The organism is [Anoxybacillus] calidus, assembly GCF_013760845.1.
In the GTDB taxonomy this organism is placed as follows: Bacteria; Bacillota; Bacilli; order Bacillales; family Anoxybacillaceae; genus Paranoxybacillus; species Paranoxybacillus calidus.
On sequence record NZ_JACDUU010000002.1, the window covers coordinates 173,015 to 288,357 of the forward strand.

The following is a 115,343-nucleotide window of genomic DNA, read 5'->3' on the forward strand; positions in this document are numbered from 1 at the left end:
GCAATCCAATATGGTGGAAAAACAATTGCTGTTATTGCAGGTGGACTATCTCATATTTATCCGAAAACCAATCTTGCTTTAGCCAATGAAATAATGAAAAACCATCTTCTTATTTCGGAATATCCGCCACATATAAAGCCGCAAAAATGGCAATTTCCGTTGCGCAACCGTATTATTAGCGGTCTTTCGCTTGGGACGGTTATCATCCAAGCAAATGAACGAAGCGGTTCTCTTATTACTGCTCAGATGGCGTTAGAACAAGGACGAGAAGTATTTGCGGTTCCGGGCTCTATCTTTTTAGAGCAGGCAAAAGGGACGAACCGACTGATTCAGCAGGGGGCAAAACTAGTATTATGTTCCGAAGACATTACCGATGAGTTTAGACATTTTTTTCATTGAAATAAAGAAACATGAAAATTTTTCATAAACTTGTTTGACAAATACGATAAGAATCATTAATAATAATGAAGATTTTAATTTTACCTCTTAAGGGAGGAAGATGAATGTCCGATTATCTAGTAATTGTAGAGTCACCCGCTAAAGCAAAAACAATTGAAAGATATTTAGGAAAAAAATATAAGGTAAAAGCATCGATGGGACATGTTCGCGACTTGCCAAAAAGCCAAATGGGCGTTGATATAAATAATCATTATGAGCCGAAATATATAACGATTCGAGGCAAAGGACCAGTCATTAAAGACTTGAAAACAGCGGCGAAGAAAGCAAAGAAGGTATTTCTTGCTGCTGACCCTGACCGTGAAGGGGAAGCGATTGCTTGGCATTTAGCACATATGCTTGATTTAGATATTCATTCCGATTGTCGTGTCGTTTTTAATGAAATTACAAAAGATGCAATTAAAGAATCGTTTAAACATCCGCGGGCAATCAATATGCATTTAGTAGATGCACAACAAGCTCGTCGTGTACTTGACAGGCTAGTAGGCTATAATATTAGTCCGCTTCTTTGGAAAAAGGTCAAAAAAGGCTTAAGTGCTGGACGAGTGCAATCGGTAGCTTTAAGATTAATTATTGATCGGGAAAAAGAAATTAAGGAATTTAAACCAGAAGAATATTGGACGATTCAAGGAGAGTTTCTAAAAGGAAATGAAACATTTGAAGCTTCCTTTTATGGAGTTGACGGAAAAAAGCTCGAACTAAAAACAGAGGCGGACGTTCAAGAGATTTTAGCTCGAATGAAAGGGAACGTTTTTACCGTTCAAACAGTAACAAAGAAAGAGCGAAAAAGAAATCCGGTTCCACCGTTTACTACTTCTTCGTTACAACAAGAAGCGGCACGTAAACTTAATTTTCGGACAAAGAAAACGATGATGCTTGCACAACAGCTATATGAAGGCATTGATCTTGGAAGCGAAGGAACGGTCGGTTTAATTACGTATATGAGAACGGATTCAACTCGGATATCGGAAACGGCACAACAAGAAGCGATGGCATACATTGAATCTACATTTGGCAAAGAATACGTTTCACAAGAAAAAAGAAAAGAGAAGAAGAGCACAAATGCGCAAGATGCTCATGAGGCCATTCGTCCTACTTCAACGTTAAGAGAGCCAAATTCCATCAAAGAATATTTGACTAGAGACCAGTATCGTTTGTATAAACTAATTTGGGAACGTTTTGTAGCCAGCCAAATGGCTCCAGCGATTCTTGATACAATGAGTGTAGAACTGGTGAATGAAGGGGTGCTTTTCCGGGCAACGGGTTCAAAAATCAAATTTCCGGGCTTTATGAAAGTATATGTAGAAGGAACAGATGATCAAAATGATGAACAGGATCGCCTCTTGCCGGATTTAATAGAGGGAGAAAATGTTTTTAGCAAAGACATTATCCAGAAGCAACACTTTACACAGCCACCTCCTCGCTACACGGAAGCGCGTTTAGTAAAAACTTTAGAGGAGCTTGGAATCGGAAGACCGTCAACGTATGCTCCGACACTTGACACAATTCAAAAAAGAAATTATGTTGTATTGGAAAACAAGCGGTTTGTACCAACTGAGCTAGGGGAAATTGTTTTAGAACTGATGTTAGAGTTTTTCCCGGAAATATTGGATGTTGAGTTTACTGCCAAAATGGAGAAAAGCCTTGATGAAATTGAAGAAGGAAAAGTGGAATGGGTAAAAGTCATTGATGAATTTTATCGTGAATTTGAAAAGAGGCTCAAAATAGCGGAAAAAGAAATGAGAGAAGTAGAAATAAAAGATGAACCAGCAGGGATTGACTGCGAACAATGTGGCAGTCCGATGGTTTATAAAATGGGGAAATTCGGGAAGTTTGTTGCATGCTCCAACTTTCCACAATGCCGTCATACAAAGCCGATCGTAAAAGAAATCGGCGTAAAATGTCCACGCTGTCATGAAGGCAACATCATTGAACGGAGCAGCAAAAAAAGACGTGTCTTTTACGGATGTGATCGCTTTCCAGAATGCGATTTTGTTTCATGGGATAAACCGCTTGCCCGTTCATGTCCGAAATGTGAAGGCATGTTAGTTGAAAAGAAATTAAAAAAGGGTGTACAAGTACAGTGTATGGAATGTGATTATAAAGAGGAACCACAATCATAACGGTGAGCGGCCCACGGTCCTCACCGCTTTTATGTGCAGCTAGTCAAAATAGGAGGAATAAAGATGACTCAACCAATTGTCAACGTAATCGGCGCAGGACTCGCTGGTAGTGAAGCAGCATGGCAGCTGGCGAACCGAGGCGTACAAGTGCGTTTATATGAAATGCGTCCGGTTAAACAAACACCAGCCCATCATACTGATAAATTTGCAGAACTTGTTTGCAGTAATTCATTACGGGCTAATTCGCTAACAAATGCGGTTGGCGTTTTAAAAGAGGAAATGCGAAGATTAAACTCTGTTATTATTAAAGCTGCGGATGAATGTTCCGTTCCAGCAGGAGGAGCGCTTGCTGTAGACCGCCATGAATTTGCTGCAAAAGTGACACAGTTAGTTAAAAACCATCCGAATGTGACGGTCATTAACGAAGAAGTAACAGACATACCAGAAGGGCCGACAGTCATTGCGACAGGACCTTTAACGTCAAAAGCTTTGTCTGATAAATTAAAAGAGCTGACCGGGGAAGAATATTTGTACTTTTATGATGCCGCAGCTCCGATTGTGGAGAAAGACAGCATTGATATGGAAAAAGTATATTTTAAATCCCGTTATGATAAAGGAGAGGCAGCCTATATTAACTGTCCGATGACGGAAGAAGAGTTCGATCGCTTTTATGAAGCGTTGATTTCTGCGGAAACGGTTCCATTAAAGGAGTTTGAAAAAGAAATTTATTTTGAAGGTTGCATGCCGATTGAAGTGATGGCTCAGCGTGGTAAAAAAACGTTATTATTTGGCCCGATGAAACCAGTTGGCTTAGAGGATCCACGGACGGGGAAACGTCCTTTTGCGGTTGTACAACTTCGCCAAGATGACGCAGCAGGCACATTGTATAACATCGTTGGTTTCCAAACGCATTTAAAATGGGGGCCGCAAAAAGAAGTTATTCGTCTTATTCCTGGGCTTGAGAATGCTGAAATTGTTCGATACGGCGTGATGCATCGAAATACATTTATCAACTCTCCAAAGCTGCTCAGGCCAACATACCAATATAAAGAGCGTGAAGATTTATTTTTCGCCGGACAAATGACTGGCGTAGAAGGGTATGTTGAGTCAGCGGCTTCGGGGCTAGTTGCTGGAATAAATGCTGCTAATCTGGTTCTTGGCAAGGAATTAGTCGTCTTTCCACCAGAAACAGCAATCGGAAGTATGGCACACTATATTACATCGGCTAATCCAAACCATTTTCAACCGATGAACGCAAATTTTGGACTGTTTGCTCCGCTTGATGAAAAAATCAAGGACAAAAAGAAAAAAAATGAACGGTATGCTGAAAGAGCCTTAGAAACAATTCAGAATTTTATAAAAAAATAATGAAAATTCATTGCAAGGGTTACTAAATTGTGTTACTATTTAGTAGCCCTTGTGAGGTGTTGCGCATGGAAAATGTGAAAAATCCGTTAAATTTGTTTATTGAATATTTACAAATAGAAAAAAATTATTCAGAATATACAATTGTGTGTTACAAGCGTGACATAGAAGAATTTATTGAATTTATGAAGCGGGAAGCAATCGTTGACTTTAGTGAAGTGACGTATGGTGATGTGCGATTGTTTTTAACGGATTTGCATAAGAAACATCAAGCAAGTCGTTCAGTTGCCAGGAAGATTTCCAGTTTGCGAAGTTTTTATAAATTTTTGTTGCGTGAAAAAAAAGTATTGGAAAATCCGTTTTCGCTCGCTTCTTTGCCAAAAAAAGAGCAAAAAATTCCAAAATTTTTATATTCTGAGGAATTAGAAAGTTTATTTCATGTCAATGATTTAAATACAGCCATCGGTCAACGGAATCAAGCGCTGATTGAGCTTTTATATGCGACCGGAATACGTGTAAGTGAATGTTGCCAAATCCAACTTACGGATATCGATTTTTCGGTTTCAACCATTCTTATTCATGGAAAAGGAAAGAAACAGCGCTATGTACCGTTCGGCAGTTATGCAAAAGATGCTCTCAAACGGTATATTCATGATGGAAGAGAACAGCTATTGCAAAAAGCAAAAACGAGTCACAAATATTTATTTTTAAATTTTCGAGGGAATCCATTAACCCCTCGTGGTGTGCGCAACATTTTAAATGAAATGGTAGAAAAAGCCGCCATTACCCAGAAAATTAGCCCACATGTTCTTAGACACACGTTTGCAACTCATCTTCTTAACGAAGGTGCTGATATGCGTACGGTTCAAGAGCTATTAGGGCATGCACATCTTTCATCAACACAAGTTTATACTCATGTAACGAAAAATCGTTTGCGTAATATTTATTTACATACACATCCGCGGGCATAGAAAAAGCCGCCGATTGTAAGGAGGTTTATAAAAATGGGAAATTTTCACGCAACGACCATCTTTGCGATTCAACATAACGGGAAGTGCGCGATGGCTGGAGACGGTCAAGTAACATTTGGAAATGCTGTTGTGATGAAACATACAGCGAAAAAAGTTCGTAAATTATTTCATGGTAAAGTGCTTGCTGGATTTGCCGGCTCCGTTGCAGATGCATTTACACTGTTTGAAATGTTTGAAGGTAAGCTCGAAGAATTTAATGGTAACTTACAACGCGCGGCTGTCGAATTAGCCAAGGAATGGCGCAGTGATAAAGTATTACGCAGATTGGAAGCAATGCTTATCGTGATGAATGAAAATCACTTGCTTTTAATTTCTGGTACTGGGGAAGTCATCGAACCAGATGATGGAATTTTAGCGATTGGTTCAGGAGGTAACTATGCTTTAGCGGCTGGGCGGGCATTAAAGCAATATGCTGGAGAACATTTGACAGCAAAAGAAATCGCTAAAGCAGCCTTAGAAATTGCAGCGAATATATGTGTATATACAAATGACAGCATTATAATAGAAGAACTGTAATAGAGAGGAGGGAGAGTAATAATGAAAGAAAACTTAACACCGCGGCAAATTGTAGAAAAGCTTGATCAATTTATTGTCGGGCAGAAGGATGCGAAAAAGGCGGTGGCCATCGCATTAAGAAACCGTTACCGTCGCAGTTTGCTTGATGAAAAATTACGAGATGAAATCGTTCCTAAAAATATTTTAATGATTGGGCCGACAGGTGTTGGTAAAACAGAAATTGCAAGAAGGCTTGCAAAGCTTGTCGGCGCGCCGTTTGTAAAAGTAGAAGCGACAAAATTTACAGAAGTCGGTTATGTTGGCCGCGATGTCGAATCGATGGTGCGTGATCTGGTTGAAACATCTGTGCGTCTTGTTAAAGAAAGAAAAATGAATGAAGTAAGAGATCGCGCTGAGGAACAAGCGAATAAGCGACTTATCGAATTACTAGTTCCAGGCAAGCAAAAACAGACAATGAAGAATCCATTTGAATTATTATTTGGCGGAGGACAGTCAACTCAACAAGAAACAAGCAACTCTTTCGATGATCAATATATTGAAGAGAAAAGAAAACAAGTTGCTGTAAAGCTTGCAAATGGTGAATTGGAAAACGAATTGGTTACTATTGAAATAGAAGAACAGCAAGCGATGATGTTTGACTTTTTGCAAGGAACAGGCATTGAGCAAATGGGTATGAACATGCAAGATGCATTAAGCAGCTTGATGCCGAAAAAGCGGAAAAAGCGGAAGTTGAAAGTAAGTGAAGCTCGAAAAGTTTTAACGAATGAAGAAGCACAAAAGTTGATTGACATGGATGAAGTAGCGCAAGAAGCGGTTCAACTTGCCGAACAATCAGGAATCATTTTTATTGATGAGATTGACAAAATTGCTAGAAAAGGACAAAGTGCTTCTTCGGCCGATGTTTCGCGTGAAGGTGTGCAACGTGATATTTTGCCGATTGTCGAAGGTTCGACCGTGATGACCAAATACGGTCCTGTAAAAACAGATTATATTTTGTTTATTGCTGCTGGTGCCTTTCATATGGCAAAGCCTTCTGATTTAATCCCAGAATTGCAAGGACGTTTTCCGATTCGCGTAGAATTATCGAAACTCACGGTCGATGATTTCGTAAGAATATTAGTTGAGCCGAATAATGCGCTTATTAAACAATATACAGCTTTATTAGCAACAGAAGGTATACAACTTGAATTTTCAGACGATGCTATTCGTAAGATTGCAGAAGTTGCCTTTGAAGTCAATCAAAATACAGATAATATTGGTGCTAGACGCCTTCATACAATTATGGAAAAATTGCTGGAGGATTTATCGTTTGAAGCACCAGAAATTACGCTTCAAAAGGTAGTGATTACTCCGCAATATGTTGAGCAAAAACTAGGTAATATCGTAAAAAACAAAGATTTAAGTCAATTCATTTTATAGTAATGAGAATAGGAGGATGTAAAACATGAATTTATTACAAAAAACGAGAAGAATTAATGCTATGTTGCAAAAAGCGGCAGGAAAACCTGTAAACTTTAAAGAAATGGCTGAAACACTTTGTGAAGTAATCGAGGCGAACATCTTCGTTGTTAGTCGCCGCGGTAAATTGCTTGGATTTGCCATCAAGCAATCGATTGAAAACGAGCGAATGAAAAAAATGCTTGAAGATCGTCAATTCCCTGAAGAGTATACAAAAAATTTATTTAATATTACTGAAACATCACCAAACTTAGATATTAACAGTGAATATACAGCGTTCCCTGTCGAAAATCGTGACTTATTTAAAACAGGATTGACAACAATTGTACCAATTAATGGCGGCGGTGAACGTCTTGGTACATTAATTTTATCAAGATTAGATGCTGAATTTAACGATGATGATTTAATTCTTGCGGAGTACGGAGCAACTGTCGTTGGCATGGAAATTCTTCGTGAGAAAGCAGAAGAAATCGAGGAAGAGGCAAGAAGCAAAGCGGTTGTACAAATGGCTATCAGCTCTTTATCTTATAGCGAACTTGAAGCGATTGAGCACATTTTTGAAGAATTAAATGGAACAGAAGGTTTATTAGTTGCAAGTAAAATTGCTGATCGTGTCGGCATTACACGCTCTGTAATTGTGAACGCGCTTCGCAAACTTGAAAGTGCTGGTGTTATTGAATCGCGCTCTCTTGGTATGAAAGGAACATATATTAAAGTGTTAAACGATAAATTTTTAACTGAATTAGAAAAATTAAAAGCAAACTAAAATTAAAAACAAACTTAAATTAAAAGAGGCGGACTCACAAAGGTCGGACACCTCCGAAGTATCGATATACGACGTTTCTTGTCGGAGGGGATGACTATTTGTTTGAGTACGCCTCTTTTTTTAGTGGAATATCGTTGTTGAAAAATATGTTTCTTAGTTAACGCAAAAGGGAAACACACATAATGACCAGCTATAAAAAAAACATGGAAATATATGTATGAAAAAATAGTACTATCTTCCCGGTATACATAATTTGTATAATTTTTTAAAATAAGATTCGGGTGCATATTTTATCGTTTTTTGTAAAAAAAAGTCTTAATTTGTTGAAATATACTTTAAAGAGGGGATTTTCTTTGAAACTGTTTTCGCATACATTTAATGTTCTCGAGCAAGGTCTTGATTATTCTTCGCTGAAACAAAAAGTAATTTCACATAATATTGCTAATGTGGATACACCCAATTATAAAGCAAAGCAAGTTCACTTTAAGACGGAGTTAAACAATGCGCTGCAATCATTAAAAGCCTATCGCACTCATCCGAAACATTTTGAATTTAAAAAGAAAACTAGCAGCTATTTTTCGGTGATGACGAGAAATGATGTAGTATATAATCATAATGGAAACAGTGTCGATATTGATAAAGAAATGTCGGATTTAGCGGAAAACCAAATTTATTACAACGCTCTCGTTGAACGCTTAAATAGTAAATTTAACTCATTGAAAAACGTAATAAGAGGAGGAAAGTAATAAATGTCGATTTTTCAAAGTCTTAATACAACTGCCTCAGCACTTACAGCACAGCGGTTGCGAATGGATGTGATCTCCTCGAATATGGCGAATGTTGATACAACGCGGGCGAAAATGGTTGACGGAAAGTGGCAGCCTTATCGTCGTAAAATGATTGTAACGGAACCGAACGAGGGAGGATTTTCTGCTTTCTTAAATGCAGCGATAAATAAGGACACCGCTTCAATTGGAAATGGTGTAAAAGTAACGAAAATTGTCGAGGATCAAACACCTTTTAAACTTGTATACGATCCGACTCATCCAGATGCGAACAACGAAGGATATGTGCAATTGCCGAATGTTGACCCATTAAAAGAAATGGTTGATTTAATCGGTGCAACGAGATCATATGAGGCAAACGTAACTGTTTTTAATGCAACAAAAGGAATGTTAATGAAAGCATTGGAAATAGGAAAATAAAAGGAGTGTGGATAATGATTGACAGCGTTAAAGGAAATTTGTTTTCAACGGCTATTCAGCCATCTTCTAAATCGGTAAAGCCGGCAGAAGCAGGGAAGGCTTTTTCGCGATTTTTGAAAGAGGCAATCGATAAAGTAAATACAGAACAAGTCAAGTCTGATATCATGACAGAAAAGTTAGTGAAAGGTGAAAACATTGATTTACATCAAGTGATGATTGCTTCACAAAAGGCAAGTATTTCTCTTCAATTAGCTCTTGAAGTGCGCAATAAAGTGGTTGAAGCGTATCAAGAGGTTATGAGAATGCAAGTATAAAAAATAATAAAATGACCGAGACATGAAAAACGGTTATTAGTTATAGCTATTTGTCCATCTCACAATAACCGGGGGAATATTATGAATGAGAGAATGAGAGATTACATAAATAAAATATCGACTTTTTGGAACGGACGGACCAAATCGCAAAAAATGATGATGATTGGTTCGTTCCTGCTGTTTATTATCATCGTTTCAGTAGCGTCGTTTTTTGCAACGAGAACGAACTTTGTACCGCTCTATTCCAATCTTTCTCCGCAAGAAACGGGGCAAATCAAAGCTACATTAGATGAACGTGGTATAGAATCAGAGATTACCGACAATGGTACAACAATAAAAGTGCCTGAACAAGTAGTTGATACGTTAAAAGTTGAATTAGCAGCAGAAGGAATCCCGAATAGCGGCAATATCGATTATTCATTCTTTGGTGAAAATGCTGGTTTTGGCATGACAGACAACGAGTTTAATGTGTTAAAGCTAGAAGCGATGCAAACAGAGCTTGCAAACTTAATTAAAGAGATTGACGGAATCGAAGATGCAAAAGTGATGATTAACTTGCCGCAGCCAAGTGTGTTTGTTAGTGATCAAGAAGAGGAGGCTTCCGCTTCCATTGTTTTAAAAACAAAACCAGGATACAAATTTAATGAACAGCAAATTAAATCACTTTATCACCTTGTTTCAAAGAGTGTTCCTAATCTTCCTACTGAAAATATCGTCATTATGAATCAATTTTTTGAGTATTTTGATTTGAAAAATAAAGAAAATTTTTCGACAACTACAACATTTGCTACACAACATGAAATTAAAAAGCAGATTGAACGAGATATTCAACGTCAAGTACAACAAATGCTTGGAACGATGATGGGACAAGATAAGGTGGTTGTTTCCGTCACTGCGGATATCGATTTCACTCAAGAAAATCGTAAAGAAAATCTCGTTACTCCTGTTGATGAGGAAAATAAGGAAGGAATTGCTGTCAGTGTACAGCGTATTACAGAAACGTTTTCGGGTAAAGGTGCGCAGCCAGGAGGCGTAAATGGTACTGGAGAAAATGAAATACCAAATTACCAATCCATTAATGAAGAGGCAAATGGTGATTATGAACGAATTGAAGAAACAATCAATAATGAGGTTAATCGAATCAAGAAGGAAATTATCGAAAGTCCGTATAAAATTCGGGATTTAGGTATTCAAGTCATGGTTGAACCGCCAAATCCAAAAAATCCGAACTCATTGCCGCAGCAAACGGTAGAGGATATCACAAAAATATTAGGTACTATTGTTCGTACTTCGATTGATAAAAAAGTTGGTGAACAATTGACAGATGAGGATATTAACAATCGGGTAGTAGTCTCTGTGCAGCCGTTTAACGGTAAGATAAAATTTGACGAGCAGAAGCCAACGATTCCGATGTGGGTATATATCGGTGGCGGAGTGCTTCTTGCGATTATTATTGGTTTACTCATTCTTCTGTTGCGTCTCAGACGCCAGAAAGATGAAGAAGAATTCGCTGATTTCATTGAACAACCAGCTGCACCTAATATTCCTGATATTAATGAAGAAATAGAAACAGAAGCGTCACTGCGAAGAAAGCAGCTTGAAAAACTAGCAAAAGAGAAACCAGACGAGTTTGCGAAGCTTTTAAGAACATGGTTGGCTGAAGATTAGGGGGGACAATTATGGCAAAAAAAGATAGAAAAGGAGAACTATCCGGAAAACAAAAAGCTGCCATCCTCCTCATTTCTCTTGGACCAGATGTGTCAGCATCTGTTTATAAGCATTTATCCGAAGAAGAAATCGAAAAGTTGACACTTGAAATTTCGAATGTTCGCCAAGTAGAAGTTCAAGAAAAAGAGGCTGTTTTAGAGGAGTTTCACCAAATTGCCTTAGCGCAAGACTATATTTCACAAGGTGGGATTGCGTACGCAAAAGAAGTATTAGAGAAAGCTCTCGGCAGTGAAAAAGCGATGAATATTATTAACCGTTTAACTTCTGCTTTAATGGTGAGACCATTTGATTTTGCGAGGAAGGCTGATCCGGCACAAATTTTAAACTTTATTCAAAACGAACATCCACAAACGATTGCGCTTATTTTGTCATACTTGGATCCAGCGCAGGCTGGTCAAATTTTATCAGCTTTGCCTCAAGAAATGCAGGCGGATGTTGCTCGGCGAATTGCGCTGATGGATCGAACGTCACCGGAAATTATTAGCGAGATTGAACAAATTCTTGAGAGAAAGCTTTCAACGACAGTCGTGCAAGACTATACGCAAACGGGCGGTATTGAAGCGGTGGTCGAAGTATTAAACGGTGTTGACCGAAGCACCGAGCGCACGATTCTCGACGCGCTTGAAATTCAAGACCCAGAGCTTGCAGAAGAAATTAAGAAGCGGATGTTTGTCTTTGAAGACATTGTTACGCTTGATAATCGTGCGATTCAGCGTGTTATTCGTGATGTCGATAATACAGACTTAATGCTTGCTCTTAAAGTCTCGAGCGATGAAGTCAAAGAAGTGGTGTTTAAAAACATGTCTAAACGCATGGCAGAAACCTTTAAAGAAGAGATGGAATTTATGGGACCGGTTCGTCTTCGCGATGTCGAAGAGGCACAATCCCGCATTGTTGCAGTCATTCGTCGCCTTGAGGAGGCAGGTGAAATTGTCGTAGCTCGAGGTGGAGGTGATGATATCATTGTCTAAAATTATTAAAGCGCCTTTTACTAGAAACGTTGGTAATGATAAAAGGGTAATAGAAATTAGAAATTATTTTACTGCACCGAAGCAAGTGCCTGAGACAAATAACGATATACAGACACAGTTGCAAGCACAAACCATTTTGGAAAATGCAAAAGTAGAAGCAGAAACGCTAAAAAGAGAAGCCCAACTTTATTATGAGACTGTTCAGCAGCAAATAGCGCAAGAAAAAGAAAATTGGGAAGATGAAAAACAGCAATTTGTTGAAATGGCGAGAAAAGAAGGATATGAAATCGGTTTGCAGCAAGGCTACCAAGACGGATTAGCACAGTATCATCAGCTAATTGAGCAGGCAAAACAAATTGTAGAATCAGCCCATAACGAGTATTACCAGCAGATTGAAGCCGCCAATGAAACAATTTTTTTAATCGGTCTAAAAGTAGCTGAAAAAATATTAGATGTACATTTAAGTGAGAATGATGAACATTTTGTCTCCCTTGTAAAACGGGCGATAAGAGAAGTTCGTGAACATTCAGAAGTAAAAATTTATGTACATCCGACCTATTACGATGTAGTGATTAGTCAAAAAGACGAACTTAAAGAAATATTTAATCAAGAGGTTGATTTGTTTATTTATCCAGACGCGCAACTTTCTGAACATGGTTGCATCATTGAATCTCCGTTTGGCCGTATTGATGCAAGTATTGATATACAACTTAAGCAAATCAAAGAAAAATTGCGTGAGCGGCTTGAGCAATTAGAGGAGGCATAACCGTTTGAATTGGCAAACCATTTTCCATGAGATTGAAACGGTAGATTCATATAAACGATTTGGTAAAGTGACAAGGGTCATCGGACTCATGATTGAATCAAAAGGACCGGAAAGCTCAATTGGTGATGTATGTTACATTCATGTTGGCGGAAAACGAAAACAACAAATTGCCGCTGAAGTGGTCGGATTTCGCGACGAAAATGTGCTATTAATGCCTTTTTCGACCGTTCATGATATTTCGCCTGGATGTATGGTAGAAGCAACGGGCAAACCACTGCAAGTAAAAGTCGGTGTCGAGTTAATTGGCAAAGTACTGGACTCGCTAGGAAACCCACTCGATCAAAGTAAATTGCCAAAGGGACTGACAGCGATATCGATTGAGCAGTCTCCACCGAATCCACTGGCAAGACCACCGATTAATGAGCCGATTGAAGTAGGCGTACGCATGATTGACAGCCTCCTAACCGTAGGCAAAGGTCAACGTGTTGGGATATTTGCTGGTTCAGGTGTCGGTAAAAGTACGTTAATGGGCATGATCGCTCGCAATACAAATGCTGATTTAAACGTAATAGCCTTAATTGGCGAACGTGGCCGTGAAGTTCGAGAGTTTATTGAACGAGATCTTGGTTCGGAAGGTTTAAAACGCTCCATTGTTGTTGTCGCCACTTCCGATCAACCTGCTTTAATGCGCATAAAAGGTGCGTATACAGCGACGGCTATTGCTGAGTATTTCCGCGACAAAGGTATGAATGTCATGCTGATGATGGACTCAGTGACCCGTGTTGCCATGGCACAGCGGGAAGTTGGACTAGCCGTAGGCGAACCACCGACAACGAAAGGATATACTCCGTCAGTGTTTGCGATATTGCCGAAACTATTGGAGCGAACCGGCACAAATGAGCATGGAACGATTACGGCTTTTTATACCGTTTTAGTTGACGGTGACGATATGAACGAACCCATTGCTGATACGGTTCGTGGTATTTTGGATGGCCACTTTGTATTAGAACGTGCTTTAGCAAACAAGGGACAATATCCAGCTATTAACGTACTAAAAAGCGTCAGCCGCGTCATGAATAATATCGTCACAAAAGAGCATCGCGCTGCGGCAGAAAAACTGCGTGATCTCCTTTCCACTTATATTAATTCGGAGGACTTAATTAATATAGGGGCGTATAAAAGAGGTTCATCTCGAGAAATTGATGAAGCGATTCGCTATTATCCAAAAATTATATCGTTTTTAAAACAAGATATTCATGAGAAATTTTCCAAAGAAGAAAGTATTGAAACGCTTCTTGAACTAATGAACTCAGGGTGAATAAGAAGTGGGTTATCAATTTAAATTCGAAAAAATTTTATTTATCAAAGAGAATGAAAAAGATAAAGCATTAGGAGAATACAACGAGGCAGTAAAACGCTTTGAAGAAGTGGCGAAGAAATTGTACCATTTTTTGAAACAAAAAGAGGACTATGAAGAAATGCATCAACAAAAGCTGCAAGCCGGTTTACCGATACAGGAAATCCGCTACTTTCAACAATTTATTACGAACTTAGAGAGAACAATTAGCCACTATCAGCAGCTTGTTGTTCAAGCGAGACAGCAAATGCAGCTTAAACAAATGAAGTTGGCGGAATTAAATATTGAAGTGAAAAAATACGAAAAAATGAAAGAAAAATATTTTCAAACTTTTTTACAAAAGCTGCAAGCCGAAGAAAACAAGTTGATGGATGAAATTTCGATTCAACAATTTGTCAACCGAGGAAATTAGGTGAGACTATGAAAAATGTAGAGTTAGAGAAAGATGAAGCATCAGAAAAAAGCTACAGCAAATTGCTATGGTTCTTGTTTGTCGTTTTGATTCCATTGTTATTTGCGATTACGTTAACGCTTGTCATTATGACTGTTGCTGGCGTAAACGTATTGGATGCAGCCAAACAATACGGTGAAAAAATTCCTGGAATCTCGCAATTAATCCAAGATGAACAAAAAACTTCCGAACAAATTTTGAAAGACAGACTCATCGAACAAAGAGCAACACTCGAGGAGAAGACTCTGCAAGTTAAAAAACTTGAACAAGAATTAGAAAATAAACAGAAAGAAATTGACTCTTTAAAAAATGAAATTGAGCGCCTGAATGCAGAAATGGAAACAAAGCAAAAATCAACTGAGGCAGAACAAGAACAAAAGCAAACGATGAAAGACATTGTAAAAATGTATGAATCGATGTCAGCCAAAAATGCTGCGCAAATTATTACGGAATTGTCAGATAACGATGCAGTAACAATTCTTTCATCTCTAAATAGTGAAAAGGCAGCAGATATACTTGAAAAAATGGATCCTGCTAATGCGGCGAAGTATACGAGCTTATTAGCGAAAAAGGCGGAAGCGAATCAAGTTCAGTGAAGGGGGGTGAAAGAGTGAGAATCGGATATTATCAACAACTGCCGATTAAAAGTAACTCGATCAATCAAACAAAAACAAAAGCTGATCAAAAAACAGAAGTAAAAAATGTGTTTCAACAAATGCTTTCACAAGAACAAGCAATCAATAATAGTAATTCGGCAACGCATTTGTATAGAGAAGAAAAGCCAACAGAAAATCCAGGAATAACAGAAGAAAAAGTGTTAAGTAATTTTCAAGTAAGCGATGAACTTCTTTATGAAGAAACGTTGAATGATGGACTGATTGAGCTCTTGATAAATAACTTACCGAATAACTTGGTAGAAAGTATAAATGAAAAACTCAAAACGGATTTGCCGGTTCTTTCTACACTTATAGGTGACTTCAAAGGTTCCGATTCAGAAGACGCTGTTTTCATGTTAATGTCACTCTTTCAAACAGATTTTACGGAAATGAATCAAGACACTTTAACAAAATTAAAAAAGCAATTAGAAAAAATATTTAACGTGTCTTTGCAAATCGAAGAAACGAGTGTAGAGTCATTCATTCAAGCTTTTGTAAAAAAGCTAAATGAAAATAACCATATAAAAATTGCCGGATTGCCAATCGCCAAAGAGCATGATTTACCAAAGGATGTTCATGTGGCCCAATTAAACAAACCGTTAACATTTCATCAAGGATCCAGTGAATGGCTCAACCCTTTACTGCAAACGAATAAAAACGTATTCGTTCAACAATTAGCAAATCACTTACAGGAATTCACTGCTAATAAGTTAGAAACGAACATAGGGAAGATGAAAGAAAACGACTTAATATTAACGGGTAATAACATGACAATTCTTTCTCTTCCACAAGAGAGAACGCCGGTCATTTCTTTAAATGAAACGGCTCCAAAATCAATCGTCAATCAACAGTTTGTTCAACAACTATTCGAAATCATGAAAGGAAGCAAATTTACGCAATTAGGAAATGGACAATCTCAACTCATTGTCCGTCTGCACCCTGATCATTTAGGTTCATTGACTATTAAACTGGTTCAAGAAAATGGAGAACTGATGGCGAAAATTATTACTTCAACTACTTCGGCAAAAGAATTAATTGAAGCAAACATCCATCAAATTCGCCATGCTATCCCAGCGCAAAATATTACGGTTGAAAAGTTTGATGTATTGACACAACAGCAAACATACGAGTCATTCTATCGGGAACAACAGCGGGAGTCGCATGAGCAGCAACATACTCGCCAGGAGCAACATAATGGTTCGAATCAACATCAGGAAGATGAAATGAATTTTAAAGATGCTTTTACAGTAGAATTACTGAATTTACGAGCGTAGGAGAGTTCGAACATGGCAAATACAATTGATCCTAGTTTACTATTATCAAACTATAAACCACCTGAAAGAAAAACAGGTGAGCAAAACTTAGGTAAAGATGATTTCCTTAAAATTTTGCTTGTTCAACTACAAAATCAAGATCCGCTGAACCCGTTAGAAGATAAAGAATTTATTTCACAAATGGCAAATTTCTCTGCGCTTGAACAAATGACAAACATGGCAAAGATGATGGAAAAGTTCATTGAATCGCAAAACGAAAATGCCGTCTTAAGATACAGTGAAATGATAGGGAAGAAAGTTTATTGGGAACAAATTCAAGAAAATGAAGACAGTCAGCAAACTGTAACTGAAAGCGGCATTGTGAAATCAGTTGTACAGAAAAATAACGAAATTATTTTAGAGCTAGAAGATGGAAAAACAGTATTAGGCAAGTTTATTACAAAAGTTGAAATGCCAACTGTTGAAAAACAATAATCACAGGTTAAAAAAATCTACTAATTAGGGAGAGGAATGCAATGCTTCGCTCAATGTACTCTGGTATCGGTGGAATGAAAAACTTTCAAGTGAAATTAGATGTAATTGGTAATAACATTGCGAATGTAAACACATATGGATTTAAAAAAGGAAGAACAATTTTTAAAGATCTAGTGAGCCAGCAAATTGCGGGGGCAAGCGCTCCTACTGCCAACCGTGGTGGAGTAAACCCAAAACAAGTAGGTCTTGGCACCCAATTAGCTGCAATTGATACTGTTCATACACAAGGTAGTTTACAAACGACAGGACGTACGTTAGACTTGGCGATCTCTGGGGATGGATTCTTTGTATTGGGGAATGGCGTGACAGGAACTACTATCAACGGTCCTGTATATACAAGAGCAGGAAACTTTTATCTTGATCAAAATGGCGATATTGTTAATGCCGATGGTTTGTATTTAATAGGAGAACCATATAATCAACCTCCAGGTGCAAATACACCTACAGGAAATGTTGGTAAAATTAATATTCCTACAACCGCTAAAAGCTTTAGCATCGGTTCTGATGGAACTGTTAACTACGTGGATAGTACAGGAAATCTAGTTATCGCTGGAAAAATTTATCTTGCAAAATTTAAGAATAATGAAGGATTAGAGAAGGTGGGACAAAATCTATTCAGACAAACAGCAAACTCTGGTTCCATTGATGTTGATGGGGATGGGGTAGAGTTAGGGGAGTTGAATGCTCCTGGTAATGGTGGAACTGGTACCATCGTCGCTGGTGCGCTTGAAATGTCTAATGTCGATCTTTCTGAAGAGTTTACGGAAATGATTGTCGCACAGCGCGGGTTTCAAGCGAATACGCGTATCATTACAACATCTGACCAAATTCTTGAAGAGCTTGTGAATCTAAAACGTTAATCTTTCATGTAAAGGAGGGAACGGGGCTGTCTCAAAACCACAAGGTCAGACCTCTGTGAGACAGTCCTGTGTACATACTTGATTACACTAACGAGGCTGAATGGAAAAACATTTACACTTAATGCGATATACATAGAGCAAATAGAAGCTTTTCCTGATACGACGATTACGCTTACGAATGGGAAAAAATTCGTCGTGCGCGAATCGGTTGAAGATGTTGTCGTATTAGTGAAAAACTTCTACAAACATATTTCCATTATAGGACTTCCCCGTGATTTGGAGGGACTGGAAGATGAAAAATAACAAACTGTTAAGCGTCATGCTGATCATTATGGTAGCTATTACGTTCATCAGTGTGGTTGCATTAGTAGTTATTATGAAGTTTACTGGCAATGAAGAAACAAAAGAACCGACTGCTGACGAGATTGTTGAAAGCTCCGTTGATATACCGGAAATCACGACGAATTTAGCCGATGAGCGCTTTATTAAAGTTACGTTTAAGCTGCAAACAGACAGCGAAAAAGCAAAAGAGGAAGCAGAAAAGCGGAATTTCCAAATTCAAAACATTATTATTGAAGAATTATCGGAAATGAAAGCGGAAGATTTTAACGGAAAACAAGGAAAAGTAGCGCTTAGGAATCGTCTGAAAGAAGAAATGAATAAATTGATGCAGGAAGGAAAGATTGTTCAAGTATATATAACCTCCTTCATTATTCAGTAAACATGTGAGACATGCAGACGATTAGGAGGTGAAAATGATTGTCAGGTGAAGTTTTATCGCAAAGCGAAATTGATGCGCTGTTGGCGGCATTATCAACCGGAGAAATGGATGCGGAAGAGCTGAAGAAAGAAGAAGCGGGCAAAAAAGTAAAAGTATACGACTTTAAAAGAGCGCTTCGTTTCTCAAAGGATCAAATCCGAAGCCTTACCCGCATTCATGAAAACTTTGCAAGGCTGTTGACGACTTTTTTCTCGGCGCAATTGCGCACGTATGTACAAATATCGGTTGCTTCAGCGGACCAAATACCGTATGAAGAGTTTATTCGTTCCATCCCTAAGATGACGATTTTAAATGTATTTGAAGTGCCGCCATTAGATGGACGAATATTGATGGAAGTAAATCCGCATATTGCGTATGCGATGCTTGATCGTGTTATGGGTGGGCGCGGTTCAAGCGTTAATAAAGTAGACAATTTAACCGAAATTGAAACGAAAATTATGTCCAATTTGTTCGAAAAAGCGTTCAGCAATTTGCGTGATGCATGGGAGTCTGTTGCAGAAATTGATCCGATTTTGGCGGAGTTTGAAGTTAACCCGCAATTTTTACAAATGGTGTCGCCAAATGATACGGTTGTTGTTATTTCATTAAACACGCAGGTTGCGGAAAGTAGTGGCATGATTAACATTTGCATTCCACATATGGTGTTAGAACCGATTATGCCCCGCCTTTCTGCGCATTATTGGATGCAGACGCAACAAAAGGAAAGGCTTCCGCAAGAAATGGCGGCTCTCGAACAACGAATTAAGTTGACGCAGCTGCCTATCATTGCTGAGCTTGGTTCATCTACCATTACGATACAAGAGTTTTTGCAGTTGGATGTAGGGGACGTTATTCAACTAGATCAAACTATTCAACAGCCGCTTATTGTGAAAGTAGGCGATATTCCTAAATATATCGGACAACCGGGGAAAGTGAATAAACGATTAGCGGTGCAAATTATTGATACGATTAGAAGGGAGGAAGAAAACGATGATTAGTGGTGACATGTTATCCCAAGATGAGATTGATGCGTTATTGCGAGGTACTCTTGATGATGAGGAAATGAAAGTTCCCTATATTGATAATGTTTTATCTATGGTGGAACAAGATGCGTTAGGGGAAATCGGCAACATATCTTTCGGTAGCTCAGCAACAGCTCTTTCGATGTTGCTCAATCAGAAAGTAGAAATTACGACCCCAAACGTTTCAGTTGTTCATCGTAATACTCTTGTCGATGAATTTCCGTTGCCATATGTAGCGATTCAAGTTAGTTATACAGAGGGCTTTTTAGGCACAAATTTACTTGTGATTAAACAGTCAGATGCAGCCATTATTGCGGATTTAATGCTTGGTGGGGACGGAAAAAACCCGTCTGATATGTTAAACGAGATTCAATTCAGTGCTGTTGAAGAAGCGATGAATCAAATGATGGGTTCAGCTGCTACTTCCATGTCAACGATTTTTTCGAAAAAAGTCGATATTTCTCCGCCGACCCTTCATTTATTGGATGTAAGAGAAGGAACAGGAATCGATACTTTACCAAATGAGGACATATTGGTCAAAGTGTCATTCCGTTTAAAAATAGGTGATTTAATTGATTCAAACATTATGCAGTTATTGCCGGTCGATTTTGCGAAGGAGATGGTACAAAATTTATTGAATCCATCTAGTACAAACGAATCATCATCAGATACAATGAGAGGAGAATGGAGTAATCCTGCACAGCCGAAACAGGAGATTCCGTCATCGCCACCTGTTTCTCATTCAACAGAGGATTTACAATCTAATCAATATCCACAGGCATCCGAGCAACCAGCTTATCAAAATGCTGGGGTGTATCAGCAAAGTCCGCAATACTTTGGTACAAATGCGGGAACGAATTATCAAGCGAAAGTGCAACCGGTCGATTTTGCAAATTTTGAACCAACTTCATTGGCAGAAACAGAGTCAAAAAATTTAAATATATTATTAGATATTCCTCTGCAAGTGACGGTAGAACTAGGAAGGACAAGACGCTCTGTTCAAGATATTTTAAATCTCTCTTCCGGTTCCATTATTGAACTAGATAAGTTAGCAGGTGAGCCGGTTGATATACTTGTAAACAATAAGCTAATTGCTAAAGGAGAAGTTGTGGTTATTGATGAAAATTTTGGTGTGCGAGTGACGGATATTATTAGCCAAAGTGATCGTTTAAAAAAGCTAAAATAATAGTTTAGGAGGTTAATAGAAATGGCCAAAATATTAGTAGTAGATGATGCAGCATTTATGCGCATGATGATTAAAGATATTTTAACGAAAAATGGACATGAAGTCGTTGCGGAGGCAGCGGATGGGGCTCAAGCGGTAGAGAAATATAAAGAAGTACGTCCTGATTTAGTTACAATGGATATCACAATGCCGGAAATGGACGGAATTACAGCATTAAAAGAAATTAAAAAATTCGATAGCAACGCAAAAGTTATTATGTGCTCTGCTATGGGGCAACAAGCAATGGTCATCGATGCGATCCAAGCAGGTGCGAAAGATTTTATCGTCAAGCCGTTCCAAGCAGACCGTGTGATTGAAGCGATCAATAAGACGTTAGGATAAATGTAAGAGGTGGAAAAATTTGCTCCATTTTCGAATCATCACTGTTCTTATATATTTTATAGTTTTGCTTGCTTCGCAAACAGGGTTGCCTGTTTTTGCGGAGCAGCCTAAAACGGTAAAAGAATGTATCGAACATCCTGAACAATGTAAGGATCCATCCATCCAAACAGATGGAGAGAGAACAAATGATGAGATCGCAAAAGGGCAAGATCCTTTCTCTGTTTGGGATGTTTTTAAAATGATTTTGGCTACGATTTTTGTCGTCGTCTTAATTTACGTATTATTGCGATTGATTAATCAGCGCACACGTCTTTCTCCTACGAAACGAAGCTTTATTGAAAACCTAGGGGGAACGAGTGTTGGACCGAATCGTTCTGTACAATTAATTAAAGTAGGAAATCGTATATTAGTCATCGGTGTAGCTGACTCTATTCAATTGCTTACAGAAATTGATGAAGAGGAAGAAATGAAAGAAATTTTAACAGAGTATAATACGAGATTGAATCAAATGATGGAGCCTAGTCAATGGTTGAAGAATTTGATCTCGAAAGAAAAAGCAGCTAACGACGAATCTTTCCGCAATATATTAACAAAACAATTGCAGGAGATAGCTGTTCAACGAAAGAAAGTATTGCAAGACTTGGAAAAGAAGGGAACAATATCTGATGAATGAGTTTATGGAGTTTTTTAATAATAGCGCTCCTGAGACCGTCTCGACTTCTGTAAAGTTATTATTAGTGTTAACGATATTGTCCATCGCCCCAAGTATTTTAATTATGATGACGAGTTTTGCGCGAATTATCATTGTGCTTTCATTTGTTCGCACTTCGCTTGGAACGCAGCAAATGCCACCGAATCAAGTACTAATTGGCTTAGCGCTTTTTTTAACATTTTTCATTATGGCGCCGACGTTTAAAGAGGTGAATGATCAAGCGCTTCAGCCGCTTTTTGATGAGAAGATTAATTTAGAACAAGCCTATGAGCGTGCTTCAATACCGATGAAAGAATTTATGAGTAAGCATACTCGTCAAAAAGATTTATCCCTATTTTTAAAATATTCCGGGGAAGAAAGGCCAAAAAGTGTGAAAGATATTCCCTTGACCACATTGGTACCAGCATTTGTGATAAGCGAAATTAAGACTGCTTTTCAAATGGGATTTATGATTTTTATCCCTTTTTTAGTCATTGATATGGTTGTTGCTAGTGTACTCATGTCAATGGGGATGATGATGCTTCCGCCTGTCATGATTTCTTTACCTTTTAAAATATTGTTGTTCGTTCTTGTGGACGGTTGGTATTTAGTCGTTAAGTCATTGCTTGAAAGCTTTTAAAGTGGGTGAATACTCATGAGTCCAGATTTCGTCATTCATGTTGCCGAACGTGGTGTATATACCATATTAATGATTTCCGGTCCATTAATGCTGCTGGCGCTTGTTGTAGGCTTAATTATTAGTATCTTTCAAGCAACTACACAAATCCAGGAGCAAACACTCGCATTTGTGCCGAAAATTATCGCTGTGCTCATAGGGCTTGTTTTTTTTGGACCGTGGATGCTTTCGCGAATGCTTACTTACGCATACGAGATTTTCAATAATTTAACGAAGTTTGTAGGCTGATGATATGGAGCAGTTATTTACTTATTTTCCAGCATTTTTGTTAGTTTTGGCAAGGGTTGCTTCCTTTTTTGTGACCCTTCCGCTCTTTTCTTACCGGACGATTCCGAATAACCATAAGATTGGTCTCGCATTTTTTATTAGTTGGATTATGTTTTTCTCTATTAAAAAAGAACCAATCGATATTGATGGATTTTACATCATGCTAGTTATAAAAGAGGTATTAATTGGACTTTTAATAGGTTTTTTGGCCTTTATGATTATATCAGCGATTCAAATTGCCGGCGGATTCATTGATTTTCAAATGGGTTTTTCGATTGCAAACGTTATTGATCCTCAAACCGGAGCACAAAGTCCATTAATGGGTCAATATTTATATACATTTGCCTTATTGTTTTTGTTAGCAGTTAACGGGCACCATCTTTTGTTAGATGGGATATTTTACAGCTATCAGCTCATTCCACTCAAACAACTTTGGCTTCCGTTTGGTAACGAGAATGTTGCCCAATACATTGTAAAAGTTTTTAGCAAAATGTTTATTATTGCTTTTCAAATGTCGATTCCGATTGTGGGAAGTTTATTTTTAGTTGACGTAGCGTTAGGAATTGTTGCAAGAACGGTACCGCAATTCAATATTTTTGTTGTCGGTTTGCCTGTAAAAATCATTGTCAGCTTTATTTTGTTAATCATTGTTATGACGACTTTTTTTATCACTTCGCAACATTTGTTTGAGTTCATACTTGTCTCGATGCGGGGATTGATGGAGCTGTTAGAAGGCAGGTAAATAGAATTATGAAATTACTGAAGCTCGATTTGCAATTTTTTTCCGGAGAAAAAACGGAAAAGGCAACACCGAGAAAGCGTCAAGAAGTTCGTGAGAAAGGACAGGTTGCGAAAAGCGCAGATGTCAATTCTGCTGTTGTTATGTTAATTGTCTTTTTTGTTTTACTATTTTCCGGGCAATTGTATCAAGAAAAGGTACTAAGTATTTTTCGTCAATCGTTTCAAGAATATATGTTGTTAAATCTTTCAGTTGATACAGTGCATGCCGTTTTTTTAGATATTTTAAAACAAGTTGTTTTTATTGTCGGACCTATTTTTTTGGCAGCGATTGTAGCTGGATTAGCTGCTAACTTTATGCAAGTAGGTTTCATATTCACAACTGAACCGCTAAAAATGAAACTAAGCAAGCTGGATCCTATTCAAGGATTTAAGCGGATATTTTCTTTGCGGACAATAGTTGAGCTGCTTAAGTCAATATTAAAAATTGTCATTGTTGGTTTAGTTACATTTTCAGTTCTTTGGTTCCAAATGGATGAAATCTTACTGTTAACCTACAAGTCGCTTGGTGATTCTTTAAACTCCATTGGGGGCTTAACGGTAAAGATGGGGCTGTATGCTTCAGCAGCCTTGCTATTTTTGGCATTCCTGGACTATTTATATCAGCGTTTTGATTTTGAAAAAAGTATTCGAATGTCAAAACAAGATATTAAAGACGAATACAAAAAGACGGAGGGAGACCCGCTTATTAAGTCAAAAATTAAACAGAAGCAGCGGGAAATGGCAATGAGGCGGATGATGCAGGAAGTCCCGAAAGCCGATGTAGTCATTACAAACCCGACGCATTATGCGGTTGCGTTAAAATATGATGATCAAAAAATGGATGCACCAGTTGTGATTGCTAAAGGTGTTGACTATGTCGCTTTAAAAATGAAAGAAATCGCTAAAGAACATGATATTGTTACGGTGGAAAACCGTCCGCTTGCCCGTGCGTTATACGCTCAAGTAGAAATAGGGGATGCCATTCCTGAAGAATTTTTTAAAGCAGTAGCTGAAATTTTAGCGTACGTATATCGCTTGAAAAACAAAATTTAACGAAATTTTTAAAAGTAGAAAGTTTTAAGGAGAGAAATTTTATGTCAGCAAGAGATTTATCTGTATTAGTTGGCGTTGTATTAATCGTTGCCATGCTTGTCATCCCGCTGCCATCATGGCTGTTAAGTGTCCTCATCATCATAAATATTTCTCTTGCGCTTTTAGTTCTCCTCACGTCCATGAATATACGAGAACCGTTGCAGTTTTCGATCTTTCCATCTTTATTGTTGTTGTTAACGTTGTTTCGTTTGGGCTTAAACGTTTCGACAACACGCTCCATTTTAAGTAAAGGTGAAGCAGGCGGAGTTGTCGAAACATTTGGTACGTTCGTAGTCGGCGGAGATGTCGTTGTCGGATTTGTTATATTTCTTATTTTAATTATTATTCAGTTTGTGGTAATCACTAAGGGAGCTGAGCGTGTTTCTGAAGTGGCAGCTCGTTTCACGCTTGATGCGATGCCGGGAAAACAAATGAGCATTGATGCTGATTTGAACGCAGGAATGATTTCAGAGCAGCAAGCGCGTGAACGTCGTGAGAAAGTGGCGCAGGAAGCGGATTTTTACGGTGCAATGGACGGTGCCAGTAAATTTGTCAAGGGAGATGCCATTGCCGGGATTATTATTGTTATCATTAATATGCTGTTTGGAATGGTCATCGGTGTAGTCGAGCAAGGACTTGATGTAGCAGAAGCGGCCAAACGTTATACGCTGCTGACGGTCGGAGATGGCATTGTCAGCCAAATCCCTGCTCTCCTTATTTCTACTGCTACCGGTATTGTCGTCACACGAGCGGCATCGGAAGAAAATCTTGGAGCGGATATTACGCGGCAATTATTTTCTTATCCGAAAATGCTTTATGTGACAGCTGGAACGATTTTTTTATTAGGACTTTTCACGCCGATTAACGATATTTTAACGATTCCAATTGCTGCATTATTAGCATGGGGCGGCTATAATTTCTCAAAACCACAGAAAGAAGAAATGGCATCTGTGGAACAAGAGGAAGAAGTTGAAATCGATCAAATGAAAAGTCCGGAAAGCGTCGTAAATTTGTTGAATGTTGACCCGATTGAATTTGAGTTTGGCTATGGTTTAATTCCGCTGGCAGATGTCAACCAAGGAGGAGATCTGCTGGACCGAGTCGTCATGATTCGTCGGCAATTGGCACTGGAATTAGGTCTTGTTATACCAGTTGTACGAATTCGTGACAATATTCAGCTGCAACCAAACGAATATCGTTTAAAAATCAAAGGAAATGAGGTTGCAAGAGGGGAATTATTGCTTGATCATTATTTGGCGATGAGTCCAGGAATAGAGGATGAATCCATTGAGGGGATTGATACAATAGAACCCGCTTTCGGATTGCCGGCAAAATGGATTTCTGAAGATATGAAAGAACAAGCTGAAATGTTCGGATATACAGTCGTTGACCCACCTTCTGTTGTATCGACGCATATTACCGAAGTGTTGAAGGCGCATGCACATGAATTATTAGGGCGGCAAGAAACAAAACAATTAGTCGATCATTTGAAAGAATCTTATCCAATATTAGTAGAGGAAGTAACACCAAATCCACTTTCTATTGGTGATATTCAAAAAGTGTTAGCTAAACTATTAAAAGAAAAAGTGTCGATTCGCAATTTACCGGTTATTTTTGAAACATTAGCTGATTTTGGCAGGGTGACAAGCGATACGGATTTACTGACAGAATATGTGAGACAGGCACTGGCGAGACAAATTACTAATCAATATATTGTCGCAGGAGAAACATTAAAAGTAATTACGTTATCTGGAAAAGTAGAAAAAGCGGTTGCTGATGGGGTGCAGCAAACGGAGCATGGTACATATTTATCACTAGACCCTTCTGTTTCACAGTCCATTATTGAAGCAATTGCCTTTCAGTTAGAGCAGCAGTCATTTCATAATCAAACGCCCATATTGCTTTGTTCACCGGCTGTCCGCATGTATGTGCGCCAGCTTACAGAACGCTATTTTCCACATGTGCCGGTATTATCATACAATGAGCTTGAAGCGAATGTTGAAGTCCAAAGCGTTGGGGTGGTGAATATTGAATGAAGGTAAAGAAATTTGTTGCACCTTCAATGCCCGAAGCAATGAAAATGATTCGCGCAGAATTAGGGAATGATGCGGTCATTTTAAATTCAAAAGTGGTTCATAAAGGTGGGTTTTTAGGACTATTTTCCAAGAAAAACATTGAAGTTATTGCAGCTGTTGACCGGCCGCCATCACCTATAACTGAAAAAAGAAAAAAGCAGCCGAATACAGCATTTTTGAGTGAGTTGCCGAACAGAGTGGAACAAAAAGTATCAGCTGATAAAGATTTGCTTCATGAAATTAACGAACTAAAGTCGATGCTAAAGCAACTTTCAACAAATGTAACGGTTAATTTTGAGCAATATCCCGGTCCATTGCATGAAATAAACTTGCTCTTAACAGAACAAGAAGTTTCTAATGAATTACGCCAAAAAGTGATGGCCGAGTTGTTGGAAAAATGGTATTTGCATGGTGCTAGTGCGACAAGGGAGCATACATTCAATTGGGCGAGGGAGATATTGTTAAAACAATTAGAAGGAATACCGTTTGGAGGTATTTCCTTTCAGAAAAAATTTATTAACGTTGTCGGACCAACCGGGGTTGGCAAAACAACGACCTTAGCAAAAATGGCTGCTGAATGTGTCATTAAACATCGCAAAAAAGTCGCTTTTATTACAACAGATACGTATCGAATTGCGGCTATTGATCAATTAAAAACATACGCGAAAATTTTAGATGTTCCGTTGGAAGTGTGTTACAACATCAACGATTTTCGCTTAGCTAAAGCAAAATTTGCAACGTATGATGTTGTTTTCGTTGATACAGCGGGACGGAATTTCCGCAATGCCCAATATGTGCAAGATTTAAAGGCTATCATTGATTTTAACGATGAAGTAGAAACATTTCTTGTGCTAGCCTTAACTGCTAAATTATCGGATATGAAAGAAATTTACGAGCAATTTTCACTCATTCACGTCGACAAATTTATTTTCACAAAAATCGATGAGACAAGCCATTATGGTGCGATGGTGAATTTAATTGCTGATTGTAAAACAGGTGTTGCCTATTTAACAAATGGACAAAATGTTCCGGATGATATTGTCGAAGCATCTTCAGAAACCGTTGTAAATATATTGCTTGGGGTCGAGCAGACATGAGAGATCAGGCAGAGAGCTTACGAATGTTGTTAAATCGAATGGATAAAGAAACGAAAACAAAGGCCATTGCCGTTATTAGCGGCAAGGGAGGCGTTGGGAAATCGAACTTTTCGTTAAATTTTTCCCTCATGTTATTGAAACGCGGGTTTAATGTGCTACTATTTGATATGGATATCGGAATGGGAAATATTGATATTTTACTCGGTCAGTCTTCTCATGTATCCATTATCGATATGTTTAATAATGGCCTTTCCATCCGAGATTTAATTAAAAAAGGGCCTGAGAATTTATCATTTATTGCTGGAGGAACTGGATTGACAAAAGTTTTCACAATGGATCAACAAAAATTGGATTATTTCATTGATCAATTGCAATCTGTTTCTCAGGAGTATGACTATATGATTTTTGACATGGGAGCAGGTATTTCTGAAGATCGTTTGCAGCTTCTTATGGCTGTTCATGAGATTTTTGTGATAACAACGCCTGAGCCGACATCGATTACCGATGCTTATGCAGCAATGAAATATATTCATATGCTTGAAAAAAATATTCCATTTTACTTGGTCGTGAACCGGGCACAAACAGATAAAGAAGGACGCGAAACATTAATAAGATTAACAAATGCAATGAAGCAATTCCTCGGCAAAGAAATAATCAAATTAGGGATGTTGCCAGAAGATCGGGCTGTTTCAAAAGCGGTGGCAAGACAGATGCCGTTTTTGTTACTTGATCCTGCGACAAAAGTGAGTCGTGCTATAGTGGAAATAACGGATCGCTATTTGTCGAAGAATACGGATGCGGAAATAACCACCCATTCCTTTAATTTCTTTACTAAGCTCAGGCGATTCCTTTTAGAAAGGTAGGATCAATCGGTGGAAAAAATCAAAGTATTAGTTGTTGATGACTCCGCCTTTATGAGAAAACTAATAACAGATTTTTTATCGGAAGCGCCAAATATTGAAGTAGTGGGAATTGCCAGAAATGGTCAAGATGCGATTGAAAAAATTAAAGAACTAAAACCACATGTTGTCACGCTAGATATAGAGATGCCGGTGATGAACGGGTTAGAGGCGTTAAAACGAATCATGGAGGAGCATCCTGTTCCGGTTGTAATGCTCTCAAGCACGACAAAAGAAGGAGCAGAAAATACAGTTTTATCCATGCAATATGGGGCAATCGATTTTATTGCTAAACCGTCTGGGCCGATTTCTTTAGATTTGCACAAAATAAAAGAAGAAATCATCACAAAAGTGTTGCTAGCTAGTCGGGCTAATTTACGAACTTTTGGAAAATCAGAAGTAAAAAAAATTAATCCTGTTCCATTTCCAAATTATAGTAAAATAGAAACAGAAGAGTTTTCATCAAATGTTCATAGAGGACAGGAAAAGAAAAAAATTGTATGCATCGGAACATCAACAGGAGGGCCGCGGGCTTTGCAACAAGTGTTAATGCGATTGCCGGAGACGATTCAAGCACCGATTCTTATCGTTCAACATATGCCAAAAGGTTTTACGAAGTCATTGGCAACAAGATTGGATTCATTATGTAAAATCCATGTAAAAGAAGCGGAAGATGGCGAGTTATTAAAAAATGGAACTGCTTATATCGCGCCGGGAGGGTTTCATTTAAAAGTTACGAAAAGAAGGAATGTACCAGCTATACAAATTGATGAATCGCCGGAAAGAAACGGACATCGTCCTTCTGTAGACGTAATGTTTGAGTCAATTAGCACGCTATATGATTACGAAAAAATTGCGGTCATTATGACAGGAATGGGTTCTGATGGTACGGAAGGTCTCAAACACTTGAGGCAATCTGGATACGTGAAGGCGGTAGCTGAATCAGAGGAAACGGCAGTCGTTTTCGGAATGCCAAAAGCGGCTATCACTGCTAATTTAGTTGATGACGTTGTTCCTTTGAACAAAATCGCGGAAATGATTATGAAATATGTAAATGGCCAAGGAGTGTAAAAGCTATGGACATGAGCCAATACTTAGAAGTGTTTATTGATGAGAGTAAGGAACATTTACAAACGATTAATGAGCAGCTGTTAGAATTAGAAAAAAGTCCTGAGGATGTCACAATTGTTAATGAAATTTTCCGTTCTGCCCATACGTTAAAAGGAATGTCGGCAACAATGGGATTTGAGGATTTGGCCAATTTGACCCATCAAATGGAAAATGTTCTTGATGCGATTCGCAATCATCAAATTCAAGTAACACCTGACATACTTGATGTTGTCTTCCGGGCTGTCGATGATTTGGAAGCAATGGTCAATTCAATTGGAGAAGGCGGAGATGGAAAGCGTGATGTAACAGAAGTAGTTCAGCAGTTGAAATTAATCGAGCAAGGGAAAACTCCTGTATCAGCTGAGCCGACAAGTAAACCGTCTTCTTCACAAATACATACACAAACATATGGAGAATTTGAATATAATGTGCTTCAACAATCAAAAGAACAGGGGTTTACAAGCTATGCGATTCGCATTCAACTTCGTGCTGATTGTTTGTTAAAAGCAGCTCGTGTATTTATGATATTTGAAGCTCTTGAACAAGTTGGCGAAATTATAAAATCGAATCCTCCTGCTGAGCTGCTAGAACAAGAGCAATTTGACCAAGAATTTATCGTTACGGTTATTTCAAAAGAAAATAAAGAAGATTTATATAAACGGATCATGCAAGTTTCAGAGGTTGAGGAAGTTGTAATTACACCGCTAGATTTAGAGCAGATAGGAATGGAATTACAACAGGCGGAAGCTGCTTTGACACAAACGGAAGAAAAGAGTGAAAAGACAGAGAAACAAGAAAAAGCTTCAACAGCTAGACAGGCTGCTGCTGGTAATAAAACGATTCGCGTTAATATTGAACGTCTTGATAGTTTAATGAATTTGTTTGAAGAACTTGTGATTGATCGTGGACGGCTGGAGCAAATTTCAAGAGAGTTAAATCACCCTGAACTGCAAGAAACCGTTGAAAGAATGTCGCGTATTTCCGGAGACTTGCAAAATATTATTTTGAATATGCGAATGGTACCGGTAGAAACGGTATTTAACCGTTTCCCTCGCATGGTTCGCCAGTTGGCTCGCGATTTAGGAAAGAAAGTTAATTTAGAAATTATCGGTGCGGAGACAGAGCTTGATCGAACAGTCATTGATGAGATTGGTGATCCGCTTGTTCACCTCTTGCGCAATGCGATTGACCACGGTATTGAAACACCAGATGTACGCCGTGCGAAAGGAAAGCCGGAGGAAGGAACGATAAAGTTAAAAGCATACCATAGCGGCAACCATGTCTTTATTGAAATTGAGGACGATGGTGCCGGAATTAATCGTGAAAAAGTATTGAAAAAGGCGATTAGCAAAGGAATCATTTCCGAACAAAATGCGACCAATTTAACTGACAAACAAGTTTATGAACTGATTTTTTCATCTGGTTTTTCAACAGCTGATAAAATTTCTGATATTTCCGGACGCGGCGTTGGCCTGGATGTTGTAAAAAGTACAATTGAATCGCTCGGCGGCTCGATCACAATTGATTCACATGAAGGAGCTGGTTCCGTATTTTCCATTCAATTGCCGCTCACGTTATCGATTATTTCTGTTCTTCTTGTAGAAATTCAAAACGAAAAATATGCCATCCCGCTGTCATCGATTATTGAAACAGCAATAGTCAAGAAGGAATCTATTTTACATGCCCATAATCAAAAAGTAATTGATTTTCGCGGGAAAGTAGTGCCACTATTATTCTTAAAAGATATTTTTGAAGTCCCTGTGCATAAGGAAGAAGGAGACTTTTTGTCGGTTGTCATTGTTCGTAAAGGAGACAAGATGGCTGGTCTTGTCGTTGACTCATTTATCGGTCAACAAGAAATTGTCTTAAAATCATTAGGAAATTACTTAACAAATGTATTTGCTATTTCCGGTGCAACCATTCTTGGTGATGGCCAAGTTGCCCTTATCATTGATTGTAATGCGTTAATCAAGTAAATGTTTGTTTCGCCTAGTCGGAAAAAATGACGATTAGGCGAAAACAACCTTGCTTCTCAGGGGAGGAAAAACAAGATGACGGAATTTCAAGGAACTGAGCTAAAAGTGATTGTTTTTCAACTGAAAGATGAAGAATATGCCATACCTGTTCAACAAGTTCGTTCCATCGAAAAAGTTCAGCATATTACACGCGTCCCGAGAACGCCGGATTTTGTAAAAGGAGTTATCAATTTGCGAGGTGTAGTTACGCCTATTATTGATTTGCGGACGCGTTTTGGACTTGAGGAAGCTGCTATTTCCGAAAGCACACGCGTCATCATTGTTACACTTGATGAAATTGAGGTTGGATTCATTGTCGATGCGGCAAATGATGTGGTGGATATACCGGCAGACGCCATCGAGTCTGCGCCAGAAGTCATGGATACAGCCCAAGTAGATTATATTAACGGTGTAGCTAAAATGGGAAAACGGTTATTGATTTTACTTAACTTAGAAAAACTGCTGAACAATCAAGAGTTGAAGGTGGCAAAATAAAAGAGAGGTCGTGTTAGACGATGCTTTATTTTGACAAGTTAAATACCGACCACATGGATATTTTAAAAGAAATCGGAAATATTGGAGCGGGAAATGCAGCGACTGCACTGTCCCAGTTATTAAATAAAAAAATAGAGATGAATGTACCGGATGTCCGCATTGTTTCATTTGATGAAATGATGGAGTTAGTCGGTGGTGCTGATCATGTCGTTGCTTCCGTTTTTTTGCGAATTGAGGGAGACGTATCGGGAAATATGTTTTTCATGTTGTCTTTAGAACAGGCAAAGAGTTTTATTCAGCAAATGACAGGACATAAAGAGTTTGGTGAATTAGGCATTTCAGCTTTACAAGAACTGGGAAATATTTTAGCTGGCTCTTACCTTTCTTCTTTAGCAAATTTTACAAATCTCGAGCTATATCCTTCTGTTCCCGCTTTAAGTGTCGATATGATTGGAGCCATTTTAGAATATGGTTTAATTGAGCTTTCCCGCGTTGGTGATTTTGCAATTGTGATTGATACTGCTCTTTATGAAGCAGATCAAGTGCAAGACAGCTTGAACGGACATTTTTTCTTGCTTCCTGATCCAGATTCATTTGCACCGCTTTTTCGGTCTTTAGGTGTGGAAATGAGATGAGCGAAGTGATAAACGTTGTAAAAGTAGGAATAGCGGATATGAATGTTGTAAAATCACCCAATGTCATACGTACATCTGGATTAGGATCATGTGTTGGTGTGGTTGTTTATGATCTAGCAAGAGAAGTAGCGGGTTTAGCTCATGTCATGCTGCCAGATTCGAGTTTTGCTAAATCTAGTGAATTGAATATTGCGAAATATGCTGATACAGCTGTGGAGGCATTAGTAGAACGTGTGATCAAAGAGGGCGGAAGGAAAAATGCATTAAAAGCCAAATTAGCGGGGGGAGCGCAAATGTTTCAATTCACTACAGCCAACTTGGATATAATGAGAATTGGTCCAAGAAATGTAGAAGCGGTTAAACAGCAATTGCGTCGACTTAATATCCCGATTGTTGCCGAAGATGTGGGAGGGAGCAACGGGCGTACGATTGAATTTAACCCAGAAACAGGTGTACTGTCTATTCGTACCGTTAATCAGGGAGTACAAGAGATATAATGGTAGGAACATGGATATTTAACTTATTACTTGGATTGTTTGGGTTTTTTATCGTTTTCTTTCTTTCCTTTACAGGAAATACGATATTAACTGCATTTATTCGCTCATTGATTACGTTTATTTCATTTTTCTTGATCGGCTATATTTTTCGATGGATGTTTGCGTATATTGTAGATCAAGAAGAAATGAAAAAAATAGTGAATTCACAGTCACCTGTTCAGAAAGACAATGAAATCGAGCAATTTCTCAACAGTCTTTCCGATGAAGAAACGCAAAAAGTTGCACAATATATTCGCAGCATGTTAAACGATCATCGTAAAGCATAAAACGAATATGTGTTTCATTGCCTTGCTTAACGATCCATTAGTTTTTGCAGTTTCATGATTACAAGAAACGAACGACAAAAACCTGTGAACTCCAGTCAATGGAAGAAGTAGTTAGATGGCTTTGAACGGGAGCCGACAGAGCCATGGGAGTCTTTACTCATGAAAGTCTAGTGGAACAAGGGAAAGTGTCTGTATGCAGATACAGAGGAAACTCTTGAGTACACTAGAACGAGACTGATCCAAAAGTTAAGTGTCAGATCACACAACACAATATATAGGACATCATATTAAATCAATGAAGTATAAAATGCATGTGAGGTCAAACACTTATGGGTCAGTCCCAGGTTCAGGAGGGGGAATATGATGGCAAACATCTCGGCAAGCGAGGAACAGAAATATTGGAACAATTGGATGTATCATCGCGATCTGCAAGCTGGAGATGAACTTATTCAAAAATATATGCCACTTGTTCATTACCATGTTCAACGCATTTCCGCTTCATTACCAAAAAATATAAGTAAAGAGGAGCTAATTAGTTTCGGGTTAATGGGGCTTTATGATGCCTTAGAGAAATTTGACCCTTCTCGTGATTTAAAATTCGATACGTATGCTTCCTTTCGGATTCGTGGCGCCATTCTTGATGGGTTAAGAAAAGAAGACTGGCTTCCGCGCGGTACAAGGGAAAAAGCTAAAAAAATTGAGGCGGCAATTGAAAAACTTGAACAAAAATATATGCGGACAGTAAGCGCAAAAGAAGTAGCTGACGAGCTACGTATGACAGAAGAAGAAGTATATATGACGATGAATGAAAGTTTTTTTGCGAATGTTCTTTCGCTTGACGAGCCCACGAAAGACGATGAGGAACATGAATATTTACAATTTGAGATTCGTGATGAAAAGTCGATTTCTCCAGAAGAACGTCTATTGAAGCAAGAGCTGCATTTACAGCTTGCTGAGGTGATTAAACAATTAAATGAAAAAGAACAGCTTGTCATTAGCCTGTTTTATAAAGAGGAGTTAACGTTAACGGAGATTGGGCAAATCATGGGGCTTTCCACATCGAGAATCTCACAGATTCATGCAAAAGCAATATTTAAAATGCGGAAAATACTTGAACAAGCCCTATAAGGAATGATGTAAGTTTCGTTAGAAAAAAACATTTATAGGGAAGTAGTACCGATTATAATATTGGTAAAATGATAATTAGCACTTCTGCAGATGAAAAATATTTCAGGCAAACAAAAAAGTAAAGCGGCAAAACAAAATCATTCACATAAAGAATAAGTAAAGGAACAATGATAGATTTTACCGGATAGAGGGATTCGATGAGTACATTTTTGTTTGTTATAAGTTTTATATGTCATCTTATTTCCTTCTTTTTTATCATACTTTTATCGCTTAAACTTTCAAAGGTAAAAGAATTGGAAAAAAAGCAGACGAAAATGATGAAAGATATGGAGGAAGCGATTGCTACATATTTACTCGAATTTAAGGAGGAAAACGAAAAGTTTATTGGTACATTAACAAAAACAATCAACCGTATGGAACGGAAAAACAAAAAAGAGGAAAGACGGGCAGTATTGCCGACATATTTACCTAACATTGAGCAAATAAAAGATCAAGTCGATATAAGTACGACTCACATTACACATGAGAGGGTAAGTTCGGACAAGGATACAGAAATGAACAACGAGCTGCAATCACTTATGCAGCAAGCGCTCCAATTGCATAAACAAGGAAAAACAATCGAAGAAATTGCACGAATTTTAGAAAAAGGAAAAACGGAAATAGAATTGTTGCTGAAATTTCGGCAAATGTAGGCAAATATAGCTTGATTGTCAGTATCAGTTATGATATATTTTAACATGGTGTGAATACACACGCTCATTGATTTAAGCAATGGTGCTGACTCGTCAGTCTTGCTTAAAGATGAAGTGGGCGGAGGATTAAAAACCAAATTTAGGAGGAAGAAACAAATGTCAGTTATTTCAATGAAGCAATTGCTTGAAGCTGGTGTTCATTTCGGACATCAAACTCGTCGTTGGAACCCAAAAATGAAAAAATACATCTTCACAGAGCGCAACGGAATTTATATCATCGACTTGCAAAAAACTGTGAAGAAAGTAGAAGAAGCTTATAATTTCGTTAAAGAGTTGGCAGCAAACGGCGGTAAAATTTTATTCGTTGGTACGAAAAAACAAGCTCAAGAATCTGTGAAAGAAGAAGCAGAACGTTCAGGCATGTTCTATGTTAACCAACGTTGGTTAGGTGGTACATTAACAAACTTTGAAACAATTCAAAAACGCATCAAACGTTTAAAAGATATCGAGAAAATGGCTGAAGATGGCACATTTGATGTATTGCCTAAGAAAGAAGTTGTAAAATTAAAGAAAGAACAAGAACGCTTAGAGAAATTCTTAGGCGGTATTAAAGAAATGAAACAATTACCAGATGCGTTGTTTGTCATCGATCCTCGTAAAGAGCGCATTGCAGTTGCGGAAGCTCGTAAATTAAATATTCCAATCGTAGGTATTGTTGATACAAACTGCGATCCGGATGAAATCGATTATGTAATTCCAGCAAACGACGATGCGATTCGCGCTGTTAAACTTCTTACTTCTAAAATTGCTGACGCGATTTTAGAAGCAAAACAAGGCGAGGAAGCAGTAGCAACAGCAGCTGCTGAGTAATGGTTCACTTGAAAGGTGATAAGAGGGGAAAGCCTTTTATCACCTTTTTTTGAGACAGAAAAACTCAATAATTGGCTATACTAATAGTTAAACAAAATTTGCTATGCGAATTTTGTTTCCATACATATCGTAAGTTATAAAGGAGGATACAGTACATGGCAATTACTGCTCAAATGGTAAAAGAATTGCGCGAAAAAACAGGCGCGGGTATGATGGACTGCAAAAAAGCATTAACTGAGACAAACGGTGATATGGAAAAAGCAATCGATTGGCTTCGTGAAAAAGGAATCGCGAAAGCGGCAAAGAAAGCTGACCGCATTGCTGCTGAAGGTACAACATTAATCGAAATGGAAGGTAATACAGCAGTTATTTTAGAAGTAAACTCTGAAACTGACTTCGTTGCGAAAAACGAAGGATTCAAAACATTAGTAAAAGAGCTTGCTGCTCATTTATTAAAAAATAAACCTGCAACAGTTGAAGAAGCGCTTCAGCAAAAAATGGACAATGGTGCAACAGTTGAAGAGCACATTAATGCGGCTATCGCAAAAATCGGCGAAAAAATTACGTTGCGTCGCTTTGAAATTGTGGAAAAAGGCGACAACGCTGCGTTTGGTGCATACTTACACATGGGTGGTCGCATCGGCGTATTAACATTATTAGAAGGAACTACGAACGAAGAAGTAGCAAAAGATGTTGCGATGCACATCGCTGCGATTAATCCAAAATATGTTTCTCGTGACCAAGTTTCTCAAGAAGAAATTGCACGTGAACGTGAAGTACTAACACAACAAGCATTAAACGAAGGAAAGCCTGAAAGTATTGTTGCCAAAATGGTTGAAGGCCGTTTGAACAAGTTTTTTGAAGAAATTTGCTTGCTTGAGCAAAGCTTCGTAAAAAATCCGGATATGAAAGTTCGCCAATTTGTTGAATCAAACGGTGCAACAGTAAAAAGCTTCGTTCGTTATGAAGTAGGAGAAGGTATTGAAAAACGCCAAGACAACTTTGCTGAAGAAGTTATGAATCAAGTTAGAAAGTAATTTGTAAATATAATGGGGAACACAACATGTGTTCCCTATTTTTAAAGTGCATGTATGGAGGTTTAAAATGAGTAGCCCTAAATATAAACGCATTGTGTTAAAATTAAGTGGTGAAGCATTAGCTGGTAATCAAGGCTTCGGTATTAATCCATCGATCATTCAGTCGATTGCGAAGCAAATCAAAGAAGTAGCTGAGCTAGGTGTTGAAGTGGCTGTGGTTGTCGGTGGAGGTAACATTTGGCGCGGAAAAACGGGAAGCGAAATGGGAATGGATCGCGCGACTGCCGATTACATGGGAATGTTAGCGACAGTCATGAATTCTCTTGCGCTTCAAGACAGCCTCGAAAACCTTGGCGTGCAGACGCGCGTTCAAACATCGATTGAAATGCGCCAAGTGGCCGAGCCGTACATAAGAAGAAAAGCCATTCGCCATCTTGAGAAAAAACGCGTTGTTATTTTTGCGGCAGGAACAGGAAATCCGTATTTCTCAACAGATACAACTGCTGCCTTACGCGCTGCTGAAATCGAAGCAGATGTTATCTTAATGGCGAAAAACAATGTCGATGGTGTGTACAGTGCAGACCCGAAAATTGATCAAAACGCAGTAAAATATGATGAATTATCGTATTTGGATGTTATCAAACAGGGATTAGGAGTTATGGACTCTACCGCTTCATCTTTATGTATGGATAACGACATTCCGCTCATTGTATTCTCAATCACTGAAGAAGGCAACATTAAACGAGCGGTACTTGGTGAAAATATTGGAACAATTGTAAGGGGGAAATAACCATGGCAAAACAAGTATTGACAAGTGCGAAAGAAAAAATGGATAAAGCAATTCAAGCTTTTAGCCGTGAATTAGCGACAGTCCGCGCAGGAAAAGCGAGTCCTAGTTTGCTTGAAAAAGTGATGGTAGACTACTACGGTGTACCTACACCAATCATTCAGCTCGCGGGTATCAGCGTTCCGGAGGCTCGCCTTCTTGTTATTCAGCCGTATGATAAGTCTATTCTTAAAGATATCGAGAAAGCGATTTTGGCTTCTGATTTAGGGCTAACACCTTCTAATGACGGTTCTGTTATCCGTATTACAATTCCTCCATTAACAGAAGAACGCCGTCGCGAACTTGTTAAGCTTGTAAAGAAATATGCTGAAGAAGCTAAAGTAGCGGTTCGCAACATTCGCCGCGATGCGAATGACGAATTGAAAAAGCTTGAGAAAAACGGCGAAATTACGGAAGATGAATTACGCGGATATACAGATGACGTTCAGAAAATCACAGACGAACATATTGCAAAGATTGATGCCATTACGAAAGAAAAAGAAAAAGAAGTCATGGAAGTTTAATTCATGACCTAAAAACCCTCTATATTTACAGAGGGTTTTTTTGCTATAATGTAAAAATGAGACATGGGCAAAGGAGATATTTGACGAAAAAGCAACTTCTGATTACACTAGCCTCATAATCCATTATTTATTAAATCTATGCATAAATGCGGAGGACTAGTCATTATGTTAAATAAAGTGCGATTATGGAAGAATAAAGGGCAAGAACCTTTTTCTTCGGAATATACAAAAGAAGAAGTAAAAAAACGACCGATACCGGAACATATTGCCATCATTATGGATGGAAATGGGCGCTGGGCGAAAAAAAGAGCGATGCCACGGGTAGCAGGCCATTATGAAGGAATGCAGGTTGTGCGAAAAATTACCCGTTTTGCCAATGAGCTTGGAGTGAAAGTCCTTACACTCTATGCGTTTTCCACTGAGAATTGGAAGCGTCCGAAAAGCGAAGTGGATTACTTAATGAAATTACCGGAAGAATTTCTTGGGACATTTCTTCCAGAGTTAGTTACGGAAAATGTTCAAGTACGTGTTATGGGGAATAAAGAGCAGCTGCCTGAGCATACAAGACGCGCTGTTGAAAAAGCAATCGAGAAAACGAAAAATAATACAGGGCTTATTTTAAACTTTGCGTTGAACTATGGCAGTAGGGCTGAGATTACAAGCGCTGTTCAGGCCATCGCAAAGCAGATTGAAGCAGGGAATTTAACAGCTGAACAAGTAAACGAAGAGCTTTTCGCTTCATACTTAATGACAAAAGATTTAGGAGATCCTGATTTACTTATTCGGACAAGCGGCGAAATACGCTTAAGCAACTTTATGCTTTGGCAGCTTGCTTATACCGAATTTTGGTTTACCGATGTACTATGGCCAGATTTTACAGAACAACATTTATTACAAGCAATTGCCGATTTTCAACAAAGAGGTCGGCGTTTTGGAGGAGTATAGATGAAGCAACGAATTATTACAGGGGTAATAGCTGCAGCATTTTTCTTACCAATTGTTATTTTTGGAGGATTGCCGTTTATACTGTTAACATATGTGTTAGCAACGATAGGACTATGTGAATTATTTCGGATGAAAAAAATAAACCTTTTATCGTTTCAAGCACTGACCAGTTTCTTGTTATTATGGGCCTTTTTGCTTCCAACGGAACGATCTTTGCCCATTGCGAAAACGGAACTTTTGTTAATCGTTGTCTTATTACTGTTAACATATACTGTTATAACCAAAAACAAGTTTACGTTTGATGAAGCGGGTTTTGTTCTGCTTTCGACATTGTATGTAGGCTTTGGTTTTCATTACTTTATCGAAACAAGACTTGCCGGTTTACATTACATTTTTTATGCGTTATTTATTATTTGGGCAACGGATACAGGAGCTTACTTCATTGGCCGAGCAATCGGAAAGAGAAAACTTTGGCCGGAAATTAGCCCGAACAAAACAATCGAAGGCTCTTTGGGTGGGATTATTTCAGCGTTAATCGTTGCGGCTGTTTATTATGCAATAGCTGATTTTGACCAAACGCTGACAGCACTTTTAATGATGACGGTTGTTTTGTCCGTATTTGGACAAATTGGAGATTTGGTTGAGTCCGCCTTTAAACGGCATTATGGCGTGAAAGACTCCGGGAAAATTTTACCTGGACATGGGGGCATTTTAGATCGTTTCGATAGCTTACTATTTATTTTGCCGCTTTTACATTTGTTGAAATTTGTGTAATCGTGCAAGCAGTTAGGAGTGAATGCATTGAAATATATTAGTTTATTAGGAGCAAGCGGATCTATTGGCACACAAACGCTTGATGTGATTCGTTCTCATCCGAATGAGTTTCGACTGGCGGCAATGTCGATAGGCAAAAATATTGAATTAGCAGGAAAAATTATTGAGGAATTTACTCCACACCTTGTCTCAGTAGCGAACAAAGAGGATTGTGAACGTCTTCGTCATGAATTTGGCAGTAAAGTAAAATTGGTATATGGAGAAGAAGGATTAATAGAGGTTGCTACATATTCAAAGACAGACATTGTTGTTAATGCTGTGGTGGGAAGCGTTGGGCTTTTGCCGACATTGCAGGCGATCGAAGCAGGAAAAACAATTGCACTTGCCAACAAAGAAACGCTCGTTACAGCCGGTCACATTGTAATGGAAGCGGCACAAAAACGTGGCGTAACGATATTGCCTGTGGACAGTGAACATTCAGCGATTTTTCAATGCCTGCAAGGAGAAAAAGAGAAAAATATTGAAAAAATTATTCTAACAGCCTCTGGCGGCAGTTTCCGTGACAGAAAACGAGAAGAGCTGCAAAATGTCACAGTGGAAGAAGCACTACGCCATCCGAACTGGGCGATGGGGGCTAAAATTACCATTGATTCGGCAACCATGATGAACAAAGGTCTAGAAGTGATTGAGGCACACTGGTTGTTTCATTTATCGTATGAACAAATTGATGTTTTACTACATAAAGAGAGCATTATTCATTCGATGGTGCAATTTCATGATAGCAGCGTCATTGCCCAGTTGGGGACACCTGATATGCGGGTGCCTATCCAATATGCTCTTACGTATCCTGATCGATTTGAATTATTAGGTGCCAAAAAGTTAAACTTAGCAGAAATAGGAACTCTCCATTTCCAAAAAGTAGACTTTGAGCGTTATCGTTGTCTAAAGCTTGCTTATGAAGCCGGAAAAGCTGGCGGTTCCTTACCAACGGTGCTGAATGCGGCAAATGAAGAGGCGGTTGCAGCATTTTTAAATGGACAAATTTCGTTTTTAACAATCGAAGAGCTAATCGAACAGGCGTTAGAACGTCATCACGTAGTTAAGCAGCCGACATTTGATGAGATTCGTGAAATTGACGAAGAAACCCGTCGATATGTCAAGTCATTATTAATTTAAAAGGTGGTTGAAAAATTGAACACGGTCATTGCCTTTGTCATCATTTTTGGTGCGCTTGTTTTCTTCCATGAACTTGGACACTTAATTTTTGCCAAACGAGCTGGCATTTTATGCCGCGAGTTTGCTATCGGCTTTGGTCCAAAAGTATTTTCGTTTAAGAAAAATGAGACGGTTTATACGATTCGCCTATTGCCGCTTGGTGGATTTGTCCGCATGGCCGGCGAAGATCCGGAAATGATTGAAGTCAAGCCTGGACAGGTCGTCGGGCTGGAGTTTGCACCGGATGGAAAAGTGAATAAAGTAATTATTAATCATAAAGATCAATATCCAGATGCGAAAATCATTGAAGTAGAAAATGCTGATTTAGAACATGGAATGTATATTACAGGATATGAAGACGAAAACAACGAACGTCTTCAACGCTTTGAGTTAAGTGAACCCGCCTTTTTTGTCATGGATCAGCAGGAAATCCAAATTGCTCCTTATCATCGCCAGTTTGCTTCAAAAACACTTGGTCAGCGGGCGATGGCGATTTTTGCTGGACCGTTAATGAACTTTGTCCTTGCGTTTGTCATTTTTGTGTTTATCGGCATGTTGCAAGGCTATCCTGTAGATAAACCGATTATCGGTGAATTAACAAAAGATGGTGCCGCACTAGAAGCAGGATTAAAAGAAAACGATAAGGTGTTATCGATTGACGATCAGCCGGTTTCAACCTGGACGGAAGTGGTCGAAATCATTCGTGACAATCCTGATCAAGAGTTATTGTTTCAAGTAAACCGTAACGGAGAAGTGCTTGAAATTCCCGTCACACCAAAGCCGAAAGAAGTGCAGGGAGAGACCATTGGTTTGATTGGTGTGTATGGGCCGATGGAAAAATCGTTGTTTGGTGCGTTTAAACAAGGGGCTTATGAAACGTATTACTGGACAAAAGAGATTATCGTTGGTCTTGGCCACTTGCTTACAGGTCAATTTTCTCTTGATATGCTCTCAGGCCCTGTTGGAATTGCGGTATCTACCCACAAAGTAGCAGAGTCAGGAGTTTATTATTTAATGAAATGGGGAGCCATTCTAAGTATTAACCTTGGCATTGTCAACCTTTTGCCGATTCCGGCACTTGATGGCGGCCGCTTAATGTTTTTTGCTGTTGAAGCATTGCGCGGCAAGCCGGTTGACCGTCAAAAAGAGGGATTGGTTCATTTTATCGGCTTTGCTTTATTAATGTTATTAATGCTTGTTGTGACATGGAATGATATTCAAAAGTTTTTCCTGTAATATTTAGCTGAAGAGAAGTAGAACAAATGATTCTATTTCTCTTCGCCTTATATATAAAAAATAGAAAAATGAAAATTATAAGAGGTGCAAGAAGATGAAACAAAGTATGTCTTTTATCCCAACGTTACGGGAAGTACCAGCAGATGCGGAAATTAAAAGCCATCAGCTCCTGTTGCGCGCAGGATTTATTCGTCAAAATGCAAGCGGAGTTTACAGTTATTTGCCGCTCGGTCAACGCGTGCTGCAAAAAATCGAAACGATTATTCGCGAGGAAATGAATCGTGCTGGGGCGATTGAATTGTTAATGCCAGCTTTACAGCAGGCGGAACTTTGGCAAGAGTCTGGCCGCTGGTATTCATATGGTCCGGAGTTAATGCGTCTTAAAGACCGCCACGATCGTGATTTCGCGCTTGGAGCGACTCATGAAGAAGTGATTACATCGCTTGTACGAGATGAAGTAAAAACATATAAACGTTTACCATTAACGTTATATCAAATTCAAACGAAGTTTCGTGATGAAAAACGTCCTCGCTTTGGTTTGCTGCGCGGTCGCGAATTTATTATGAAGGATGCCTATTCCTTCCATACTTCTCAAGAAAGTTTAGATGAAGTATATAACAAAATGTATGAAGCATATTCGAATGTGTTCCGCCGCTGCGGCTTAAACTTCCGGGCGGTTATTGCTGATTCGGGAGCAATGGGCGGAAAAGACACACATGAATTCATGGTACTATCAGATGTTGGTGAAGATACAATTGCTTATTCTGATACATCCGATTATGCGGCAAACATCGAAATGGCACCGGTTATCACTACTTACGAAAAAAGCGATGAGCCGCTTCGTGAGTTAGAAAAAGTGCATACACCAGAACAAAAATCAATTGAAGAAGTGTCGTCATTCTTAAATGTATCTCGAGAAAAGTGTATTAAATCGTTGCTCTTTAAAGTAGATGAAAAGTACGTGCTTGTCTTGGTGCGCGGCGACCATGAAGTCAACGATGTGAAAGTGAAAAACTTATTTGAGGCATCAGTAGTTGAACTGGCTTCACCTGAGGAAACAAAACAAATCATGCAGTGCTCTATTGGCTCATTGGGACCGATTGGGGTAAGCGAGAAAGTGGAAGTCGTGGCAGACAAAGCTGTACAAGCCATTGTCAATGGTGTATGTGGTGCTAATGAAGAAGGATATCATTATATCGGCGTAAACCCAGAACGTGATTTTACCGTTTCTCAATATGCTGATTTGCGTTTTATTCAAGAAGGAGACCCTTCACCAGACGGACAAGGAACGATTCGTTTTGCGCGCGGTATCGAAGTAGGTCATGTCTTTAAGTTAGGCACTCGTTACAGTGAAGCGATGAATGCAACATATTTGGACGAAAATGGCCGCACACAAACAATGATTATGGGTTGCTATGGTATTGGTGTTTCTCGCACTATGGCGGCGATTGCCGAGCAATTCAGCGATGAAAATGGTCTTGTATGGCCAGTTGCTGTTGCACCGTTTCATTTACATTTAATTTCCGTGAATCCAAAAAATGATGAACAGCGCCATCTAGCAGATGAGCTGTATGAAAAACTGCAAAATAATGGTTATGAAGTGCTTTACGATGATCGTCAAGAGCGCCCAGGCGTCAAATTTGCTGACAGTGATCTCATCGGTATACCGGTAAGAATTACGGTTGGCAAACGTGCTGGTGAAGGTATTGTAGAAATTAAAGTGCGCCAAACTGGCGAAACGATGGAAGTTCATGTTTCTGAATTAAATGAGACTATCCAACGTCTTTTAGCTATCTAAATTTAAAGGGAGAAGTAGGGCTGTATCCCTCAGGTAGAATTTCTACTTTTGGGACAGCCCTTCTGTTATCATAAATATATACATGAATGATAAGAGAGGAGAATGTAGTGACGTCATGTTAACCAACGAGCAAAAAGAACGATTTCAAGTGTTACTGCAGCAGCTTGAGCTGACGTCTGATGATTTCGTTCCATATTTTTCACAAGCCGGGATTCAAAAACTTGTCATTGAAAAGGAACAAAAACGCTGGCATTTTTATTTTTTGCTACCGAAAATATTGCCTGTTAATCTGTATCAGCTTTTTACGCAGCGATTGCTCCATGCTTTTGGGCATATTGCCAATGTCAAGCATACGATTCAAACGATGGATTCTACGTTTACGGAAGCGGACATTCAACAATATTGGCCGATTTGTCTAGAAGAGATGCAGGGAATCTCATCTCCTCTTTTATCACTGCTTCATGAGCAGCTTCCAAATTCAAAAGGGAACAAGCTATACGTATCAGCACGAAATGATGCGGAAGCAATGGCGTTAAAACGCCGTTTTGCATCGGCCATTGCACAAGCTTATCAATCATTTGGTTTTCCGCATTTGCAGCTAGAAACAGAGGTGAAACAATCACAAAGCGAGTATGAGCAATTTTTAGCACAAAAGCAACAGGAAGACCAAGAACGCGCGCTAGCAGCACTGACAGAAATGACAATGAAGAAAGAATCTTCCTCTGAAGTTGTCGTTGAAGCTTCAGCAGGGCCGCTTGTCATCGGCTATCCGATTAAAGATGAGGAAGAAATTCGTACTCTAGACAGCATTGTCGAAGAAGAACGTCGTGTTGTTGTACAAGGTTATGTGTTTGACGCCGAATTAAAAGAGCTTAAAAGCGGACGTTCATTATTGACTTTGAAAATAACGGACTATACGAATTCCATTCTTGTAAAAATGTTCTCACGCGACAAAGAAGATGCCGCTTTAATGGCAAAAGTGAAAAAAGGAATGTGGGTAAAGGTAAGAGGCAGTGTCCAAAATGATACATTTGTTCGCGACCTTGTTTTAATCGCTAATGATGTAAACGAAATAAAGCCAAATGAACGCCAAGATACTGCTCCTGAAGGAGAAAAACGGGTTGAACTTCACCTTCATACACCAATGAGTCAAATGGATGCGGTCACATCAGTCAGCAAGCTGATTGAACAAGCGAAAAAATGGGGGCACCCAGCGATTGCTATTACTGATCACGCCGTTGTTCAAGCGTTTCCAGAAGCATACAGCGCTGCGAAGAAAAATGGAATGAAAGTGATTTATGGATTAGAAGCAAATATTGTGGATGATGGAGTGCCAATCGCATATAACGAGGCGCACCGTTTACTTGCAGATGATACATTTGTTGTTTTTGACGTTGAAACAACAGGGTTGTCTGCTGTTTATAATACCATTATCGAGCTTGCCGCCGTGAAAGTGAAAAACGGGGAAATTATCGATCGATTTACATCATTTGCTAATCCGCATCATCCGCTTTCCATTACAACGATTGAGTTGACCGGTATTACTGATGATATGCTTAAAGATGCACCAGATGTTGAGGAAGTACTGCAAAAGTTTTATGAATGGATTGGCGACAGTGTACTTGTTGCTCATAACGCTACCTTTGATATCGGCTTCTTAAACGCAGGGTTTAAAAAAATCGGGTTTGGCAAAGTAACAAATCCAGTGATTGATACGCTTGAACTAGCGCGTTTCTTGTATCCGGAATTAAAAAATCACCGTTTAAATACGCTTTGTAAAAAATTTGATATCGAATTAACGCAACATCACCGTGCGATTTATGACGCAGAAGCAACAGGTTATTTATTGATTCGCATGCTGAAAGATGCTCACGAAAAAGGGATTCTTTATCATGATGAGTTAAACAAGGCATCTAGTCAAGGAACAGCCTTTCAGCGTTCGCGCCCGTTTCATGTAACACTGCTTGCTCAAAACGAAGTCGGACTGAAAAATTTATTTAAGTTAGTATCGCTTTCTCATATTCAATATTTTTATCGTGTGCCTCGCATTCCACGCTCTGTATTGCAACAACACCGCGAAGGCATATTAGTTGGTTCTGGTTGCGATAAAGGTGAAATGTTTGACAATATGATTCAAAAAGCACCAGAAGAAGTGGAGGAAATCGCGAAATTTTATGATTTCCTTGAAGTACATCCGCCAGAAGTGTATAAGCCGTTAATTGAGATGGACTATGTCAAAGATGAACAAATGTTAAAAGAGATTATTCACAATATCGTTAAGCTCGGAGAAAAATTAAATATTCCTGTTGTCGCAACTGGAAACGTTCATTATTTAAATCCTGAAGATAAAATTTATCGAAAAATATTAATTAGTTCGCAAGCTGGAGCCAATCCATTAAACCGTCATGAATTACCTGATGTATATTTTCGAACAACGAATGAAATGCTGGAGTGTTTTGCGTTTCTTGGGGAAGAAAAAGCAAAAGAAATTGTGGTAACAAATACGCAAAAAATAGCTTCTTTAATTGATGACGTCAAGCCGATTAAAGATGAACTTTACACGCCGCGAATCGAGGGAGCGGATGAAGAAATTCGCGAGATGAGTTACCGTCGTGCGAAAAGCATTTATGGCGACCCGCTTCCGGAAATCGTTGAACAACGTCTGGAAAAAGAGCTAAAAAGCATCATCGGGCATGGATTTGCCGTTATTTACCTCATTTCTCATAAGCTTGTGAAAAAATCGCTTGATGATGGGTATCTTGTAGGTTCACGTGGTTCAGTTGGATCATCGTTTGTGGCAACAATGACGGAAATAACAGAAGTAAACCCATTGCCACCGCATTATGTTTGTCCTAATTGCAAGAACTCCGAATTTTTTAATGACGGTTCAGTTGGCTCAGGTTTTGATTTGCCGGATAAAGATTGTCCAAAGTGCGGCACGCCATATAATAAGGACGGTCATGATATTCCGTTTGAGACATTCCTTGGCTTTAAAGGAGATAAAGTTCCTGATATCGACTTAAACTTCTCCGGTGAATATCAGCCGCGGGCACATAACTATACAAAAGTGTTGTTCGGTGAAGATAACGTTTATCGTGCTGGAACAATCGGTACGGTGGCCGATAAAACTGCTTACGGATTTGTCAAAGCGTATGCAAGTGAAAATAATCTTCAGCTTCGCGGTGCCGAAATTGATCGGTTAGCGGCTGGATGTACAGGTGTAAAAAGGACGACTGGTCAGCATCCAGGCGGGATTATTGTCGTTCCTGATTATATGGATATTTATGATTTCACGCCAATTCAATACCCAGCAGACGATACAAGTTCAGAGTGGAGAACGACACACTTTGACTTCCATTCGATTCATGACAATTTACTGAAGCTGGATATTCTTGGACACGATGATCCGACGGTCATCCGTATGCTTCAAGATTTAAGCGGAATTGATCCAAAAACGATTCCGACCGATGACCCAGAAGTAATGAAAATTTTTAGTGGAACCGAATCTCTTGGCGTTACTCCAGAACAAATTATGTGCAATGTCGGAACGTTAGGTATTCCGGAGTTCGGCACAAGATTTGTTAGACAAATGCTTGAGGATACAAAGCCGAAGACGTTTTCTGAACTTGTACAAATTTCTGGACTGTCGCATGGAACGGATGTATGGTTAGGAAATGCACAAGAATTAATTCAAAACGGGATTTGTACATTGTCGGAAGTTATTGGCTGCCGTGACGATATCATGGTCTATTTAATTTATCGTGGTCTTGAGCCATCACTTGCTTTTAAAATCATGGAGTCGGTACGTAAAGGGAAAGGTTTAACTCCAGAATTTGAAGAAGAAATGCGGAAGCACGATGTACCTGAATGGTATATCGAATCATGCAAAAAAATTAAGTACATGTTCCCGAAAGCGCACGCTGCTGCTTATGTATTAATGGCAGTGAGAATCGCGTACTTTAAAGTACACCATCCGCTTTTATACTATGCCTCTTACTTCACTGTGCGTGCCGAAGACTTCGATTTAGATGCAATGGTGAAAGGATCGGCAGCGATTCGTAAGCGGATTGAGGAAATTAATGCAAAAGGGTTGGATGCATCAGCGAAAGAGAAAAGCTTACTAACCGTATTAGAAATTGCTTTAGAAATGTGCGAGCGTGGCTTCTCATTTAAAAATATTGATCTTTATCGTTCCCAGGCAACAGAATTTGTCATCGATGGCAATTCGCTTATACCACCGTTTAATGCGATTCCGGGATTAGGAACGAACGTAGCATTGAATATTGTCCGCGCCCGCGAAGAAGGAGAATTTTTATCAAAAGAAGACTTGCAGCAACGTGGAAAAGTTTCAAAAACATTAATCGAATATTTAGAGAGCCGTGGCTGCCTTGATTCGCTTCCGGATCATAATCAATTATCGTTATTCTAGCGTTTTTCATTGCATTACTTTTCCGAATATGTTATAGTTTTAGTGGTAATGGTAAAGATAGTCTGTAAGAAAAGAGTGGGGAAACCCACTCTTTCTGTTGTATTGGATTGGTTGCATGGTTTCCCTGCTGTTTTTAGCAGGGGATTTTCGCATTATGCCATAAAGTTCAATTTTCTCTAGGTAGGAGGAACAGAATGAGCAAAAAAGTCACCGAAATCGTTGAAGAACTAGTGACCCCTATTCTTGAAGAGATGGAGCTCGAGTTAGTCGATATCGAGTATGTAAAAGAAGGGAAAAACTGGTTTCTCCGAGTGTTTATTGATTCGGAAGACGGAATTGATATTGAACAGTGTGGAATCGTTAGTGAAAAATTAAGTGAGAAGCTGGACGAAGTAGACCCTATTCCATATAACTATTTTCTTGAAGTGTCTTCGCCTGGTGCAGAGCGTCCATTGAAAAAGCGCGCCGATTTCGAACGAGCTGTCGGAAAAAATGTATATGTAAAAACATATGAACCGATTGAAGGAGAAAAAGAATTTGAAGGTGAACTCACCGCTTTTGATGGCACAGTTGCGACGATTACAGTCAAGCAAAAGACACGCAAAAAAACAATCGAAATTCCTTATGAAAAAATCGCAAACGCCAGACTTGCGGTTGTGTTTTTCTAATGGTTAAACGTTTTTAAAGAGGGGGATTCACGTTTCATGAATACACAACTATTAGATGCCTTAACAACGATTGTAAAAGAAAAGGGCATTAGTCAAGAAGTGTTAGTAGAAGCGCTTGAAGCGGCGCTTGTCTCCGCTTATAAACGCAACTTTAACCAAGCGCAAAATGTTCGTGTTGACTTTAATATAGAAACGGGGACAATTCGCGTTTTTGCTCGAAAAGAAGTTGTCGATGAAGTGTATGATTCGCGCTTAGAGATTTCTCTTGAAGAGGCGAGAAGAATCAATCCAAACTATCAAGTCGGCGATATTGTCGAGATTGAAGTAACGCCGAAAGATTTCGGACGCATCGCTGTGCAAACAGCTAAACAGGTTGTGACACAACGTGTGCGCGAAGCAGAACGAGGCGTCATCTATGCGGAGTTTATTGACCGTGAAGAAGATATTATGACGGGCATTGTCCAACGCACAGACTCAAAGTTTATTTACGTAAGCTTAGGAAAAACAGAAGCGCTTCTACCTGTCAGCGAACAAATGCCGAATGAAACATATAAACCGCATGATCGCATTAAAGTATATATTACAAAAGTAGAAAAAACGACAAAAGGTCCACAAATTTTCGTGTCACGAACACATCCGGGACTTTTAAAACGATTGTTTGAATTAGAAGTTCCAGAAATTTATGATGGCACAGTGGAAATAAAGTCAGTAGCCCGCGAAGCTGGCGATCGTTCAAAAATTTCTGTGCACTCCGATAACCCAGAGGTTGACCCGGTTGGCGCGTGTGTCGGACCAAAAGGACAACGCGTTCAAGCGATTGTCAATGAATTAAAAGGAGAAAAAATTGATATCGTTCGTTGGTCAGCTGATCCTGTGGAATTTGTCGCAAACGCGTTAAGTCCAGCAAAAGTGTTAGATGTCATTGTTAACGAAGAAGAGAAAGCAACGACTGTGATTGTTCCTGATTATCAATTATCATTAGCCATTGGAAAGCGCGGACAAAATGCTCGTTTAGCGGCAAAATTGACGAACTGGAAAATTGATATTAAAAGTCAAACTGAAGCGGAACAATTAGGAATTTATCCGCGTGAACAATCCGCTTTGCTTGATTCTAAAGACGCACATATGAATAATAATGAAGATGAATACGACCCAACATTCGATTTATCTGAAAATGAAATCGAGTGAGAGGTGAAAAAGAATGACGGTTCGGAAAAAAATACCGCTTCGTAAGTGCGTGGCAACCGGTGAAATGAAGCCGAAAAAAGAGCTCGTTCGCATCGTCCGCTCCAAAGAAGGGATTGTATCGATTGACCCGACTGGAAAAAAAGCGGGACGCGGCGCTTATTTAACGCTTGATAAAGATTGTATTTTACTTGCTAAAAAGAAAAATATATTAGCGTATCATTTAAAGGCCGAAGTTGATGAATCAATCTATGATGAACTGCTTCGCTTAGCAGAAAAGGAGAAGCAAACCGAGAATGAGCAATAAACAGTGGGCATCCTTGTTAGGGTTAGCCAATCGAGCGCGTAAAATTATTTCGGGTGAGGAACTTGTCGTTAAAGAAATTCGAAGCGGAAGGGCAAAGCTCGTTCTTCTTGCCGAAGATGCATCTGTCAATACAGCAAAAAAGATTCAAGATAAATGCTTATCTTATAATGTTCCACTTCGAAAAGTAACGGACCGATATGTACTTGGTCATGCCATTGGCAAAGATACAAGAGTCGTTGTCGCCGTTACGGATGAAGGATTTGCGAAAAAATTAATGACGATGCTCGATGTATAATGGTAATGTCAAAAGTTGTATAAAAGCTTAGATATTACCGATTTCATGTGGGGGTGAATCTATGTCGAAAATACGTGTATATGAATACGCCAAAAAAAATAACGTTTCTAGCAAAGACATCATTCATAAATTAAAAGAAATGAATATTGAGGTTACAAATCATATGGCAACACTTGAACCGGAAATCGTCGAAAAACTAGATCGTTCATATCATAAAAAAGAAGAAAAACAAGAAGGGCATAAGGCGCCACAAAAAGAAAAAGCGCCATTAAAACCAAAAGGATATATCGGTGATTTCGAAGATGACGATGAGGTAGTGAAAACGAAAGTTCCGATTAAAAAAGGCGGAAATAAAAGAGGCGAAGGCAAGAAACACGACGTCGAAAGCCAGCAGAAAGAAAAGAAAATTTTTAATAATAATAAGAAAAATAAAAACAAAAATAAACATAAGCAACAGGTGAATCAGCCTATCGTGCAGGAAGTAGAAAAGAAAAAAGAAAAAGAGCTTCCTAAGAAAATTACGTTTGAAGGCTCTTTAACGGTTGCGGAACTTGCGAAAAAGCTTGGCAAAGAACCGTCTGAAATTATTAAGAAACTGTTTATGCTCGGCATTATGGCGACGATTAACCAAGACTTAGATAAAGATGCGATTGAGTTAATTTGCGCTGACTATGGCGTTGAAGTCGAAGAAAAAGTTGTCATTGATGAAACAGAATTTGAAGCATATGAAATTGTTGATGATCCAGAAGATCTAGTAGAACGTCCTCCGGTTGTTACCATCATGGGACACGTTGACCATGGAAAAACAACGCTATTAGACTCCATCCGCAACTCAAAAGTGACGGAAGGAGAAGCAGGCGGTATTACACAACATATCGGTGCATACCAAGTCGTTGTAAACGATAAGAAAATTACGTTCCTTGATACACCAGGGCATGAAGCGTTTACAACAATGCGTGCTCGCGGTGCACAAGTAACAGATATCGTTGTTCTTGTGGTCGCAGCGGATGATGGTGTCATGCCGCAAACGGTCGAAGCCATTAACCATGCGAAAGCGGCGAATGTGCCAATTATTGTTGCTGTTAACAAAATGGATAAACCTACAGCAAATCCTGATCGCGTCATGCAAGAACTAATGGAACATAATCTTGTGCCGGAAGAATGGGGCGGTGACACGATTTTCTGTAAACTGTCGGCAAAAACCGGCGAAGGAATTGACCATTTGTTAGAAATGATTCTTCTTGTCAGCGAAATGGAAGAACTTAAAGCGAATCCAAATCGCCGTGCAACAGGTACAGTAATCGAAGCAAAACTAGATAAAGGTCGCGGTCCTGTAGCAACATTGCTCGTACAGGCAGGTACATTACGTGTTGGAGATCCGATTGTAGTCGGCAACACTTATGGACGCGTGCGTGCAATGGTGAATGACTCAGGACGCCGCATCAAAGAAGCTGGTCCGTCAACTCCAGTTGAGATTACAGGTCTAAACGATGTGCCACAAGCAGGCGACCGTTTCATGGTATTTGAAGATGAGAAAAAAGCTCGTCAAATTGGTGAAGCGCGAGCACAAAAACAATTGCTTGAACAGCGCAGCGTGAAAACTCGCGTGAGCCTTGACGATTTATTCGAGCAAATTAAACAAGGTGAAATGAAAGAGCTTAACATCATCGTAAAAGCGGATGTTCAAGGTTCTGTTGAGGCGCTTGCAGCAGCACTGCAAAAAATTGAAGTTGAAGGTGTCCGAGTAAAAATTATTCATGCCGGAGTAGGAGCGATTACAGAATCCGATATCATTTTAGCAACTGCTTCCACCGCGATTGTCATCGGCTTTAACGTTCGTCCAGATGCAAATGCGAAGAGGGTTGCTGAAACAGAAAAAGTTGATATTCGTCTTCACCGCATCATTTATAAAGTGATTGAGGAAATTGAGGCGGCAATGAAAGGAATGCTTGACCCAGAGTATGAAGAAAAGGTGATTGGTCAAGCGGAAGTTCGTCAAACATTTAAAGTATCTAAAGTTGGAACAATTGCTGGTTGTTATGTCACAGATGGAAAAATTACACGTGACAGCAAAGTACGTCTCATCCGTCAAGGTGTTGTTGTTTATGAAGGTGAAATTGACACGCTCAAACGCTTCAAAGACGATGTGAAAGAAGTGGCTCAAGGTTACGAATGCGGTGTTACAATTAAAAACTTTAATGACATTAAAGAAGGCGATGTCATCGAAGCATATGTGATGGAAGAAGTAAAACGAGCATGATTGGCTATGTAGAGTGTGAGTGCCTCATTTATGACGCACAATCACTAAAAGAAAAGAGAGCCGTGCTGCAACGTGTTGTCACACGGCTCAAACAAAAATATAATGTATCAGTAGCCGAAATCGATCATCAAGATGTTTGGCAGCGTACAAAGCTTGGAATAGTGGCTATTACGTCAAACCGAATAACAACGGAACGTGAATTGCAACGGGCGCTTGAGATGATCGATTCATTTCCCGAAATAGAACGGACGGTTACAACATTTGAGTGGTTTTAATCGAGGTGATGAAAATGCGTTTGCGAGCTGCTCGTGTTGGCGAACAAATGAAAAAGGAATTAAGCGATATTATTGGTCGCAAACTGAAAGACCCACGTATCGGTTTTGTGACAGTTACCGATGTACGTGTCACAGGAGATTTGCAACAAGCTAAAGTATATATCTCCGTCTTAGGGGATGAGGAACAACGGCAAAATACATTAAAGGGCTTAGCAAAAGCAAAAGGTTTTATCCGTTCAGAAATCGGTCAACGCATTCGCCTTCGAAAAACACCGGAGATTTATTTTGAAATTGACGAATCGATTGACTATGGCAGCCGTATTGAATCCTTAATTAAACAAATTTCAGAAGATGAACAACATAAAAGTGAGGAATGATGAGTCTCTTTAAGGGTCTGTTTCCCCGAACGATTACAATATATAAGGGTGCTCTTGCTAAATTACCCGTATATTGTAGTTGAAGGGAAACAGACCTTTTTTGTTTAAGGGAATATACATAGAGGGGGGTTGTTATGGACGGAATCCTTTTGTTACATAAACCAGCAGGGGTAACATCACATGATTGCGTCTTAAAAGTGCGCAAAATGTTAAAAATAAAAAAAGTAGGACATACAGGAACTCTCGACCCAGATGTATCTGGTGTTTTGCCGATTTGTATCGGGAAAGCGACAAAAATTGTTGAGTTATTAACAGGGGCAAGTAAAACATATGAAGGAGAAGTAACGCTAGGCTTCTCAACCACAACAGAAGATGCTTCCGGTGAAATGGTCGAAGAAAAAAAAGTTGACAGACCGATTCAGCGAAATGAAATTGAAAATGTGTTTCAACAATTAACAGGAGAAATTGAACAAACTCCACCAATGTACTCGGCTGTAAAGATAAATGGAAAAAAGTTATACGAATATGCCCGTGCTGGCATTGAAGTTCAAAGGCCGACTCGTATTGTAACGATTCATGAATTGACATTACTTGATCATAGAGAAATATTTACGGGGGAAACCATTTCGTTTCGCTTTCGGGTTACATGCAGTAAAGGCACATACGTACGAACGTTAGCTGTCACCATTGGAGAAATGTTAGGATTCCCTGCACATATGTCTCATTTAATTCGTACGGCATCTGGTCCATTTACGCTTGATCAATGCTTAACTTTTGAAGAAATAGAAGAAAAGCTTAAGAATAACGAATTAGCAACGATTTTAGTACCAATTGAACAAGCACTTTTCCATTTGCCGAAATATCAAATTAATGATAAAGTAGCAGAGAAAGTAAAAAACGGGGCAGTATTGCCGATACCAAATGAATTAAAAGATGTGAATGACCCTATGTTAGTAGTGAACGAACAAAATAAAGCATTAGCTTTATATATAAAGCATCCGGAAAAACCGCATCTCATCAAGCCGTTAAAAGTATTGGGATGATTAGAAGCGGCAATAGGCAGAAGGTGAATATGTTATGAAAACATTGTTTATCTCTCATCCTCATCATATGAATAAAAACCAATTCCCACCAACGGTCATGGCCCTTGGGTATTTTGATGGCGTTCATCTAGGTCACCAGCAAGTAATAAAAACAGCGAAACAAATGGCCGATGAAAAAGGGTATAAAAGCGCAGTCATGACGTTTGACCCACACCCATCCGTCGTATTAGGGCGAAAAGAAAAACACGTTCACTTTATTACGCCTTTGAAAGAAAAGGAGCGGTTAATTGCTGAGCTAGGAATTGATTACTTATATGTAGTTGAATTTACACCACAGTTTGCCGAATTACTTCCGCAAGAATTTGTTGATCAATATATTATTGATTTTCATGTCAAACACGTTGTTGCAGGTTTCGATTTTACGTACGGACGTCTTGGTAAAGGAACAATGGAGACACTGCCGTTTCATTCGCGTGGACAGTTCTCGCAAACCGTTGTGCCAAAAATGAGTTTTCGAGAAGAGAAAATTAGTTCCACCTATATACGACAATTGCTGAAAAACGGGGATGTGGACCAGCTTCCTAGCTTACTTGGCCGCTTTTATGAAATAAAAGGGATTGTGGTTGACGGAGAAAAGCGGGGAAGAACGATCGGTTTCCCAACGGCAAATATCGAACCAATCGATGATTATCTTTTACCGGCACTTGGAGTATATGTGGTAACAATTAAAATAGACGGTCATACGTATGAAGGAGTATGCAACGTCGGCTATAAACCAACATTTCATAAAACACAAGCTGACCGGCCTAATATTGAAGTGCATATTTTTGATTTCGCAAAGGAGATTTACGGAGAAACGATCACTCTTGAGTGGCATAAACGGCTAAGAAGTGAAAAAAAGTTTGCAAAGATTGATGAATTAATTGCGCAAATTCAACGCGATAAAGAAGCAGCCCGAAACTATTTTCGGAATCTAGACGAAAAGACTTGCATTTTAGTACAAAAAGATGTATTCTAATAAACGTATGCAAAATAACCATTGCTTGGCAAGTCGAGTCACCGACGCTTGCTCGGTAATTGGGGTTTAATAATGAGGAGGTGAAAAAGGATGGCACTTACACAAGAGCGTAAAAATGAAATTATTAACGCTTTTAAAATTCACGAAACTGACACTGGTTCTCCAGAAGTTCAAATTGCTATCCTTACAGAGCAAATTAACAACTTAAACGAACATCTACGTGTTCACAAGAAAGACCATCATTCACGTCGTGGATTATTGAAAATGGTTGGTAAGCGCCGTAACTTACTAACTTATTTGCGTAACAAAGATATTACGCGCTATCGTGAATTAATTAACAAACTTGGATTACGTCGTTAATGTTAGTAGAAAAAGCGGGAGCATTCCCGCTTTTTTGCTAGTTTAAATAAAAAATTTCTAGAAACTGCGATGCATTTATATATACAATATAATTATTGATATGTTTTTATTGATTCGTTCATACTAAAATAAAGGGAATCCTCATTAGTAAAGATTGGGGACATCTCTTTTCACACTAGTCATCTCTAGTGTTGGTGATCTCATGATCGAAGATGTATGCATAATATAATGAATGTATTTATTTTTCATTTGTACATAGAGAGGAGTACTCATTTATATGGAGCAAGAGAAACATGTCTTTTCCATAGATTGGGCAGGACGGACGCTCACTGCAGAAATTGGCCAATTGGCCAAACAAGCGAATGGCGCTGTCTTAGTTCGCTATGGTGATACGGTTGTTTTAAGTACAGCAACAGCATCGAAAGAAGCAAAAAGTGTCGATTTCTTCCCATTAACGGTCAACTATGAGGAACGTTTATATGCAGTTGGTAAAATTCCAGGTGGCTTTATTAAACGTGAAGGCCGCCCGAGTGAAAAGGCCATTTTGGCGAGCCGCCTCATTGACCGTCCGATTCGTCCGTTATTTGCTGAAGGATTTCGCAATGAAGTGCAAATTGTATCAATGGTAATGAGCGTCGATCAAGACTGCTCCCCAGAAATGGCAGCGATGTTTGGCTCATCATTGGCGTTAACCATTTCTGATATTCCGTTTGAAGGGCCGATTGCTGGTGTAACGGTTGGACGTGTTGACGGTCAATTTGTGATTAATCCGTCAGTTGAGCAAATGGAGAAAAGCGATATTCATCTTGTCGTTGCAGGAACAAAAGACGCCATTAACATGGTTGAAGCCGGTGCGGACGAGGTGCCGGAAGAAGTAATGCTTGAAGCAATTATGTTTGGGCATGAAGAGATTAAACGGCTGATTGCGTTCCAAGAGGAAATTGCTGCGAAAGTTGGAAAAGAAAAGATGGAGGTTGTACTTTACGAACTTGACCCTCAGCTAGAGGCGGAAATTCGCCAAATGGCTGAAGCCGATATTAAACGTGCTGTTCAAGTTCCTGAAAAGCTGGCTCGTGAGGCAGCAATTGATGAAGTAAAAGCAGGCGTTGTGGCGAAATACGAAGAGCAGGAAGCGGATGAAGAAACGCTCAAACAAGTGAATGAGATATTACATAAGTTAGTGAAAGAAGAAGTTCGCCGCCTTATTACAGAAGAAAAAGTACGTCCAGACGGTCGAAGAATTGATGAAATTCGTCCGCTATCTTCTGAAGTCGGTTTATTACCGCGCACACATGGTTCAGGTCTGTTTACGCGCGGGCAAACGCAGGCGCTTAGCGTTTGTACGTTAGGAGCTCTCGGTGATGTCCAAATTTTGGACGGACTTGGTATTGAAGAAACAAAACGCTTTATGCATCACTATAACTTCCCGCCATTTTCAGTGGGGGAAACAGGAGCTATGCGCGGACCAGGGCGTCGGGAAATTGGACATGGTGCGCTTGGTGAGCGGGCGTTAGAGCCAGTGATTCCATCTGAGAAAGAATTTCCTTATACGATCCGTCTCGTTTCTGAAGTGTTAGAATCAAATGGTTCGACTTCACAAGCAAGTATTTGTGCAAGCACATTAGCCATGATGGATGCTGGGGTTCCGATTAAAGCGCCAGTTGCGGGAATTGCGATGGGGCTTATCAAAAACGGTGAGCATTATACCATTCTTACGGACATTCAAGGAATGGAAGACCATCTTGGTGATATGGACTTTAAAGTAGCTGGTACAGCAAAAGGTGTAACAGCACTGCAAATGGATATTAAAATTAAAGGCCTATCGCGTGAAATTCTTGAAGAAGCTTTACAGCAAGCGAAAAAAGGCCGCATGGAAATCCTTGAGCATATGATGCAAACTATTAGTGAACCACGCAAAGAGCTTTCAAAATATGCTCCGAAAATTTTAACGATGCAAATCAATCCAGATAAGATTCGCGAAGTCATTGGACCAAGCGGTAAGCAAATTAACAAAATTATTGAAGAAACCGGCGTCAAAATTGATATCGAACAAGATGGCACGATTTTCATTTCTTCTGTTAATGAAGAAATGAACCGCAAAGCGAAAAAGATTATTGAAGACATTGTTCGTGAAGTTGAAGTAGGACAAATTTACCTAGGAAAAGTGAAGCGCATTGAAAAATTCGGTGCATTCGTCGAATTATTTAACGGTAAAGACGGTCTTGTTCATATTTCTGAATTAGCTGAAGAACGAATTGGTAAAGTGGAAGATGTTGTAGCGATTGGAGACGAAATTTTAGTAAAAGTAATGGAAATCGATAAACAAGGCCGAGTCAATCTTTCCCGTAAAGCTGTATTACGTGAGCAAAAAGAAAATCAAAAATTGTAACTTTGAGGAGCCTTGGGATTTCCCATGGCTTCTTTATCGTTAACCAAAAGAAATAATGCACTCCTCTCGTTCTACCTTGTCCTTCCTTTACATATTTCTAGTAAAAAGGGAGGGACATGGTGTGAAAATAAAATATATTCGTCCTTTTACGTTGGCAATCATGTTGCTGGTTATATTCATCATCTTTCAAAATCCTTGGATCGATCAATACGTTCATCATCTGCAAAATACAAGTGTAGAAACAGCAAAACAAAAAGATAAGCTTTATCTTGAAATTGAAGAAAAAGCAAAAAAATACGAAGTGCCTGCTCAAGATGCGAAAATTGATAGAGTTTGGAAAGCTATTCCCGGATATAACGGTTTAAAAGTGGATGTGGATGCTTCTTATAAAAACATGAAAAAATTAGGAACATTTAACGAGCAGATGCTTGTGTATAAACAAATATCCCCGAAAGTTCATTTGGCTGATTTGCCGCCTGAAGCAATTTATCGCGGCCACCCAGAAAAGCCAATGGTTGCTTTTTTAATTAATGTAGCTTGGGGAAATGAGCATATTCCAAAAATGCTTGCAACATTAAAAAAGCATGATGTAAAGGCAACATTTTTCCTAGAGGGACGTTGGGTTAAAAACAACCCAGATATGGCAAAAATGATTGTGGATGCAGGTCATGAAGTTGGCAATCATTCATACAGCCATCCAGATTTAAAAACGATGAGCAATGAAGCGATTCATGAGCAGCTTATACAAACGAATGAAGTCATTGAAGCGACGACAGGAATAAAATGTAAGTGGTTTGCTCCCCCAAGTGGCAGTTATCGAGACGATGTTGTAAAAATTGCTCATAGATTGCACATGGGGACCATTATGTGGAGCGTTGATACAATTGATTGGCAAAAACCTTCTCCATCTGTTATAGTTGAACGAGTAATGTCTAAGATTCATCCAGGTGCGATGGTGTTGATGCACCCAACTGCACCTACTGCACAAGCACTAGATTCGCTTATTGTCTCGATTAAAAAGAAAAAATACGAAATTTCTAATGTGTCAACATTATTAGACGAAGAAAGAATTGTAAGAAAATAGGAGGAACGGCATTGGTTAAAAAGTATACGTGTCAAAATGGAGTAAGAATTGTTCTCGAACAAATTCCAACTATGCGTTCAGTTGCCATCGGTATATGGATAGGAACGGGGTCACGCAATGAAAACGAGCAAAATAATGGAATTTCTCACTTTTTAGAACATATGTTTTTTAAAGGAACAAAAACGCGCAGTGCCCGGGAAATTGCTGAGGCGTTTGACAGCATCGGAGGGCAAGTGAACGCCTTCACGTCAAAAGAGTATACATGCTACTATGCGAAAGTGTTAGATGAACACGCAGGTTTCGCTTTAGAAATGCTGGCGGATATGTTCTTTAACTCCACATTTGTTGAAGAAGAATTAAAGAAGGAGAAAAATGTTGTATTAGAAGAAATTAAAATGTACGAAGATACTCCTGACGATATTGTTCACGATTTATTAAGCAAGGCTTGCTACGCCAACCATTCACTTGGTTATCCAATTTTAGGGACGGAGCAAACATTAAATACATTTACAGGCGATACACTGCGCGAATATATGGCGGAAAATTATACGCCAGATAAGGTGGTCATTTCTGTTGCCGGAAATGTGGAAGAAAGCTTTATCCATGAAATTGAAAAATATTTCGGTTCGTTCGAAGCAAAACAAAAAGCCCGTCAGATGGTTGCACCTGTTTTTCAGCCGCAAAAACTGGCCCGGAAAAAAGAAACAGAGCAAGCTCATTTATGCATCGGTTTTAACGGTTTGCCTGTTGGACATAAAGATATTTATAGCTTAATTATACTTAACAATATTTTAGGCGGCAGCATGAGCAGCCGTTTATTCCAAGAAGTGCGCGAGCAGCGCGGTTTAGCCTATTCCGTATTTTCTTATCATTCTTCTTATCAAGATGGGGGATTGTTGACGATTTACGGCGGTACGGGCAGCAACCAGCTAGATTTATTATTCGAAACGATTCAAGAGACAGTGCAAAAGCTGAAAGAAGACGGTATTACGTCGAAAGAACTGCAAAATAGCAAAGAACAGATGAAAGGCAGCTTAATGCTTAGCCTGGAAAGCACAAACAGCCGCATGAGCCGCAATGGAAAAAATGAACTTTTATTAGGCCGTCACCGTTCGCTCGATGAAATAATTGAATGTATTAATAACGTCACTGAAGACAGTGTGAATAAGTTAGCAAAGCAAATTTTCAGTGAAGATTTTGCCGTAGCGCTTATTAGTCCAACTGGACAGCTTCCAAAAGCGCTTCAACATTAACAAGAAATGCCTGCAAGTTTTTACTTGCAGGCATTTTTTTTTCTATTGTCTCTTACAATGATAGAAAGGTGACAAAGGAGGGGTTGACATAATGAGGTTAAGCGAGCTGAGCGGCAAGGAGATTGTGGATGTGAAACGAGCAGAACGATTAGGGGTTTTAGGGCAGACAGATTTGGAAATAAACGAGCAAACGGGACAAATTCAAGCATTACTTATTCCAACGTCAAAATGGTTCGGTTTTCGAAAGGAAGGAAATGAGATTCGCGTTCCTTGGCAATACATTAAAAAAATTGGGTCTGATATGATTATCATTGATTTTCCTGATGAATAAGTGCCATTTCAGCAAAAGGGGCTGACCTGTAAGTGTCTGATCTCACGTGCAATATCATTTTTTATTCGGTGTTATGTACTATGTATGATTGGTTAAGGGGTTCGACACTTTACTTGGGTCGGCCTCTTTTTTTATTTTTTATTACATTCACCTATTTCCTCTGTTGTTCATAAGATGTGAGAGAAAACGAGGCTCTTTAGGCAAAAATCTAGTTTCAAATAAGAAGGTGAGTCATAAAATGCTGACGGGAATGCACGTTGCCATAATAGGCGGAGATGCCAGACAGTTGGAAGTCATTCGTAAATTGATAGAGTTGGATGCCAAATTATCTTTAATAGGCTTCGATCAATTAGATCATGGGTTTACAGGTGCGACAAAAGTTCAAATCGATGAGGTCGATTTTTCCGATTTAGATGCAATTATTTTACCGGTTCCCGGTACAAATCTCGAAGGGCAAGTTGACACAGTTTTCTCAAATGAAAAAGTGTTTTTAACAGAAGAGATGCTGTTAAAAACACCGAAACACTGCACCATTTACTCTGGAATAAGTAACAGTTACCTTGAACAGTTAATGAAAGCTACAAATCGGAAACACGTGCAGTTATTTGAGAGAGATGATGTAGCCATCTACAATTCTATACCAACAGTTGAAGGAACCATTATGATAGTCATTCAACATACCGACTTTACGATTCACGGTTCTCACGTTGTTGTCTTAGGATTAGGAAGAGTTGGAATGAGCGTAGCACGTACGTTTGCCGCCTTAGGGGCGAAAGTAAAAGTGGGAGCACGGCGCTCGGAGCATATCGCACGCATTACAGAGATGGGATTATATCCTTTTCATCTTAACGACTTAGAAAAAGAAGTAACAGATATCGATATATGTATTAATACGATTCCCCATATGGTTGTTACAGCCAGCGTTATTTCGAAAATGCCGGCTCACACGTTAATTGTTGATCTTGCTTCTAAACCTGGAGGCACCGATTTTCGTTATGCCGAAAAGAGAGGCATTAAAGCGTTGCTCGCTCCCGGACTGCCGGGAATTGTTGCCCCGAAAACAGCGGGGCAGATTGTTGCCAATGTGTTAGCGCAGCTGCTTTCAGAAGATTTAAAAATACGAGAGGGGAAATGATTTATGAGTTTACAAGGAAAACGAATCGGTTTTGGCTTAACAGGCTCTCACTGCACATATGATGAAGTAATACCGGAAATTGAAAAATTAGTGGAAGAAGGCGCGGAAGTTTTACCGATTGTTACGTATACAGTGCAAACGACAAATACCCGTTTTGGAGACGGAGCGGATTGGGTGAAAAAATTAGAAGAAATCACAGGGAATAAAGTCATTGATACGATCGTTAAAGCAGAGCCACTCGGGCCCAAAATTCCGCTTGATTGTATGGTCATTGCTCCTTTGACAGGAAACTCGATGAGCAAACTTGCTAATGCAATGACCGACTCTCCAGTATTAATGGCAGCAAAGGCAACGATGCGCGGTCATCGGCCGGTTGTTGTTGGCATTTCAACAAATGATGCACTAGGTTTAAATGGGGTCAATTTAATGCGTCTCATGGCTGCAAAAAATATTTATTTCATTCCGTTCGGTCAAGATGCACCGCAAACAAAGCCAAATTCCATGGTAGCGAGAATGTCGCTTTTACGCGATACGGTTATTGCTGCGCTTGAAGGTAGACAGCTCCAGCCAGTCATTATCGAAAAGTTCCGTGACAGTGAGATTTAATAAATAAGCATCGGAGAGAAAATTTATGCGATGAGTAAAATTTTTCTCTCCTTTATAGATGAATGTGCTAAAATAAATGTTATTAAAATGCTATGAATATAATATTTATCTTAGATCGGAAGGAGAAATCGTCATGGAACAAAAAGGATTGCATGTTGCTGTTGTCGGAGCAACAGGCGCTGTTGGTCAACAAATGATTCGTACATTAGAAAACAGAAACTTCCCAATTGCTAAATTAACATTATTATCATCAGAGCGTTCTGCTGGTAAAAGAGTAGTTTTTAAAGGAGAAGAAATTACTGTACAAGTAGCAAAGCCAGAAAGCTTTGAAGGTGTGGATATTGCATTATTTAGCGCTGGAGGCTCTGTTTCAAAAGAATTGGCCCCAGAAGCAGTTAAACGGGGGGCTGTTGTAGTTGATAATACGAGCGCTTTCCGTATGGATGAAAATGTACCGCTTGTCGTACCTGAGGTAAATGAAGAAGATTTAAAATGGCATAACGGTATTATTGCTAATCCGAACTGCTCAACCATTCAAATGGTCGTAGCGCTTGAACCGATTCGGAAGGCATTCGGCTTGAAAAAAGTGATTGTTTCCACGTATCAAGCTGTATCTGGTGCGGGAGCACAAGCGATTGAAGAGCTTCAATCACAATCAAAAGCTGTCCTTGAAGGTAAAGAGTTTACACCGGAAATTTTACCAGTTAAATCTGATAAAAAACATTACCAAATAGCGTTTAATGCGATTCCGCAAATTGATAAATTTCAAGAGAATGGTTTTACATTTGAAGAAATGAAAATGATTAATGAAACAAAAAAAATTATGCATATGCCAGAGTTGGAAGTAGCGGCAACGTGCGTGCGAATTCCAGTGATCACAGGGCATTCTGAGTCCGTATATATCGAAGTCGAAAAAGCGAATGTAACAATTGAAGATGTGAAAAGCGTATTGAAAGATGCCCCTGGCGTTGTGTTGCAAGATGAACCGGCTGAGCAGCTTTATCCAATGCCTGCTGACTGCGTTGGCAAAAATGATGTATTTGTTGGCCGTATTCGTAAAGATTTAGACCGCGATTATGGATTCCATTTATGGATTGTATCTGATAACTTATTAAAAGGAGCAGCATGGAATTCTGTACAAATTGCCGAAAGTTTGCTTAAATTAGGTCTTGTGAAGGCGTAAAATCGAAAAGCATCAAGTTTTCTTCAATATTAATCGGGGTGTTACAATGAAAATCATTGTTCAAAAGTTTGGCGGTACATCGGTCCGTGATGAACACGGACGAGAATTAGCACGCAAGCATATTATGCGAGCATTAGATGAAGGTTATAAAGTCGTCGTTGTTGTTTCTGCAATGGGCAGAAAAGGAGAACCGTATGCAACCGATACGCTTTTAAGTCTAATTGACGGTAGTCACTCTTATGTTAGCAAGCGTGAGCAAGATATGCTTATGGCTTGCGGTGAAATTATTTCAAGTGTTGTTTTTAGCAATATGCTGAACATGCACGGAATTAAAGCAACGGCATTAACTGGTGCGCAAGCTGGCTTTTGTACCAATGCAGATCATACAAATGCGAAAATTATTGAGATGCGCTGCGACCGTTTGTTAAAGACGTTAGAGGAATATGAAGTTGTTGTTGTTGCTGGTTTCCAGGGGGCAACAAAAGACGGAGATGTTACAACAATTGGTCGCGGTGGCAGCGATACATCAGCAGCTGCGCTTGGGGCGGCATTAAATGCCGAGTGGATCGATATTTTTACCGATGTTGAAGGAGTTATGACAGCGGATCCGCGTATTGTCGAAAACGCGCGCCCACTTGATGTCGTGACGTATACAGAAATTTGTAATATGGCGTATCAAGGGGCGAAAGTGATTCATCCGCGCGCTGTGGAAATCGCGATGCAGGCAAAAGTTCCGATTCGTATAAGGTCAACCTATTCCGATGCTCCAGGAACGCTTGTCACTTCGCTTGTAAAAGGGAATAAAGGAAGTGATGTAAAGGAGCGTCTAGTAACAGGAATTGCCCATGTGTCCAATATTACGCAAATTAAAGTATATGCAAAAGAAGGACACTATGAATTGCAGTCTGATGTGTTTAAAGCGATGGCAAATGAAGGAATTAGTGTAGACTTTATTAACATCTCTCCAAACGGTGTTGTGTACACAGTTGCTGGAGAGATGACGGAGCGCGCTGTTGCGGCATTGCGGAAAATCGGCTATGAGCCTGTCGTAACAAAAGGATGCGCGAAAGTTTCTACTGTCGGTGCAGGAATTGCTGGAGTTCCTGGGGTTACAGCCAAAATCGTAACCGCTCTTTCAGAACAAGGCATTCAAATTTTGCAATCGGCTGACAGCCATACAACGATTTGGGTCCTTGTCAAAGAAGAAGATTTAAAGAAAGCTGTGAATGCATTGCACGAAGCTTTTCATCTCTCCGAAGAACCGCAAGAAGTAGATAAATATAAATACGAATGAGGAGTGAAAGCGTTGATTCAATTCGGTAAAGTCGTCACAGCGATGGTGACGCCATTTGATAGTAAAGGAAATATCGATTTTGCAAAAACAACGCAACTTGTCAATTACTTAATTGACAACGGGACGGATTCTCTCGTTGTCGCAGGGACGACAGGTGAATCTCCAACATTAACTACAGAAGAAAAAGTCGCGTTATTCCGACATGTTGTTTCTGTTGTCAATGGCAGAGTTCCGGTCATTGCTGGAACAGGGAGCAACAATACGCACGCTTCCATCGATTTAACAAAAAAGGCGGAGGAAGCAGGCGTTGATGCTGTGATGCTTGTAGCTCCTTACTATAACAAACCGAATCAAGAAGGACTTTATCAGCATTTTAAGGCGATAGCTGAAAGTACCTCTCTTCCGGTTATGCTATACAATATTCCAGGTCGTTCTGTTGTAAATATGGCTGTTGATACGATTGTTCGCTTGTCAAAAATTCCAAATGTTGTTGCTGTAAAAGATGCAAGTGGCAATTTGGATGCGATGACAGAAATTATTGCTAATACAGATGAAGATTTTATGTTATATAGCGGTGATGACGGATTAACGCTTCCGGTTATGGCGATTGGTGGTCACGGTGTTGTATCCGTTGCATCACACATTATTGGCAATGAAATGCAGGAGATGATTGCTGCATTTGAAAACGGTGAGCGCATGAAGGCAGCAAAGCTTCATCAAAAATTACTACCAATCATGAAAGGGCTCTTTGCTGCACCGAACCCAGTGCCTGTAAAAACAGCGTTGCAAATGAAAGGATTGGATGTGGGTTCTGTTCGCTTGCCGCTTGTTCCATTGACAGAGCAGGAGCGAGTACAGCTTGCTAACCTTTTAAATGTTTTATAATTTGATCTTACTAAGGGTCAGATTTCCTCGAATGACGATCATAATGGAACAGAGTTTTCTATTGTCGTCTGAGGGAGCTGGCCCTTTCCTTTTTGTAACATGACTGAATGTATGTTCAACAAATTATCTTGTATTCCAAATCTTGCATCAGTTATAATAAACTCAAGTGACTTTGAGCGGGTTAGTATCTTCATAGGAGGACGTAGCATTGAGTACAAAATATGCAGAAAAAATAAGAGTGTTTTCCCTTGGGGGAGTTGGGGAAATCGGAAAAAATATGTATGTCGTTGAGGTTGATGACGACATTTTTGTCATTGATGCAGGAATTATGTTTCCGGAAGATGAAATGTTAGGAATTGATATGGTCATTCCTGACATCTCTTACCTTGTGGAACGTCAAGAGCGAATTAAAGGTATATTTCTTACGCACGGTCATGAAGAGCATATCGGAGCGATTGCTTATGTTTTGCGGAAAATCAATGTTCCGGTCTATGCAACGAAACTAACGCTTGCATTAGTCGAAGAAAAGTTGAAAGAACATGGTGTTACAGTGCGTGCGCAGTTAAATGAAGTTCATTCCGATTCCGTAGTGACTTTTGAGAAAGCGAAAATGACATTTTTCCGAACGATTCACAGCATTCCTGACTCAATCGGAATCAGCATTCACACGTCACAAGGGGCCATTGTCTATACGGGCGATTTTAAATTTGACCAAACTCCATATGGCATAAACCGGGTTGATTTAGGGAAAATGGCGCAAATCGGCGATCAAGGCGTATTATGTTTACTTTCAGACAGCACGAATGCGGAAAGACCTGGATATACCGGATCCGATACCGTTGTTGCTCAAGAGATTGCTGATGTTGTTTATGATGCACGTGGCAGGGTGATTGTCGCATGCTATGCGTCAAATATTACGAGAATCCAACAAGTATTAAATGCGGCAAAAAAACATCGACGGAAAGTTGCCATTGTCGGCCGCAGCATGCATAGAGTAATGGATATTGCCCTTCGGCTTGGTTATTTGCAAATTCCTGATAAGCTTGTGATTTCGATTAACGATATTCATCAATATGAAGATAAAGAGCTCGTTATATTGACAACAGGCGGCCATGGAGAGCCGATGGGAGTGTTAGCGCGTATGGCGAAGCAAGCGCATAAACAAGTTAATATTAAGGAAGGCGATACGGTCATTATCGCTGCTTCGCCGATGCCTGGAAATGAGCTTATTGTTTCCAAAACAATCGACGCCTTGTATCGCGCCGGTGCGAATGTAATTTACGGACAGCGAAACGTACATGTTTCCGGACATGGAAGTCAAGAAGAATTAAAATTAATGCTTAATTTAATGAAACCGAAATATTTTATTCCTGTTCATGGCGAATATCGTATGCAAAAAGCGCATGCGAAGCTGGCAAAGGCGGTTGGAATTGCTGAGGACCAAACATTTTTAATTGATAAGGGAGATGTTATCGAGTTTCGCAATGGTCAAGCCCGTTATGGTGGAAAAGTACCATGTGGCAATATTCTCATCGATGGGTTAGGAATCGGTGATGTTGGAAATATTGTATTACGCGATCGTCGCCTGCTTTCGCAAGACGGGATTTTAATTGTTGTGGTTACGCTTAGTAAAGAAGCAAAGAAAATCATTGCTGGGCCGGAAATTATTTCCCGCGGTTTTGTCTATGTAAGGGAATCAGAGACTCTTCTTGATGAGGCAACCAAAATCGTTGCAGATATCGTCAACAAATGTATGCAGGACTATATCATTGAATGGTCGTCGCTCAAGTCGAATATTCGTGAGGCGTTAAACCAGTATTTATTTGAAAAGACAAAGCGTAAACCGATGATTTTACCAATCATTATGGAAATATAACACGATCATGCTCAAAGTCTGTCAAAAATGCTGATTGAACAGTTTCGTTCAATCAGCATTTTTATTTTATCAATAGAACATACTAACAGTATCATCATATGAAAGGAGCATGAAAATGAACAAGGAGCGATACATAGCTTCCGAACAAGAAGAGCAGCAAGAAGAAACGAAGAAAGAAAACGTTGCGGAAATGATTCAACAATTAGGACAAACGAACGTGCCGCAAATGACACCAGATTCAAACATTCATTGCTTAACAATCGTCGGACAAATCGAGGGGCATATTCAGCTTCCTCCGCAAAATAAGACAACAAAATATGAACACGTTATTCCGCAAATTGTGGCGATTGAACAAAATTCGAACATCGAAGGGCTGCTTGTTTTGTTGAATACAGTTGGTGGAGATGTGGAAGCAGGGTTGGCGATTGCAGAAATGCTTGCCTCTTTATCCAAACCAACCGTTTCCGTTGTGTTAGGTGGAGGACATTCCATCGGTGTACCTATCGCGGTTTCTTGTGATTATTCATTTATCGTGGAAACGGCAACAATGACTATTCACCCGATTCGTTTAACAGGTCTTGTCATTGGAGTACCGCAAACATTTGAGTATTTAGATAAAATGCAGGAACGAGTTGTCAGATTTGTGACGAAACATTCGAATATTAGCGAGGAAAAGTTCAAGGAATTAATGTTTTCCAAAGGGAATTTAACGCGTGATATCGGTACAAATGTAGTTGGCTTAGATGCTGTGAAGTATGGGTTAATCGATGAAGTTGGCGGCGTATCACAGGCGATGAAAAAATTGCGGGAGTTAATTGAAGTAAATAAAAGAGAAGAAGGAAAGATGTTGCAATGATTTTATATACGCTGATGCCACAAGAGCTTATATTTCAAACGACTTCTGCAGAGTATGCAAAACAGCAGCTTGTTTATTATGACGGCATACCATTGCTAGTACGAGAAACGGAAGCAAAAGAATATGAAATTGTTCGCAATTTAAGTACAAATCCACAACATTTTTTACAATCTAAATATTCACCAGGAATGAGGATCTTACCAACCACGATAACCTCATAATCAACTCCTGTATTTTCGCCATTTGTGATATAATGAGAATAAAGGGGCTGACCCATAAGTGTCTGACCTCATGTGCATTTCACAATATATAGTTCATTCATGTTATTGTCCTATATATTGTGTTGTGGGGTCTGACACTTTACTTTTGGGTCAGCCTCTATTTCAAGTTTTATGTTGGAGTGACAGACAATGGCAAAACGTAAACGACGACAACAAAAAAGTAACGAGCAGTGGAAGACAACGCTTCGCTTAGAGTTAACAGGACTTACTATGTTAGCTGTTTCCGTGATTGCCATGGCGCATCTCGGACTAGTAGGAAAAACGTTTGTCTTTCTCATGCGTTTTTTTATGGGCGAATGGTACATACTTGCATTAATTGGCTTGTTCGTTTTATCGCTTTATTTAATTTGGAGGAGGACGTGGCCTTCTTTTACACATCGCTCATTAATCGGCATATATATTGTTGTCATGGCAATGTTATTATTAAGCCACCAAACGTTATTTGAACTTCTGTCGCGGCAAGGGAAATTTGCCGACCCAAGCATTGTGCGAACGACATGGGAGCTGTTTTGGATGGAGGTACGCGGCGAATCTTCTTTTACTGATTTAGGCGGTGGTATGATCGGGGCCATTCTTTTTGCAGCAAGCTATTATTTATTTGATGAACTTGGAACAAAATGGATTTCCTTTTTGCTCATTATAGTCGGTATCGCATTCATCACCGGAAAATCGCTGCATGAAACAGTTGGAAAAGCGATTGGCTTCTTTTTATCGTTTGTTCAAAAACAATGGAATGAATTTGTTTCAGATGTAAAACAGGCGTTTACAAAACGAAACACATATAAATCGAAAAAAGTGAAAAGAGCCCATGAAGATGAGAGTTCGACAAAACAAGAAACGATTCAAGATGAAACAACAATGGATGTAGAGGAGCACGAGGAGGCTCATACTCCTCCCATCATTTCTGATTTTAGTACGCACGTCGGAGAAAAGGTTGAAGCGGCATCTGTGGAAGAGGAAGAGCACGAAGAACCTAGCGCACCAATGACATTTTCAGAGATGGAAAATATGGATTACCAATTGCCGCCGCTTGATTTGTTAAATATGCCAAAACCAACTAATCAATCAAAGGATCACGAGAACATTTACGCCAATGCAAGAAAGCTAGAAAAGACGTTTCAAAGCTTTGGTGTAAGAGCAAAAGTAACTCAAGTCCACCTAGGTCCGGCGGTAACAAAATATGAGGTATATCCGGATGTAGGTGTGAAGGTCAGTAAAATCGTCAGCTTAAGCGATGATTTAGCATTAGCGTTAGCCGCGAAAGATATTCGCATTGAAGCACCGATTCCTGGAAAATCGGCGATTGGCATTGAGGTACCGAATGAGGAAATCGCCATGGTATCATTAAGGGAAGTGTTGGAAGCAAAAGAAAATAATAAGCCGGATGCAAAATTGTTGATTGGATTAGGTAGGGACATTTCCGGACAAGCGGTGCTTGCGGAATTAAATAAAATGCCGCACTTGTTAGTAGCAGGTGCGACAGGAAGCGGAAAAAGTGTGTGTATCAATGGAATTATTACAAGTCTCTTAATGCGTACTAAACCGCATGAAGTGAAGATGATGATGATTGACCCTAAAATGGTAGAGCTAAGCGTATATAACGGAATCCCTCACTTGCTTGCTCCTGTAGTGACGGATCCGAAAAAAGCATCGCAGGCGTTAAAGAAAGTCGTCAGCGAAATGGAGCGGCGATATGAGTTATTCTCCCATACAGGGACAAGAAACATTGAAGGATATAATGAATATGTGAGACGTTATAATCAAGAATCGGATGTCAAACAGCCGCTTCTTCCATACATCGTTGTCATTGTTGACGAGTTGGCAGACTTAATGATGGTTGCCTCATCAGATGTCGAAGATTCGATTACACGTCTAGCACAAATGGCTCGTGCTGCCGGTATTCATTTAATTATTGCTACGCAAAGACCATCTGTCGATGTCATTACCGGTGTCATTAAAGCGAACATTCCATCACGAATTGCCTTTAGCGTATCGTCACAAACCGACTCACGGACGATTTTAGATATGGGAGGGGCAGAAAAACTGCTCGGCCGCGGGGATATGTTATTTTTACCAGTCGGGGCTTCCAAGCCGATTCGTGTGCAAGGTGCATTCGTATCGGACAAAGAAGTAGAAGCAGTTGTTAACTTTGTCATTTCACAGCAAAAGGCGCAATATCATGAAGAGATGATCCCGACAGAATCAGATGAAGAGACAGCTGATTTTGATGATGAATTGTATGATGAAGCCGTTCAGCTTGTTATTGAAATGCAAAGCGCTTCCGTTTCGATGCTGCAGCGCCGTTTTCGCATCGGGTATAACCGGGCTGCACGTTTGATAGATGCTATGGAAGCCCGAGGCGTTGTCGGTCCTTATGAAGGAAGTAAACCGCGTGCCGTGTTAATTCCAAAAGAAAATGCAAAAAGTTCATAAAAAGAGGCAGAATGTCTGCCTCTTTTTTATTTATATTATTATTAGGAATGGGAATTATGACATACTATTTAAACCGCTTACATTCGTTTTGTTTTCTACTTTTTTCGACAAAATGTTGATTTACTATTTATTTATAAACAAAAAAATGTTATAGTAATTTCGATTAAACAAAATAGTCGAACATCAGAGGTCTGATATCTTGAAAATATCGTTTTGGAGGATTCGTAATGTCCATCAAGTCAGACAGTCGCCATTTATATTTACAAGTCATTGATCGGCTTAAACATGATATTGAGACAGGAGTTTACAAAGAAAAAGAAAAGTTACCTTCTGAGTTTGAGCTCTCAAAACAATTGGGCGTCAGCCGAGCGACATTGAGAGAAGCTCTTCGTGTTTTAGAAGAGGAAAACGTTATTATTCGCCGTCATGGTGTCGGAACGTTCATTAATTCACGGCCAATGTTTACTTCTGGTATTGAACAATTGAGCAGTGTAACGGATATGATTAAACAAGCAGGACGCAAACCGGGAACGATTTTTCTGTCCTCTTCCATTCAAGGTCCAACTGAGGAAGATGTACGGCGCTTTCGATGTTCAAAAGATGAGGAAATTCTTTTAGTAGAGAGGGTACGGACGGCAAACGGCGAACCGGTTGTCTATTGTGTGGACAAAATTCCATGTAAATATTTACCCCAAGGAATTTCTTATGAGAATGAGTCGTTGTTTGAAAATCTTCATCATCAAGCGAATCGGGATATTGCGTATGCGGTCGCGCATATTGAACCGCTCGGCTACCACGAAAAAGTGTCACCGATTTTAGAATGTGAGCCGGAAACAGCCTTATTAGTTCTTAAACAAATGCACTACGATTACAATGATGAGCCGATTTTATATTCCATTAACTACTTTAAGTCTAATAAATTTAGCTTTCATGTCTTACGAAAGCGCGTATAAAAATGAGAGTTTTTTAAGGAGGTGACATTCTGTTACATAGAAAGTAGAACCTAACAAATAATAAGAAAGTCGATCTATTATTAAACTAGGGGGTAAATAGGATGAAGAAAAAACGTTTTGGCGTAGCTCTTTCTCTTATGTTAGCTGCCGGTGCGCTTTTAGGTGGCTGTGGACAAAAAGATGAGAACAATGCTGGCGGAAACAAGGATACTTTCAGCGTTGCGATGGTTACTGACGTTGGTGGTGTTGACGACAAATCTTTCAACCAATCTGCTTGGGAAGGTTTGCAAAAATTTGGTGAAGATAATGGTATGAAAAAAGGAAAAGGTGGCTATGATTACTTACAATCTCAAAGTGACGCCGATTATACAACAAACTTAAACAAACTTGTAAGAAGCGACTTTGATTTAATTTACGGTATCGGTTTCTTAATGGCTGATGCGATTGGAGAAATTGCTGAACAAAAACCAAAAGCTCAATTTGCCATCGTAGACAGCGTAGTTGAAAAGCCAAATGTAGCAAGCATTACGTTTAAAGAGCATGAAGGTTCTTTCCTAGTTGGTGTTGTTGCTGGTTTAACAACAAAAACAAATAAAATTGGTTTTGTCGGCGGTATGGAAATTCCGTTAATTGAAAAATTCGAAAGCGGTTTCCGCGCAGGTGTTAAAGCAGTTAATCCAAAAGCGACAGTAGAAGTGCAATACGCTGGTGCTTTCGACCAAGCGGATAAAGGTAAAGCAATCGCATCAAGTATGTACGCTTCTGGCATTGACGTCATTTACCATGCAGCAGGTGCTACTGGTAACGGGGTGTTCTCTGAAGCGAAAGACTTAAAAACAAAAGATCCAAATCGCGAACTTTGGGTAATTGGTGTTGATAAAGACCAAGCTCCAGAAGGCGTTGTAAAAGTTGGTGGAAAAGAATACAACGTAACATTAACATCAATGGTTAAGCGTGTTGACGTAGCGGTTTACGACGTCGCGAAGAAAACAAAAGATGGCCAATTCCCTGGCGGCAAAGTAATTGAGTACGGACTTCCAGAAAATGGTGTAGGTATCGCTCCTACTCAAGATAACATTAAACCAGAGGTATTAAAAGCGGTTGACGAATGGAAAGAAAAAATCATCAAAGGTGAAGTGAAAGTACCAAAAACTCGCGATGAATACAAAGAATTCGAAGCGACGTTAAAATAAAACGAACTGAATAAAAAGGCTAGTTTATACTAGCCTTTTTATTCGCAATAAAAACCATTAAATGAAAAGTTACAAAACATTTTGTAGCTTTTCATTTAATGATTTGATTTAAACATTCTCATGCAAGGAGTGAAGGGCGATTGGAATATGTAATTGAGATGCTGAATATACGCAAAGTATTCGGCAATTTCGTAGCGAACGATAATATTACACTTCAATTGAAAAAAGGGGAAATCCATGCCCTGCTTGGAGAAAACGGTGCCGGTAAATCGACACTGATGAACGTCTTATTCGGACTTTATCAACCGGACGGTGGCGAAATTCGTGTTAAGGGACAAACTGTGAAAATCTCTAACCCGAATGTTGCCAATGATCTTGGGATTGGCATGGTGCATCAACATTTTATGCTTGTTGATACATTTACCGTTACAGAAAATATCATTTTAGGAAGCGAGCCGACAAAACTAGGGAAAATCGACATTAAGCGCGCGGAACAAGAAGTGCGTGAGTTGTCTGAGCGTTATGGATTAGCAGTTGATCCGACGGCAAAAATTGCTGATATCTCTGTCGGCATGCAGCAGCGCGTCGAAATTTTAAAAACGTTATATCGCGGCGCAGACATTTTAATTTTTGATGAACCAACAGCGGTATTAACACCGCAAGAAATTCAAGAGCTTATTCAAATTATGAAAGCGCTTGTCAGAGAAGGAAAATCGATTATTTTAATCACTCATAAGTTAAAAGAAATTATGGAAGTGTGCGACCGCGTTACCGTTATTCGCCGAGGTAAAGGAATCGGCACGCTAAATGTGGCGGACACAAATCCGAATGAGCTTGCCGCATTGATGGTTGGTCGTGAAGTTCATTTCAAGACAGAGAAACGAGAAGCCACCCCTGGTAAAGACGTGCTCGAAATTAAAGATTTAGTTGTAAAAGATGCTCGTGGTGTAACCGTTGTTAACCATCTTGATTTAACGGTTCGTGCAGGGGAGATTGTCGGTATTGCTGGTGTGGACGGCAACGGACAATCCGAATTAATTGAAGCGATTACCGGATTAATTAAAGCGGAATCGGGCTCCATAAAATTAAATGGAAAAGAAATTCTTAACTTGCCACCGCGAAAAATTACGGAAGCAGGCGTTGGTCATATCCCGCAAGACCGACATAAACACGGTTTAGTACTTGATTTTCCAATCGGTGAAAATATCGTATTACAAACATATTATCAAGAGCCATATTCGAAAAACGGTATTTTAAACTTTAAAAATATTTATGATAAAGCGCGTCAATTAATTAAAGAATTCGACGTGCGTACACCAGACGAATATACAAAAGCGCGTGCCCTTTCCGGTGGTAACCAACAAAAAGCGATTATCGGTCGTGAGGTCGATCGCAATCCAGATCTTTTGATCGCGGCACAACCGACGCGTGGTCTGGATGTTGGGGCAATTGAGTTTATTCATAAGCGTCTCATTGAACAACGCGATCAAGGAAAAGCGGTACTGCTTGTTTCGTTTGAATTAGATGAAATTATGAATGTAAGTGATCGTATCGCTGTCATTTATGAAGGAAAAATTGTTGCTATTGTTGATCCGAAAGAAATAACAGAGCAAGAGCTTGGCTTATTGATGGCAGGAAGTAAACGGAAGGAAGCAGGTGTTTCTTCATGAGTTCAGGTCGTTTAACGAATTTTCTTATTCCACTGTTAGCGGTATTGCTTGGTGTAATTGTGGGTTCGATTGTGATGGTCATAAGCGGTTATGACCCGATTGCCGGATATTCCGCTCTTTTATACGGAGCGTTTGGTGACAGCTATTATATTGGAGAAACGATTCGTCAAATGACACCATACATTCTTGCTGGTTTAGCTGTCGCGTTTGCCTTCCGTACCGGTCTTTTTAATATCGGTGTAGAAGGACAATTAATTGTTGGTTGGCTGGCTGCTGTATGGGTTGGTGTTGCGTTTGAACTTCCGAAATTTATTCATTTGCCGCTTGCTATTTTAGCAGCAGCAGCGGCAGGAGCGTTATGGGCGCTCATTCCAGGATTCTTAAAAGCACGTTTTAAAGTTCATGAAGTGATTGTTACGATTATGATGAACTACATTGCTTTACATGCGACAAACGCGATTATTCGCTCTGTTTTATCAGATAAAGGCTATAAATCAGAAGAAATTCATGAGTCAGCGTCTTTACGCTCGGAGTTTTTACAATCGATTACCGACTATTCGACGCTTCATTATGGAATCATTATTGCGCTTCTTGCTGCTGTTATTATGTGGTTCTTGCTTGAGAAAACAACAAAAGGATATGAGTTGCGCGCGGTCGGTTTTAACCAGCATGCTTCTCATTATGCCGGTATGAACGTAAGCAACAACATCGTGCTGGCGATGGTCATTTCCGGAGCGTTTGCTGGAGTAGCGGGCGCGATGGAAGGGCTTGGGACATTTGCGAACATTTCTGTTAAAGCAGGGTTTACAGGCGTTGGTTTTGATGGTATCGCCGTCGCTTTACTTGGTGGAAACAACGCATTTGGCATCATTTTATCAGCGCTTCTGTTTGGCGCCTTGAAAGTCGGTGCGCTTGAAATGCCGTCGAGTGCCGGTGTTCCAACAGAACTGGTTGATATTGTCATCGCATTAATCATTTTCTTCGTGGCATCAAGCTATCTTATTCGTTTGTTATTAACTCGGGTAAAAAAGGAGGGAAAATAAGTGGGCGTTTTTGAGATTTTACAAATTATCATACCTTCAGCAATTTTCTTTGCAGCGCCACTTATTTTCACTGCTCTTGGCGGTGTATTCAGTGAACGTTCCGGCGTTGTTAACATTGGATTGGAAGGCTTAATGGTGATCGGTGCGTTTACTGGTGTTGTTTTTAACTTAACGTTTGCTGAACAGTTTGGCGAATTAACGCCTTGGTTGGCATTACTAGTTGCCATGATTGTTGGAGCCGTTTTCTCCTTGCTCCATGCGGTTGCTTCCATCTCGTTCCGCGCTGATCAAGTAGTCAGCGGTGTAGCCATTAACTTTTTAGCGATTGGTTTATCTCTCTTTTTAGTAAAGAAAATGTATGGTAAAGGACAAACAGATCAAATTCAAATTGGATTTGATAAAATTGATATCCCAGTATTAAGCGATATTCCAATTATCGGACCATTGCTTTTTGAAAACGGCTATATTCCGTCTTATATTGCCATCGCATTAGCATTTGTTGTATGGTATGTAATCTTTAAGACACCATTTGGACTGCGTCTTCGCTCTGTTGGAGAGCATCCAATGGCAGCTGATACAATGGGAATTAATGTTGCGAGAATGCGTTACATTGCCGTTATGCTTAGCGGCGCGTTAGCTGGGATTGGCGGAGCGGTATACGCAACAATTATTTCTCGCGACTTTAGCCATGCGACGATTTCTGGTCATGGTTTTATGGCGCTGGCGGCGATGATTTTTGGAAAATGGCATCCATTAGGAGCAATGGGGGCAGCATTGTTCTTTGGATTTGCTCAAAGTTTAAGCATCGTTGGTCAAACGATTCCGTTCTTAAAAGAAGTACCAACAGTGTATTTATTGATTGCCCCATACGTATTAACGATTTTAGCGTTAACTGGTTTTATTGGTCGGGCCGATGCACCAAAAGCGCTAGGTACTCCGTATATAAAAGGAAAACGATAAAAAGACACTATGTAAAAAGAACCCGGTTGGGAAAACCGGGTTCTTTTTATGATATGATTTTCACTCTGCAACTAACAATTACCGGTTAACGTTTTAACTTACTACTGAAAGTAAGGGGAAACAATAAATAAAATGATTTTATCTTTCTAAGAAAATTTTCCAGTTCTTATTTGCATTTTTCTTTTCCAAAAAGGTATATTTGTTGTAAGACTAAAATGATTGGAAACGTGAACAATAAGTACAACTGTGATTGTTTATAACAAGGAGGAGGTTCTTTTGCTAAAAGAAAAAATAACAGCTGTTAACGGTTTAAACGTCCATACCATCCAAACAGATAAATATAAAACAAATACGCTTGTGTTTAAAATGAAAGCTCCGCTTACAAAAGAGACGGTTACACAGCGGGCGCTTTTGCCATACGTACTGCAAAGCGGAACGAAAACCCATCCAACCGCTACAGCCTTACGCAGCTATTTAGATGAACTATATGGTGCGACGTTAAATGTTGATTTAACAAAAAAAGGGGAGCAACATATCATCACGATTCGAGTTGACATTGCAAATGAAAAATTTTTAAAAGACTCAGCGCCATTACTGAACAAAGCTGTGCAATTGCTTAGTGACATCATTCTTCAGCCTGCTCTTGAAAACGGTGAATTTGTTGCGAAAATTGTGGAACAAGAAAAACGTTCTTTAAAGCAACGCATCCAATCTGTTTACGATGATAAAATGCGCTATGCTAACTTGCGTCTTATTGAAGAAATGTGCAAAGGTGAGCCATATGCGCTGCATGTTAATGGAGAATTGAAAGATGTTGATTCCATCACATCGAAAAGTTTGTACGGCTATTATCAAAAAGCATTGCAAGAAGATGAAATGGATTTGTATATTATCGGTGATATCGATGAGGCAGAAGTGCTTGATTTAGTAAAGTCATACTTTCAGTTTGAAAATCGTGCTGTTTCTAATCGAAAGTCGCCAATGACGAAAAAAACGATTACAAATGTTAATGAAGTCATTGAAAAACAGGACGTCAAACAAGGAAAATTAAATATCGGCTACCGCACAAGCATCACATATGAGGATGATCAATATTACGCTTTACAAGTGTTTAACGGCATTTTCGGCGGCTTTTCTCATTCAAAACTGTTTATTAACGTGCGTGAAAAGGCAAGTCTTGCTTACTATGCAGCTTCCCGTCTGGAAAGCCATAAAGGATTATTAATGGTCATGTCGGGGATTGAGCCGAGCAATTATGAAAAAGCAGTGAGTATTATTAAAGAACAAATGGAGGCAATGAAAAAAGGGGCATTTACCGATGAGGAAATTGTGCAAACGAAAGCGGTGATTCGTAATCAACTACTTGAAACGCTTGATACACCAAGAGGGCTTGTTGAAGTGCTGTATCATAATGTTGTTTCGGAAAGAAGGCGTCCAGTTGATGAATGGATTGATGCTATGGAGAAAGTGACGCGTGAAGAAATTATAGAGGTTGCTAATAAAATCGAGCTTGATACGATTTATTTCCTCACAGGAATGGAGGGAGAACAATAATGGAAAAACTTTTTTATGAGCAGCTGCAAGAGGAATTGTATTATGAAAAAATGCCGAACGGTTTAGATGTATATATATTGCCGAAAAAAGGATTTAATAAGACATATGCAACGTTTACAACGAAATACGGCTCAATCGATAATCAATTTGTGCCGCTTGGACAGACGGAAATGAAACGAGTACCGGATGGAATTGCTCACTTTTTAGAGCATAAGCTGTTTGAAAAAGAAGACGGTGATGTATTTCAGCAGTTCAGCAAACAAGGTGCCTCAGCCAATGCCTTTACCTCATTTACGAGAACGGCTTATTTGTTTTCAAGTACAACCAATGTCGAAAAAAACTTGGAAACGCTCATCGACTTTGTCCAAAGTCCATATTTTACAGACAAGACGGTCGAAAAAGAAAAAGGCATTATTGGTCAGGAAATCCGCATGTATGATGACAACCCAGATTGGCGCCTTTACTTTGGCGCGATTCAAAGTATGTACAAAAACCATCCTGTAAGAATTGATATTGCTGGGACTGTTGAATCAATTGCAGAAATTACAAAAGAGCTGCTATATGAATGCTATGAAACATTTTATCATCCGAGCAACATGTTATTATTTGTTGTTGGGCCTGTTGATCAAGAAAAAATCATGCAACAAATTCGTGATAATCAAGCGCGCAAATCATTTAAGCCTGCTATGGAAATTAAGCGTTTTGTTTATAGCGAACCAGAAGATGTTGCCCAAGCCAAACAAGTGATTCCAATGAATGTGCAAACGCCAAAATGTCTTGTCGGTATTAAAGCGAAAAATGTTAGTCACATTGGTAAAGATAAATTAAAGCATGAGCTGGCGATGAATGTGTTATTGGATTATTTATTTGGAAAAAGTTCGCCGCATTATGAACGATTATACAGTGATGGTTTAATTGATGAGACGTTTTCATACGATTATACCGAAGAAACTCAGTTTGGTTTTGCGATTGTCGGCGGTGACACCGCTGAACCGGATCGCTTAGCCGATGAGCTAAAGAAAATCATGTTGACATTCCGTGAACATTCACTTCCTGACCAAGATTTAGAACGGGTCAAAAAGAAAAAAATTGGTGTATTTTTGCGCTCTCTCAATTCTCCTGAATACATTGCCAACCAATTTACGCGTTACGCGTTTCATCAAGTGAGCTTGTTTGATATTGTTTCTGTACTGGAATCGCTAACGTGTCAAGATATTGAACAAGTGGCTAACGAATGCTTTAATGAATCTCAAATTTCTGTTTGTCAAGTTGTTCCAAAAAACGCGAGGGAATAAAGTGTAACTTCATCATTGGGGGGCTTCATCCCCCACTGATGTTAGTTGAACTTATCGCACTTCTAGCGTCCGTAAGACTCCCACCTGTAGAGGTGGGAGTCTTACGGACGATTAGAACGGGATAAACAAGAATCACGACTGACTCTAAGTATCCAACTTCACGTGCAATCCATCATATATAGTGTTCTTGTCCAGCTATATATGATGGTTGTGGAGGCTGTGCTTAAGGGGCAGTCTTTTTTAGGGGGAACATTGCATGAAGTATGCGCTTATTACGGGTGCTAGTGGTGATATTGGGCTTAGCATTGCTAAACAACTTGCCGCTGACGGGTATGGTCTTTTTTTGCATTATCATCAAAACCGGCATTCGCTTGAACAATTTGTTTCCAATACTTTAGTAAAAGAAGCGTATCTCATTCAAGCGGATCTTTCGGCGACAAATGGGGTAGAGATGCTTCTCTCCCAACTTCAGCAGCCGGTTGATGTGATTGTTCATAATTGTGGTAATAGCTATTATGGTCTTGTAACGGACATGAGTGATGAATTGGTCGCAAAAATGGTTCAGCTCCATGTGACAAGCCCGTTTTTGCTAACGAAAAAACTGCTGCCGCATATGATCTCGCAAAAAAGCGGCAATATTGTTGTTATTTCATCGATTTGGGGGTTAACAGGCGCATCGTGTGAAGTGTTGTATTCAATGGTAAAGGGTGGACAAAATACGTTCGTAAAGGCTTTGGCAAAAGAGCTTGCTCCAAGCGGCATTCGTGTTAACGCTGTTGCCCCGGGCGCCATCCATACAAAGATGTTGGATCAGTTTAATAAAGAGGAACTGGCGCAGCTTGCCGACGAAATACCGATGGGGAGAATGGGTACACCAGATGAAGTGGCAAAAGCCGTTTCGTTTTTGATTTCTAATCATGCTTCATATATTACAGGACAAATTTTATCTGTTAACGGTGGATGGTATTGTTAAGAAAATGAAATGAATCGAATAATTTCACAAAAGGTAGGCAAACTATCCTTGAATCGAATATCAAGGAGGTAGAGATCATGTCTGTTTTAGATAATTTTGAACAATGGAAGAGCTTTTTAAGCGAACGGTTAGAGCAGGCACAGCAACAAGGAATGAACAGCGAAGTGGTTTCCGATATAGCCTACCAAATCGGTGACTATTTAGCGAGACAAGTGGATCCAAAAAACCCTGAAGAACGTGTTCTTGCTGACCTTTGGAACGTCGCAGATGAACAGGAACAGCATGCAATCGCTAATGCGATGGTTAAATTAGTGCAAAGCAAAAAATAAGAAGAGAGGGGAAACCTCTCTTTTTCGTTATGTATTATCATTTTTCCTTGTTTCCTTCCAAGCTCTTTTCTGTTGCATTGAAATTCGCTATTATAGTAGTATGAATTTAGCATCATACATACGCCAATAAGAGCGATATTGGACCATCCTAGTAAAAGGGAGGAAATGACGATGGGGAAAAAAGAATGGTATTTAGAATATGAAATACATATCAATCGACCGGGGCTGTTAGGCGATATTTCTTCTCTTTTAGGGATGTTGTCCATTAATATTGTAACGATTAATGGCGTAGATGATTCGAGACGTGGAATGCTTTTGCTTTGTGATAACAATGAGCAAATTGAGCGGCTTGAATCCATTTTGCGAACAATGGATAATATAACCGTTACGAAGTTGCGCCAGCCGAAATTGCGTGATCGTTTAGCTGTTCGGCATGGGCGCTATATTCAACGCGATGCGGATGACAAAAAGACGTTTCGTTTTGTTCGCGATGAGTTAGGATTGCTTGTTGACTTTATGGCTGAGCTTTTTAAACAAGAAGGCCATAAGTTAATTGGCATCCGCGGCATGCCTCGTGTGGGGAAAACAGAATCTGTCGTTGCAGCAAGCGTTTGTGCCAATAAACGTTGGTTATTTGTATCATCGACATTGATTAAACAAACTGTTCGCAGTCAATTAATAGAAGATGAATATAATGAGAGCAATATATTCATCATTGACGCTATTGTTTCGACCCGCCGTGCAAACGAACGCCATTGGCAGCTAATTCGCGAACTAATGCGCTTGCCGACAACGAAAGTCGTTGAGCATCCAGATATTTTTGTAAGACATACAGAGTATACACTTGATGATTTTGACTATATTATTGAATTACGAAATGAACATGATGAAGAAATTACATATGATTTAATTAATGATCAGTCTTTATTTTCTGAAGATGGATTCGGAAATTTTGACTTTTAATATAAAAGATATGGAAGGTGTTCTAATTGACAGAGTTAGGTAAGCGATTGAAAGAAGCAAGAGAAGCGAAGCAAATTAGCTTAGATGAGTTACAGGAAATGACGAAAATTCAAAAACGTTATTTAATTGGGATTGAAGAAGGCAATTATGCCATCATGCCGGGAAATTTTTATGTACGTGCGTTTATTAAGCAATATGCAGAAGCTGTAGGATTAGACTCTGAACAGTTATTTGAAGAGTACAAACATGAGATTCCTAGTTCACAGCATGAGGAATTACCTGAACAACTGTCACGGGTAAAAAGCAGACAGCAACTTTCGGCGAAAACGTCGAAAATCATCGATATGCTTCCGAAGCTGCTGACGACATTATTTATTATTGGAGCAGCAGTTGTACTTTGGCTGATTATACAAAATTGGGATGTAAATGAAACATCAGAGGAAAATGTAGCAAGCAATACAACGGAAGTTGAACAATCAAAAAATTCTCCTTTAGAAGAAGCGGAGGATAAAGAGAAAAGTCAGGAAAATAAAGAGAAAAGTAAAGATCAAAAGAAAGATCAATCATCTGAACAACCTTCAGAGCAAGGAGAAAGCACCCATACATTAACGGTTATTGAGCAAAATGGAAGAGAATCAACTGTAGAGCTAACGAATACAAATCAATTTGTACTCGAAGTTGCTTCTAAGGGAACATCATGGGTTGAAGTTCGCAATGGGAAAGGCCACTCATTTTTTGCGGCTAATTTAAACGCAAATGAAACACAGCGATTTGATTTGTCGAATGAATCAGAAATTCTTGTGAAAATCGGAAAAACAACAGATGTCGAAATGAAAATTAATGGACAACCTTTTACTTATCCAGCTAATCCTAATGAGGAAGTGTTTCAAAAAATAAAAATCTTATTCAAAAAGTCGTAAGTCATCTTTGTATAGATGACTTTTATATGTTTTTTTGAGTGGAGGTCATTGGATGTGAATTTGCCAAATAAGATTACAGTAGCACGAATTATGCTTATTCCCTTTTTTCTGATCGTTATGCTTGTTCCATTTAACTGGGGGAACGTTCAAGTTGGTACGCAAATATTGCCGGTGGCTCACTTAATTGGTGCATTGATTTTTATTTTAGCTTCAACGACTGATTGGATTGATGGTTATTTTGCCCGCAAGTATAACTTAGTTACGAATTTAGGTAAGTTTTTAGATCCGCTTGCCGACAAGTTGCTTGTGTCTGCAGCGCTTATCGTACTTGTTCAGCTTGACTTGGCGCCTGCATGGATGGTGATTATTATTATTAGCCGGGAGTTTGCGGTAACAGGATTACGTCTTGTTCTTGCAGGGGAAGGGGAAGTTGTCGCCGCAAACATGTTAGGCAAAATAAAAACATGGACGCAAATTATTGCGATTTCTGCTCTTCTTCTTCACAATTTGCCATTTCAAATGATTTCATTTCCGTTTGCGAAGATTTCATTATGGGTGGCAGTATTCTTTACGATTTGGTCTGGATGGGACTATTTTGCGAAAAATAAGCATGCGTTCATCCATTCGAAATAGCTCATTAATTGGAATTGTGCCAAAGGAGGCGCCTTTATGGTGAATGCCGAAATTATTGCTGTTGGTTCAGAATTGTTGCTCGGGCAAATCGCCAATACGAATGCCCAGTTTTTATCAAAGCAAATGGCGGATTTAGGGATTAATGTATATTTTCATACAGTTGTTGGTGACAATGCGTCACGGCTTCGTAAGGCAATTGAAATCGCACAGACGCGTGCCAACTTAATTATTTTTACAGGTGGACTCGGTCCGACAAAAGATGATTTAACAAAAGAAACGATTGCCAATCTATTAAACCGCAAGCTTATTATTGATGAGGAAGCGTTGCAATCGATACGTGCTTATTTTGCACGGACAAAGCAAATAATGACAGAAAATAATGTCAAACAAGCGCTTGTATTAGAGGGAGCCGAAGTATTGAAAAATGATTATGGCATGGCTCCCGGCATGGCACTGACCATTGATGAGATTACGTATATATTGTTGCCGGGGCCCCCGAAAGAAATGCAGCCAATGTTTTTAAATTATGGACGTCCATTTCTTATGCGAAAACTCGGGCGTCATGAACGAATCGAATCTCGCGTTTTGCGGTTTTTTGGCATCGGCGAATCGCAACTAGAGACAGAAATTGAAGATTTCATTTCCCATCAGTCTAATCCAACGATCGCTCCTCTTGCTGGTGACGGAGAAGTGACGTTACGTTTGACAGCAAAGCATCATTCAAGTGCAGAAGCGCAAAAAATGCTAGACAAGACCGAACGGGCAATTTTACAAAGAATTGGTGCCTATTTTTACGGATATAATGAGGAAACTCTCTTTTCTAAAACACTTGAAAAATTACAACAACACCGTTTAACGATTGCTTCTGCAGAAAGTTTAACAGGCGGATTATTTGCCCAGCAGTTAACAGCTATACCTGGTGCATCGCAAACGATAAAGGGTGGCATCGTTTGTTATACAAATGACATTAAAAAGCGTCTCCTTCACGTTTCAGAAGAGATATTACAGATGGATGGAGCAGTAAGCGCCCCATGTGCCAGAGCTTTAGCAGAAAATGTAAGGAAGCTTTACGAATCCGATATTGGCATTAGTTTTACGGGCTTAGCTGGACCCGGCTCCCTTGAAGGAAAGCCGGTGGGAACGGTTTACATCGGCATTGCCATCCATAATGAGCCGACAGAAGTATTTTCTTTGTCTCTTGCCGGCAGTCGTGAGGCGATCCGCATGCGTACAGCAAAATATGGAGCTTACTATCTCTTAAAAAAACTAGCAGTACACTCATAAGAATCTGACACCCTCTGAAACTTTTATTGATTGCAGAGGGGTCAGATTTTTTTACTTTTCCTCAGCTGTTCTCTTAGTGAAGGAGAAAATTGGTTTGTTCCCCATTAAAAGATAGAAAACAAACGAATAAATGTTCGATTTTTTACTTGGCAAATGAAACAAAAAGCGATATATTATAATTAGTTCAGAGATAAAAGGAGGAAATCTAGTGAACGATCGTCAAGCTGCCTTAGAGCAGGCGTTAAAACAAATTGAGAAACAATTTGGTAAAGGCTCAATTATGAAGCTGGGAGAGCAGACAGACCGTCAAATTTCTACGGTGTCAAGCGGCTCTCTAGCGTTAGATATCGCTTTGGGTGTTGGCGGTTATCCGCGCGGACGTATCATTGAAATTTATGGTCCAGAATCTTCTGGTAAAACGACAGTAGCACTGCATGCCATTGCTGAAGTACAAAAACTAGGCGGACAAGCTGCGTTCATAGATGCAGAGCATGCGCTCGATCCGATTTATGCTCAAAAACTAGGCGTTAATATTGATGAATTACTTCTTTCACAACCAGACACGGGTGAACAAGCATTAGAAATTGCGGAAGCATTAGTGAGAAGTGGTGCGGTAGACATTATCGTAATTGACTCTGTTGCTGCGCTTGTACCGAAGGCAGAAATTGAAGGAGAAATGGGAGACTCTCATGTCGGATTGCAAGCCCGCCTCATGTCACAAGCGTTACGTAAGTTATCAGGTGCTATTAATAAATCCAAAACAATTGCCATCTTTATTAACCAAATTCGTGAAAAAGTGGGAGTTATGTTTGGAAACCCAGAGACAACACCTGGTGGTCGCGCGTTAAAATTCTATGCTTCTGTTCGTCTGGAAGTGCGTCGTGCTGAGCAAATTAAGCAAGGCAACGATATGGTAGGAAACAAAACAAAAATTAAAGTGGTTAAAAACAAAGTGGCACCGCCATTTAGAACTGCGGATGTGGATATTATGTACGGTGAAGGCATTTCCCGTGAAGGCGAAATTATCGACATGGGTTCAGAGTTAGACATCATTCAAAAGAGCGGTTCTTGGTATTCTTATAAGGACGAGCGACTTGGCCAAGGACGCGAGAACGCCAAACAATTCCTAAAAGAAAACCCAGAAATTATGGAAGAAATCGCTCAAGAAATTCGCAAAAAATATGGTGTGAGTGCTTCTGTGTCTGCTGTGGATACGGAACAACAACAAGAAGAGTTAGACTTCCTTGAGGAATAATAGTTGGCACGGAGAGAAGAGACAGTTTAAATTGTCTCTTCTCTTTTTTATCATTTTAAAAAGATTCTGTCATATTTAACGGCATAATAAGAGACAGACCTTGACAATAAATTTTACCACCTTTAAAATTAACATGTATATTTTACTAATTTTTAAGCGGCTTTGAACCGGGCTGATCAGGACGAGAATGTGGCTGTTTGGCTGCTTGTCCATGAAAGTCTTGTGGAATAAGAGTGGATGTCTGTGTGAAGGTATAGAAGAAGCTCTTTAGTACACAAGAACCTGCCGGCTTTAGTCGTGCAGAGGTTCAGATTTTATTGTTATTGACAATGTGAAACGCCTTTGTGCTGTATGTTGAAATCTTGTAACAATGTACATGCCGACATTGATTTAGCAACTAATAAGTTCATAGCAAGAGGAGGTGAAATGGATGGGTATTGGTGCAATCATCTCCGCTTTGCTTGCCTTAATCGTCGGTGCAGTTGTTGGCTTTTTTGTTCGTAAATCCATTGCTGAAGCAAAAATTGGCGGCGCACAAATGGCTGCAAACCAAATTATTGAAGAAGCGAAACGTGAAGCTGATGCGCTGAAAAAAGAAGCTTTGCTGGAAGCGAAGGATGAAATTCACAAACTTCGTACAGAGGCAGAACAGGAAATTCGCGATCGAAGAAGTGAGCTGCAAAAACAAGAAAACCGTTTATTACAAAAAGAAGAGAATCTTGATAGAAAGGAAGAGACTCTTAATAAGCGTGAAGCACTTTTAGAGAAGAAAGAGGATTCTCTTAACGAAAGACAACAGCATATTGAACAGATGGAAAGCAAAGTGGAAGAACTCGTTCAGAAAGAGCAAGCAGAACTGGAGCGCATTTCTAGCTTATCGCGCGAAGAAGCAAGACAAATTATTTTAGAGCGTGTTGAAAAAGAACTTTCACACGAAATGGCCTTAATGATTAAGGAAGCAGAAATGCGCGCGAAAGAAGAAGCAGATAAGAAGGCGAAAGAGATTTTATCTCTCGCAATACAACGCTGTGCTGCTGATCATGTAGCTGAAACAACCGTTTCAGTTGTAAACTTGCCAAACGATGAAATGAAAGGCCGCATCATTGGACGTGAAGGTCGCAACATACGCACGCTCGAGACGCTAACAGGAATCGACCTCATTATTGACGATACTCCTGAAGCGGTGATTTTGTCTGGCTTTGATCCGATTCGTCGCGAAACAGCTAGACTTGCTTTAGATAAACTTGTTCAAGATGGACGTATTCATCCGGCTCGAATTGAAGAGATGGTTGAAAAAGCGAGACGTGAAGTGGATGAGCATATCCGTGAAGTCGGGGAACAAACGACATTTGAAGTTGGTGTTCACGGGCTGCATCCAGACCTCATTAAAATTTTAGGTCGTTTAAAATTCCGGACAAGCTACGGACAAAATGTTTTAAAGCACTCAATGGAAGTTGCGTTTTTAGCAGGATTGATGGCTGCCGAGTTAGGCGAGGACGAAATGTTGGCGAGACGTGCCGGTTTGCTTCATGATATTGGAAAGGCGATTGATCATGAAGTAGAAGGAAGCCACGTTGAAATCGGAGTTGAGTTAGCAACAAAATATAAAGAACATCCGGTTGTGATTAATAGTATCGCTTCACATCATGGCGATACGGAACCAACGTCGGTTATTGCTGTATTAGTCGCTGCGGCTGATGCACTATCAGCAGCACGACCAGGGGCACGGAGCGAAACGTTAGAAAACTATATTCGCCGACTTGAAAAGCTTGAAGAAATTGCTGAATCGTATGAAGGAGTCGAAAAATCTTATGCGATTCAAGCAGGACGTGAAGTGCGCATCATGGTAAAACCTGATGCGATCGATGATTTAGAGGCACATCGTCTAGCACGAGATATTCGTAAGCGCATTGAAGAAGAACTCGATTATCCAGGGCATATTAAAATTACTGTTATTCGTGAAACGAGAGCGGTTGAATATGCAAAATAAAGTGGCGATATGGCCACTTTATTTTTTTGATGTAGCATTGTCAAATACAGCGTTTTGTGCCAAACTGAGATACATAAGCGGAAATTTAAGATTAGAAAGGGTCATAAGATGAAACTGTTATTTATTGGCGATGTAGTTGGCTCACCAGGACGGAAAATGATTGAGCAGTATCTTCCAAAATTAAAAGCGAAACATAAGCCGAATGTCATTATTATTAATGGGGAAAATGCGGCAGGAGGCAAAGGAATTACAGAGAAGATTTATCGCGGTTTTATTGAACTTGGGGCCCATGCGATCACACTTGGTAACCATGCATGGGACAATCGTGAAATTTTTGAATTTATTGAAGATGCAAAAGTATTGGTTCGTCCAGCTAATTTGCCTGATGAAGCACCTGGAAAAGGAATCGTTTACGTTCAGATTGACGGTATGGAGGTTGCCGTTATTAACTTACAAGGAAGAACGTTTTTGCCAGCGATTGACTGTCCGTTTAAGAAAGCGGATGCCCTTATTGCTGAAGCTTCACAGCGCACACCGGTTATTTTCGTTGATTTTCATGCGGAAGCAACGAGTGAAAAACAAGCAATGGGTTGGTATTTAGATGGGCGTGTTTCGGCAGTAGTTGGTACGCATACACATGTGCAGACAGCAGACAACCGAATATTGCCAAAAGGAACAGCGTATATTACAGATGTTGGGATGACAGGACCGTATGATGGAATACTAGGAGTCGAACGTGAAGCCGTTTTGAAGAAATTTTTAACGGCTCTTCCCGTTCGCTTTGAAGTGACAGCAGGAAGAAGTCAACTCAATGGGGTCATTATAGATATTGACTCGAAAAGCGGCCGGGCAAAATCAATTGAACGAATCATGATCAATGATGATCATCCATATTTCGATTAATTTTCCTCCTATTAAGAATTTTTAAAAAATATTTTACGTTCAAGCAGGAATATTAGCAAAAAATAGGGAATATAGTAACAATGGAAATCAATCATATTGAATCAACCATTGTAGAACATAAGGAGGAACTAGGAATGGAAATATTAAAAGTTTCAGCAAAGTCTAATCCTAATTCTGTAGCAGGTGCACTTGCTGGAGTATTGCGCGAAAGAGGCGCAGCCGAAATCCAAGCAATCGGTGCAGGTGCATTAAACCAAGCCGTTAAGGCAGTAGCGATTGCACGAGGATTTGTGGCACCTAGTGGAGTTGACCTCATTTGTATTCCTGCGTTTACGGACATCCAAATCGATGGCGAAGAGCGTACAGCGATTAAATTAATTGTTGAGCCGCGCTAATCGAACAATGATATGGGGAACTGAGAGGCTGACCTAAAGCAAGTGTCAGACCCCACAACCATAGGAATCATGCTTGGAAAGAGCATGATTCCTGTGTATTGTGCGTGAGGTCAGACATTTAAAGGGGTCAGCCCCTTCTTTTTATGATGAGGAGGAGAGTCGAATGAGGCTGTTTGATGCACATTGTGATGTGTTGCTGAAGCTTTGGCTTAATCGTTCTCTATCGTTTCATGATGATCCATCGCTTCATGTTACCTGGAGCTCATTGCAACAAGCAAATGGAAAAGTGCAATGTTTTGCGATATACATACCACAAAATGTGTATCCGGAATCACGCTTTACCGTTGCGTTAGAAATGGTTGATCTTTTTTTTGAAGAAGTCATTGGCAATTTCCCTAATATGAAATTTGTTCGTTCAAAAAGCGATATATCCTCACTGGGTCCAAATGAAATTGGCGCAATGTTAACGTTGGAAGGATGTGATGCAATAGGAGAAAGTCTTGTCAAATTAAAAACATTGCTTCGTCTTGGCGTATCTTCTGTTGGTTTGACATGGAATTACGCCAATTCGGTAGCGGATGGAGCATGGGAAGAGCGGGGAGCAGGGCTAAGCAATTTTGGAAAGCAAGTTGTTCATGTATTAAACGAAGCAAAATGTTGGGTGGATGTGTCCCATTTGTCTGAAAAAGGCTTTTGGGATGTAATAGAAATGGCCGATTATCCAATTGCCTCCCACTCTAATGCGTATGCGCTATGTGCTCATCCACGTAATTTGCGCGATGAGCAAATTTGGGCGTTAATTAAAAAAAATAGTGTGATAGGTATTACGTTTGTTCCATCATTTGTTAGACAAGATAAGCATCCTGCTACAATTACAGATGTGTTGCGGCATCTTGATTACATTTGTTCACTCGGTGGCTCGCGTCACGTTGGATTCGGTTCTGATTTTGATGGCATCGATGAAACGGTGATTGGATTAGAAAATTTTAAATGCTATGAAAATCTAATTAATGAACTGCAAAAACATTATTCAGAAACAGATGTCCAACGCTTTCTATTCGATAATTTTTATGACCGTTTGCCGCGTTGACGAAAAAAACACTTATAGCAAAAAAATGTCTAATATTTTTAGATAAAGGGTTGCATTTTTTTTCCGATGGGTCTAGAATTAAAGCGTTTAGTATATTCCAATATGATGGAATTTTTAGAATAAAATCATAAGTTTAAATTCTAGTGATTTTATCAGAAAAGTGCTAAACTTATAAACGAACAATATTTGTTACTACTGATGGATTTTAAAGGGGTGTAAGAAATGATTAGTCAACTTTCATGGAAAGTTGGAGGACAACAAGGGGAAGGTATTGAAAGTACCGGTGAAATATTCTCCATTGCGTTAAACCGATTAGGCTATTACTTATACGGATACCGCCATTTCTCTTCCCGGATCAAAGGCGGACATACAAACAATAAAATTCGTGTAAGTACAACACAAGTTCGTTCCATTGCTGACGATCTTGATATATTGGTAGCGTTTGATCAAGAAACGATTGATTTTAACTTCCATGAGCTGCGCGATGGAGGTATTGTCATTGCCGACGCGAAGTTTAATCCGACTATTCCAGAAGGTACAAACGTGACTTTGTATGCGGTTCCATTTACAGAAATTGCCTCGAACTTAGGAACAGCATTAATGAAAAACATGGTTGCTGTCGGGGCTTCGAGCGCGGTACTTGACCTTGATATTGAAGTATATCAAGAAGTGGTACAAGAAATATTTGGTCGCAAAGGGCAGCAAGTTGTTGAGAAAAACATGGAAGCGATTCGCGCTGGCGCTGAGTTTATGAAAGAACAACTTGGCGATAACATACAAACAATGAAACTTGAAAAAGCGGATGGCAAAAAGCGCATGTTCATGATTGGAAATGACGCGATCGCTTTAGGAGCCATTGCCGGCGGTGCCCGCTTTATGGCTGCATATCCAATTACTCCGGCATCTGAAATCATGGAATACTTAATTAAAAAGCTTCCAGCATTAGGTGGCGCTGTCATTCAAACAGAAGACGAAATCGCTGCTTGTACGATGGCGATCGGCGCGAATTATGCTGGTGTGCGCGCATTAACCGCATCTGCTGGACCAGGGCTTTCATTAATGATGGAAGCAATCGGTCTTGCTGGTATTACAGAAACTCCGATTGTCATTGTTGATACACAACGCGGTGGTCCAAGTACGGGATTGCCTACAAAACAAGAGCAATCTGACTTAATGGCAATGATTTACGGAACGCATGGCGAAATTCCGAAAATTGTTATGGCGCCAAGTACAGTGCAAGAAGCATTCTATGATATGGTTGAAGCGTTCAACCTTGCAGAGGAATATCAATGCCCTGTTATCGTTCTATCTGACTTACAGCTCTCATTAGGAAAGCAAACAGTAGAACCGCTTGAATATGATAAAATTGAGATTCGCCGCGGTAAATTAGTGACAGGTGAATTACCGCCGCTTGACAACAAAGAATATTTTAAGCGATATGAAGTCACAGAGGATGGTATCTCTCCACGCGTTCTACCAGGAATGCCTAACGGTATTCATCACGTAACAGGTGTAGAACATGCGGAAACAGGAAAACCATCTGAATTAGCATCCAATCGTAAAGCGCAAATGGATAAACGTTTGCGTAAATTGAAAAACATTCAATTCAACACACCAGTTCACAAAAACGTTAAACACGAAGAAGCAGATGTATTAATCGTGGGCTTTAACTCTACGCGCGGTGCCATTGAAGAAGCAATGGAACGTTTAGAGTTAGACGGCTTAAAAGTAAACCATGCGCATGTTCGTCTCATTCATCCATTCCCAACGGACGAGATGTTACCATTAGTACAATCAGCGAAGAAAGTGGTCGTTGTTGAACAAAACGCAACAGGCCAGCTTGCTAACATTATTAAGATGAATGTAGGACATGCTGATAAGATTTACAGCGTCTTGAAATATGACGGTAATCCGTTCTTGCCACACGAAGTTTATACAAAATGCAAGGAGTTGTTATAAAAATGGCGACATTTAAAGATTTCCGTAATGACGTTAAACCGAACTGGTGTCCAGGCTGTGGTGACTTCTCTGTACAAGCGGCGATTCAGCGCGCAGCAGCTAACGTTGGTTTAGAGCCGCATCAATTGGCGATCATTTCAGGTATCGGATGTTCGGGGCGTATTTCTGGTTACGTTCATTCGTACGGTTTCCACGGCATTCACGGTCGCGCTTTGCCAATTGCGCAAGGGGTGAAGATGGCCAACCGCGATTTGACCGTTATTGCTGCAGGTGGTGACGGTGATGGTTTTGCAATCGGTATGGGCCATACGATTCATGCGATTCGCCGTAACATTGATATTACGTATATTGTCATGGACAACCAAATTTACGGCTTAACAAAAGGACAAACATCCCCACGCAGTGATGTTGGCTTTAAGACAAAAAGTACGCCGCAAGGTTCCGTAGAGCCTGCGTTATCGATTATGGAAATGGCATTGAGCGCGGGTGCAACATTTGTGGCACAAAGTTTCTCAAGTGACTTAAAAGAATTGACATACCTAATTGAAGAAGGAATTAAGCATAAAGGATTCTCTTTAATTAACGTATTTAGCCCATGTGTAACATACAACAAAGTGAACACATATGATTGGTTTAAAGAAAACCTTACTAGCCTCAGCAAGATTGAAGGCTACGATCCATCTGACCGCATGATGGCCATGCAGACATTAATGAAGCATAAAGGTCTTGTAACAGGGCTTATTTATCAAAACAAAGAGCAAAAATCTTATCAAGAACTTATTCACGGATACAGTGAAACACCGCTTGCTCATGCCGAGCTTAAATTAAGCAAAGAGAAATTTGACGAGTTTATCGTGGAATTCATGTAATGGAAAAAACAACTCTCAGACAGGACTTGCCTGTTTGAGAGTTGTTTTGTTAATATAAAGTGTTGCGGAAAAAACAAGTTCTGCAACCAATCATCATCTTTTTACGAGTACGCAAGTTGTGCAAGTTATGAAAAATTAGTGAAGATGGCAATTTCTATTGTTTAAAATGGTCTATAATTATATACTATGATAATGTGTATATGTATATGCATTTTTATGCTTGGATAGAAAGGAGATTTTTATGAACGAAAAACAACGTCTAGAACAAACAGGTCAAATTAAAACAGCGGATTATCCAACGGACAAAAAATCCGTTCTGGATGTACAGGAAAATTTAAATCGTCTCAAGCAAAAAACAAGTAAAGATTATGAAAAATATTTTTCAACAGTCTTTATCCCACCGAATTTAAAAGAAGCAAAAAAACGCGGAAAAGAAGAAGTCAAATATCATAAAGATTTCACCATTCCAGAAGAATTAAAAGGAATGGGAATCGGCCGCAAGTTCTACATTCGCACATATGGCTGTCAAATGAACGAACATGATACAGAAGTCATGGCCGGTATCTTTATGGCGTTAGGTTATGAGCCGACAGACAATCCAGAAGATGCAAATGTTATTCTTTTAAATACATGTGCGATTCGTGAAAACGCTGAAAACAAAGTATTTGGCGAAATCGGTCACTTAAAGCCGCTTAAGCAAAAAAATCCTGATCTTTTACTCGGTGTTTGCGGCTGTATGTCACAAGAAGAATCGGTTGTCAACAAAATTTTGAAACAGTTCCAATATGTGGATATGATCTTCGGTACGCATAACATTCACCGCTTGCCATATATCTTAAAAGAAGCGTACATGTCAAAAGAAATGGTTGTCGAAGTATGGTCAAAAGAAGGAGACGTTATCGAGAACCTTCCAAAGGTACGCAAAGGTAACATTAAAGCATGGGTTAATATTATGTACGGCTGTGACAAATTCTGTACGTACTGTATCGTCCCTTATACGCGCGGGAAAGAGCGCAGCCGTCGTCCGGAAGATATTATTCAAGAAGTGCGCCATTTAGCAGCGCAAGGCTACAAGGAAATCACGCTTCTTGGACAAAACGTGAATGCCTACGGTAAAGACTTTACTGACATGAAATACGGTTTAGGCGACTTAATGGATGAGCTTCGTAAAATTGATATTGCTCGCATTCGTTTCACGACAAGCCATCCGCGTGATTTTGACGACCGCTTAATCGAAGTGTTAGCAAAAGGTGGAAACCTTGTTGAGCACATTCACTTACCAGTACAATCTGGAAGCACAGAAATTTTAAAATTAATGGCTCGTAAATATACGCGTGAGCAATATTTAGAACTTGTGCGCAAAATTAAAGCAGCGATTCCGGATGTTTCCTTAACAACGGACATTATTGTCGGCTTCCCGAACGAAACAGAAGAACAATTTGAAGAAACATTATCACTATACCGTGAAGTTGAGTTCGATTCTGCGTACACGTTCATCTACTCACCGCGTGAAGGCACACCAGCGGCGAAAATGGTTGACAATGTGCCGATGGAAGTGAAAAAAGAGCGCCTTCAACGTTTAAACGCCCTTGTAAACGAAATTTCTGCGAAAAAATTGAAGGAATATGAGGGTAAGATTGTCGAAGTGTTAGTAGAAGGTGAAAGTAAAAACAATCCAGACGTACTTGCCGGCTACACTCGTAAAAATAAACTTGTTAACTTTACTGGTCCAAAATCAGCGATTGGTAAACTTGTAAAGGTGCGCATCACTGAAGCAAAAACATGGACATTGAACGGAGAAATGGTAGAAGAAGCGATTGAGGTGAAATAAGATGGCAAAATATACAAAAGATGATATTGTTGCTCGCGCAAAAGAATTGGCAAAAATGATTGCGGAAACAGAAGAAGTTGACTTTTTTAAAAAAGCGGAAGAAAAAATTAATCAAAACGAAAAAGTGCGCAGCATGATTAACAAAATTAAATCTTTGCAAAAGCAGGCTGTGAACTTTCAGCATTATGGCAAACATGAAGCGCTCAAAAAAGTAGAAGCAGAAATTGATGCGATTTATGAAGAGCTTTCACAAATCCCGATTGTTGAAGAATTTAAGCAATCACAAATAGAAGTGAACGATTTATTGCAATTAGTCGCTTCTACCATTTCCCAAACCGTAACGGATGAAATCATCGTTTCAACAGGCGGTGACGTGTTGCGCGGAGAAACTGGCGCACAAATGAAAAACGGTCATTGCGGTAGCTGCCATTAAGAAAAAAGACGTCTCTTAATAGTAAATAGTTCTGTTTTTGTGGAGAAACATTAGAAACGGTATATGAAATAGCAGACCAAATAGCAACTAAAATGGTCTGCTATTTTTTATTGGTATATCAGCGTTTTTAATAATAAACAAGCCAAAAATAACATAGCAAATAGCATACCCCATTTAACAAAGTGGCAATGACTATTGTCACCGTGAGAATTAGGGTGCTAATTTCAATGTTATTCGTAAAATACTTTTTAAAACACGCAAATGAAATCGTCATTTTATATTAAAATGAATATAAGAGTGTGAAGAAATGTACTTAAGCTAACGAAACAGATTAGTTGAAGAAGTTATAAATTGAATAGATTAAAGTAATAGAGCATTTCTTTGTAATGAGGAATGCTTTTTATCTTTGTCTAAAATTAAAAGGATATTTCTATAAAACAATAAAAATATAATAAAAATAAATAATAATTTATTGTGGAACGATAAAATGCGTATTAAAATCAAATTAACAATAAAATTAACAATAAATAAGTGAGGTGCTTTTTATGAAACAAGGAACAACATTGTTTTTAAAAATAGCTGTTTTTATTATCGGAACTCCAGTTCTTGCTTTATGTATATTTGGGTTGCCTATGTTAGCTAAAGAAGCAGCAGAAAGTAATTCGGAGTTCGCTTATGTACTATATGGCTTTTTAATAGTTATGTATGTATCGGCGATACCATTTTTCTTCGCTCTGTATCAGGCTTTTAAACTTTTAAGTTATATTGACAAGAATAAAGCTTTCTCGGAATTATCTGTAAAGGCTTTAAAGAATATAAAATACTGTGCCATCACAATCAGTATCTTGTATGTGCCAGGTTTGCCACTCTTCTATCTCATGGCGGAGGTAGACGACGCCCCAGGTATCATACTACTCGGATTGGTCATTATTTTTGCTTCAACGATTATTGCAGTCTTTGCTGCTGTTCTTCAAAGGCTTTTACAAGAAGCCATCGATATAAAATCAGAAAATGATTTAACGATCTGAGGTGAAAACAATGGCAATTATAATCAATATTGATGTAATGTTGGCTAAAAGGAAAATGAGCCTTACAGAACTTTCGGAGAGGGTTGGAATAACGATGGCTAATCTTTCTATATTGAAAAATGGAAAGGCAAAAGCGATTCGATTATCAACTTTAGATGCGATTTGTAAGGCTTTAGAATGTCAGCCTGGAGATATTTTAGAATACAAAAGTGACGAAGATAGTCAGGGATAATACCAATCTTCAACTAACGCGGGTTAGTTGAACAAGACCAACACTATAAAGTTAAAACGCTTGGGGTTCTTTGAAATACCCCAAGCGTTTTTATGTTTTAATTATATTGTTATTGTGCCTGTTATTTAATGTGTCATTTACACTGTTATTTAGCTTTTTCTCCACATTATCAGAACTACTTATCTTAATAGGGGCGTCTTTTTTGTTATTCAGAACATACAAATGGAGTATAAATTGAACATTGTTTTCTATTAAAAAATTGGATTCCAAAGCGATTTTCTAAAAATAGGAACATAATATTTGAGTAAACTCGCATACAATGAACTATACGGAATTATTCATAAAATTATGTGCACATTAGGCGGATAACCAGCATAGGATGAAATGAAGATTCATTTGAGGAGGGTTTGCTCATATGTCTGAATACAGAGAAATTATTACAAAGGCAGTTGTTGCCAAAGGCCGTAAATTTACGCAGTCAACGCATACCGTTTCCGCACAGCATCGGCCAACGAGCATTTTAGGTTGTTGGATTATTAATCACCGTTATGATGCAAAGAAAAGCGATCGCAATGTAGAAATTCATGGTTACTACGATATTAACGTTTGGTATTCGTATAGTGACAACACAAAAACAGAAGTAGTAACGGAAACAGTGGGTTATACAGATGTTGTGAGATTAAAATATCGTGATGATGATATTATTAATGACGACCAAGAAGTTATGGCCCGCGTCATTCAGCAACCGAATTGTTTAGAATGTACAATATCACCAAATGGCAACAAAGTTGTTGTCCAAGTAGAAAGAGAGTTTATTGCTGAAGTGATCGGTGAAACAAAAGTATGGGTTGCTGTCAATCCGAATGCGAGCGAAGAAGATGATGATGACTTTGATTACGACGATGTTGATGATGCGGAATTAGAAGATTTAAATCCAGATTTGTTGCTTGGTGATGAAGAATAAAGAGGCTGTCCAATAAGTGCCTGACCTCACAATATAGATTCGTACTTATCAAACGTAATGTACGATATATTGTAGTTGTGAGGTTTGGCACTTTGCCTTTGAGACAGCCTCTTTTTTTTGTGTACATAACTTGACTTTATGAATCTTTTCTTTATACAACATCAGTAGAAAATTGTTGAAGTATGTTATAATAAAGAAGCTAAATGTAAGATTTAAAATGTTGGAGGAATAATATGGCTACATATACGCCAATGATACAGCAATATTTACAGATTAAGGCACAATATCAAGATGCCTTTTTATTTTTTCGACTTGGAGATTTTTATGAGATGTTTTTTGAAGATGCTGTGAAAGCAGCACAGGAGCTTGAAATTACGTTAACAAGCCGGGATGGCGGAACAGAAGAACGTATTCCTATGTGTGGTGTCCCGTATCATTCCGCTCAAGGGTATATTGAACAATTAATTGCTAAAGGATACAAGGTTGCTATTTGTGAACAAGTAGAGGACCCAAAGGCAGCAAAAGGAGTTGTCCGCCGCGAAGTTGTGCAGCTGATCACTCCTGGGACTGTGATGGAAGGAAGAGGATTAGAAGAAAAGGAGAATAACTATTTAGCAACGATTACAGAATTTGAGGATGGTACTTATGGCTTTGCCTATACAGACTTATCGACCGGGGAAAACCGTATTACGATGCTTTCCTCATTTGAAGAGGTCCTCAATGAAATTTACTCGATTGGAACAAGAGAAATTGTTGTTTCTTCGCAGTTTTCCGAAGAGGCAAGTCAGAAAATAAAAGAGCGTTACGATGTAACCATTTCCTATGAGGAGGAAACAACGGTTGCGGAAGCATTTCAAGCGGTCATTCGTTCACTTGAGCAGGACAAGTTAAAAATAACGTTCGCCCGCTTGTTAAACTATTTAGTAAAGACGCAAAAGAGAAGCCTTGATCATTTGCAAGCAGTGCAAGTTTATCAAGTCAATCAATATATGAAAATCGACTTATATTCCAAACGGAACCTCGAACTGACGGAAACGATTCGCTCAAAAGGAAGAAAAGGTTCTCTTTTATGGCTCTTAGATGAAACGATAACGGCGATGGGTGGACGCTTGCTGAAACAATGGATTGACCGCCCGCTTTTAGACCGCAAAAAAATCGAACGCCGTCTGAATATGGTTGAGACGTTCATGCGTCATTATTTTGAACGTCAAGAATTGCGCGATTTGCTTCGTGAAGTGTATGACTTAGAGCGTTTAGCAGGACGGGTTGCCTATGGAAATGTGAATGCCCGCGACCTTATTCAATTAAAAAAATCGCTCCAGCAAATACCGGCTATACAAGCGGTGATAAAAAGGCTGGAGAATGAAGAAGCACAAGCGCTGGCAGAAAAAATTGACCCATGTACAGAGCTTGTTGATTTATTAGAAAAATCCATTCAAGACAACCCACCGCTATCCGTTAAAGAAGGCGATATTATTAAAGACGGGTATAATAAGACACTGGATGAGTACCGTGATGCGAGTCGAAACGGTAAATCATGGATTGCTCAACTCGAAAGCAAAGAAAGGGAATTGACAGGAATTAAATCATTAAAAATTGGGTATAATCGTGTGTTCGGCTATTACATCGAAGTAACAAAAGCGAACCTTCACTTATTGCCAGAAGGACGATATGAACGAAAACAGACGTTAGCGAATGCGGAGCGTTTTATTACACAAGAATTAAAAGAAAAAGAAGCGCTTATTTTAGAGGCGGAAGAAAAAAGCGTTGAACTTGAATATCAATTGTTTGTAGAAATTCGTGAGCAAGTGAAACAATTTATCCCGCGCCTTCAAAAATTAGCAAAAATCATTAGCCAGCTCGATGTCTTGCAATGCTTTGCAACCGTGAGCGAAGAGCGTCACTACGTAAAACCGCACTTCTCTGAAAACAGGGAATTGTTCATAAAAGACGGCCGTCACCCAGTAGTTGAAAAAGTTCTTTCTTCCCAAACTTATGTGCCAAATGACTGTTATATGAATGAAGAACGTGAAATGTTGCTTATTACAGGACCGAACATGTCCGGAAAAAGCACCTATATGCGACAAATTGCACTTACCGCCATCATGGCGCAAATCGGTTGTTTTGTTCCGGCCGATGAAGCCGTATTGCCAATTTTTGACCAAGTGTTTACGCGGATTGGTGCGGCAGATGACTTAGTTTCTGGACAAAGTACGTTCATGGTTGAAATGTTAGAAGCGCGTAACGCTATTGTTCATGCTACCCAAAACAGTCTCATCTTGTTTGATGAAATTGGTCGCGGTACGTCCACCTATGATGGAATGGCATTAGCGCAGGCGATTATTGAGTATATTCATAATAATATTGGTGCAAAAACGTTGTTTAGTACACATTACCATGAATTGACGGTATTGGAACAATCCTTGAACAAATTAAAGAATGTTCATGTAAGCGCGATCGAGGAAAACGGAAAGGTCGTATTTCTTCATAAAATTAAAGAAGGGCCGGCGGATAAAAGCTATGGCATTCATGTTGCGGAGTTAGCGGAATTGCCACGTGAGTTAATCACTCGCGCACAGGAAATTTTAGCAGATTTAGAGCAAAACGGTGAGAAGCCGAAACAGCCGATCGTTCATGAAGAAACACAACAATTCGAGCAATTAAGCATGTTCGTAGAAGAAACATCAAAAGAACAAGAAAAAGAAAAGCTGTTTTCGAAAAAAGAAAAAGAAACGATTAAGCTGATCCAATCGCTCGACTTACTTGATATGACTCCGCTTGAAGCGATGAATAAGCTGTATGAAATTCAAAAAATGTTAAAGTGATGAGCAAGGAGGTGGGACAATGGGGAAAATCCGTAAGCTCGACGATCATCTGTCTAATAAAATCGCAGCTGGGGAGGTTGTCGAGCGCCCAGCTTCTGTTGTCAAAGAGCTTGTTGAAAATGCGATTGACGCTGGAAGCACCGTTATCGAAGTGGAGCTGGAAGAAGCAGGACTTGCAAAAATACGCGTCATTGATAACGGCGAAGGAATCGAGGAAGATGACTGTTTAACAGCATTTGAACGGCATGCAACGAGCAAAATTAAAGACGAAGCAGATTTGTTTCGCATTCGCACGCTCGGCTTTCGCGGTGAGGCGCTCCCGAGTATTGCTTCTGTTTCTGAATTAGAAATGAAAACGAGCACAGGCAATGGTCCGGGAACGTTTGTCATGCTTAAAGGTGGTCAACTGATCAAGCACGAACGGACAAACAGCCGAAAGGGAACAGAGATTACTGTTTCGAACTTGTTTTTTAATACACCTGCGCGCTTAAAATATATGAAAACGGTGCATACGGAGCTTGGGCATGTGACAGATTTGCTGAACCGTCTTGCTCTTGCTCACCCGAACATTTCCTTTCGCTTAAAACATAATGGTAAACAGCTATTATATACAAACGGAAACGGTGACGTGCGGCAAGTATTAGCAGCTATTTATGGTGTAGAAATAGCGAAAAAAATGATTCCACTTCATGCCGAATCCCTTGACTTTGTCATTGACGGTTATATTTCGCTGCCGGAAGTGACACGGGCGTCGCGAAATTATATATCAACGATTGTAAATGGACGGTATGTAAAAAACTTTCCGCTAATGAAGGCTATTGAAGTAGGCTACCATACATTGTTGCCAATCGGTCGCTATCCGATCGCCTTTTTAAATATACAGATGGACCCGATTCTTGTTGATGTCAATGTTCATCCCGCGAAGCTTGAAGTTCGTTTCAGTAAGGAAGCAGAATTAAACGAGCTTGTCGAAGCAGCTATACGCCAAGCGTTTCAGGAGAAAACATTAATACCGGAAATGCCGTTGAAGCGCGCGGAGAAACGAAAATCAGAACAACAGGCGTTTACATTTGAGCATGTCGTCAACGAGCCCGCAGTGTCTAAATCGGCTCCTGTCACATTAGTAGAAAAGAACGAGTATACGCTAGCGGCTTTAGAAGAAGAAAAAGAGGAAAAACCATTCGAAGATGATGTCAAGGCACAGGAAGAGTCTTATTATGATGAGAACATAGAGAATATCGAGCCAGAATATAGCCAAATGGAAGAACCTGAGGAAGAAACGGAAGAAATCGCTGAAAGAATCCCGCCGCTGTACCCGATTGGGCAAATGCACGGCACCTATATTTTAGCGCAAAATGAGAATGGGTTATACATCATTGACCAACATGCCGCCCAAGAGCGGATTAAATACGAATATTTTCGTGAAAAGGTTGGCGAAGTGACGAACGAAGTACAAGAGCTGCTTGTACCGCTCACGTTCCAATATTCAACAAATGAATATTTGCTGATTGACGCGCATCGGGAAGAATTAGCGAAATGCGGTGTTTTCTTAGAACCGTTCGGACACAACAGCTTTATTGTCCGCTCGCATCCGCAATGGTTCCCGAAAGGTGAGGAAGCTGCCATTATCGAAGAGATGATTGAACAAGTCTTAACGATGAAAAAAGTGGATCTAAAACAACTCCGCGAAGAAGCGGCGATTTTAATGAGCTGCAAACAATCGATCAAAGCGAACCAGCATTTACGGAATGATGAAATTTTCGCATTGCTGGAATCGCTTCGTAAAACGTCTGACCCGTTCACATGTCCGCACGGCCGGCCAATTATCATCCATTTTTCGACGTATGAACTGGAGAAGATGTTTAAGCGGGTGATGTAGCACGGGATTTTTGACATTAAAATTGATTTTGCCCACCATTTGTCCACCTAATTATTTAAATATGATTCTAATTTTAATATACTCTCTTTTTCGTATTTTTTTGTAATGTGAAGGTAAACATCAGCTGTCATATTATAGAAGCATGACCCAATCGCTCGTTCACAAATTTAACATCTGCACCACTTTCCAGTAGCATAATGGCATGTGTATGCTGTAATCCATGCGGAGAAATGTGGTGCAGATTGGTTTTTTTAAAAATAGAATCTATCACTTTATTAACACCAAAGGGACCTATTTCTGTTCCATTAGGACAAGTAATAACATAGTTGGAATCACGATAGTTTGGACCGTATTTTATTTTGTTTTTCTTTTGCCACGTTCTATACGCCTTTAGTTCTGAAGCTAAGGTGTTATCAATTCCAATAGTACGAATACTTGATTTTGTTTTTGGGGGCTTAACACCATATTCATTTCTCGATTTTGTTATGTGGATTTCTTTTTTTCAAGGTCAATATCATCCCAAGTCAAAGCAAGCATTTCCCTTTTTCTCATTCCTGTCCGAACTAGCAGGGAAACAATGATATAATGATGAAAAGGTGCTTGTTTTGCTGCTTTCATAAAGACAGCTAATTCTTCTTTTGTTAGATAGTTTCTCTTTATATCAGAAACGTCATTTTCCTTTTTTATAACGATGTTTTGGTATTTGTTATGGGTTATCATTTCCAACTCAACTGCTTTATTAATTGCTGTACAAAAGATAGAATGTATTGTCTGTACGGTTTTTTTAGCGAAGGTTTCCGTAAGACTGTTAATGAATTTTTGATATTCTATTCTGGACAATTGGGATAGCTTAAAATGTCCAAGTTTAGGAATGATAACAGAATTGATGTATAACTTTCTTACGCGTAAAGTATTTGGCTGGCAGATAATCCATACACGTCTATCTAGCCACTCATTTAGCCAATCCTTTATTAGTACGTCTTGATTTTGTATGACGGAGTGTTTCCCTAAATAGAGTTGTTTCTCAATCTCTGTAGCTTCAATCTGTGCTTTTTTTTTGTCTTAAAACCTGCTTTTGTTTTCTCTCTTTTCTTTCCTGTAACGGGATCAGTGTATTTGATTCGATACTCCCAAGAGCTTCCTCTTTTACGAAAACTAGCCACGATCCACCGCCTCATTTTTTAATTCTTCATTTGAAATTCAATTTCTTGCAGCATCTTTAATTTAACTCTGATTTCAAAAGCAATAGGAGATCCTGGTCTGCATTTTTTCTGTCGTTCCTCTAACTCTTCGCGAAGGTCCATTAGCAAAATGTCGATTTTATGAAAAATATTCATATATTCTCCTTCCTTTCTAAAAGTTTGTGGATTGAGATTGAAAAGGAATCATTCGATAAAACGCATCACCCCATTTTAAAACAGGAATGTACGTTCGGTTTTAGGGTTAAAATTTTTTAAGACAAACAAGTTCTTTTGGTACACTGTGCATTTTGGCTATATCGTATATACTCAGATCGGTGCCTCGGTATTGAGCGATAACGTCATCTGGAAGCAATAGCTCGACAGCAAATGCGTTAGCTTCCACTTCAAGTTTTTCCACAGAAAATAGAGTATTAGCCCGCAGAAAAGGGATATTAGATTTCGGATGAAGCACAGCATGTCCAAGTTCATGAGCACATACAAAGCGCAGTTGCTTTTCGTTCAGCTGATTATTGAGATGAATAAACTGGACTCTTTTGTAAGAGCTATAAAATCCGAGGGTATTTCCAAGCTCCGCGAACAAGACAATGATGTTTTTTTCTTTTGCTATTTGAAACGGGTCGTTAGATTTATGTATCTTTATAAGTTGCCTCACTCCTTCTTTTATTGCTTTCATTCCCCTGACCCCCGTATTTTATTTATTTTCTATATTTTTTAGGGGTAAATTTTTTCTTAGCGATTTGTTTCGCTAATCTCATAGAGTTCTCCAAAGAAATTTTGATTAACTCTTCTATCATGTGACAGTTGATGCTCAAACAAACAAACCAGTCATCGAATACACGGTTGACGATCGAGGCGTTGTTACGGAAGTAAAACCGACTCATGAGCAACTAGAAGCAGATTTAGATTTACCGGCTCCTGAGGTTGAAACAAAAGAATTGTACAAGGAAATCGACTTGGAAGTGGTCGATGATTTCATTATGGAAGGTATGTCACCGCGCTATGAAGATCTGCCTTACGATTTCGAGAGCATTCTGAAACGAGTAAATAAAGACGGTGAATCTATTGCAACAATCGCTAAGGAACTCGAGCTCCATCCGAACCGTTTGCGCAATATCATTGATACTTATCGCAAATGTGTCGCTCCTCTTGCTGAGAAATGGAACGAGTGGAGAGAAAAACAAGAAAAAGAGGATGGTCAATAAATCAAAAGGGAGCAGTTCTTTCTGCTCCCGAGCTTGAAAAAGTGGGGATGGAACCGACCGGTTCCCCGGTTGATTCCATCCCTAAGCTTGAAAATACAAGAGTAAAAAGTCAGCGAAAGAAGATGAACATTAAATGTTGATGTTATTTTGACAAGACGATGAAACAAAAGAGTAATTTTGTTTCTTGAGTATGAAACTCTACGAATTATATTTGGATTTAATCTTGATTTTCCTTTGAATTTGTTTCTTTCTCTATGATTTTCTCTATTTTTTCTGTGTTACTTTTAGCATTAATAATCTCTAATATTTGGTCCAAGCCCTCAGAGGTTTTTTCATTTTCGTTTTTCACTTTTAGACCTCCATTAATTCGAGTTTTTAATAACAGTTTTGCCTAAAGGTATATGTTCTAAACCTGAAAAAATTTGTGGATTAAAGAAACTAAATAAGCATTTGTGTTTCATAGTAGATCTAAACTATGCAGTAAAGAGGGCAAGACTAACAGAGTCATTTATGAATAAAAACCCTAGTACCAATTGGAACTCTAGATGATAATTCTAGAACATCATGATTAAACATTCTAATACATCCGTGTGAGACATTCTTACCGATTGAAGCTGGGTTATTTGTTCCGTGTATACCGTAATGAGGTTTTGACAATCCCATCCAAAGCACTCCAAATGGTCCGCCGGGATTACGTTGTTTATTGATAATCGTGTATGTCCCAGAAGGTGTTGGTGACAATATTTTTCCAACTGCAATTGGGTAAGCTTTTATAAGCCTGTTTCCATCAAAAAGTTTTAATTGATGTTGTGATGTAGATACGTCAATCCATTTCGCCATGAAGAACAACTCCATTTTTTTGAATATTGTATGAAGTAACTCAGGCATTTGTTAATAACAGGAATTGATTGAACAATTAAAAAGGAAAGAAAGCAAAACTGCTTGATGAACAGTTCGAAGATTATACGAAACAAAATAGCAATTGTGTTGCCCTATTATTCAATAAGTAAAGAAAAAATAAATGAATACAAAAAAGGACAGATCTATATGATCCATCCTTTAAAACTATTAAACGGATTCTAGATTAGTAACCACCAAAACCACCAAAGAAACAACTACATCCAACAATAATTAACAGGATAAATAGCACAACAATAAAAGCAAAGCCGAATCCATAGCCACCTGACATTTTGTAAACCTCCTGTTTTAAAAGGATAGTACATCCTATGGAAAACATAGTGAAACTGTATAAGGCAATTATCACAGGTAATGAAAAAAATGATGAATCAGTTTAGCATTTTGTTGACACGGGTGGTGAAAGCGTGTAGCAACTATCGATTTTTGATTTTCTCGAAAGATACTAGTCCACACGTTAACACACCCATCGCCGTATAATAAATCAAAATGAATGAAAGGAGAAAAGCGATGGAGATACCTGTTAGTGGTTATTTGGTTCATTCTGATGATTCAGACTCATATCACTCACACAGCTTATATATTACTACTTGGGATGGCAGGCCTGTGCATGTTCACCGGTTCTCTGGGGTTACTTCTTATGACGTAGGTCATAGTCATAGATATGTTGGAGAGACAGAGCCTGCGCCAAGCGGTGTTCCACATACACACCGTTATTTTACATTTACCTCCTTCGATGATGGGCATAGGCATGAGATAAGGGGAGTTACCGGACCGGCTATTCCACTTCCTGGAGGGGGACATTATCACGAATTCTCTGGAGTTACAACAACCAGCGGCCGAGTTCCTCACTCGCATCGATACAGGGGAAGAACAAGTGGATGAAAAAACTGATGTTAACCACTTGTTGAGGATTTGAAAAAGCTCATCCGAAGATTGGATGAGGAGGAGCCAAGGTTGTAGGCTTAAAAAGGAACAAGGTCATGCTAAAGTATGTACAATGACTCAAGAGGATGGAAGTTGACCTTGCTCCATTAAGATTTATTTCCACAATTGAAGTGTTTAATACAAAAAAAATAAAAAGCCAGGAACTCTCCCGGTATATGAAATGGAATACAATAGATCACTAACCATATTATAACACACGAGAGGGTTCCAAGTGGTGAAACAATTGTCATTTAAGCTTCCTGAGATAGACAGAGAAAAAACGAAAGAAGCTGTTGAAGCTGCACTGGAGAAATATCGGTTTTATCTTCTTACTGTTCCAGAAGATCAACTACCTAAATTGACAGCATCTTATATACTTGAAGTTCCTCCTACTAAGACGAATAAGTTTCATTCATCTACAGAAACAGCAGTGATTGACAAGGTGGATTTTGAACGAGAGCGCGATGAATATATGGAATGGATTAGACGTGGCGTAAATCGGCTTAGTCCAAGGGAAAGGAAGTTGATCATCAAGCGATACTTAAGCGATGAGGAAATTTACGATTACGAGCTCTACAATGAGATGGGAATGAGCGAAAGTAAGTATTATCGTTTGAAAGCACGGGCTTTTTATAAGCTGGTGTTCATATTGCGAATTGAAGTGTACAAAGAAGAAGAGACACCTGTGTTGATATGATCCCCTTATAGTAGACAGAAAAAAGAAAGCCAATTAATCTGTCTACTATGGAGGGGATTTTTCTATGGGGAAAATACGAAAAACATATGATGTAAAGTTTAAAAAGAAAGCAGTGGATTTATATTTGAAAGAGGGCATGGGCTACAAAACAGTGGCTAAAGAATTAGGGATTGATCATTCCATGGTACGTCGATGGGTTAAACACTATGAACAGGAAGGAATACAAGGTCTAGAGGAAAAACGAGGAAAGGCAAAAGGACCAGGCAAAGGAAGACCGAGAACTCGTCCAGGAGATCCTGAAACGAAAATCAAGCGTCTTGAGGCGGAAGTAGAGATGCTAAAAAAGCTCTTAAAGATGTGAAAGGGGGAATGGAAGCAGTACCAGCTCACAAGAAATTCGCCATCATTCAAGAAATGGCTGGGTGTCATGGTTCGATTCAACAATTATGTGAGATAGCAGGAGTGTCTCGAAGTGGATACTACAAGTGGGTAAAACGACAGGAACGCCCTTCTCAGAAGCAATTGGAAGACGAGCATCTAAAGAAAAAAATCGAGGAGTGCCATGAAGAACTGAAAGGCATCTATGGGTATCGGAGAATCAAAGTCTGGCTTAAACGGAAATACAAACTGAGTATCAACCATAAACGAGTACAAAGGCTGATGAGGGAGATGGGCATCCGTGCGGTGATTCGGAAGAAACGGCCTTATTACGGAAAGAAAGAGCCTTATGTGATTTCGGATAATCATCTAAACAGAGATTTCCACGCGTCAAAACCAAACGAGAAATGGGTTACAGATATTACATATTTAATTTTTAATGGGCAAAAGCTCTATTTGTCCGCCATTAAAGACCTATACAATAATGAAATCGTGGCCTACCATATCAGCCAAAGAAATGACATCAAACTGGTGATCGACACGCTAAAAAAGGCCATAAAAAAACGGAATGTAAATGGACTCCTCCTACATAGTGATCAAGGGTTCCAATATACATCCCGTCAATACAACAACCTACTAAAAAGATACAATATAAAGGCTAGTATGTCCAGAAAAGGAAACTGTTTGGACAATGCCTGCAGGGAAAACTTTTTTAGCCATTTCAAGGCAGAGTGTTTCAATCTGTACTCTTTTCGCACAGCCGAAGAGGTGAAGGATGCCGTACACAAATATATTCGTTTTTATAATCACCAACGTTTCCAAAAGAAATTAAACAACCTGAGTCCTTATGAATATAGGACTCAGGCTGCTTAAATGTGCTTTTTTATTCCTGTCTACTTGACAGGGGTCACTTCACTTTGGGGAGGCTCTTTTTGTTCATAAAAAAGAAGGCGGAGTAAGACTTAAATGTACTATAATGATTAGAGGATACTGTGTTCAATATAAGAGCATACATGCATAATGGATGAATTATATTAGAAGGAGTGAGTATATGAAGCCAAGTTTTATTCTTCCTGAATTAGGAGAAAATAGTCATATTCGTTATTTTTCTTCTTTTTTATTAATTTTATTGTTTATGATAGTAATCGGAGGTGGTATGTATATATTTTCTATTCTGATTACAGACAGTATAAATCCCAAAATAGTAGATTTAGAAAACTTGAGACTAAAAGATTCATTGGTAGATTTGTTTTTATCTCATATTACTAATGTTTTTTGGATTTTGGGTATATGGATTTCGGCAAAAACCATACATAAACGTTCACTAATTTCATTTATTACTCCTTATCAAAAAATCAACTGGAAACGTGTATTTTTTGGATTTGCTGTCTTTTTTGCATTATTATTTATTAGTCAAATCATCGATATGCTTTTCTACCCAGAAGATTATCAATGGAACAATTTTGATACTTCACGCTTCATTTGGTTACTAGTAGCCGTTATTTTTCTGATTCCTATTCAAACTACTTCGGAAGAGTTATTTTTCAGAGGATTTTTACTACAATGGATAGGGAAACTAATCAAACAACCTATTTTATTATCTATGATAGTAGGATTGATTTTTGGATCTTTACATTTTGGCAATCCTGAGATGACGAATGGAGCATTTTGGGTAGGATTAGATTATGTTTTCACTGGTTTTATTCTCTCATACATCACTGCACGAACCAATAGCGCAGAATTCTCTATTGGTGCTCATGCTGCGAATAATATGTTTTTAGGTATCTTTTTAACAGAGAAAAACAGTGTATGGGGAAACATTCCTTCTTTATTTGTCGTAACCAATGTAGATGGTATGCTTTCTACTATTTATTCGATTATTACATCTACTCTGTTTTTTATTATAGTTATTCATTATCATAATAAAAAAATAGCCTCTGTTGCAATATAGTGAAATAACGAATAAAAGGTAAGCAAACATATTAAACATGACTAATATGTGCTTACCTTTATTTTTTAAGGATTGTTAGATTTTAGGTCTTGATAAGTCTTATCCTGTCTTCTAGTAATATGGCGATGGAACATTGCATAGTTAATATGACAAGACAAGTATCGCAAGTGGGGAACGAAAAGCGGAAAAAGTGGTGCCGGCAATATGAAAATTCGCATGAAGTGTTGTGTAAACAGGACTTCTAATATGCTTGTTGAATAGCATAATATTTTTTATAGGGGAAGACATGTAGTACCATAACTTTCGATAAGAAAGGGAGACAAAAATGGCCATTTCTGTAATATTAATTGTTCTTATAATGATTAGTGTGCTGTACGTTTATAATCAGGTGCAATTTAAAAAAGCAGAAGAATCCTATCCTCCAGCCGGAAAATTTATAACAGTAGATCATTATAAATTACATTACATATCGGAAGGAACGGGACAGCCAGTAGTGTTTCTTCATGGGGGAATACTTTCATGTACGGACTTTAAAGATGTGGTTCAATTAGCAGCTAAACAAGGTTATCATGCCATCGCTTTTGACAGACCAGGATATGGGTATAGTGAGAGACCTAAAGACGTAGAAATCACTCCAATATCTCAAGCAGCTATTCTTCATAAAGCGTTAAAAGAACTTGGAGTCGACAAACCTATTATTCTAGTTGGACATTCATGGAGTGGTACTATGACCCTTTCTTATGCTATGCAATTTTCAGATGAGGTTGCTGGAATTGTAATATTGGCTGGAGCAATGTATAAAGAGGGGTATCCTACAGAACATGGCGATGTATTATCTAAAGTAGTCATAACACCTATTTTAGGAAAGATTATTTTAAAAACACTATTAAAAACACCATTAGCTAAAGGAATGGCAACTTCCATGGTGAAAGAGACATTTGCACCTGAACGGGTACCTGATGGGTATAAGGAAGAGGTATATGCATTAGGATTTCGTCCAAGTCACTTTAGAGCGAATCGAGAGGATGTCCTTGCTTTTCCTAAAACTTCGAAAAATCTATGTGAAAAATATAAGGAGATTACAGTTCCCACAGTTATTGTAGTTGGAGAAGAGGATCCATTTGGTACAATCGAACAGGCCGAACGATTGAAGAAAGATATTCCCCATGCCATATATAAGGTTATTCCCAATATTGGTCATATGATTCCTAAGCTTCATCCAAAAATTGTAATGGACAATATTAATGTTATTTCTAAAATAAAAACTTCTTTTAATAAATGAAAGTATGATTTTTACTATTTTACCAGTATGATTTTATTCCATTAAAGGGTGCGACGCTTAAATAAGGGGCATCGGCATCGTCTTTGTTATTTAACAAATGGGCCAGAATAGTTTAATTAGGATCTACTCTCTTTGAGTAGGCTCTTTTTTCATCAGTCAATGAGGAATAAAAAAAGAAGCCGGAGTAAGACTCCGGGCTTCTTGTCCACTTTGCCCACCAAATGCCCACATTCATTTGAAAAACTTTAATAAATTATGAAAAGCTATTGGCTCAAAACCTTTAGATTACAAGCTCTTATACATCGAATGATACGATATAAAAAAATAAAATATTTCCACGTATGAACTGGAGAAGATTTTTAAGCGGGTGATGTAAACATATAAGCGCAAAACCTTGATATATCAAGGTTTTGCGCTTTATTTTTTATGATTTGACCACATGGCACCACTTTTATCAACGAATGAAAGATGCAGCATTGCTGCAGGAGATATATACTCGCTGGCGCAACAATCCAAAAAACTGAGGAGCTTGCTGCACATGGCTGGATGATTTTCTGTTTTAAGGAAACACGAGAGCAATTGTGTTGTAAATGAATACAAAAAAGGACAGATCTATAGGATCCGTCCTATAAAACTTTTAGACGGATTCTAGATTAGTAACCACCAAAACCACCAAAGAAACAACTACATCCAACAATAATTAAAAGGATAAACAGCACAACAATTAAAGCAAAGTGTCTTCCAAAGCCAAAGCCACCTGACATTTTTGTACACCTCCTGTTTGAAAGGAATAGTATATCCTATGCAAAACATAGCTAGCCCGTATAAGACAAACGTGTAAATTTTGTTTATTTGAAGAATGAAATGAATGTACAGGTAATGAAAAAACGATGAATCAGTTTCGTAATTGTGATTCATAAATAGAAAAGCTAAAGGCCAAATGACCTTTAGCATCCATAAGAGGTGTACTTTAGGTAGTTGACCTTGCAATAGAGAGCGGCTATTGCAAAAATCAGTGTATGTATTAATATGGATCATTTATTCTTTTGTTTCATAAAAAAACAGACATGATGTTGCATTGTCAACTCCTCTTCTTAAAACAAGAGGAGATATTTTACGGGAATTATTAAGCTAACGGGCAGGTCGTTGAAGATAGATACAGTTTTTTTAAAGAAATGCGGGTTGATTGTAAATTCACCATTTTTTAAAGATCGTTTGTTTATCAGACGAGCAAATATATGTACTCTAAACAATATTTTTTATCATCTGAGATGTTACCTTTTTCACTCTCATTAAGTGTCAAGTCATCTTTTTATATACTTAGTGCATAGAATACGCTTTACAGTCATTCGCATTTATTTGTACAAAAAGATTTTGATGTTATCGTTATTATCAATAGTTGCTAACAAAATGTCGTTTATGTCCGCATTGTATGTTATTTTGATTCTGTTTTTCAGCCACATTTCGTCTTTACCAATTTGATTTAATTCACTGAAATCAATCTTCCCTTCTTTAATAATCGTTCTGGGAAAAGCAAATGGTTTTGTCATCAATTGCATATCCGCTGGAGTTAGCGCTTGATGTTGCGGATTTAAAAAAAATGAAATGGTACCATCTGGCTCCCATAATGCAAGAGCAACTTTTTGAACATCTTCGATTTTTTCTTTTCTTAATTCGGATAATAGAAAGTCAATGGATATTCTTGCTTTGGTTAAGTTTTTATAAAGGATTTGCCCATTTTTTATAATGGGAAAGGGAGAAGGCTCCAGCCAATTTCTAAATTTGTACCATTCTAGACTCAAAAATACACCAACGGTATATAAAATAATCAATACCGTCATTGTTATCATAGCTCCCTTCAGTCCTAATTGTTCGTCAGACAAAGGATGGGCAATAATGTTTCCAAGCAATAAAGCCAGTATAAAATCAAGCAATCTTAACTGAGAAATGGATCGTTGCCCCATGATTTTAGCCGCAAAGAGTAAAAAGAAAAAAGCAACAATCGCTCTTAAGATCCACTGAATAGCAGTAAGTGATTCCTGACTATGAAAAAAATCCATCTGCATTCACGTCCTCAGTTTTGATTATAATTTAGGGATTTAATGGTTATTATTACCTGTAAATCCAGAATTATGACAATGAAACTACATAGTTGAAGAACCACTACAATTAAGCTGAATAATAATTCATAAGCTATAGAAACTTCTTCAGCTACGATACCTGTTAGCTGAATAAGGAAGCTACAAAATAGCAATTATGTTGCCCTAGTTATTCAATAAGTAAGGAAAAAATAAATGAATACAAAAAAGGACAGATCTATATGATCCGTCCTATAAAACGATTAAACAGATTCTAGATTAGTAACCGCCAAAACCGCCAAAGAAACAACTACATCCAACAATAATTAAAAGGATAAACAGCACAACGATTAAAGCAAAGTTTCTTCCAAAGCCATCTGACATTTTGTACACCTCCTCTTTTAAAAGGATAGTACATCTTATGTAAAACATAGAGAGCCTGTATAAGACAAACAGTACAGGTAATGAAAAAATGATGAATCAGTTTAGCATTTTGTTGAAGCGGACGATGAAAGAGTGCAGCAACTTTCGATTTTTGGTTTTCATTGAAAATGATGAGCATGA

At 39.1% G+C, this 115,343-nt stretch carries 118 protein-coding genes and 2 pseudogenes (1 of these 120 cut by a window edge); 107 read left to right on the forward strand and 13 right to left on the reverse strand.

Features of this window, described 5'->3' with window-relative positions; all coding sequences use genetic code 11:
• From dprA to mutL, 100 genes are all read left to right on the forward strand, one after another.
• On the forward strand, nucleotides 1-399 hold the end of the coding sequence (gene dprA / locus HNQ85_RS05135) for a DNA-processing protein DprA (RefSeq protein ID WP_181536689.1). It extends 489 nt beyond the left edge of the window; only the last 399 of its 888 coding nucleotides appear in the window; its start codon lies beyond the left edge, outside the window; its stop codon occupies nucleotides 397-399.
• 104 nt (nucleotides 400-503) lie between these two features.
• Nucleotides 504-2,579, forward strand: coding sequence for a type I DNA topoisomerase (topA, locus tag HNQ85_RS05140; protein ID WP_181536690.1), 2,076 nt, complete (start codon nucleotides 504-506; stop codon nucleotides 2,577-2,579).
• 63 nt (nucleotides 2,580-2,642) lie between these two features.
• A complete protein-coding gene (gene trmFO, locus HNQ85_RS05145; RefSeq protein ID WP_181536691.1) occupies nucleotides 2,643-3,947 on the forward strand; it encodes an FADH(2)-oxidizing methylenetetrahydrofolate--tRNA-(uracil(54)-C(5))-methyltransferase TrmFO in 1,305 nt (434 codons plus the stop codon).
• A gap of 65 nt (nucleotides 3,948-4,012) precedes the next feature.
• Nucleotides 4,013-4,915: a tyrosine recombinase XerC gene (gene xerC, locus HNQ85_RS05150; protein WP_181536692.1), complete on the forward strand. Its 903-nt coding sequence runs from the start codon at nucleotides 4,013-4,015 to the stop codon at nucleotides 4,913-4,915.
• A gap of 33 nt (nucleotides 4,916-4,948) precedes the next feature.
• Entirely contained in the window at nucleotides 4,949-5,491 is a 543-nt protein-coding gene (gene hslV, locus HNQ85_RS05155; RefSeq protein WP_181536693.1) for an ATP-dependent protease subunit HslV, read from the forward strand.
• Nucleotides 5,492-5,512: 21 nt separating this feature from the next.
• Entirely contained in the window at nucleotides 5,513-6,910 is a 1,398-nt protein-coding gene (gene hslU / locus HNQ85_RS05160) for an HslU--HslV peptidase ATPase subunit (protein ID WP_181536694.1), read from the forward strand.
• Nucleotides 6,911-6,935: 25 nt separating this feature from the next.
• A complete protein-coding gene (gene codY, locus HNQ85_RS05165) occupies nucleotides 6,936-7,715 on the forward strand; it encodes a GTP-sensing pleiotropic transcriptional regulator CodY (protein WP_181536695.1) in 780 nt (259 codons plus the stop codon).
• Nucleotides 7,716-8,068: 353 nt separating this feature from the next.
• Entirely contained in the window at nucleotides 8,069-8,461 is a 393-nt protein-coding gene (flgB, locus tag HNQ85_RS05170; RefSeq protein WP_181536696.1) for a flagellar basal body rod protein FlgB, read from the forward strand.
• A gap of 3 nt (nucleotides 8,462-8,464) precedes the next feature.
• On the forward strand, nucleotides 8,465-8,920 hold the full coding sequence (gene flgC, locus HNQ85_RS05175) for a flagellar basal body rod protein FlgC (protein WP_181536697.1): 456 nt from the start codon (nucleotides 8,465-8,467) through the stop codon (nucleotides 8,918-8,920).
• A gap of 14 nt (nucleotides 8,921-8,934) precedes the next feature.
• Nucleotides 8,935-9,234, forward strand: coding sequence for a flagellar hook-basal body complex protein FliE (gene fliE, locus HNQ85_RS05180; protein WP_181536698.1), 300 nt, complete (start codon nucleotides 8,935-8,937; stop codon nucleotides 9,232-9,234).
• Nucleotides 9,235-9,315: 81 nt separating this feature from the next.
• Nucleotides 9,316-10,902 carry a flagellar basal-body MS-ring/collar protein FliF gene (gene fliF, locus HNQ85_RS05185; protein WP_181536699.1) on the forward strand — a complete coding sequence of 529 codons (1,587 nt, stop codon included), beginning with the start codon at nucleotides 9,316-9,318 and terminating at the stop codon, nucleotides 10,900-10,902.
• A gap of 11 nt (nucleotides 10,903-10,913) precedes the next feature.
• Complete coding sequence (gene fliG / locus HNQ85_RS05190) at nucleotides 10,914-11,933, forward strand: flagellar motor switch protein FliG (protein WP_181536700.1); 1,020 nt, start codon at nucleotides 10,914-10,916, stop codon at nucleotides 11,931-11,933.
• Nucleotides 11,917-12,699: a flagellar assembly protein FliH gene (gene fliH / locus HNQ85_RS05195; protein ID WP_181536701.1), complete on the forward strand. Its 783-nt coding sequence runs from the start codon at nucleotides 11,917-11,919 to the stop codon at nucleotides 12,697-12,699. The genes fliG and fliH overlap by 17 nt, the downstream gene beginning before the upstream one ends.
• A gap of 4 nt (nucleotides 12,700-12,703) precedes the next feature.
• Complete coding sequence (gene fliI / locus HNQ85_RS05200; protein WP_181536702.1) at nucleotides 12,704-14,017, forward strand: flagellar protein export ATPase FliI; 1,314 nt, start codon at nucleotides 12,704-12,706, stop codon at nucleotides 14,015-14,017.
• 7 nt (nucleotides 14,018-14,024) lie between these two features.
• Nucleotides 14,025-14,468 carry a flagellar export protein FliJ gene (gene fliJ / locus HNQ85_RS05205; protein ID WP_181536703.1) on the forward strand — a complete coding sequence of 148 codons (444 nt, stop codon included), beginning with the start codon at nucleotides 14,025-14,027 and terminating at the stop codon, nucleotides 14,466-14,468.
• 8 nt (nucleotides 14,469-14,476) lie between these two features.
• On the forward strand, nucleotides 14,477-15,103 hold the full coding sequence (locus HNQ85_RS05210; RefSeq protein ID WP_181536705.1) for a MotE family protein: 627 nt from the start codon (nucleotides 14,477-14,479) through the stop codon (nucleotides 15,101-15,103).
• A gap of 14 nt (nucleotides 15,104-15,117) precedes the next feature.
• Nucleotides 15,118-16,437 carry a flagellar hook-length control protein FliK gene (locus HNQ85_RS17900; RefSeq protein WP_181536706.1) on the forward strand — a complete coding sequence of 440 codons (1,320 nt, stop codon included), beginning with the start codon at nucleotides 15,118-15,120 and terminating at the stop codon, nucleotides 16,435-16,437.
• 12 nt (nucleotides 16,438-16,449) lie between these two features.
• Complete coding sequence (gene flgD, locus HNQ85_RS05220; protein WP_181536707.1) at nucleotides 16,450-16,911, forward strand: flagellar hook assembly protein FlgD; 462 nt, start codon at nucleotides 16,450-16,452, stop codon at nucleotides 16,909-16,911.
• A 41-nt stretch (nucleotides 16,912-16,952) separates the two neighbouring features.
• Entirely contained in the window at nucleotides 16,953-17,831 is an 879-nt protein-coding gene (gene flgG / locus HNQ85_RS05225; protein WP_181536708.1) for a flagellar basal body rod protein FlgG, read from the forward strand.
• Between the two features lie 78 nt (nucleotides 17,832-17,909).
• Nucleotides 17,910-18,134: a flagellar FlbD family protein gene (locus HNQ85_RS05230; RefSeq protein WP_181536709.1), complete on the forward strand. Its 225-nt coding sequence runs from the start codon at nucleotides 17,910-17,912 to the stop codon at nucleotides 18,132-18,134.
• Nucleotides 18,124-18,552 (forward strand): flagellar basal body-associated protein FliL, encoded by a 429-nt coding sequence (fliL, locus tag HNQ85_RS05235; protein WP_181536711.1) that lies wholly within the window; start codon nucleotides 18,124-18,126, stop codon nucleotides 18,550-18,552. Before HNQ85_RS05230 ends, fliL begins: the two co-directional genes overlap by 11 nt.
• 38 nt (nucleotides 18,553-18,590) lie before the next feature.
• Nucleotides 18,591-19,589, forward strand: a complete 999-nt coding sequence (gene fliM, locus HNQ85_RS05240; RefSeq protein WP_181536712.1) for a flagellar motor switch protein FliM — start codon at nucleotides 18,591-18,593, stop codon at nucleotides 19,587-19,589.
• On the forward strand, nucleotides 19,582-20,799 hold the full coding sequence (gene fliY, locus HNQ85_RS05245; RefSeq protein ID WP_181536713.1) for a flagellar motor switch phosphatase FliY: 1,218 nt from the start codon (nucleotides 19,582-19,584) through the stop codon (nucleotides 20,797-20,799). Before fliM ends, fliY begins: the two co-directional genes overlap by 8 nt.
• Nucleotides 20,800-20,820: 21 nt before the next feature.
• Entirely contained in the window at nucleotides 20,821-21,180 is a 360-nt protein-coding gene (locus HNQ85_RS05250) for a response regulator (protein ID WP_181536714.1), read from the forward strand.
• 19 nt (nucleotides 21,181-21,199) lie between these two features.
• Complete coding sequence (locus HNQ85_RS05255; protein WP_181536715.1) at nucleotides 21,200-21,853, forward strand: flagellar biosynthetic protein FliO; 654 nt, start codon at nucleotides 21,200-21,202, stop codon at nucleotides 21,851-21,853.
• A complete protein-coding gene (gene fliP / locus HNQ85_RS05260; RefSeq protein WP_181536716.1) occupies nucleotides 21,846-22,511 on the forward strand; it encodes a flagellar type III secretion system pore protein FliP in 666 nt (221 codons plus the stop codon). Before HNQ85_RS05255 ends, fliP begins: the two co-directional genes overlap by 8 nt.
• A 15-nt stretch (nucleotides 22,512-22,526) precedes the next feature.
• Nucleotides 22,527-22,796, forward strand: coding sequence for a flagellar biosynthesis protein FliQ (gene fliQ / locus HNQ85_RS05265; protein WP_181536717.1), 270 nt, complete (start codon nucleotides 22,527-22,529; stop codon nucleotides 22,794-22,796).
• A 4-nt stretch (nucleotides 22,797-22,800) separates the two neighbouring features.
• The gene (fliR, locus tag HNQ85_RS05270; protein ID WP_181536718.1) at nucleotides 22,801-23,577 is read left to right on the forward strand and encodes a flagellar biosynthetic protein FliR; all 777 of its coding nucleotides are present in this window, start codon (nucleotides 22,801-22,803) and stop codon (nucleotides 23,575-23,577) included.
• A gap of 8 nt (nucleotides 23,578-23,585) precedes the next feature.
• A complete protein-coding gene (gene flhB, locus HNQ85_RS05275) occupies nucleotides 23,586-24,668 on the forward strand; it encodes a flagellar biosynthesis protein FlhB (RefSeq protein ID WP_181536719.1) in 1,083 nt (360 codons plus the stop codon).
• Nucleotides 24,669-24,709: 41 nt separating this feature from the next.
• Nucleotides 24,710-26,743, forward strand: a complete 2,034-nt coding sequence (flhA, locus tag HNQ85_RS05280) for a flagellar biosynthesis protein FlhA (protein ID WP_181536720.1) — start codon at nucleotides 24,710-24,712, stop codon at nucleotides 26,741-26,743.
• Nucleotides 26,740-27,879: a flagellar biosynthesis protein FlhF gene (flhF, locus tag HNQ85_RS05285; protein WP_181536721.1), complete on the forward strand. Its 1,140-nt coding sequence runs from the start codon at nucleotides 26,740-26,742 to the stop codon at nucleotides 27,877-27,879. Before flhA ends, flhF begins: the two co-directional genes overlap by 4 nt.
• Nucleotides 27,876-28,742, forward strand: a complete 867-nt coding sequence (locus tag HNQ85_RS05290) for a MinD/ParA family protein (protein WP_181536722.1) — start codon at nucleotides 27,876-27,878, stop codon at nucleotides 28,740-28,742. The genes flhF and HNQ85_RS05290 overlap by 4 nt, the downstream gene beginning before the upstream one ends.
• Before the next feature lie 9 nt (nucleotides 28,743-28,751).
• Complete coding sequence (locus HNQ85_RS05295; RefSeq protein ID WP_181536723.1) at nucleotides 28,752-29,849, forward strand: chemotaxis-specific protein-glutamate methyltransferase CheB; 1,098 nt, start codon at nucleotides 28,752-28,754, stop codon at nucleotides 29,847-29,849.
• Nucleotides 29,850-29,854: 5 nt separating this feature from the next.
• Nucleotides 29,855-31,864 carry a chemotaxis protein CheA gene (locus tag HNQ85_RS05300; protein WP_181536724.1) on the forward strand — a complete coding sequence of 670 codons (2,010 nt, stop codon included), beginning with the start codon at nucleotides 29,855-29,857 and terminating at the stop codon, nucleotides 31,862-31,864.
• 75 nt (nucleotides 31,865-31,939) lie between these two features.
• Nucleotides 31,940-32,398, forward strand: coding sequence for a chemotaxis protein CheW (locus tag HNQ85_RS05305; protein WP_181536725.1), 459 nt, complete (start codon nucleotides 31,940-31,942; stop codon nucleotides 32,396-32,398).
• Between the two features lie 20 nt (nucleotides 32,399-32,418).
• Nucleotides 32,419-33,033, forward strand: a complete 615-nt coding sequence (locus HNQ85_RS05310) for a chemotaxis protein CheC (RefSeq protein ID WP_181536726.1) — start codon at nucleotides 32,419-32,421, stop codon at nucleotides 33,031-33,033.
• Nucleotides 33,030-33,530, forward strand: coding sequence for a chemotaxis protein CheD (locus tag HNQ85_RS05315; RefSeq protein WP_181536727.1), 501 nt, complete (start codon nucleotides 33,030-33,032; stop codon nucleotides 33,528-33,530). The genes HNQ85_RS05310 and HNQ85_RS05315 overlap by 4 nt, the downstream gene beginning before the upstream one ends.
• Nucleotides 33,530-33,856, forward strand: coding sequence for a hypothetical protein (locus tag HNQ85_RS05320; protein WP_181536728.1), 327 nt, complete (start codon nucleotides 33,530-33,532; stop codon nucleotides 33,854-33,856). Before HNQ85_RS05315 ends, HNQ85_RS05320 begins: the two co-directional genes overlap by 1 nt.
• Nucleotides 33,857-34,219: 363 nt before the next feature.
• Nucleotides 34,220-34,984 carry a FliA/WhiG family RNA polymerase sigma factor gene (locus tag HNQ85_RS05325; RefSeq protein WP_181537001.1) on the forward strand — a complete coding sequence of 255 codons (765 nt, stop codon included), beginning with the start codon at nucleotides 34,220-34,222 and terminating at the stop codon, nucleotides 34,982-34,984.
• Between the two features lie 197 nt (nucleotides 34,985-35,181).
• Nucleotides 35,182-35,676 carry a hypothetical protein gene (locus HNQ85_RS05330; RefSeq protein WP_181536729.1) on the forward strand — a complete coding sequence of 165 codons (495 nt, stop codon included), beginning with the start codon at nucleotides 35,182-35,184 and terminating at the stop codon, nucleotides 35,674-35,676.
• A gap of 156 nt (nucleotides 35,677-35,832) precedes the next feature.
• Nucleotides 35,833-36,546 carry a 30S ribosomal protein S2 gene (rpsB, locus tag HNQ85_RS05335; RefSeq protein WP_181536730.1) on the forward strand — a complete coding sequence of 238 codons (714 nt, stop codon included), beginning with the start codon at nucleotides 35,833-35,835 and terminating at the stop codon, nucleotides 36,544-36,546.
• A 155-nt stretch (nucleotides 36,547-36,701) separates the two neighbouring features.
• Nucleotides 36,702-37,583, forward strand: a complete 882-nt coding sequence (tsf, locus tag HNQ85_RS05340) for a translation elongation factor Ts (RefSeq protein WP_181536731.1) — start codon at nucleotides 36,702-36,704, stop codon at nucleotides 37,581-37,583.
• Between the two features lie 67 nt (nucleotides 37,584-37,650).
• On the forward strand, nucleotides 37,651-38,373 hold the full coding sequence (gene pyrH / locus HNQ85_RS05345; RefSeq protein WP_181536732.1) for a UMP kinase: 723 nt from the start codon (nucleotides 37,651-37,653) through the stop codon (nucleotides 38,371-38,373).
• Nucleotides 38,374-38,375: 2 nt separating this feature from the next.
• Complete coding sequence (frr, locus tag HNQ85_RS05350) at nucleotides 38,376-38,933, forward strand: ribosome recycling factor (protein WP_181536733.1); 558 nt, start codon at nucleotides 38,376-38,378, stop codon at nucleotides 38,931-38,933.
• A 165-nt stretch (nucleotides 38,934-39,098) separates the two neighbouring features.
• Nucleotides 39,099-39,878 (forward strand): isoprenyl transferase, encoded by a 780-nt coding sequence (locus HNQ85_RS05355; RefSeq protein WP_181536734.1) that lies wholly within the window; start codon nucleotides 39,099-39,101, stop codon nucleotides 39,876-39,878.
• The gene (locus HNQ85_RS05360; RefSeq protein ID WP_181536735.1) at nucleotides 39,879-40,652 is read left to right on the forward strand and encodes a phosphatidate cytidylyltransferase; all 774 of its coding nucleotides are present in this window, start codon (nucleotides 39,879-39,881) and stop codon (nucleotides 40,650-40,652) included.
• Nucleotides 40,653-40,679: 27 nt separating this feature from the next.
• Nucleotides 40,680-41,828 (forward strand): 1-deoxy-D-xylulose-5-phosphate reductoisomerase, encoded by a 1,149-nt coding sequence (gene dxr, locus HNQ85_RS05365; protein ID WP_181536736.1) that lies wholly within the window; start codon nucleotides 40,680-40,682, stop codon nucleotides 41,826-41,828.
• A 15-nt stretch (nucleotides 41,829-41,843) separates the two neighbouring features.
• The gene (rseP, locus tag HNQ85_RS05370; RefSeq protein ID WP_181536737.1) at nucleotides 41,844-43,103 is read left to right on the forward strand and encodes an RIP metalloprotease RseP; all 1,260 of its coding nucleotides are present in this window, start codon (nucleotides 41,844-41,846) and stop codon (nucleotides 43,101-43,103) included.
• A gap of 94 nt (nucleotides 43,104-43,197) precedes the next feature.
• A complete protein-coding gene (locus HNQ85_RS05375; protein WP_181536738.1) occupies nucleotides 43,198-44,901 on the forward strand; it encodes a proline--tRNA ligase in 1,704 nt (567 codons plus the stop codon).
• A gap of 115 nt (nucleotides 44,902-45,016) precedes the next feature.
• On the forward strand, nucleotides 45,017-49,330 hold the full coding sequence (locus HNQ85_RS05380; protein ID WP_181536739.1) for a PolC-type DNA polymerase III: 4,314 nt from the start codon (nucleotides 45,017-45,019) through the stop codon (nucleotides 49,328-49,330).
• Between the two features lie 194 nt (nucleotides 49,331-49,524).
• Nucleotides 49,525-49,998 carry a ribosome maturation factor RimP gene (gene rimP / locus HNQ85_RS05385; protein WP_181536740.1) on the forward strand — a complete coding sequence of 158 codons (474 nt, stop codon included), beginning with the start codon at nucleotides 49,525-49,527 and terminating at the stop codon, nucleotides 49,996-49,998.
• 36 nt (nucleotides 49,999-50,034) lie between these two features.
• Complete coding sequence (nusA, locus tag HNQ85_RS05390; RefSeq protein WP_181536741.1) at nucleotides 50,035-51,186, forward strand: transcription termination factor NusA; 1,152 nt, start codon at nucleotides 50,035-50,037, stop codon at nucleotides 51,184-51,186.
• A 13-nt stretch (nucleotides 51,187-51,199) separates the two neighbouring features.
• Nucleotides 51,200-51,490: an RNase P modulator RnpM gene (rnpM, locus tag HNQ85_RS05395; RefSeq protein ID WP_181536742.1), complete on the forward strand. Its 291-nt coding sequence runs from the start codon at nucleotides 51,200-51,202 to the stop codon at nucleotides 51,488-51,490.
• Nucleotides 51,480-51,785 carry a YlxQ family RNA-binding protein gene (locus HNQ85_RS05400; protein WP_181536743.1) on the forward strand — a complete coding sequence of 102 codons (306 nt, stop codon included), beginning with the start codon at nucleotides 51,480-51,482 and terminating at the stop codon, nucleotides 51,783-51,785. The genes rnpM and HNQ85_RS05400 overlap by 11 nt, the downstream gene beginning before the upstream one ends.
• Nucleotides 51,786-51,846: 61 nt before the next feature.
• Complete coding sequence (gene infB / locus HNQ85_RS05405) at nucleotides 51,847-54,045, forward strand: translation initiation factor IF-2 (RefSeq protein WP_181536744.1); 2,199 nt, start codon at nucleotides 51,847-51,849, stop codon at nucleotides 54,043-54,045.
• Nucleotides 54,042-54,320: a DUF503 domain-containing protein gene (locus tag HNQ85_RS05410; protein ID WP_181536745.1), complete on the forward strand. Its 279-nt coding sequence runs from the start codon at nucleotides 54,042-54,044 to the stop codon at nucleotides 54,318-54,320. The genes infB and HNQ85_RS05410 overlap by 4 nt, the downstream gene beginning before the upstream one ends.
• 14 nt (nucleotides 54,321-54,334) lie before the next feature.
• A complete protein-coding gene (gene rbfA, locus HNQ85_RS05415; RefSeq protein WP_181536746.1) occupies nucleotides 54,335-54,697 on the forward strand; it encodes a 30S ribosome-binding factor RbfA in 363 nt (120 codons plus the stop codon).
• 134 nt (nucleotides 54,698-54,831) lie between these two features.
• Nucleotides 54,832-55,740 carry a tRNA pseudouridine(55) synthase TruB gene (gene truB / locus HNQ85_RS05420; RefSeq protein ID WP_181536747.1) on the forward strand — a complete coding sequence of 303 codons (909 nt, stop codon included), beginning with the start codon at nucleotides 54,832-54,834 and terminating at the stop codon, nucleotides 55,738-55,740.
• Between the two features lie 34 nt (nucleotides 55,741-55,774).
• Nucleotides 55,775-56,758 (forward strand): bifunctional riboflavin kinase/FAD synthetase, encoded by a 984-nt coding sequence (ribF, locus tag HNQ85_RS05425; RefSeq protein ID WP_181536748.1) that lies wholly within the window; start codon nucleotides 55,775-55,777, stop codon nucleotides 56,756-56,758.
• Between the two features lie 90 nt (nucleotides 56,759-56,848).
• Nucleotides 56,849-57,118, forward strand: a complete 270-nt coding sequence (gene rpsO / locus HNQ85_RS05430; RefSeq protein WP_044893725.1) for a 30S ribosomal protein S15 — start codon at nucleotides 56,849-56,851, stop codon at nucleotides 57,116-57,118.
• Nucleotides 57,119-57,395: 277 nt separating this feature from the next.
• Nucleotides 57,396-59,507 (forward strand): polyribonucleotide nucleotidyltransferase, encoded by a 2,112-nt coding sequence (pnp, locus tag HNQ85_RS05435; RefSeq protein WP_181536749.1) that lies wholly within the window; start codon nucleotides 57,396-57,398, stop codon nucleotides 59,505-59,507.
• Between the two features lie 160 nt (nucleotides 59,508-59,667).
• The gene (locus HNQ85_RS05440) at nucleotides 59,668-60,591 is read left to right on the forward strand and encodes a polysaccharide deacetylase family protein (protein ID WP_246326803.1); all 924 of its coding nucleotides are present in this window, start codon (nucleotides 59,668-59,670) and stop codon (nucleotides 60,589-60,591) included.
• A gap of 11 nt (nucleotides 60,592-60,602) precedes the next feature.
• The gene (locus HNQ85_RS05445) at nucleotides 60,603-61,844 is read left to right on the forward strand and encodes a M16 family metallopeptidase (RefSeq protein ID WP_181536751.1); all 1,242 of its coding nucleotides are present in this window, start codon (nucleotides 60,603-60,605) and stop codon (nucleotides 61,842-61,844) included.
• Nucleotides 61,845-61,935: 91 nt separating this feature from the next.
• A complete protein-coding gene (locus tag HNQ85_RS05450; protein WP_181536752.1) occupies nucleotides 61,936-62,175 on the forward strand; it encodes a YlmC/YmxH family sporulation protein in 240 nt (79 codons plus the stop codon).
• A 238-nt stretch (nucleotides 62,176-62,413) separates the two neighbouring features.
• A complete protein-coding gene (gene dpaA / locus HNQ85_RS05455) occupies nucleotides 62,414-63,310 on the forward strand; it encodes a dipicolinic acid synthetase subunit A (RefSeq protein WP_181536753.1) in 897 nt (298 codons plus the stop codon).
• A 3-nt stretch (nucleotides 63,311-63,313) separates the two neighbouring features.
• A complete protein-coding gene (locus HNQ85_RS05460) occupies nucleotides 63,314-63,916 on the forward strand; it encodes a dipicolinate synthase subunit B (RefSeq protein ID WP_181536754.1) in 603 nt (200 codons plus the stop codon).
• A gap of 133 nt (nucleotides 63,917-64,049) precedes the next feature.
• A complete protein-coding gene (gene asd, locus HNQ85_RS05465) occupies nucleotides 64,050-65,099 on the forward strand; it encodes an aspartate-semialdehyde dehydrogenase (protein WP_181536755.1) in 1,050 nt (349 codons plus the stop codon).
• Between the two features lie 46 nt (nucleotides 65,100-65,145).
• Nucleotides 65,146-66,393, forward strand: coding sequence for an aspartate kinase (gene dapG, locus HNQ85_RS05470; protein WP_181536756.1), 1,248 nt, complete (start codon nucleotides 65,146-65,148; stop codon nucleotides 66,391-66,393).
• Between the two features lie 12 nt (nucleotides 66,394-66,405).
• Nucleotides 66,406-67,278: a 4-hydroxy-tetrahydrodipicolinate synthase gene (gene dapA, locus HNQ85_RS05475; protein ID WP_181536757.1), complete on the forward strand. Its 873-nt coding sequence runs from the start codon at nucleotides 66,406-66,408 to the stop codon at nucleotides 67,276-67,278.
• 208 nt (nucleotides 67,279-67,486) lie between these two features.
• Complete coding sequence (locus HNQ85_RS05480) at nucleotides 67,487-69,154, forward strand: ribonuclease J (protein WP_181536758.1); 1,668 nt, start codon at nucleotides 67,487-67,489, stop codon at nucleotides 69,152-69,154.
• A 115-nt stretch (nucleotides 69,155-69,269) separates the two neighbouring features.
• Complete coding sequence (locus tag HNQ85_RS05485) at nucleotides 69,270-70,010, forward strand: ClpP family protease (RefSeq protein ID WP_181536759.1); 741 nt, start codon at nucleotides 69,270-69,272, stop codon at nucleotides 70,008-70,010.
• Complete coding sequence (locus HNQ85_RS05490; protein WP_181536760.1) at nucleotides 70,007-70,231, forward strand: YlzJ-like family protein; 225 nt, start codon at nucleotides 70,007-70,009, stop codon at nucleotides 70,229-70,231. The genes HNQ85_RS05485 and HNQ85_RS05490 overlap by 4 nt, the downstream gene beginning before the upstream one ends.
• Before the next feature lie 189 nt (nucleotides 70,232-70,420).
• Complete coding sequence (locus HNQ85_RS05495; RefSeq protein WP_181536761.1) at nucleotides 70,421-72,724, forward strand: DNA translocase FtsK; 2,304 nt, start codon at nucleotides 70,421-70,423, stop codon at nucleotides 72,722-72,724.
• Between the two features lie 227 nt (nucleotides 72,725-72,951).
• Nucleotides 72,952-73,677 (forward strand): GntR family transcriptional regulator, encoded by a 726-nt coding sequence (locus HNQ85_RS05500; RefSeq protein ID WP_181536762.1) that lies wholly within the window; start codon nucleotides 72,952-72,954, stop codon nucleotides 73,675-73,677.
• 101 nt (nucleotides 73,678-73,778) lie between these two features.
• The gene (locus HNQ85_RS05505; protein ID WP_181536763.1) at nucleotides 73,779-74,870 is read left to right on the forward strand and encodes a BMP family lipoprotein; all 1,092 of its coding nucleotides are present in this window, start codon (nucleotides 73,779-73,781) and stop codon (nucleotides 74,868-74,870) included.
• 140 nt (nucleotides 74,871-75,010) lie between these two features.
• On the forward strand, nucleotides 75,011-76,540 hold the full coding sequence (locus HNQ85_RS05510) for an ABC transporter ATP-binding protein (RefSeq protein WP_181536764.1): 1,530 nt from the start codon (nucleotides 75,011-75,013) through the stop codon (nucleotides 76,538-76,540).
• Complete coding sequence (locus HNQ85_RS05515; protein WP_181536765.1) at nucleotides 76,537-77,583, forward strand: ABC transporter permease; 1,047 nt, start codon at nucleotides 76,537-76,539, stop codon at nucleotides 77,581-77,583. The genes HNQ85_RS05510 and HNQ85_RS05515 overlap by 4 nt, the downstream gene beginning before the upstream one ends.
• Entirely contained in the window at nucleotides 77,584-78,543 is a 960-nt protein-coding gene (locus HNQ85_RS05520; RefSeq protein ID WP_181536766.1) for an ABC transporter permease subunit, read from the forward strand. It begins immediately after the preceding gene.
• Between the two features lie 276 nt (nucleotides 78,544-78,819).
• Nucleotides 78,820-80,097, forward strand: coding sequence for an EF-P 5-aminopentanol modification-associated protein YfmF (gene yfmF, locus HNQ85_RS05525; RefSeq protein ID WP_181536767.1), 1,278 nt, complete (start codon nucleotides 78,820-78,822; stop codon nucleotides 80,095-80,097).
• Nucleotides 80,097-81,392, forward strand: coding sequence for an EF-P 5-aminopentanol modification-associated protein YfmH (gene yfmH / locus HNQ85_RS05530; protein WP_181536768.1), 1,296 nt, complete (start codon nucleotides 80,097-80,099; stop codon nucleotides 81,390-81,392). Before yfmF ends, yfmH begins: the two co-directional genes overlap by 1 nt.
• 256 nt (nucleotides 81,393-81,648) lie before the next feature.
• The gene (gene ymfI / locus HNQ85_RS05535; protein WP_181536769.1) at nucleotides 81,649-82,365 is read left to right on the forward strand and encodes an elongation factor P 5-aminopentanone reductase; all 717 of its coding nucleotides are present in this window, start codon (nucleotides 81,649-81,651) and stop codon (nucleotides 82,363-82,365) included.
• 77 nt (nucleotides 82,366-82,442) lie between these two features.
• Nucleotides 82,443-82,694 (forward strand): DUF3243 domain-containing protein, encoded by a 252-nt coding sequence (locus HNQ85_RS05540; RefSeq protein WP_181536770.1) that lies wholly within the window; start codon nucleotides 82,443-82,445, stop codon nucleotides 82,692-82,694.
• Nucleotides 82,695-82,865: 171 nt separating this feature from the next.
• The gene (locus tag HNQ85_RS05545) at nucleotides 82,866-83,657 is read left to right on the forward strand and encodes a DUF3388 domain-containing protein (protein WP_181536771.1); all 792 of its coding nucleotides are present in this window, start codon (nucleotides 82,866-82,868) and stop codon (nucleotides 83,655-83,657) included.
• 26 nt (nucleotides 83,658-83,683) lie between these two features.
• Nucleotides 83,684-84,577, forward strand: a complete 894-nt coding sequence (locus HNQ85_RS05550; RefSeq protein WP_181536772.1) for a helix-turn-helix domain-containing protein — start codon at nucleotides 83,684-83,686, stop codon at nucleotides 84,575-84,577.
• Nucleotides 84,578-84,631: 54 nt separating this feature from the next.
• Complete coding sequence (gene pgsA, locus HNQ85_RS05555) at nucleotides 84,632-85,210, forward strand: CDP-diacylglycerol--glycerol-3-phosphate 3-phosphatidyltransferase (RefSeq protein WP_181536773.1); 579 nt, start codon at nucleotides 84,632-84,634, stop codon at nucleotides 85,208-85,210.
• A gap of 39 nt (nucleotides 85,211-85,249) precedes the next feature.
• Complete coding sequence (locus HNQ85_RS05560; protein ID WP_181537002.1) at nucleotides 85,250-86,494, forward strand: competence/damage-inducible protein A; 1,245 nt, start codon at nucleotides 85,250-85,252, stop codon at nucleotides 86,492-86,494.
• A 208-nt stretch (nucleotides 86,495-86,702) separates the two neighbouring features.
• Nucleotides 86,703-87,749, forward strand: coding sequence for a recombinase RecA (gene recA, locus HNQ85_RS05565; protein WP_181536774.1), 1,047 nt, complete (start codon nucleotides 86,703-86,705; stop codon nucleotides 87,747-87,749).
• A 430-nt stretch (nucleotides 87,750-88,179) separates the two neighbouring features.
• A complete protein-coding gene (gene rny, locus HNQ85_RS05570) occupies nucleotides 88,180-89,739 on the forward strand; it encodes a ribonuclease Y (protein ID WP_181536775.1) in 1,560 nt (519 codons plus the stop codon).
• Between the two features lie 108 nt (nucleotides 89,740-89,847).
• Nucleotides 89,848-90,642 (forward strand): TIGR00282 family metallophosphoesterase, encoded by a 795-nt coding sequence (locus HNQ85_RS05575; protein ID WP_181536776.1) that lies wholly within the window; start codon nucleotides 89,848-89,850, stop codon nucleotides 90,640-90,642.
• A 134-nt stretch (nucleotides 90,643-90,776) separates the two neighbouring features.
• Entirely contained in the window at nucleotides 90,777-91,037 is a 261-nt protein-coding gene (spoVS, locus tag HNQ85_RS05580; RefSeq protein ID WP_003181955.1) for a stage V sporulation protein SpoVS, read from the forward strand.
• A gap of 163 nt (nucleotides 91,038-91,200) precedes the next feature.
• Nucleotides 91,201-92,127 (forward strand): dipeptidase, encoded by a 927-nt coding sequence (locus tag HNQ85_RS05585; RefSeq protein WP_181536777.1) that lies wholly within the window; start codon nucleotides 91,201-91,203, stop codon nucleotides 92,125-92,127.
• 222 nt (nucleotides 92,128-92,349) lie between these two features.
• A complete protein-coding gene (locus HNQ85_RS05590) occupies nucleotides 92,350-94,086 on the forward strand; it encodes a 2-oxoacid:acceptor oxidoreductase subunit alpha (RefSeq protein WP_181536778.1) in 1,737 nt (578 codons plus the stop codon).
• Between the two features lie 2 nt (nucleotides 94,087-94,088).
• On the forward strand, nucleotides 94,089-94,955 hold the full coding sequence (locus tag HNQ85_RS05595) for a 2-oxoacid:ferredoxin oxidoreductase subunit beta (RefSeq protein ID WP_181536779.1): 867 nt from the start codon (nucleotides 94,089-94,091) through the stop codon (nucleotides 94,953-94,955).
• Between the two features lie 241 nt (nucleotides 94,956-95,196).
• Complete coding sequence (gene miaB / locus HNQ85_RS05600) at nucleotides 95,197-96,786, forward strand: tRNA (N6-isopentenyl adenosine(37)-C2)-methylthiotransferase MiaB (RefSeq protein ID WP_181536780.1); 1,590 nt, start codon at nucleotides 95,197-95,199, stop codon at nucleotides 96,784-96,786.
• Between the two features lies 1 nt (nucleotide 96,787).
• Complete coding sequence (locus tag HNQ85_RS05605) at nucleotides 96,788-97,219, forward strand: RicAFT regulatory complex protein RicA family protein (RefSeq protein ID WP_181536781.1); 432 nt, start codon at nucleotides 96,788-96,790, stop codon at nucleotides 97,217-97,219.
• A 545-nt stretch (nucleotides 97,220-97,764) separates the two neighbouring features.
• Nucleotides 97,765-98,247 (forward strand): DUF2975 domain-containing protein, encoded by a 483-nt coding sequence (locus HNQ85_RS05610; RefSeq protein ID WP_181536782.1) that lies wholly within the window; start codon nucleotides 97,765-97,767, stop codon nucleotides 98,245-98,247.
• 10 nt (nucleotides 98,248-98,257) lie between these two features.
• Nucleotides 98,258-98,479, forward strand: coding sequence for a helix-turn-helix domain-containing protein (locus tag HNQ85_RS05615; protein ID WP_181536783.1), 222 nt, complete (start codon nucleotides 98,258-98,260; stop codon nucleotides 98,477-98,479).
• Nucleotides 98,480-98,894: 415 nt separating this feature from the next.
• Complete coding sequence (locus tag HNQ85_RS05620) at nucleotides 98,895-99,443, forward strand: outer spore coat protein CotE (RefSeq protein ID WP_181536784.1); 549 nt, start codon at nucleotides 98,895-98,897, stop codon at nucleotides 99,441-99,443.
• A 233-nt stretch (nucleotides 99,444-99,676) separates the two neighbouring features.
• Nucleotides 99,677-102,268, forward strand: a complete 2,592-nt coding sequence (gene mutS / locus HNQ85_RS05625; RefSeq protein WP_181536785.1) for a DNA mismatch repair protein MutS — start codon at nucleotides 99,677-99,679, stop codon at nucleotides 102,266-102,268.
• Between the two features lie 19 nt (nucleotides 102,269-102,287).
• On the forward strand, nucleotides 102,288-104,147 hold the full coding sequence (mutL, locus tag HNQ85_RS05630; protein WP_181536786.1) for a DNA mismatch repair endonuclease MutL: 1,860 nt from the start codon (nucleotides 102,288-102,290) through the stop codon (nucleotides 104,145-104,147).
• A gap of 127 nt (nucleotides 104,148-104,274) precedes the next feature.
• On the opposite strand, the gene HNQ85_RS17785 is transcribed toward mutL, so the two are convergent.
• The 7 genes and pseudogenes from HNQ85_RS17785 to HNQ85_RS18010 form a co-directional block, all read right to left on the reverse strand.
• Nucleotides 104,275-104,640 (reverse strand): tyrosine-type recombinase/integrase, encoded by a 366-nt coding sequence (locus HNQ85_RS17785; protein ID WP_343046488.1) that lies wholly within the window; start codon nucleotides 104,638-104,640, stop codon nucleotides 104,275-104,277.
• Complete coding sequence (locus HNQ85_RS17790) at nucleotides 104,631-104,867, reverse strand: tyrosine-type recombinase/integrase (RefSeq protein WP_281363423.1); 237 nt, start codon at nucleotides 104,865-104,867, stop codon at nucleotides 104,631-104,633. Before HNQ85_RS17790 ends, HNQ85_RS17785 begins: the two co-directional genes overlap by 10 nt.
• Nucleotides 104,868-105,008: 141 nt before the next feature.
• Nucleotides 105,009-105,191: pseudogene (locus tag HNQ85_RS17905) on the reverse strand (hypothetical protein); the annotation flags it as partial.
• Complete coding sequence (locus HNQ85_RS17555; RefSeq protein WP_246326786.1) at nucleotides 105,155-105,325, reverse strand: Arm DNA-binding domain-containing protein; 171 nt, start codon at nucleotides 105,323-105,325, stop codon at nucleotides 105,155-105,157. The pseudogene HNQ85_RS17905 and the gene HNQ85_RS17555, both read right to left, overlap by 37 nt.
• 3 nt (nucleotides 105,326-105,328) lie before the next feature.
• A complete protein-coding gene (locus HNQ85_RS05640) occupies nucleotides 105,329-105,484 on the reverse strand; it encodes a hypothetical protein (RefSeq protein ID WP_181536787.1) in 156 nt (51 codons plus the stop codon).
• Between the two features lie 106 nt (nucleotides 105,485-105,590).
• On the reverse strand, nucleotides 105,591-106,022 hold the full coding sequence (locus HNQ85_RS05645) for an ImmA/IrrE family metallo-endopeptidase (RefSeq protein ID WP_181536788.1): 432 nt from the start codon (nucleotides 106,020-106,022) through the stop codon (nucleotides 105,591-105,593).
• Between the two features lie 22 nt (nucleotides 106,023-106,044).
• A pseudogene (locus tag HNQ85_RS18010) lies at nucleotides 106,045-106,137 on the reverse strand (transcriptional regulator); the annotation flags it as partial.
• 6 nt (nucleotides 106,138-106,143) lie between these two features.
• Here HNQ85_RS18010 and HNQ85_RS05650 point away from each other — a divergent pair.
• Nucleotides 106,144-106,551, forward strand: coding sequence for a hypothetical protein (locus HNQ85_RS05650; protein WP_181536789.1), 408 nt, complete (start codon nucleotides 106,144-106,146; stop codon nucleotides 106,549-106,551).
• A gap of 217 nt (nucleotides 106,552-106,768) precedes the next feature.
• Here the strand turns inward: HNQ85_RS05650 and HNQ85_RS17800 are convergent, their stop codons facing one another.
• The 3 genes from HNQ85_RS17800 to HNQ85_RS05660 form a co-directional block, all read right to left on the reverse strand.
• Entirely contained in the window at nucleotides 106,769-106,900 is a 132-nt protein-coding gene (locus HNQ85_RS17800) for a hypothetical protein (RefSeq protein WP_281363432.1), read from the reverse strand.
• Nucleotides 106,901-107,055: 155 nt separating this feature from the next.
• Nucleotides 107,056-107,391, reverse strand: a complete 336-nt coding sequence (locus tag HNQ85_RS05655) for a L,D-transpeptidase (protein ID WP_132949510.1) — start codon at nucleotides 107,389-107,391, stop codon at nucleotides 107,056-107,058.
• 244 nt (nucleotides 107,392-107,635) lie between these two features.
• Complete coding sequence (locus tag HNQ85_RS05660) at nucleotides 107,636-107,740, reverse strand: YjcZ family sporulation protein (RefSeq protein ID WP_181536790.1); 105 nt, start codon at nucleotides 107,738-107,740, stop codon at nucleotides 107,636-107,638.
• Nucleotides 107,741-107,976: 236 nt separating this feature from the next.
• On the opposite strand from HNQ85_RS05660, the gene HNQ85_RS05665 reads away from it, so the two are divergent.
• The 6 genes from HNQ85_RS05665 (at nucleotide 107,977) to HNQ85_RS05690 (ending at nucleotide 112,701) form a co-directional block, all read left to right on the forward strand.
• Complete coding sequence (locus HNQ85_RS05665; protein WP_181536791.1) at nucleotides 107,977-108,351, forward strand: YmaF family protein; 375 nt, start codon at nucleotides 107,977-107,979, stop codon at nucleotides 108,349-108,351.
• A gap of 274 nt (nucleotides 108,352-108,625) precedes the next feature.
• The gene (locus HNQ85_RS05670; RefSeq protein WP_181536792.1) at nucleotides 108,626-109,090 is read left to right on the forward strand and encodes an ArpU family phage packaging/lysis transcriptional regulator; all 465 of its coding nucleotides are present in this window, start codon (nucleotides 108,626-108,628) and stop codon (nucleotides 109,088-109,090) included.
• A gap of 64 nt (nucleotides 109,091-109,154) precedes the next feature.
• On the forward strand, nucleotides 109,155-109,451 hold the full coding sequence (locus HNQ85_RS05675; protein ID WP_181536793.1) for a transposase: 297 nt from the start codon (nucleotides 109,155-109,157) through the stop codon (nucleotides 109,449-109,451).
• 8 nt (nucleotides 109,452-109,459) lie between these two features.
• A complete protein-coding gene (locus HNQ85_RS05680; RefSeq protein ID WP_181536794.1) occupies nucleotides 109,460-110,341 on the forward strand; it encodes an IS3 family transposase in 882 nt (293 codons plus the stop codon).
• A gap of 178 nt (nucleotides 110,342-110,519) precedes the next feature.
• On the forward strand, nucleotides 110,520-111,419 hold the full coding sequence (locus HNQ85_RS05685; RefSeq protein ID WP_181536795.1) for a CPBP family intramembrane glutamic endopeptidase: 900 nt from the start codon (nucleotides 110,520-110,522) through the stop codon (nucleotides 111,417-111,419).
• Nucleotides 111,420-111,744: 325 nt separating this feature from the next.
• The gene (locus HNQ85_RS05690; RefSeq protein WP_181536796.1) at nucleotides 111,745-112,701 is read left to right on the forward strand and encodes an alpha/beta fold hydrolase; all 957 of its coding nucleotides are present in this window, start codon (nucleotides 111,745-111,747) and stop codon (nucleotides 112,699-112,701) included.
• A 653-nt stretch (nucleotides 112,702-113,354) separates the two neighbouring features.
• Here HNQ85_RS05690 and HNQ85_RS05695 read toward each other — a convergent pair.
• The 3 genes from HNQ85_RS05695 to HNQ85_RS05705 all read right to left on the reverse strand — a co-directional run bounded on the left by HNQ85_RS05695 (nucleotide 113,355) and on the right by HNQ85_RS05705 (nucleotide 115,163).
• Nucleotides 113,355-113,465, reverse strand: a complete 111-nt coding sequence (locus HNQ85_RS05695) for a YjcZ family sporulation protein (RefSeq protein WP_181536797.1) — start codon at nucleotides 113,463-113,465, stop codon at nucleotides 113,355-113,357.
• A 591-nt stretch (nucleotides 113,466-114,056) separates the two neighbouring features.
• Entirely contained in the window at nucleotides 114,057-114,761 is a 705-nt protein-coding gene (locus tag HNQ85_RS05700) for a DUF421 domain-containing protein (protein WP_181536798.1), read from the reverse strand.
• 297 nt (nucleotides 114,762-115,058) lie between these two features.
• The gene (locus tag HNQ85_RS05705; protein ID WP_181536799.1) at nucleotides 115,059-115,163 is read right to left on the reverse strand and encodes a YjcZ family sporulation protein; all 105 of its coding nucleotides are present in this window, start codon (nucleotides 115,161-115,163) and stop codon (nucleotides 115,059-115,061) included.
• Nucleotides 115,164-115,343: the final 180 nt, after the last annotated feature.

Coding starts and splice junctions, on each gene's coding strand:
- HNQ85_RS05685 (WP_181536795.1), top strand. CDS start 110,520: ATGAAGCCAAGTTTTATTCTTCCTGAATTAGGAGAAAATAGTCATATT.
- HNQ85_RS05450 (WP_181536752.1), top strand. CDS start 61,936: ATGAGGTTAAGCGAGCTGAGCGGCAAGGAGATTGTGGATGTGAAACGA.
- HNQ85_RS05315 (WP_181536727.1), top strand. CDS start 33,030: ATGAGCGAAGTGATAAACGTTGTAAAAGTAGGAATAGCGGATATGAAT.
- hslU (WP_181536694.1), top strand. CDS start 5,513: ATGAAAGAAAACTTAACACCGCGGCAAATTGTAGAAAAGCTTGATCAA.
- ribF (WP_181536748.1), top strand. CDS start 55,775: ATGAAAACATTGTTTATCTCTCATCCTCATCATATGAATAAAAACCAA.
- HNQ85_RS05330 (WP_181536729.1), top strand. CDS start 35,182: ATGAGTACATTTTTGTTTGTTATAAGTTTTATATGTCATCTTATTTCC.
- HNQ85_RS05645 (WP_181536788.1), bottom strand. CDS start 106,022: ATGAAAGCAATAAAAGAAGGAGTGAGGCAACTTATAAAGATACATAAA.
- HNQ85_RS05495 (WP_181536761.1), top strand. CDS start 70,421: ATGGCAAAACGTAAACGACGACAACAAAAAAGTAACGAGCAGTGGAAG.
- fliF (WP_181536699.1), top strand. CDS start 9,316: ATGAATGAGAGAATGAGAGATTACATAAATAAAATATCGACTTTTTGG.
- fliP (WP_181536716.1), top strand. CDS start 21,846: ATGAATGAGTTTATGGAGTTTTTTAATAATAGCGCTCCTGAGACCGTC.
- fliG (WP_181536700.1), top strand. CDS start 10,914: ATGGCAAAAAAAGATAGAAAAGGAGAACTATCCGGAAAACAAAAAGCT.
- trmFO (WP_181536691.1), top strand. CDS start 2,643: ATGACTCAACCAATTGTCAACGTAATCGGCGCAGGACTCGCTGGTAGT.
- HNQ85_RS05690 (WP_181536796.1), top strand. CDS start 111,745: ATGGCCATTTCTGTAATATTAATTGTTCTTATAATGATTAGTGTGCTG.
- spoVS (WP_003181955.1), top strand. CDS start 90,777: ATGGAAATATTAAAAGTTTCAGCAAAGTCTAATCCTAATTCTGTAGCA.
- HNQ85_RS05615 (WP_181536783.1), top strand. CDS start 98,258: ATGGCAATTATAATCAATATTGATGTAATGTTGGCTAAAAGGAAAATG.
- fliL (WP_181536711.1), top strand. CDS start 18,124: ATGAAAAATAACAAACTGTTAAGCGTCATGCTGATCATTATGGTAGCT.
- HNQ85_RS05620 (WP_181536784.1), top strand. CDS start 98,895: ATGTCTGAATACAGAGAAATTATTACAAAGGCAGTTGTTGCCAAAGGC.
- HNQ85_RS05605 (WP_181536781.1), top strand. CDS start 96,788: ATGGCAAAATATACAAAAGATGATATTGTTGCTCGCGCAAAAGAATTG.
- HNQ85_RS05210 (WP_181536705.1), top strand. CDS start 14,477: ATGAAAAATGTAGAGTTAGAGAAAGATGAAGCATCAGAAAAAAGCTAC.
- fliE (WP_181536698.1), top strand. CDS start 8,935: ATGATTGACAGCGTTAAAGGAAATTTGTTTTCAACGGCTATTCAGCCA.
- rnpM (WP_181536742.1), top strand. CDS start 51,200: ATGACGGTTCGGAAAAAAATACCGCTTCGTAAGTGCGTGGCAACCGGT.
- HNQ85_RS05485 (WP_181536759.1), top strand. CDS start 69,270: ATGAACAAGGAGCGATACATAGCTTCCGAACAAGAAGAGCAGCAAGAA.
- nusA (WP_181536741.1), top strand. CDS start 50,035: ATGAATACACAACTATTAGATGCCTTAACAACGATTGTAAAAGAAAAG.
- frr (WP_181536733.1), top strand. CDS start 38,376: ATGGCAAAACAAGTATTGACAAGTGCGAAAGAAAAAATGGATAAAGCA.
- HNQ85_RS05380 (WP_181536739.1), top strand. CDS start 45,017: ATGTTAACCAACGAGCAAAAAGAACGATTTCAAGTGTTACTGCAGCAG.
- HNQ85_RS05610 (WP_181536782.1), top strand. CDS start 97,765: ATGAAACAAGGAACAACATTGTTTTTAAAAATAGCTGTTTTTATTATC.
- HNQ85_RS05695 (WP_181536797.1), bottom strand. CDS start 113,465: ATGTCAGGTGGCTTTGGCTTTGGAAGACACTTTGCTTTAATTGTTGTG.
- ymfI (WP_181536769.1), top strand. CDS start 81,649: ATGAAGTATGCGCTTATTACGGGTGCTAGTGGTGATATTGGGCTTAGC.
- dapG (WP_181536756.1), top strand. CDS start 65,146: ATGAAAATCATTGTTCAAAAGTTTGGCGGTACATCGGTCCGTGATGAA.
- asd (WP_181536755.1), top strand. CDS start 64,050: ATGGAACAAAAAGGATTGCATGTTGCTGTTGTCGGAGCAACAGGCGCT.
- flhB (WP_181536719.1), top strand. CDS start 23,586: ATGAAATTACTGAAGCTCGATTTGCAATTTTTTTCCGGAGAAAAAACG.
- HNQ85_RS05400 (WP_181536743.1), top strand. CDS start 51,480: ATGAGCAATAAACAGTGGGCATCCTTGTTAGGGTTAGCCAATCGAGCG.
- HNQ85_RS05595 (WP_181536779.1), top strand. CDS start 94,089: ATGGCGACATTTAAAGATTTCCGTAATGACGTTAAACCGAACTGGTGT.
- rpsO (WP_044893725.1), top strand. CDS start 56,849: ATGGCACTTACACAAGAGCGTAAAAATGAAATTATTAACGCTTTTAAA.
- HNQ85_RS05540 (WP_181536770.1), top strand. CDS start 82,443: ATGTCTGTTTTAGATAATTTTGAACAATGGAAGAGCTTTTTAAGCGAA.
- rimP (WP_181536740.1), top strand. CDS start 49,525: ATGAGCAAAAAAGTCACCGAAATCGTTGAAGAACTAGTGACCCCTATT.
- HNQ85_RS05440 (WP_246326803.1), top strand. CDS start 59,668: ATGTTGCTGGTTATATTCATCATCTTTCAAAATCCTTGGATCGATCAA.
- truB (WP_181536747.1), top strand. CDS start 54,832: ATGGACGGAATCCTTTTGTTACATAAACCAGCAGGGGTAACATCACAT.
- flhF (WP_181536721.1), top strand. CDS start 26,740: ATGAAGGTAAAGAAATTTGTTGCACCTTCAATGCCCGAAGCAATGAAA.
- pnp (WP_181536749.1), top strand. CDS start 57,396: ATGGAGCAAGAGAAACATGTCTTTTCCATAGATTGGGCAGGACGGACG.
- flhA (WP_181536720.1), top strand. CDS start 24,710: ATGTCAGCAAGAGATTTATCTGTATTAGTTGGCGTTGTATTAATCGTT.
- dpaA (WP_181536753.1), top strand. CDS start 62,414: ATGCTGACGGGAATGCACGTTGCCATAATAGGCGGAGATGCCAGACAG.
- flgG (WP_181536708.1), top strand. CDS start 16,953: ATGCTTCGCTCAATGTACTCTGGTATCGGTGGAATGAAAAACTTTCAA.
- fliQ (WP_181536717.1), top strand. CDS start 22,527: ATGAGTCCAGATTTCGTCATTCATGTTGCCGAACGTGGTGTATATACC.
- HNQ85_RS05325 (WP_181537001.1), top strand. CDS start 34,220: ATGGCAAACATCTCGGCAAGCGAGGAACAGAAATATTGGAACAATTGG.
- fliY (WP_181536713.1), top strand. CDS start 19,582: ATGATTAGTGGTGACATGTTATCCCAAGATGAGATTGATGCGTTATTG.
- xerC (WP_181536692.1), top strand. CDS start 4,013: ATGGAAAATGTGAAAAATCCGTTAAATTTGTTTATTGAATATTTACAA.
- fliR (WP_181536718.1), top strand. CDS start 22,801: ATGGAGCAGTTATTTACTTATTTTCCAGCATTTTTGTTAGTTTTGGCA.
- HNQ85_RS05375 (WP_181536738.1), top strand. CDS start 43,198: ATGAAACAAAGTATGTCTTTTATCCCAACGTTACGGGAAGTACCAGCA.
- hslV (WP_181536693.1), top strand. CDS start 4,949: ATGGGAAATTTTCACGCAACGACCATCTTTGCGATTCAACATAACGGG.
- flgC (WP_181536697.1), top strand. CDS start 8,465: ATGTCGATTTTTCAAAGTCTTAATACAACTGCCTCAGCACTTACAGCA.
- mutS (WP_181536785.1), top strand. CDS start 99,677: ATGGCTACATATACGCCAATGATACAGCAATATTTACAGATTAAGGCA.
- HNQ85_RS05490 (WP_181536760.1), top strand. CDS start 70,007: ATGATTTTATATACGCTGATGCCACAAGAGCTTATATTTCAAACGACT.
- HNQ85_RS05640 (WP_181536787.1), bottom strand. CDS start 105,484: ATGAATATTTTTCATAAAATCGACATTTTGCTAATGGACCTTCGCGAA.
- HNQ85_RS05655 (WP_132949510.1), bottom strand. CDS start 107,391: ATGGCGAAATGGATTGACGTATCTACATCACAACATCAATTAAAACTT.
- HNQ85_RS05300 (WP_181536724.1), top strand. CDS start 29,855: ATGGACATGAGCCAATACTTAGAAGTGTTTATTGATGAGAGTAAGGAA.
- HNQ85_RS05305 (WP_181536725.1), top strand. CDS start 31,940: ATGACGGAATTTCAAGGAACTGAGCTAAAAGTGATTGTTTTTCAACTG.
- HNQ85_RS05410 (WP_181536745.1), top strand. CDS start 54,042: ATGATTGGCTATGTAGAGTGTGAGTGCCTCATTTATGACGCACAATCA.
- HNQ85_RS05590 (WP_181536778.1), top strand. CDS start 92,350: ATGATTAGTCAACTTTCATGGAAAGTTGGAGGACAACAAGGGGAAGGT.
- HNQ85_RS05310 (WP_181536726.1), top strand. CDS start 32,419: ATGCTTTATTTTGACAAGTTAAATACCGACCACATGGATATTTTAAAA.
- HNQ85_RS17790 (WP_281363423.1), bottom strand. CDS start 104,867: ATGATAACCCATAACAAATACCAAAACATCGTTATAAAAAAGGAAAAT.
- pyrH (WP_181536732.1), top strand. CDS start 37,651: ATGAGTAGCCCTAAATATAAACGCATTGTGTTAAAATTAAGTGGTGAA.
- flgD (WP_181536707.1), top strand. CDS start 16,450: ATGGCAAATACAATTGATCCTAGTTTACTATTATCAAACTATAAACCA.
- HNQ85_RS05545 (WP_181536771.1), top strand. CDS start 82,866: ATGGGGAAAAAAGAATGGTATTTAGAATATGAAATACATATCAATCGA.
- HNQ85_RS05515 (WP_181536765.1), top strand. CDS start 76,537: ATGAGTTCAGGTCGTTTAACGAATTTTCTTATTCCACTGTTAGCGGTA.
- mutL (WP_181536786.1), top strand. CDS start 102,288: ATGGGGAAAATCCGTAAGCTCGACGATCATCTGTCTAATAAAATCGCA.
- fliH (WP_181536701.1), top strand. CDS start 11,917: ATGATATCATTGTCTAAAATTATTAAAGCGCCTTTTACTAGAAACGTT.
- rbfA (WP_181536746.1), top strand. CDS start 54,335: ATGCGTTTGCGAGCTGCTCGTGTTGGCGAACAAATGAAAAAGGAATTA.
- rpsB (WP_181536730.1), top strand. CDS start 35,833: ATGTCAGTTATTTCAATGAAGCAATTGCTTGAAGCTGGTGTTCATTTC.
- HNQ85_RS05505 (WP_181536763.1), top strand. CDS start 73,779: ATGAAGAAAAAACGTTTTGGCGTAGCTCTTTCTCTTATGTTAGCTGCC.
- HNQ85_RS05250 (WP_181536714.1), top strand. CDS start 20,821: ATGGCCAAAATATTAGTAGTAGATGATGCAGCATTTATGCGCATGATG.
- HNQ85_RS05460 (WP_181536754.1), top strand. CDS start 63,314: ATGAGTTTACAAGGAAAACGAATCGGTTTTGGCTTAACAGGCTCTCAC.
- HNQ85_RS05500 (WP_181536762.1), top strand. CDS start 72,952: ATGTCCATCAAGTCAGACAGTCGCCATTTATATTTACAAGTCATTGAT.
- HNQ85_RS05675 (WP_181536793.1), top strand. CDS start 109,155: ATGGGGAAAATACGAAAAACATATGATGTAAAGTTTAAAAAGAAAGCA.
- infB (WP_181536744.1), top strand. CDS start 51,847: ATGTCGAAAATACGTGTATATGAATACGCCAAAAAAAATAACGTTTCT.
- HNQ85_RS05660 (WP_181536790.1), bottom strand. CDS start 107,740: ATGTCAGGTGGCTATGGATTCGGCTTTGCTTTTATTGTTGTGCTATTT.
- HNQ85_RS17555 (WP_246326786.1), bottom strand. CDS start 105,325: ATGAGGCGGTGGATCGTGGCTAGTTTTCGTAAAAGAGGAAGCTCTTGG.
- HNQ85_RS05360 (WP_181536735.1), top strand. CDS start 39,879: ATGAAGCAACGAATTATTACAGGGGTAATAGCTGCAGCATTTTTCTTA.
- tsf (WP_181536731.1), top strand. CDS start 36,702: ATGGCAATTACTGCTCAAATGGTAAAAGAATTGCGCGAAAAAACAGGC.
- yfmH (WP_181536768.1), top strand. CDS start 80,097: ATGGAAAAACTTTTTTATGAGCAGCTGCAAGAGGAATTGTATTATGAA.
- codY (WP_181536695.1), top strand. CDS start 6,936: ATGAATTTATTACAAAAAACGAGAAGAATTAATGCTATGTTGCAAAAA.
- HNQ85_RS05290 (WP_181536722.1), top strand. CDS start 27,876: ATGAGAGATCAGGCAGAGAGCTTACGAATGTTGTTAAATCGAATGGAT.
- rny (WP_181536775.1), top strand. CDS start 88,180: ATGGGTATTGGTGCAATCATCTCCGCTTTGCTTGCCTTAATCGTCGGT.
- topA (WP_181536690.1), top strand. CDS start 504: ATGTCCGATTATCTAGTAATTGTAGAGTCACCCGCTAAAGCAAAAACA.
- HNQ85_RS05585 (WP_181536777.1), top strand. CDS start 91,201: ATGAGGCTGTTTGATGCACATTGTGATGTGTTGCTGAAGCTTTGGCTT.
- HNQ85_RS05705 (WP_181536799.1), bottom strand. CDS start 115,163: ATGTCAGATGGCTTTGGAAGAAACTTTGCTTTAATCGTTGTGCTGTTT.
- HNQ85_RS05320 (WP_181536728.1), top strand. CDS start 33,530: ATGGTAGGAACATGGATATTTAACTTATTACTTGGATTGTTTGGGTTT.
- HNQ85_RS05700 (WP_181536798.1), bottom strand. CDS start 114,761: ATGGATTTTTTTCATAGTCAGGAATCACTTACTGCTATTCAGTGGATC.
- HNQ85_RS05665 (WP_181536791.1), top strand. CDS start 107,977: ATGGAGATACCTGTTAGTGGTTATTTGGTTCATTCTGATGATTCAGAC.
- HNQ85_RS05575 (WP_181536776.1), top strand. CDS start 89,848: ATGAAACTGTTATTTATTGGCGATGTAGTTGGCTCACCAGGACGGAAA.
- HNQ85_RS05680 (WP_181536794.1), top strand. CDS start 109,460: ATGGAAGCAGTACCAGCTCACAAGAAATTCGCCATCATTCAAGAAATG.
- HNQ85_RS05355 (WP_181536734.1), top strand. CDS start 39,099: ATGTTAAATAAAGTGCGATTATGGAAGAATAAAGGGCAAGAACCTTTT.
- miaB (WP_181536780.1), top strand. CDS start 95,197: ATGAACGAAAAACAACGTCTAGAACAAACAGGTCAAATTAAAACAGCG.